This window comes from Pseudomonas sp. TSRC2-2 (assembly GCF_049897785.1).
In the GTDB taxonomy this organism is placed as follows: domain Bacteria; phylum Pseudomonadota; class Gammaproteobacteria; order Pseudomonadales; family Pseudomonadaceae; genus Aquipseudomonas.
Window position 1 is genome coordinate 1 of record NZ_JAFCWZ010000011.1, and the last position, 113,092, is coordinate 113,092.

A 113,092-nucleotide genomic window follows, 5' to 3' on the forward strand; every position below is an offset into this window, starting at 1 on the left:
CGGGAGGCGAATTCTACAGCGTTAATCGCTGCTGTCAACACCTCTTTTTCTCCGCTTTCGACCGAGAAGATCGAACCGTTAAAAGAGCTACACATCATTGCTCTTTCAACTCCTTCCAGACTTCGATGACCCGAAGCAAGCCGCTGTCGAAAACTGCATAACTCTTTGAATCTCAAGGAGTTTTCCGTTTCGACTGCGCCGGAAGTGGGGCGAATTATAGACCTCTGGAATTTGCCGTCAACCGTTAATTTCGCTTTTCTTTCAAATAAACAAAAACGTCTCCTATATATAGACGCGACTCTCTCCAGTGCGCAGTATATTGCCCACTACCATAACAACACTTTTGCTTTTATTTGGATGCTGCCCTGTAATGAATGACCAACCCCGCTCCCTTGCCTCCAGTTTGTTCCCGGTTGGCCTGCTCATGATAGCCATGGCATCCATCCAGTCCGGCGCTTCGTTGGCGAAAAGCATGTTCCCAATTATCGGAGCACAAGGGACCACCACCCTTCGCCTAATCTTCGCTAGTGTGATCATGCTGCTGTTGCTTCGCCCATGGCGTGCAAAGCTGACCGCCAAGTCCCTGCGTACGGTGATCGTCTACGGAATGGCATTGGGCGGGATGAATTTCCTCTTCTATATGTCATTGCGGACAGTGCCACTGGGCATCGCCGTTGCGCTGGAATTCACCGGCCCTCTGGCCGTAGCTATATATGCCTCCCGCCGCGCCATCGATTTTGTCTGGATCGCGCTTGCTGCAGCCGGCTTGCTTTTATTGATCCCAACCGGCGTCACCACTGCAGGGATCGATCTGGTCGGCGCGGGTTATGCGCTGGGGGCCGGAGTCTGCTGGGCGCTATACATTTTGTTTGGACAGAAGGCCGGCGCCGACAACGGTGTGACCACTGCAGCATTGGGGGTGATGATCGCCGCGCTGTTCGTGGCGCCGATCGGCATCATTCATGCCGGCGCTGCGCTGCTCACACCATCACTGATTCCCGTCGCTATCGGAGTCGCCATTCTGTCTACCGCCCTGCCCTACACCCTGGAAATGGTGGCCCTCACTCGAATGCCCGCACGCACCTTCGGCACTTTAATGAGTATCGAACCAGCGTTCGGCGCACTATCAGGACTGCTTTTTCTTCAGGAATACCTTTCCCTGTCACAATGGCTGGCCATCCTGTGCATTATCCTGGCTTCCGTGGGTGCGACGATGACCATGGGCAGCGGTGCAAAGCCTGCTGTCGCTGCCGACTGAAGCGTAATAAGAAGTGGGTCTGGTAATTGGCGCTTATTTAGGCCATGTTTATCCCCGTAACCCATCGCCAGGCATGGATTTTTTCGCAAAGGACGGCACAACGCTGAAAACGCGAGCGAATACAGGCAGACCCGAGCAACAGACTCGCGGCCGCTATTAAGGATGGTAATGAAACGAATTTTGCTAATGATCGCCTTGCTGGCGATCGCAAGTTGCGCAGCGACCTCGGAAACGCAGGTCAAGCGCGGCAAGAAAGGGCTGCATATCAATTGTTCCGGACTTTCATCCTCATGGGACAAGTGCTACACCAGCGCCGCCAACTCCTGCGCTCCCAAGGGTTACAAGGTGATCGCCAAATCCGGCGATGCTGTGGAAGAACCAGGCGATTATCCGTTCGGCTTGAACCCCGCCGGTTATACCAGCCGCAGCATGATCGTCATCTGCAAATAACTACTCGGCTCGTGGCGAAGTGAGCTGACGCGTAATTTCCTCATGGCTCGAGCGCAACACCGTACGCTGCACGTCCGGTGTTGCCAGCATTCGCGCGACCACCAATGCACCCACGCATTGCGACAGCACCGACCAAGCCAGACTCTCGCTTTCCAGTATCTCAGCCCAGCCCTGCTGAAGACGGCAAATCCATTCTTCAGCCTGCTCATGCACCTGCACATCGGCACGGGCAATCTCCGCGCCCAATGACGGCAGCGCGCAACCGACCTCAGGTTGCTCGGCGTGGGCCATGCTCAGGTACTGCTTCAGACAACGCTCCAGCCGCTGCCGATCTGCACCGCCCTGCCCACCAAGGCGCTCAAGACTCTCACTCAGCTCTCGCTCGACGATGGCAGCGAACAAGGCATCCTTGGAGGAGAAATGGCTGTAGAACGCGGCCCCACTCAAACCGATGGCTTTCATCAGGCCATCCACGCCCACCGTGGAAAACCCCGATTTCTTTGCCGACAACGCGCTGCTTTGCAGCAGCTTTTCGCGGGTTTCCGATTTGTGTCCAGCTGAATAACGCATGCCCTCTCCCGATATAGATCGCCTTGACGCTGTCCGAATCCTAGCATAACGTTCGTTAACTAAACGATCGTTAACCCAAAGGGATTCACCCATGAATAACAAGAAGGTCGTGCTGGTTGTCGGGGCAGGCGACGCCACGGGCGGGGCGATTGCCAAGCGTTTTGCCAGTGAAGGATTCATTGCCTGCGTGACCCGGCGCAGCGCCGACAAACTGCAGCCATTGGTTGACGCAATCATCGCTGAGGGCGGTGAGGCTCATGGTTTTGCCTGCGATGCGCGCAAGGAAGAAGACGTCATCGCTCTCATCGAAGACATCGAGACCCGCGTTGGTCCTATCGAGGCCTTTGTCTTCAACATCGGCGCCAACGTGCCGTGCAGTATTCTCGAAGAAACCGCACGCAAATATTTCAAGATCTGGGAAATGGCCTGCTTCTCAGGTTTCCTTAACGCCCGCGAAGTGGCCAAGCGTATGGTGACCCGTCAGCGCGGCACGATTCTGTTTACCGGAGCCACTGCCGGACTGCGCGGTGCTGCAGGATTCGCCGCTTTTGCCGGAGCCAAACATGGCATCCGCGCACTGGCGCAAAGCATGGCCAGGGAACTGGGGCCGATGAACATCCACGTTGCCCATGTTGTGGTTGATGGTGCGATCGACACCGATTTCATTCGCAACAGCTTTCCCGAAAAATACGCAACCAGGGACCAGGACGGCATTCTCAATCCAGAGCACATCGCTGAAAATTACTGGTATCTGCACAGTCAGCCACGGGATGCGTGGACCTTCGAACTGGACCTGCGCCCATGGAATGAACGCTGGTAAGCCCTCCCCTCCTGATTACAACAATAAGAGCAACTTGATCATGACGAAAACCGTGGAGTTCTTTTTCGACCTCGGCAGCCCCACTACGTATCTGGCGCACACCCAGCTACCGAAAATCTGCGCCGAAACCCAGAGTGAATTGGTCTACATCCCGATGTTGTTGGGTGGCGTGTTCAAAGCCACCGGCAACGCTTCGCCAGCAGTCATTCCGGCCAAGGGTCGCTACATGTTCCAGGACCTCGATCGCTTCGCCAGGCGCTACGGCGTCCAGCTCAGATTCAATCCGCACTTTCCGATCAACACGCTGATGTTGATGCGTGCCGTCACTGGCATGCAGTTGTACCAGCCGCAGCGTTTCGGGGAGTTCGTCGACTGCCTGTTCAGGGCGCTTTGGGTGGACGGCCGTAACCTCAACGACCCGCAAACCATTGCCGGGGTGCTGACTGAAAACGGCTTCGATCCCCGAGAGATAATGGCGCTGACCAACGACGAGTCAGTCAAAGCCGCCCTCAAGGAAAACACCGAGACAGCCATCAAGCGCGGCGTTTTCGGTGCCCCCAGCATGTTCATTGGCGATCAGTTGTTCTTCGGTCAGGATCGACTCGACTTCGTAGAAGAGGCATTGCGCCAGGATTGAAGCCAAGCCCCAAGCCCCAAGGCACTGTGAGCAGTGCCTTGGGCAAGTCGATCAAATGGCCGCAGTGCGCTCGTTCAGCCAGCTCAGCGCCGCCCCCTCAAGCAATGGGCTCAGACGCTCATGCACTTCGCGGTGATAGTCGTTCAGCCACTGCTTCTCTTCTTGCGTCAAAAGCTCTGCAATCAGACAACGGGTATCGATCGGGCACAGCGTCAGGGTTTCAAACTTGAGGAACTCGCCGAATTCGCTGCTGCCGGCCTCGCGGTTCATCGCCAGGTTCTCGATGCGCACACCCCAGCGGCCTGGACGATAAGTGCCGGGTTCGATCGAAGTGATCATCCCCGGCTGCATAGCCGTTTGCGGCGCTGGTGCAGCCTGATAGGCAATCACCTGCGGCCCCTCATGCACGTTGAGGAAATAACCCACGCCATGACCAGTGCCGTGCCCGTAGTCGACGTTGTCAGCCCAGATCGGCGCGCGGGCGATGGCGTCGAGCAGCGGTGACAGAATGCCTTTGGGGAATCGTGCCCTCGACAAGGCAATCACGCCTTTCAACACGCGCGTGCAATCCTGCTTTTGGTCTTGCGTCGGCGTCCCCACCGGGACCATGCGCGTGATGTCTGTGGTCCCGCCGAGGTATTGACCACCGGAATCGATGAGCAACAGACCATCACCCTCGATCAGCGCATGCTCTTCTTCGGTAGCGTGATAGTGCGGCATCGCACCGTTGGCGTTGAACGCGGCGATGGTGTTGAAGCTCAGGGAAACGTAATCGGGACGACGCTCACGGGCAGCGGTGAGTTTCTCGTCGATGGTCAGTTCGGTGATGCGCTCGCGCCCCCATGCCGATTCCAGCCAGGCGAAAAACTCGCACAACGCCGCGCCATCCTGCTCCATCGCTTTACGGATGTGCTGGGCGTCGGCCTCGCTTTTCTGCGATTTGGCCAACGTGGTCGGGTTCAAGCCTTCGACCAGTTTTACGCCACTGTCCAGATTATCCAGCAAACCTGTGGTCACTCGCGCCGGATCGACCAGCAGGCTCGCGCCACTTGGTACAGCACGCAACGCATCGGCTACTTCGCTGTAGTCCCGCAGGGTCACGCCATCCTGTTCAAGCACGGCGCGCAGATCGGCATCGACCTTGCTCAGCGCCACGAACAGCGTCGCCTGCTGTTGATTGATCAGGGAAAACGAAACGAACACCGGATTGAACGAAACATCACCGCCGCGCAGGTTGAACAGCCAGGCGATGTCATCCAGGGTGGCGATGAAATGCCAGTCGGCGCCACGCTCTTGCAAGGTCTGGCGCAATTTAGCGAGCTTCTCGCCACGGCTGACGGTCGCTTGCGGCGGCAGATGCTGATAGATCGGCGCGTCAGGCAGGCTTGGACGATCACGCCAGATTTCCTGCAACAAATCGATATCTGTGCGAAGGCGAGCGCCGCCTGCTTCGAGTTTGCTGCTCAGCGTGCGCGCTGAAGCCACTGCCATTACCGCGCCATCGACCGCCACCACACCGCCCTCGGGGGTTTGCTCGGCTAGCCAGTCCAGCGGGCTCGGCTGCCCCGGTTGCAGCTTGACCAGTTCGATGCCGCTGCCGGCCAGTTCCTTGGTCGCCTGCTCCCAGTACCGGCTGTCAACCCAGACCCCAGCGAAATCAGCAGTGACGATCAGCGTACCGACCGAACCGTGGAAACCCGACAGCCATTGCCGGCCCTGCCAGTAACCCGGCAGGTATTCCGACAGATGCGGGTCGGCGGACGGCACCAGCAGCGCATGGATGCCTTCGCGGCGCATCAGCTCACGGGTATGCGCCAAGCGCTGAGGCACCGATCCTTCGGTCAAGGTGTGGGAACTCATCATGTCTCCTGCTAATCGCGTCATCATTATTGTTCGCAGCCTTCTCGGCCATGGAAAGCCTCGGCTGTTTAAAGCCCTGTCGCCCAGAATGCCGGGGCACTGGCGCAAGCGGTAGTAATCATTTCGACGGCCCTGTCGACGTCCTCGACGGTGGTAAACCGCCCGAGGCTCAAGCGAATGGTGCGCCCTGCCAGTCGCGCATCGTGCCCCAACGCCAACAGCACGTGGGACGGCGCATTGCTCGCGGAATTACACGCGGAAGTCGCAGAAAATGCGATCGAATGGCTCAACGCGGCGCTGTTGAAATCGCCTTCGCTGAAGGTCAGGCTCAGGGTGTGCGCAATACGTTGCGAGGCACTGCCGTTGAGGCGCACGCCGGGCAAACTCAACAGTTGCTCGAGCAAGCGCTCGCGTAAAGCGACAATCGATTTCTTCTCTTCATCGAATACGGCGGCGGCCAATGCAAACGCTGCGCCCATCCCGGCAATCTGATGAGTCGCCAGCGTGCCGGAGCGCAAGCCACCTTCGTGACCGCCGCCATGGATCTGCGCTTGCAGACGTTGCTGCGCCTGCGCGCCGACATACAAAGCGCCGATGCCCTTGGGGCCATAGAGTTTGTGGGCGGAAAAAGACATCAGGTCGACCGGCCAGCGACTCAAATCGATCGCGACTTTGCCAGCGCCCTGCGCGGCATCGACATGAAACAGCGCGCGCCGACTGCGCACCACTTCGCCAATCGCCTCGACATCGTTGAGCGTACCCAGCTCGTTATTGACGAGCATCAGCGACACCAGAAAGGTGTCGTCACGCATCGCTTCGCTGACCGCTTGCGGGGTGATCAAGCCTTCGGCGTCCGGCACCAGATAAGTCACGGCAATGCCTGAATCCTGCAATTGCCGGGCAGTATCGAGGATGGCCTTGTGTTCGATCTGGCTGGTAATGATATGGCCGCCCGAGATGCCACGGGCCTGGGCAACGCCTTTGAGCGCGAGGTTGTTGGACTCGGTCGCACCGGAGGTCCAGACGATCTGCTCAGGCTGCGCGCCGACCAGATCGGCGACTTGCCGACGTGCCTGCTCGACCGTCTGCCGGGCCTGCTGGCCGAAAGCGTGGGAACTGGACGCCGGGTTACCGAAGTTACCGTGAAAACCCAGACATTCGATCATCACCTGGATGACCCGCTCGTCCACCGGGGTGGTGGCGGCGTAATCGAAATACAACGGACGTGTGTTCATAAAGGACTCGCAGAGCGTGTTCCGGGATCAGGAGGCTCGTGTCTGCAAATGACCATGCATAGCCTCGTGAGCTGTGCATGGGTTCGAGAGCGTCATCAATACCTGATCGGATGCCGTTAAAGAAGTAGGGCTTCATTTAAAAGTGCGTAGGAACGCTCCTGAAACCGAGCTTAACAGGCATCGGGCCGGCGATTGAAGCAATGCGTCAGTGAAAGCTTTCGAGCAGTAACGGATACAGCGAGATCACCAGCAACGCCGCCATCCCCCAATTGAACACGCGCAACCAGCGCGGCTCTTTGAGCACATTGCGCAACAGCGTGCCGCATGCCGCCCACAGGCCAACACTTGGGAGGTTGATGATGGCGAATACCGCCGCGATGATCACAACGTTGTAGAAGTAACCCTGCATCGGCGTATACGTGCTGATGGCACCGATGGCCATGATCCACGCCTTGGGATTGACCCACTGGAACGCCGCGGCGCCCAGATAGCTGATCGGTTTAGCCTCGCCGACGGCACTGTCGCCGACCGGGCCGCAATGAGCGATTTTCCACGCCAGGTACAACAAGTACGCCGCGCCGACATAACGCAGCACCGTGTAAAGAATCGGATAGGCCTGAAACACCGCGCCAAGACCAAAGCCCACCGCCACCACCAGCAGAAAGAAGCCGCAGCTGATGCCGAGCATGTGTGGAATGGTGCGGTTGAAACCGAAATTGACCCCGGACGCCAGCAACATGGTGTTGTTCGGCCCCGGTGTGATCGAGGTGACAAGGGCAAACAGGGCAAAGCCCAACAGCAGATCAAGCGAGAGATTCATCGAGGCGTTCCATCCCGGGGTCATTCAGGTGTTGACCCTATCCCACGCCGCCCGGCAAACCCACGGACAGTTAGGAAAAACTTCAAGCAGTACAGTTTGCTGTCAGCTTGGACGACCGTGCAGCTGTATGGCACGTTCGGCGCTCATCTCGCCTTGTTGATCGAAGCCGAACGTCTTCTGCGGCTGGCCGAGCAACTGGGCTTTTTTCGCATGGTATTCGTCGAACGACAAACCGCTGCGGTTCAGCGCTTCCAGCGCCAGTTCGCGGGATTCTTCAGCGGTGTAAGGGCGCAGCTCTGGCGAAACATGGCTGGCACAGCCAGCAAGAACGGAAACAGCGAGCATCAGCGAAACAGTCAGAAAACGGTTCATGGGAGCGTCCTGGCGAGCAATGTGGGGTCGATGGAGAAAGGCTACGCCCGGGCACGCTCGCGCAGAAATCAACGCTCTCAATAGTGGCTATCAGGTTTGCGCTAACAACGGCTAACCCGGCAAACGGCAATGCAGCGCATCGTCGTGGCTGCGGGCAATGCTGCTGTGCACCTGGAACGAATTGAAGGTCACTGTTTTCGCCCGATGGGTGCGGATCAGTTGCCAGAAATCCTGCTCACCGCTTTCGAAAGTGTGAAACGCCGCCTCCCCCGCTTCGCGGCTTTGCCATTGCAAAAAGCTCAACACGCGACGGCCGTCGTCGCTGGCCTGCACGCTGGCGCTGAGAAATCCGTCGTAACGCTGCGCCAGACGCTCGGTCTGCGTCGCCAATGCCGAGATCAGCGCCGCTTGCTGACGGGGTTCGATTTCGAATTCGATCAATTGGGTAAAGCTGCGATTGCTCATGGAAAACCCCCACTCATCTTGAAGCGAGCCTTGCGACCCGAAGAGCTGCAGGGTAAAACCTCCAGTTAAGTCAAGGTCAAGAGCATTTTCAGCATGATCAGCAAAGACCAGGTGCACAAGCCTCTCACTGTTGGGGACGTTGCGGCGCGCAGCGGCGTCGCGGTCACGGCGCTGCACTTTTATGAAGCCAAGGGTTTGATCAAGAGTGAACGCAACGCTGGCAACCAGCGCCGTTATCCGCGTGCCGTGCTGCGCCGGGTGGCGTTGATCAAAGTCGCGCAACGGCTGGGAATACCGCTGGCGGAAATCGGCGAAGCGCTGAAGATCCTGCCGCAGGATCGAGCGCCAACGGCAGCCGACTGGAAGATGTTGTCTGAACAATGGCAGCGGGAGCTCGACGAACGAATCAGGCAACTGACGCTAATGCGCGATCAGCTCACCGGGTGCATCGGCTGCGGTTGCCTGTCGATGAAGGCGTGTCCATTGCGCAATAAAGGCGACGCGCTCGGTGACCAAGGGCCAGGCCCGCACTTTGGCGAGGAGTGATAACGCTGCTCGTCGGCGGAAAATCTGCGCTGCAGGGACGGTTCTATAGTGATTGCTCCGGGCAGATCCGGAGCAACCACATCTGTTGAAAACAAAAACAGGGAGAACGTCATGAGCGTCAAACCCATTCCTGAGGGGTATCACAGCATTACCCCGTACCTGGGCATCCAACAGGCCGCCGAGGCCATTGAGTTCTACAGGAGAGCCTTCAATGCCAGCGAAGTCATGCGCCTGACCATGCCCGACGGCAATATCGGCCATGCCGAGCTGCGCATCGGTGACAGCGCGATCATGCTTGGCACGCCTTGCGATCAAGGTCCGCTGAGCAATCCTGAGCAGGCGGTGTCGATCGGCTTGCACCTGTATGTCACCGATGTCGACCAGTCATTCCAACAGGCGCTGGATGCCGGGGCGCAAAGCGTATCGGAGGTAAAAGACCAGTTTTACGGTGACCGCAGCGGGACGCTGAGAGACCCGTTCGGGCATCTGTGGTTTCTCGCCACGCACAAGGAGGATCTGAGCGAAGAGCAGATTCGCCAACGCGCCATGGAAATGTTCAGCCAAAGCTGAGCACTTGTGCCCTGGATCGGCTGGCAAAAACACCTCGCCGATGTAATTGCGAAACATTTGCTTTCATATCCGCTTTCGGGATTTTCTTCGCTCATCCGTCTTATAGGAATGCAGGCCGTTCGCGTAGGCAAAAGCCACGAACGGCCTCCCGGGGAGTCCCGTGCTACGAAGCCCGTAGCCCGGCCCCTTCCACCGCAATCAAGACGCGCAATCATGTCGAAGAAATCCCGTTCCAAACTGTGGTTCCTGGTGCATAGCTGGCTGGCGTTGCCGATCTGGTTCTTTGTGTTGATCGTCTGCGTCACCGGCACGCTGGCGGTGGTCAGCCAGGAAATTGTCTGGCTGGCCAACCCGCAAATGCGCGCCAGTCAGCCGTCGGACGATGCGCCGCGACTGAGCTACGACCAGATCCTCGCGGCGATCAAACAGGCCGAACCGCAAACCCTGGTGCAGAGCATCAACCGCCCGGACGAGTCGCACTTCGCCCTCGACGTCGAAGTCAGCTACCCCGACGGTCGCTCATTGACGGTCTACGTCAATCCGTACACCGGGGTCATCCAGGGCGCCGCGCCGGTCTTCGATTTCAAGGCCTTTACCCGCGCCCTGCACGGCTGGTGGCTGGTGCCGTTCACCAATGGCTACAGCTGGGGCTGGTATCTGGTGTCGTTGCTCGGCGTGCCGATGCTGGTTTCGCTGATTACCGGGCTGGTGGTCTACAAACGCTTCTGGAAAGGTTTTCTGCGCCCGACCCTGCGCGTGCGCCATGGCGCGCGGATCTTCTGGGGCGACTTCCATCGTCTGTGCGGCATCTGGTCGATCTGGTTCATCGCGGTAATTTCCATCACCGGCATCTGGTTCCTGATCAAGGCGATCCTGTTCGATAACCAGATCTCCATTTCCAGCGAGCCGATCATTCCGGCCATGTCGCGCGACAGCGTACCGATCTCGGCCGCCGGCACCCCGCCGCCGCGCATCAGCCTGGACCGCGCCATCGAAATCGCCCAGCAGAAGATTCCCGGGCTGGAAGCCAGCTACGTCAACCTGCCGGGCAACGCCTACTCGCACATGAGCGTGAGCGGCCGTGGCTGGTATCCGCTGATGTACCAGACCGCGACTCTCAACCCGTACAACGGCGAAATGGCCTCATCAAGGTTGCTGTCCGATCGGTCCTCGCTGGAATTCGTCACCGAATCCATGCGCCCGCTGCACACCGGCGACTTCGGTGGGATCTGGATCAAATTGATCTGGTTCTTCTTCGGTCTGTTGCTGAGCATGATGATCCTCAGCGGCCTGCTCATCTGGACCAAGCGCACCGCACTGGCCACCGCCAATGCGCTGAAACGCGAGGACAAGAAAAACCGCGTCACCGCCCAGCCGGCGCTGCGCCGTGAACCTTCGGAGGCCAGCCTGTGAACAAAGCCATTTCGGTCACACCGCCGTCGCGCCTGTCGCGTTTCTGGCACAAGTGGCGCTTCCACATCAATGTGCTGCTGTTGCTGATTCCGCTGGGCTTCATGCCGAAATACTTTGCCGATGCTTCGCTGTTTCGCGGCGACAGTGGCTTGGGTCAACGGGAAATAGGCACCGTTCAGGTCGGTCCGTGGAGCCTGCGTCTGGCGGAGTTACGCGAAGAGGCGCCGCACTTGAGCGGACCGGCCGGTTACATGAAGGACTTCACTGCCGCCGTCTGTGACAGCTGTGTCGAACAGGTCAAGGCCACTTACCTGCGCATCGGCAAACCGCGCAGTCTGCGCGCCGCCGGCACGATCTTCTTCGGTACGCCTTATCGCATGGGCACGCAAATGCCGATCCCGGCGAAGACCAAACCTGACGCCGAGCTGTGGATCACCATGGAAGGCTGGGACGGCAGCATGCACCAGGCCGCGATTCCCCTGAGCCAAGCCTCCCCCGCCACGGTTGCGTGGCTGAACAAACAAGGAGCCAAACCATGACTCGCTCACCCCTTCATACCCGTTTGCTCGCCAGCGCCGCGCTGCTGCTGAGCGCCGGTTTCAGTGCCAGCGCCCTGGCGCACAACCCGATGTGCGAATGCAAAGCCATCGATGCCGAACAGATCAAATGCACCGGCGGTTTTTCCGACGGCAGCGGCGCGCCGGGCGTGACCCTCGATGTGATCGGCTACGACGAAACCATTCTCGTGCCGGGCAAACTGGGCGACGACTCGACGCTGACCTTTAAAAAGCCCGGCAGTGAATTCTATGTGCTGTTCGACGCCGGCCCAGGCCACGTAGTGGAAATCGACCAGGCGGATATCGAAGCCCCATGAGTACCCCGACAACTCAAGTGGTACGCCCGGCCGGCGCCGGTCATGAAACCCTTAATGTGCTGCTGTTGTGCCTGGTGATCCTCGCGGTCGCCGGCTCGGTGGTGGCGTGGCGCGGGGTTTCCCATGAACCGGAGCCGGTCGCCAGCAACCAGTACGACGCCCGCCGCGACCTCAGCGCCGCCGAGCAAGGCATCTATGCCGACCTGCGGGTGACGCTCGACGAAGTCCGTTTGCTGCGCGAAGAGCAAAAAGCCCTGCCGACGCCACAGACGCTGGCCGATGAAGGCTTTGCGCCGTTCGCGTTGGATGCCAGTTCGATCAGCCGCGGCGGTCATGCGTGGCAAATGCTCGCCGACAACGCCTATTTGGGCCGTAGCGCGACGCCTGATGTCGCCGGCTCGTTTCTGATGCGTGTCGGTGCCGACGCCAACGCGGCGCCGGACATCTGGCTGAACCGCAGCGCCGATCCCGCGCCGGCGGTGGATCTGTCCGACGCCGCGCTGTCTGCCGCTGGCTGGAAACAGATCGTCGCGCAATTCGATGCCGGGGTTACCCGCGAACATCGCCATTGATTCCTCGCCTTTATCCGAGAGAAGACTGCTTGCCCATGTCCATTTCATCGCCTCGCCGTCCATTGTTACGCCTGTTTCTGCTTGGCCTGTGCGCCTGCCTGCTGAGCCCGCTGGCCGGTGCCGAGCCAGGCAAACGCCTGCGTATCGGCATCACCCTGCATCCGTATTACAGCTATGTAGCCAATATCGTCGGCGACAAGGCCGAAGTGGTGCCGCTGATTCCCGCCGGCTTCAACCCGCACGCCTACGAGCCGCGCGCCGAAGACATCAAGCGCATCAGCGGCCTGGACGTGATCGTGCTCAACGGCGTCGGCCATGACGACTTCGCCGACCGAATGATCGCCGCCAGCGAAACACCCAATGTCAAAACCATCGAAGCCAACGAAAACGTGCCATTGCTCGCAGCCACCGGTGTCGCTGCGCGCGGCGCTGGCAAAGTGGTCAACCCGCACACGTTCCTGTCGATCAGCGCCTCCATCGCCCAGGTCAACAACATCGCCCGCGAGTTGGGCAAACTCGACCCGGACAACGCCAAGACCTACACCCAGAACGCCCGCGCCTATGGCAAACGCCTGCGGCAGATGCGCGCCGACGCTCTGGCCAAACTGACCCAGGCACCGAACGCCGAACTGCGCGTGGCCACGGTGCACGCGGCTTACGACTATCTGTTGCGCGAATTCGGCCTGGAAGTGACAGCTGTGGTCGAGCCTGCTCACGGCATCGAACCAAGCCCTAGTCAGTTGAAGAAAACCATCGATCAGTTGCGTGAACTCGACGTGAAAGTGATCTTCTCCGAGATGGATTTCCCTTCCAGCTATGTCGACACCATCCAGCGCGAATCCGGGGTGAAGCTCTATCCGCTGTCGCACATTTCCTATGGCGAATACACCGCCGACAAGTACGAAAAGGAAATGACCGGCAACCTCAACACCGTGGTTCGGGCGATTCAGGAGTCCGGGGCATGACGTCGAAACAAACCCTCCCCGCCGATCACGCAGAGAACCCTGTGGGAGCGAGCTTGCTCGCGAAGGTACCGGATCAGCCAACATCTTCGCTGAATGACACACCGCATTCGCAAGCAAGCTCGCCCCCACAGGGGAAAAACGGGCCGGCGCTGGAGTTTGCGGCTATCAGCCTGACCTTGGGGCGCACGACGATTCTCGACAATGTCAGCTTCCAGGTGCAGCCCGGCAGCGTGCATGCGCTGGTCGGCCCCAACGGCGGTGGCAAGAGCTCGCTGATCAAAACCCTGCTCGGGCAGATGCCGCATCAGGGCCAGCTCAGCCTGCGCTGGCCTGGCGAGCCCGGCACCACCGGTTACGTCCCGCAGGCGCTGGAGTTCGATCGCGGCCTGCCGATGACCGTCGACGATTTCATGGCCACCATGTGCCAGCGCCGCCCGGCCTTTCTCGGTTTGAGCAAACACTACGCCGGCGCCATCGGCGAGGCGCTGGAGCGCGTCGGCATGCAGGACAAGCGCAAGCGGCGCATGGGCGCGCTGTCCGGCGGTGAGCGCCAGCGGGTCCTGCTCGCGCAGGGCCTGATTCCGGCGCCGCAATTGCTGGTGCTCGACGAACCTATGTCAGCCCTCGATGAGGCAGGGATTCAGGTGTTCGAACGCCTGCTGACTGACTGGCGCGCAGCGGGCATCACCGTGCTGTGGATCGAGCATGATCTGGAAGCGGTGGGTCGGCTGGCCGATCGGGTTACCGGTCTCAACCGCCGCGTGCTGTTCGATGCCACACCGCAACAGGCGCTGACGCCGGAACGTCTGCTGACACTGTTTTCCACCCATCCACGGAGCGCTGTCTGATGAGCTATGAAGCCTTTCGTCTGATGGTCCAGGGCTGGGCATCTTCCGGTTATCTGCCCGAAGCGCTGGCCTACGGCTTTGTCGTCAATGCCCTGCTTGCCGGCCTGCTGATCGGCCCGGTGCTGGGCGGGCTCGGCACGCTGGTGGTGGTCAAGCGCTTTGCGTTCTTTTCCGAAGCGGTCGGCCATGCCGCGTTGACCGGTGTGGCCATCGGCATTCTGCTCGGCGAACCCTATACCGGCCCATACGGCAGTCTGTTCGGTTACTGCCTGCTGTTCGGCATCCTGCTCAATTACCTGCGCAACCGCACCGGGCTGGCACCGGATACGCTGATCGGCGTGTTTCTCTCGGTATCGCTCGCCTTGGGCGCGAGCTTGCTGCTGATTCTCGCCGGCAAGATCAATGTGCACATTCTGGAAAACGTGCTGTTCGGTTCGGTGCTGACCGTCAACGGCAATGATCTGGCGGTCCTGGCCATCGTCGGTTCACTGGTCATGGCCCTCGCCCTGCCGCTATACAACCGCATCATGCTCGCCAGTTTCAACCCGCAACTGGCGGCGGTGCGTGGCGTAGCGGTCAAGACGCTGGATTACCTGTTCGTGATTCTGGTGACGCTGATCACTGTCGCGGCGGTCAAGGTGATCGGCGCGATTCTGGTCGGTGCCTTGCTGGTGATCCCGGCGGCGGCGGCGCGTTTGCTCAGTCAGTCACTCAAAGGATTTTTCTGGTGTTCGGTGCTGATTGCCACCGTGAGCACGCTGTGCGGGATTCTTGCACCAATCGTGTTCGACCTGCCGATTCCGTCCGGCGCCGCGATCATTCTCGTCGCCGGCATCGCTTTTGCCCTCGCCGCCATTGCGCGCGGCGTCGTCCCCAGCCTGAAAGGGAACCTTGGATAAATGGCTTTTTCACTGCGTAACCTGACTCTGGCCATGGCCCTGTGTGGCGTGGTCTGCACTCCGTCTCTGGCTGCTGAAAGTGCGAAACCCTTGCGCGTGCTGGCCTCGTTGCCGATCACTTATGGATTGGGCGAAGCGCTGCTCAAGGGCACCGATGTCGACCTTGAACGCGCAGCCCCGGCCAACCTGCCCGGCAGCCGCCAGACCGCGTATTTCAGCGGCCGTGGGGCGCCGGCGCTGAGCAAACTGGCCACTGACGCGGACGCGGTGATCGGTCTGCGATCGCTGTGGGCGGATGACCCGCTGTACCCTTTCGCGCGGCGCAGCAATATTCGTATCGTCGAAGTCGACGCTGCCCGTCCGGTCGACGGCGCCCTGCCCGGTATCGCCGTGCAACCGGGCCTGCAGGTGGATGGCTTGAACAGCCAGCCATGGCTGGCGAGTAACAACATGGGGCGCATGGCTGACGTGATGGCCGCCGATCTGGTGCGCCTGGCACCAAGCGCCAAGCCTGCGATCGAGGCCAACCTGGCGGCGCTGAAACAACGTCTGCTGAAACTCAGCGCCGACACCGAAGCGCGTCTGGCCGAGGCGGACAATCTGAGTGTGTTGAGTCTGAGCGATCACTTCGGCTATCTGATTGGCAGCCTCAATCTTGAACTGGCCGGACAGGACGCGCGGCCCGATGCCGAGTGGACATCGGAAGATTTGAAAAAGCTGACAGCGACGCTCAAGGACAACGATGTGGCGGTAGTGCTGCACCATCGTCAGCCAGCGGAGCCAGTGAAAGCGGCGATTGCTGAATCCGGTAGCCGACTGGTGGTGTTGAGTACCGATGCGGGGGATCCGCTGGCGGAGCTGGAGGCTAATGTGGATCTGTTGCTCAAGGGGTTGAGCGGAGCGTAGTCAGGCTGATGCCGAGTCATCGTTCATCGCAGGCAAGCCAACGATGAGGGTTTGCAGAAAATAAAAATCCAGGACATGAAAAAACCCGCTGACCATCACTGGTTCAGCGGTTTTTTTGCGCGGTCGCTTATTGCGCCGCGACTTGTGCATCCATCTTCTGGCGCAGGCTCAACGGGCGCATGTCGGTCCAGACTTCTTCGATGTAGGCCAGGCATTCCTTCTTCAAGCCGCTCTTGCCCACGGTGCGCCAGCCTTCTGGTACGGCTTTGTAATCGGGCCAGATCGAGTATTGCTCTTCGTGGTTGACCACGACCTGAAAGAGGATGTCCTCGCGGTCGAATACTGACGTCATGCTGGTTCTCCATCGTTGTAAGGTCGGCTGCACAACGGATGCAGCCGGGGTATGTAGAAAGAACGTTCGCCGCGTGAAGAAATTTACAGCGCGGCGGTGGCGGCGGCCAATGCGCGACCGAAGATCTCGGCCACCCGGTCGATTTCCGCTGCGGTAATCACCAGCGGCGGCAGGAAGCGCACAACGGCGCCATGGCGGCCGCCCAGCTCCAGAATCAGGCCACGCTTGAGGCATTCACGCTGCACCAGTGGCGCCAGACGCCCAAAGGCCGGCGGATGACCAAGCGCATCAGGCGCACCATTCGGGTCCACCAGTTCGACGCCAAGCATCAAGCCGCGCCCACGGATATCGCCCAGTTGCGGGAAGTCGCGTTGCAGAATGTGCAGATGTTCACTGAGTCGATCACCCATGGCGGCGGCGTGCTCGCAAACCTTGTGCTCCACGAGATAGCGCATCACCGCTGAACCGGCGGCCATGGCCATTTGATTGCCACGGAACGTGCCGGCATGGGCGCCCGGTTGCCAGGTGTCGAGCCAGTCGCGGTAAACCACCACCGCCAGCGGCAGACTGCCGCCGATGGCCTTGGAGAGCACCACCACATCCGGAACGATGCCCGCATGTTCAAAGGCAAACATCTTTCCGGTACGGGCGAATCCGCTTTGAATCTCATCGACGATCAGCGCTACACCAGCCTTTTCGGTGATCCGGCGCAAGCCGCGCAACCACTCGACATCCGCCGGTATCACCCCGCCCTCGCCCTGCACCGCCTCGACAATTACCGCCGCCGGCAATTGCACGCCCGCCTCGGGGTCGTTGAGCAGGTTTTCCAGATAACTCAGGTTGGCTTTGACTCCAGCCGCGCCACCGAGGCCAAACGGGCAACGGTAATCGTAGGGAAACGGCATGAACTGCACGCCACTGCTGAGCAAGGCACCCAGCGGTTTTTTCGGCCCCAGGCTGCCCATCAGGCTCAACGCACCTTGGCTCATGCCGTGATAGCCACCGGAAAAGGACAGCACGGTGCTGCGGCCAGTGGCAGTGCGCACCAGTTTCAGCGCTGCCTCCACCGCGTCGGTACCGGTCGGGCCGCAAAACTGAATTTTCGCCTGCGCCGCCAGTTCCGTCGGCAGCAGGCCGAACAGGTCCTGGACGAATCGATCTTTGACCGGCGTGGTCAGGTCGAGGGTGTGCAGCGGCAACTCGTCCGCGAGAACCTGCTGGATCGCTTCGATCACGACCGGATGGTTATGCCCCAGCGCCAGCGTGCCGGCCCCAGCCAGGCAATCGATGAACGTACGCCCCTCAACGTCCTCGACATACAAGCCCTTGGCACGTTTGAGCGCCAGCGGGATACGGCGCGGATAGCTGCGCGCATTGGACTCCTGCCGGCTCTGACGCGTCAGCAGGGGTGATTCGTTGAATTCATATAACGTTTCCGCCGGCGCCGAGGCGACCCGGGCCGACGACGCTTCGATAAGGCTGGTGGCGACTGACATCTCTCGACCCCTCAATTCGCTATGGATAATGACCAAAACAGCACACCGACAGGTGCGCGTTCCGGTCGCGGGGCGCACTTGCAGGTTTTCCTGTTCTGGAAACGCTTCAGCGAGGAAAGGATTTACACCCTTGATCGAGTTGTCCGGTGGGGGCTGGCAACGGCTTGTGCAGCAGCAAGGTCTGCAAGCCGCAGGAGATGACGGGTGGCGCTGCTTGTTGATACCCCAGATGCCGATAGAACGCCGCAGCGGTGCGGGTGCTGTTGAGGTGCACATGCTGCACCCCGCGAATCCGCAACCAGCCCTCAAGATTCTGCATCAGCGCCCGGCCGACGCCTCGGCGGAAGGACTCCGGCTGGACGTGACACAGCAAGATATCGCCACTTGCCTCGGCCATGCCGACACCCACCGGTTTGTCTTCAAGCAAAGCGACGCAGAGACAAATGTGTGGAGCGGCGAGCCGGCTACTGATGACATCGATGGTGGACTGATTGACCCAGTCGCTGACGATCGACGAATCATTGCGGTGATCGAGTGCACATCCGACGCGGATCGAGCGTTCGACGATGCGGTTGATAATGCCGGCGTCGGCCAGTGTGGCCGGACGTATGCAGACGGGTGCTTCCATGCGCAGTTCCCTCAATCCATTGAGTCAAAGCTGGGTTGACCTTAGCCCCGACCCTGGCGGATAGCGAACGCCGAGAAGTTACATTTGATGTGCCGGAACAGCAATTCTGTAGGAGCTGCCGAAGGCTGCGATTTTTTGATCTTGATCTTGAAGCAAAATCAAAAGATCGCAGCCTTCGGCAGCTCCTGCGCAGGGCGGTGCGGTCAGAGAGGTTGCAACGGCATGGTCAGTTCGACCCGCAAGCCATCCGCGCGGCTGTCGAAATGCAGGGCACAGTCACAGCGCTGGACAATCGCCTGGACAATCGCCAGACCCAGCCCGCAGCCGGTGCTCTGACCGTTGCGCCAGAACCGCTGAGTCAGATGCTGTATGTCATCCGGCGCAATGCCCGGGCCATGATCGCGCACGACAAAACGCACGCGAGCGCCAATGCTTTCAAGACTGACCTCGACCGCACAATCTTCCGGCGTATGGCGCAAGGCGTTATCGAGCAGGTTGCGCAGCGCAGCAATTGCCAGCACCGCAGGCATTTGCACCGGAGCGGCAGGCAGGTCATCCGGCACATGCAGTTTGATCCGCAGCCGTTCACCGCCCGTGGCGTCCTGAATCGCCAGTCTGGCCACCTGCTCGGCGCTGCACTGCGAGCCGTCATCGAACGACAGACTGCCTTCGACCCGCGCCAGCAACAGTAACTGTTCAAGGGTGCGGTGCAGGCGATCGGCGCCCTCCTCGGCGCGCGCCAGCGACTGATCGCGGGCGCTGCCATCGGTCATGCGCGCGACTTGCAGGTGGGTCTTGATGGCCGTCAGCGGACTGCGCAATTCGTGCGCGGCGTCACCGGTCAGGCGACGTTCACGCTCGATGGTCTTGCCGATGCGCTGGAACAACTGGTTCTGGGTTTCCAGCAACGGCTTCAACTCGCTGGGAAATGCCTGCAACTGCAACGGTTCAAGAGAATCGGCATTGCGCCGCATCAGTGCTTCGCGCAGGCGATTCAGTGGTGCAAGGCCCTGACCGATGCCCAGCCACAGCAGGCACAAACAACCGAGCAAGGCCACACCGACTGGTACCGAAGCGGCGAGCAGAATCGACATGTTCAAGGCTTCACGCTCGATCTGCCGATCTGCCGTAGTGATGCGCACATCGCCACGAGCCAGGGTAAAACTGCGCCACGGCGCACCGTCGATCATCTGATCGTGGAAGCCCATTTTTTCCGCTTCCAGCGCTTGTTCGGGATTGTTGTGGCTACGGGCAAGGATTTCCCCGCGCAACGAACTGACCTGACAGGCCATACCGCCGGGAATATTCAGCTGTTCGGCACTGAAGTGCGTGCCCTCGCCCTTGCTCGGCAGCGCCGGCAATTGCTCGAGCAGCCCGGCGACCATGCGCGCCGAGGCAACCAGACGCTGGTCGAGAGAGAACATCATCTGATTGCGCAAATCACTGAGCATCCAGGCCGCCGCCAGCGCCCAGATCAGCGCGAACGCGGTGCCGAGCGTCAGGCTCAGCCGCAGGCGCAGACTCATCACTTGCCTTGCTCTGCGCCGTCGGCGGGCCCGAGCCGATAGCCCAGACCGCGCACGGTTTCGACGATGCCCTTGCCGAGCTTGCTGCGCAGATGGTGGATATGCACGTTCAGCGCGTTGCTTTCCAACTCATCGTTAAAGCCGTAGACGCTGTCCTTCAACTGCTCGGTGGACAGCACCCGGCCACGATTGTGCAGCAACGCCTGCAAGAGTGACTGCTCACGCCGCGACAAGTCCACCGGTTGCCCGGCCAGTCGGGTTTCCCGGCTGCTTGGGTCGTAGGTGAGCGGGCCATGTTCGATCAGATTGACGCTGCGTCCGGCGACTCGACGCAACAAGGTTTGCAGGCGAGCAAACAGTTCGCGCAGGTCAAAAGGCTTGAGCAGGTAGTCGTCGGCGCCGGCCTGCAAACCGTCGACACGATCAGTCACTGAATCGCGAGCAGTGAGAATCAACACCGGAATTTCCAGACCGTGATTGCGCAGTTGCTGCAGCAGCTTGAGGCCGTCTTCGTCAGGCAGACCGAGATCGAGCACCATCACGTCGAACTCGGCGACCTTGAGCATCGCCCGCGCCTTTGATGCCGTGTTGACGTGCTCGACGGTCAGGCCCTGCGCCGTGAGCCCGGCGACGATGCCACTGGCGATCAGCTCATCGTCTTCGCAAACCAGTACGTGCATGGGGGCTCCGTGGACAAAAACGCGAGTGAAACAGCCGAGGATTAAGGCGCAATTATGGCGGTACATATCGAGTTCGCAAAGCTGCAGGCGAACATAGCGAATTATCGCGTATCGGCGACGGATGCGAGGCAGAGGGCCAAAACTCTTGTGGTTCGGGTTACCCATCCGGAAACAATTGCGGACTTTATCGAATAGATGACTTCATTTAGCTTCGGCCTGCAACTTTCAATCCGCATTTAAATGGACTTAAAACGTGAGCAACCTGAACAACTTCGTCGCCATAGACTGGCGCTCCGGCCCCGATCGGATTTATTTCTTCTTCAAGAATACCGACACTTATTCGCGCTTTGATCTGGGAAACAATAGCGTATCAGCCAATTACCCAGCCTCCACCGCAGGCAGTTGGGACACTTTCGACCCCTATACAAAAGACCTGCGCTTCGGCTTGACTACCACTTCGTTCGGCTGGAATACCGCAAGTGACGAGGACATCGCCTGGTTGTTCTTCTATCAGGGCACAACCCCGATGGTGTGCAAATATGACCAGGATAACGATAAGGTTGCTGCGTTCTACAAGGTTGCCGACTCTGTCTGGAAACCGATCCTTCCGTATTTTGACAGGATCATCGCCGGCACTTGGTTTCAACTTACCGGCCACCCTTTCCTGTTCCGCTTTATTCTTGATGACGGACACTATCTATCGTTCAACTACAGAGCCAGGACCCTTACCCGCAACCGGTTTGGCGAATATCAACTGGGCGCGCTGAAACCCTATGAAGACCGAATCATCACAGCAGCACAGAATGACCGGACATTCGCGGACAGCTACTGGTACATCTTCCTCACCAACAATCAATATTTGACCTACAACATTCAATCCGACCGACTGGTTTCCGGCCCCAGAACAATCAATGAGGATAATTGGCCCGGCCTGCTGCGCGACTGATTGGCCGATCCTGGTGGGGCTAGTAGGATAGGGTTAATTATCGGTTAATCGCCGCCGCCCATCCTGTACCCCACTTGCACAGGGACAAGGCTCCTCCATGCGTCATTTTTTTCTTCTGTTTGCTTTACTTATTTCCGGTCTGGCTCAGGCCGCAAACAATCCGTTCGAATCCAAGCCGGACTTTTTACCCGTCGACCAGGCATTCGTACTCTCCTCCGAGCGTCTGGACTCGGGAGAAACCCAGTTGTTCTGGCAGATCAGTGACGGCTACTACCTGTATCAGAAACGCTTGAAGTTCGACGGGCTGGCCGCTGATCAGCAGCCGGTACTGCCTGAAGGCGAATCTCACAGCGATGAGTTCTTTGGCGAACAGCCGGTCTACCGCCAAGGCCTGGAAGTAAAAATCCCGGCGGCGGCAAAGGGGCAGATCAAAGTCAGTTATCAGGGCTGCGCCGATGCCGGTCTGTGCTATCCACCGCAAACCCGAGTGATCGATCTGGGCGGCAAAGCCGCAGCAGCAACAGGCGCTGAAGCGCCGGACCAGGCCTTGGCCAGCAGTCTGCAACAACGGGCGCTGGGCTGGAGCCTGTTGGTGTTTTTCGGACTCGGCCTGCTGCTGGCATTCACGCCATGTTCGCTGCCGATGCTGCCGATTCTGGCCGGGATGATTGTCGGCAGTGGCGCCACACCAAGGCGCGGCTTTGCCTTGGCCAGCAGCTATGTGATCTGCATGGCGCTGGTGTATGCGGCGATGGGCGTGATTGCTGCGCTGCTCGGCGCGAACCTGCAGGCGTGGTTGCAGAATCCGTGGTTACTCGGCACATTTGCCGCCATTTTCGTGGTGCTCGCACTGCCGATGTTCGGCTTCTTCGAGCTGCAACTGCCGGTGGCCCTGCGTGATCGACTTGAACATGCTTCGCGCAGCCGCAGCGGCGGCAGCCTGATCGGCGCCGGTGTGCTGGGCGCATTGTCTGGTCTGTTGGTCGGGCCGTGCATGACCGCGCCACTGGCCGGTGCGCTGTTGTACATCGCGCAAAGCGGTAACGCCTTGCACGGCGGTTTGATCCTGTTTGCACTGGGCATCGGCATCGGTGTGCCGCTGTTACTGCTGGTCACCGTCGGCAACCGTTTCCTGCCGAAACCCGGCGCCTGGATGAATCTGCTCAAAGGTGTATTCGGTTTCCTCTTTCTCGCAACCGCATTGCTGATGCTGCGTCCGGTGCTGGCCCCGTCGTTGTGGCTCGGTCTGTGTGGCGCGCTGCTGCTGATTGCGGCTTACAGCGCCTGGAAACAGTCCGAAGGTTTTGGCCGCGTCGCGCAGATGTTTGGCGCCCTGTCCCTCTTGCTCGGTTTGTGGGGCAGCTTGCTAGTGATCGGTGCGGCTGGCGGCAGCGATGATCCGTATCAGCCGTTGCAGGTTTACAGCGCCGGCCGTGTTGCCGGTGCAGCGCCAAGTGGACACGACGCTTTCACCACGATCAATGAACCAGCCACGCTGCAACGCGAACTCGACGCAGCCAGGGCTCAGGGCCAATGGGTGTTGCTCGATTACTACGCCGACTGGTGTGTGTCGTGCAAAGTGATGGAAAAGAAGGTGTTCGGCGAGGCCAAGGTCATGCAGGCGCTGAGCAACGTACGCCTGCTGCGCCTGGATGTCACCGCCGACAACGCCGCCAGTCGCGAGCTGCTCGGTCGTTATAAAGTGCCGGGGCCGCCGACGTTCATCTGGATCGGCGCTGACGGCGCAGAACGCCGCAGCCAGCGCATCACCGGTGAGGTCGATGCCGACACCTTCCTGCAACGCTGGTCCACTACCCGAGACGCCAACTGATGCTGACGCTCACCCTCGGCACCTTCGCCATCGCGCTTAACCACTTGCTGCTGATCAGTGCTCTGGCGCTGGCGACGTTTGTCGGTTGGCGAGTGGCCAAGCGTGGCGGCGATAATCCCGAGTCGGCGCTGTTCAGCCTCTTCTTGCTGGGCATGCTCGCGGCGCGCATTGCGTTTGTCGCGCTGTACTGGTCGCATTATCGCAACGACCCGTGGCAGATCATCGATCTGCGCGACGGTGGTTTTCTCGCCTGGCCCGGGGTGATCGTTCTGCTGCTGGCGGCGTTGTATCGCGGCTGGCGGCGCCCCGGTCTGCGTCGCCCGTTGGGCTTCGGTGTGGTCAGCGGCGTGATGTTCTGGTTGCTCGCCACGCTGTCGCTGAATATTTATGAACAAGGCACGCGGCTGCCGGATATCTCCCTGCGTAACGCCGCCGGGGAAAGGATCAAGCTCCGTGACTATCAGGGCGGCCCGCTGGTGATCAACCTGTGGGCGACCTGGTGTCCGCCATGCCGGCGAGAAATGCCGGTACTGGAAAACGCCCAACAACAGCGTCCGGATCTGACGTTCTTGTTCGTCAATCAGGCCGAAAGCATGCAAAGCGTGGCAACGTTCCTGGAAACCCAGGGCCTGAGCCTGAACAACGTGCTGTTCGACCGCAGCGGCCGTCTCGGTCAGGCCGTGGGTTCCATGGCGTTACCGACTACGCTGTTCTATAGCCCGGACGGTCGTTTGCTGACCAGTCACCTCGGTGAACTGTCGAATGCCAGCCTCGCGCGCGCGCTGGAAACGTTCGACACTTCACCTTCTAGCCCGAATCAGGCCGTTGCTCCGGCCAACTCTGCAAGGAAACTGCCATGCCCCGCCTCCGCCACCTGCTGACGCTGACTCTGGGCACTGCCCTGCTGCACTTGCCGTCAGTGCAGGCTGCTGAAGAACTGCCTGCGGCGATCAAAAAAATCGAAGCAAAAGGCGCAAAAATTGTCGGCCAGTTCGACGCCCCCGACGGCCTGCGCGGGTACGCTGCGCAATACCAGAATCGCGGCATGGCGCTCTACCTGACTCCGGACGGCAAGCACGTCGTGGTTGGTAATCTGTACGACGCCGACGGCAAGGATCTGAGTAGCGAGCCGTTGCAGAAACTGGTCTATGCGCCGATGTCCAAGGAAGTCTGGGCCAAGTTCGAGGCGAGCAACTGGATTCAGGATGGCAACAAGGATGCGCCGCGCACGGTGTACCTGTTCAGCGACCCGAACTGCCCGTATTGCAACATGTTCTGGGAACAGGCGCGGCCATGGGTCAAGGCCGGCAAGGTGCAGTTGCGCCACATCATGGTCGGCATCATCCGCGAAGACAGCCCGGGCAAATCAGCCGCGCTGCTGGCGGCGAAAGATCCGGCCAAAGCGCTGGAGGATCACGAAAAGGCCGGCAAGGGCAGCACGCTCAAGGCTCTGAAAGACATTCCGGTCGCCGTGCAAACCAAACTCGCGGCCAACATGCAGTTGATGGAAGACCTGGAACTGCAGGCCACCCCGGCCATTTTCTACCTGGACGACAAAGGCGAATTGCAACAACAGCAAGGCGCGCCTTCGCCGGACAAGCTGGTGAAGATTCTCGGGCCGAAATAGACTTCGCAAGCGCTGCCCGGTGCGGCTCGTCAGTAGTCGCACCGCTCGATAATGTCCTGCAAGTGCTCGGTCTTTCCCTGTTCCGTGAGAAAGGTTGTCACCTCAGCGCACCACGCTTGGTCTGAGGCAATACCGGCCCAAGCGTGCGTCCCCGCCCAATGCCATGGACGATCGTCAAAAGTGTTGATCAGCGCTTGGTTGAATGTGTGAACGTTGAACTTGGGGTTTCGCGCGTTCTGCAACATCAACGAACTGAACACACGTTGCTGCGTTGCTTCGCATGGTTTGATTTGCTGGGCTTTGGTCGAGCTCAGGACAATGAAATCAGGTTTGACCCCTTCATCGAACGCGGCCTGCAATCTGTAATGTCCATCGATGATCACGTAAGAACACAGTCCGCCCACATACCAGAGCAGGATCGGCGGCAAACTGCCCTCCCTGGCTTTTTTGCGCCACCATTTGAGACGACCTGCAAAGGGATCTACCGTGTGCAGACCGATCAAGTGCCCCAAATCCCAATCAAGCCAATGCACAGTGTGCGGTTGCACGTTGTCGAGAATGCCCTCGCCGCGGGCGTACCAGTTGGGCAGATGACTGGACGCATCGGCCGGGGTGGAAAAATACCAGCCATCCGGTCCTGCAACGGGTTTGTATCGGCTAACCGCTGGCAATAGAGGGCGCGCCACCCAATGGCCGGGATAGAGAAAGTCCGCCTGATTGTTCATCAACTGGTTGATGAAATAGCGACACCAGCGCGGGAAGCGCTCTTGGACGGGTAATCCAAAGTGCTCCTGGACGACAGCCGAACCGATGGGCGGCACGGATGGCGATTCGAGTTGAACGGGCCTGGGATTGCGAACCAGCCACGCACCGTAATATGAGGTGGCAATAGTCGCCCAAAAGAGCGGTATTTCGTTGAGCATCAACTTCATCCGTCCGTTGTTGCCACTTTGCAGATGAAGCGCAGGTTTGCTTGATTTCGGTCGGTTGACCTCAATACTCAATCCAACCCACTTGTCCTCGAGATCCTTGAGGTCACGCCACCAGAACTGTTGCACGTCGTTCCCTTATCAAATGCTTTTATAGATGAGTTTCACACTCGCGATTGTATGGTGCCCTGCTCGCGGATGAAGGTCACTCGGTCTAGCGGTTTCGCTCGGCCAGAAACGCTAGCAGCGCCTCAGTGACGAATTCGGGGTTCTCCAGATTGGAGATGTGCCCCGCCTCTGGCACCAGCACACACGGGCAACCAATCAATTCAGCCATTTCCCGGGCTTCCGACGGTGGCCGTGGTTTGTCCTGATCGCCGCAGAGCACCAGCGTCGCAGCCGCGTCCAGCTCGGCCAGGCGTGGCAACAAGTCGTCACGACCAAAAGTGATGCGCCCCATCGGCACGATGCTTTCGCGCAGACGCTCGGGCGAATAGCCTTGCAGTTTTGCGCGCAATTGCTGATACAGCGGCGACTGCGGGTCGATGCCCGGGCGGAAGAAGATTGGCACGACGATGTCGAGCAGTTGTTCAGAGAGGGTGCCGGTGTCTTCGATCTGCTTGAACAGCGAGAAGTAATACTGCCGGGTCGGTTCCGGCTCGACGCCGACGTAAGTGTCCATCAGCACCAGACCGTTCAAACGTTGCGCTGCGGACAGTGCCAGGCGCGCGCCCCACATGCCGCCGACCGACAGCCCGACCAGAGTGACGCGGTCGATGTCCAGATGATCAAGCAAAGCCTGCGCCTGACGGGCGATGTCATCCAGCGATGTGGTGCCTTCGGGTAATTTGCCGGACTCGCCATGCCCCCACAGATCCAGCGCGATGACGCGATAGTGCGGGGTCAGCGCGGCGATCTGCGGCGCCCACATCGCCTGATCCCAGAGATAACTGCCTGCGAGCAACACGGCCGGGCCAGTGCCTTGATCAATGTAGTGCAGCGCTTGTCCGTCAACCGTGAAAAAGGCCATCGACCACCTCCGGGAGAAAAAGAGAACCGGCAGACTGAGCTGCCGGTTGTTGATCGTCAAGCCCGGAAATGTACAGTCACGTACCGGTTGATTTGTGTTGAATTCTCCGACGCCATCGCCGGCCCAAACGCCGAAGAACTAAAGCCCCTCCAGCTGCGCCATCAGATCATTCAACCGATCCACCTTCTCCTCAGTCATATCGCTGGCCGCCAGTCCATCAATGTACTCGGCCAGTTCCGCCACCGTACTGCACTCGAACATCGCGCGCAGCGGCACATTGCGTTGCAGGGTTTTCTGCACTCGCGATGCAATCTGCGTTGCCAGTAGCGAATGCCCGCCCAGTTCGAAAAAGTTGTCGCGCACGCCGACCTTGTCGACCTTGAGCACCTGGGCCCAGATATCAGCCAGGGTCTGCTCCAGCTCGTTGCGCGGGGCCAGATAGTCCTCGCTCTGCAACTGACCGATCTCCAGCGCCGGCAAGGCTTTGCGGTCGAGTTTGCCGTTGGCATTGAGCGGCATTTGCTCCAGCCACAGCCAGTGCAGCGGCACCATGTATTCCGGCAGTTCGGCGCGCAGGCGTTGCTTGATCTGCTCCAGGCGTTCGGCCGGATTGAGCGCTGCATCGGCGGCGACCAGATAACCGACCAGGTGCTTGCCGTTGACGCCCTCTTGCACGCCAACCGCCGCGTCACGTACTTGCGGTTGTTCGTGCAGACGCGCTTCGATTTCACCGAGTTCGATGCGGTAACCGCGAATCTTCACCTGATGATCGACCCGGCCGACGTATTCCAGCACACCATCAGTGCGGCGCCGCGCCAGGTCACCGGTGCGGTACAGGCGCTCGCCCGGCGCGCCGAACGGGTTCGGCACAAACACCGGCGCGGTGCGCAGCGGATCGCTGACGTAGCCGCGACCGACACCGATGCCAGCCACGCACAATTCACCCACCGCGCCCAGCGGCACCAGATCCAGCGCGCCATCGAGCAGATAGAGCAAGTTGTTGTCGGTCGGCGTGCCGATCGGCAAATAACTGCCACGCGTCGAGGCCAGGTCGACGCGGTAGAACGCCACGTCATCGGAACATTCCGCCGGGCCGTAAGCATTGACCAGGCCGATCTGCGGGTAACGCAGCAGCCACTGATGGGCCAGCTCCGGCGGCATCGCTTCGCCGGTCGGCAGCATCCAGCGCAAGCCGTCGAGACTCAGCCGCTCGGCGGCGAGCATGCCCTGAATCAGCGACGGCACACTTTCCAGCACCGTAATGCCCTGCGCCTGCACATGCGCCAGCAAACCTTGCGGATCGTGGGCAATCGCATTCGGCACGATATCGACCCGCGCGCCGAACAACGGCGCAGCGAGGAACTGCCAGACGGAAATATCGAAGCTCTGCGAGGCGGTCTGTGCAATCACATCGGCCTCGCTCAAGTCGAGATATGGTCGTTTGCTCAATTGGTTATTGAGCATGCCGCGCTGCTCGACCATGACGCCTTTTGGCAAACCGGTCGAACCCGACGTGTAGATCACATAAGCGAGATTGTCCGGGCCGCTGTGAATGCCGGGATTATGCGTCGCTGTCGCCGACGCCTGCACCTCTTCCCACACCAGCAGGCGCGGACGGTTCGAACAGCCAAACGCCTCGAGCAAGGTCTGCGCCTGTTCGCGGCAAGCTGCGCTACACACCAGCAACGGCGTGCGGCTGAGCTCGATAATGCGGCTCAGACGCTGGCTCGGCAGACCCGGATCCAGCGGCAGGTAACCGGCACCGGCCTTGAAGCTGCCGATGATCATGCCGAGCAGGTCGAGATTGCGTTCGGCCAGCAGCGCCACCGGTTGATCCATCCGCACACCGGCAGCGACCAGGGCATGGCCGAGGCGGTTGGCGTTGTGGTTCAGTTCGGCGTAGCTCAATTGCTGATCGAGGCAACTGGCGGCGATGCGCTGCGGATGCGCCGCGACCTGCGCTTCGAACAACGCCACGTAGCTTTGCTCCAGCGGATAGTCGTGGCCGCTCTGGTTGCAACCGTGCAGCAGGAAGTCGCGTTCTTCGTCGCCCAGCAGCGGCAAATCGGCCATGTCGCCATGGAAGCCGTCGACCAGCGCCAGCAGTAGGCGCTTGAACTCACTGAGCATGCGCTCGACCGTCGCCTCGTCGAAGTAACGCTGGTCATAGGACAGGTGCAAGCCAAGGTCATCGCCCGGGTAGCACACCGCCGTCAGCGGGAAGTTGGTATGGGTGCGGCCGGAATCCGAAGTGGCATTCAAACTCTGCGCTCGGTCGAGCACCGAGACTTCCACCGGGGCGTTTTCGAACACGAAGAGGCTGTCGAACAGCGGCTGGCCCTTGGGCAATTCGCTCTGTTCCTGAATGTTCACCAGCGGCAGGTATTCGTACTCGCGCAGTTGCATATTGCTGTCGAGCAAAGCGCTGAGCCATTGGCGCACGCTGCTGCGCTGATCGTCCGCAGGCATCTTCACGCGCAGGGCAATACTGTTGATGAACAGGCCGACAGTGCGCTGCATCTCCGGCATCTCCACCGGACGCCCGGCCACTGTGACGCCGAAGAGCACGTCGCGATCGCCGCTCAGGCGCCGCAGCACCAGAGCCCACGCAGCCTGGGCGAAGGTGTTGACGGTCAGTTGATGGGCCTGCGCCAGTTCCCGCAGGCGGGCGCCGTCCTCGGCATTGAGGCGGGTGTAACGGTCGCCGACGATCATGCCGCCGCTTTCGCCAGCGTGTTCGCGCAGGAACGGCCGGTCGCTGGGGATCGGCGTAGTGCGTTCGAAGCCTTGCAGATTCTGCCGCCACCACTGCCGCGCCTCGGCCAGGCTCTGACGTTGCAGCCAGCCGATGTAATCGCGATAACGCGGCGGCACGCTCAACTGCGCTTCGCGACCTTCGCCGAGGGCGGTGTAGATCTCGAAGAAATCGTTCATCAGCAGCGACCGGCACCAGGCATCGATGAGGATGTGGTGGTTACTCATCATGAACCAGTAGCGCGCCGCGCCGACCTTGATCAGGCGCAGGTGGAACGGCGCCTGATTGAGCAGATCGAACCCGGCCTCCCGCTCGCTTTTCAGCAGCGCTTGCAGCTGCGGTTCCTGCTCGGTTTCGGCGACGGCGCTCCAGTCCAGGTACTCGATCGGCGTACGCCCCGGCGTGTGAATCACTTGCAGCATGTCTTCGCCAACGTTCCAGCAGAACGAAGCGCGCAACGCTTCATGACGGGCGACCACCGCTTGCCAGGCCTGGGCGAAACGCTCGGGGTCGAGCTCGCTGTTGATGCGATAACGATCCTGCATGTAGTACAGACCGGTGCCCGGTTCGAGCAGGGTGTGCAGCAACATGCCTTCCTGCATCGGTGTCAGCGGATAGACATCTTCGATGTGCGCGGCCGGCACCGGCAGCGCATCGAGTTGTGCCTGAGTCAGTTTCGCCAGCGGGAAGTCCGACGGCGTCAGGCCACCGGCACCGCTCTGCAGGCAGTGCTCGATCAGGCTGCACAACTCGCCGAGATAGGCATCGGCCAGATCATTGATCGTCTGCACCGCATAACGCTCGGCACTGAAAGTCCAGCGCAGTAGCAGTTCCCCGCCATACACCTGACCGTCGACGCTCAACTCGTTCGGCAACGGCGCCTGCGGATCATGAGCGGCCCCGACTGCTTCATCGAGAGGATGGAACAGCGCATCGCTGCCGAAGCTCTGGTCGAACTGGCCGAGATAATTGAAGGTGATCGGCGCCTGTGGCAGCGCGGCCATGCGCTGGCGGCAGCCGTCATCGGCCAGATAACGCAGCACGCCATAACCGAGACCTTTGTGCGGCACGGCGCGCAGTTGTTCCTTGATCGCCTTGATCGAAGCACCCTGCCCGGCAGCCTCTTCGATGTTGTGCGGGGTCAGGCGCAGCGGGTAAGCGCTGGTAAACCAGCCAACCGTGCGGGTCAGGTCAATCTCGTCGAACAGGGTTTCGCGGCCGTGGCCTTCCAATTGAATCAACGCCGACGGCTGTCCGTTCCAGCGGCACAACACACGGGCCAGCGCGGTCAGCAGCAGGTCGTTGACGTGGGTGCGATAAGCACTCGGCGCCTGTTGCAGCAATTGGCGGGTGCGCTCGGCGTCGAGGCGCACGCTGACGGTTTGTGCATGCCGATGCTGCCTGCCGCCCTGCGGGTTTTCGCAAGGCAGATCAGCGCTCGGCCCGGCCAGTTGCGCCTGCCACCAGCTCAATTCTTCACGCAGCGATTCGCTGCCGGCATAAGCGTGCAAACGCGCGGCCCAGTCCTTGAAGGCGCTGGTTTTCGTCGGCAGTTTCAGCGGCTGCGCAGCGTCGAGTTGGCGATAGGCAGTTTGCAGATCGTCGAGCAACACGCGCCACGTCACACCGTCGACCACCAAGTGGTGGATGGCGATAAACAGGCGTTGCTGTGCACCGGCGACGTCGACCAGCACTGCGCGCAGCAGTGGGCCGTTATGCAGATGCAGACTGCGTTGTGCATCGGCGAACAAGGCTTCGCACGGGGCCAGCGAATCGACGCTGAACTGCCAGAGAAGTTCTTCATCGGTCAGCGCCTGGTGCGTTGCCTGCCACGCTTGATCGACTTCGCTGAAACGCAGACGCAAGGCGTCGTGCTGCTCGATCACTGCCCGCAATGCTTGCTGCAGACGTTGCGGTTCAAGGCGCATGGTCGGCTCCAGCAACAGCGCCTGATTCCAGTGCTGACGCTGGGGAATGTCCGTACCGAAGAACCAATGCTGAATCGGCGTCAGGCGCGATGCCCCATCCACCAGACCTTGCTCGGCAGTCACTTGCTGCGTGCGGCTGGCCACTGCGGCGAGCGTCTGCACCGTCTGATGCTGGAACAAGTCGCGCGGGCTGAAGTGAATGCCCTGTTGACGCGCGCGGCTGACCACCTGAATCGACAGAATCGAATCACCGCCGAGTTCGAAGAAGTTGTCGTTGAGGCCGACTTGTTTGACGTTGAGCACTTCACACCAGATCTGCGCCAGGGCCTGCTCCAGCTCGTTCTCTGGCGCGACATAGTCCTGACGATTGAGCTCCGGGTCCGGCGCTGGCAAGGCGCGGCGGTCGAGTTTGCCGTTGGCGGTCAGCGGCATGCTTGCCAGCAGCATCAGGTGGGTCGGCACCATGTAGTCCGGCAGTTGCGCCTTGAGGTGCGACTTCAGTGCTTCGCGCAGTTCAGCTTGTTGCGCTTCGCTCTGTTCGGCGATCTCTGTAACGAGGTAACCCACCAACTGCTTGCCACTCGGCGCATCCAGCGCCAGCACCACCGCTTCGCGGATCGCAGGGAGATCGAGCAGGCGCGTTTCGATTTCGCCCAGTTCGATGCGGAAGCCACGGATTTTCACTTGATGGTCGATCCGCCCCAGATACTCGACCAGACCATCGGCACGCTGGCGCACCAGGTCACCGGTGCGGTACATACGTCCGCCATCAGCGGCAAACGGGTCAGCGACAAACCGCTCGGCGGTAATGCCCGGGCGGTCGTGATAGGCCTGGGCCAGACCGGCGCCGCCAACAAACAGTTCACCGGTCGCCCCCTGTGGCACCAAGGCCAGATCGGCGTCGAGGATGTAGGCGACCCGCGACCCGATCACGCTGCCGATCGGCACGCTGCCGGCGCCCTCTTCCAGTATGTCTGGCGCCAGACTGGCCAGCGGCATGACCACGGTTTCGGTCGGGCCGTAGGCGTTGAAGAACTGCGCCGGATGGAACGCTGCGCGGATGCGCTGCAGATGCTCGCCGGTCAGCGCTTCGCCGCCGGTGATGATCATGCGCACCGGCAGGATTTCATTGTGTGTAGCGAGGAACTGCGCTAACTGGCTGCCATAGCTCGGCGTGAAGCCGAGGACGTTGATGCGATGCGCACGAATCAAGCCGCAGATTTCTTCCGCGTCCCACTGCCCTTGTGCCCGCAGCACCACCTGCGCGCCGCTGAGCAACGGCACCAGCAGACGCTCGGTGGCAGCGTCGAAGTTGATCGAGTAGAAGTGCAGTTCGCAGTCGTCCGGGCGCATGCCGAAACGCTCGATCACGGCTTGGCAGTGCATGGCGATTTCGCCGTGGGAAACCACCACGCCTTTCGGTTTGCCGGTCGAGCCCGAGGTGTAGATCAGGTAGGCCTGATGCTGCGGCAGGCTGATGAACGGCAACTCGCTCGCCGGGTAGTCGGCCAACGCTGCGCTGTCATCTTCCAGACACCAGCGCGCCACGCTTGAAGGCAACTCGCCGAGGGCTTCGAACATCGCCCGATCGCTGAGCAGCAGACCGATGCGGCTGTCTTCGATCATGTAATGCAAACGGTCGAGCGGGTACTCCGGATCCAGCGGCACATAGGCGCCGCCAGCCTTGAGAATCGCCAGCAGGCCGATGACCATTTCCAGCGAACGCTCCAGCGCCAGACCGACCCGCACTTGCGGGCCGACCCCGCGCTCACGCAGCGCCCAGGCCAGACGATTGGCGCGAGCGTCGAGTTCGGCGTAGCTCAAGGTCTGCCCGGCGAAGGTCAGCGCTGGCGCGTCTTGGCGCGCCAGCGCCTGTTCGGCGAACAGGTGATGGATGCACTGGTCGAGACGATGCTCGCCCGGCTCGACGCCAAGGCTGTCGAGCAGGTGCTGTTGCTCAGGTCTGTCGAGAAGCACCAATTCGCTGAGGCGTTGTTGCGGATCGCTGATCAACGCTTCGAGCAGATTTCGCCAATGCCTGGCCATGCGTTCGATGGTCGGTTCGTCGAACAGATCGGTGCTGTAGGTCAGGCAGCAACCGAGGCGATGGTCGAGGTCGGTGACTTCCAGGTTGAGATCGAACTTGGTTGCCCGCGCATCGTTGGCCAGGTACTCGACGGTCATGCCGGCGAGCATGCGGCTTTGCTGGAATTCCCAGCGCTGCACGTTGCACATCACCTGGAACAGCGGGTTGTACGCGGCGCTGCGCGGCGGTTGCAAGGCTTCGACCAAATGATCGAACGGCAGATCCTGATGGGACTGGCCTTCGATCACCGTATGTCGCACCTGCTCGAACAACTCGCCGACCGACATCTGCCCGTCAAGCTGGCAACGCAGCACCTGGGTATTGAGGAATGCGCCGATCAGCCCTTCGCTTTCCGGGCGGATGCGGTTGGCCACCGGTGCGCCGATGCGCAGGTCGGTCTGGCCGCTGTAGCGGTAAAGCAACGTGGCGAGCGCGGCGGTCATGGTCATGAACAACGTCAGACCGTTCTGCGCATTGAACGCCCGCACCCGCGCGGCCAGATCGTCGCTCAGTTCGAACCGGAACAGCTCGCCCTGATGGCTCTGCACCGGCGGACGCGGACGGTCGCCGGGCAACTCCAACAGCGGATGTTCACGACCGAGTTGCGCGGTCCAGTAATCGAGCTGGCGCTGGCGCTCGCCGGACTCCAGCCACTGGCGCTGCCAGACGCTGTAGTCGAGGTATTGCACCGGCAGCGGCTCGAGCGGTGATTGGCGCTCATCGACGAACGCTTCGTACAGCGCACTGAGTTCACGGGCAAAGATGTCCATCGCCCAGCCTTCGGTGACGATATGGTGCAGGGTCAGGACGAAGTAATGCTCGTGCTCGGCAGTCTTGACCAGACAGGCGCGCAGCAGCGGGCCGGTTTCCAGATCGAACGGCTGGTGTGCTTCTGCGTCAGCCAGTTGTTGCACTTGTTGCTCGCGCAGTTGCGCCGGCAGGCTGGAGAAATCCTTCCAGCCCATGCGCACGCCGGTTTCGGCATGCACCTGCTGGCGGGCGACGCCGCCGACACTTGGGAATGTCGTGCGCAGGGTTTCGTGACGCAGGATCAGCGCCTGCAACGCGGCCTCGAAATGTTCGACATGCAGCACGCCACGCAAGCGCGCCATGCCGCCGACGTTGTACGCCGGACTGTCCGGTTCCATCTGCCAGAGGAACCACATGCGCTGCTGCGAATAGGACAGCGGCACCGCCTGGCTGCGGTCGACTGTGCCGATCGGCAGCTGTTGATTGGTGCGGCCGCTGGCCTGGATCAGGCGGATCTGTTCGGCGTAATCGCCAAGCTCGCTGTGCTCGAACAAGGTGCGCAGCGGCAACTCGACGTCACAGGCCTGCCGCGTGCGCGAAATGATTTGCGTGGCCAGCAGCGAATGACCGCCGAGGGCGAAGAAATCGTCGCCCAGGCCAACCCGCTTCAGGCCGAGGACTTCGCGCCAGATCGCAGCGATCTGTTGTTGCAGTGCGCTGACTGGTTCGATGTGCTCGCACACTTGCCATTGCGGCTCGGGCAAGGCGCGGCGGTCGAGTTTACCGCTGGGACTCAGAGGCATCGCATCGAGGCGCAGCAGTTGCGCCGGAACCATATATTCCGGCAGCTCGGCGGCCAGGGCGGCTTTCAGGCGAGCGACCTGTTCGTCGGCTTGTTCAGCAGCATCGGTGGCGGTGAAATAGCCGATCAGTTGCGCACCGGCAGCAGTTTCGCGCACTAACACTGCGGCTTGGGCGACGCCCTCCTGAGCGAGCAGGCGCGCCTGGATTTCTTCCGGCTCGACGCGAAAGCCGCGCAGCTTGACCTGTTGATCGAGACGGCCGAGGTATTCGATCACGCCATCGGACGACCTGCGCGCACGGTCACCCGTGCGGTACAAACGGGCGCCCTGCTCACCCAGCGGATCGACGACGAAGCGTTCAGCGGTCAGCGCCGCACGACCAAGGTAACCGCGAGCCAGCCCGATGCCGCTGATGCACAGCTCACCCGCCACGCCCGCCGGCACTGGATTGAGATCGGCATCGAGGATGCGGCAGATCACATTGCCCAGGGGCCGACCAATCGGCGAGCGCTCGCCATCAGCAGTTGTGCAGTGCCAATGGGTCACGTTGATTGCGGTTTCAGTCGGGCCGTAGCGGTTGTGCAATTGCACCGCTGGCAATTGCGCCAGCACGCGGTTACGCAGCTCGGCAGGCAAGGCTTCACCGCCGGAAAACACTCGGCGCAGGCTGGTGCATCCGGCACTCAGCGGCTCGTCGATGAACAGCGCCAGCAGCGGTGGGACAAAGTGCAGCGTGGTCACGCCGTGTTCTTGAACCAGTTGCGCGATGCGATGCGGGTCACGGTGCTCGCCGGGGCCAGCAAGCAGCAGACGCGCGCCCGTAATCAGCGGCCAGAAGCATTCCCACACCGAGACGTCGAAACTGATCGGCGCTTTTTGCATCAGCACGTCGGTCTCATTGAGGGCGTAGGTGTTCTGCATCCATTGCAGGCGCTCGGCCAGCGCGGCGTGGGTGTTGCCGACGCCTTTCGGTTGCCCGGTGGAACCCGAGGTATAAATCACGTAGGCGAGGTTGTCGCCGTGCAGATGCAGGCCCGGGGCCTGGCTGGGCCATTTGTCCAGATGCAGCGCGTCCATGGCGATCACGCTGACACCTTCGCTGGCCGGCAAGCGTTCGAGCAGTTCAGTCTGGGTCAGGAGCAATTGGACGCCGCTGTCGCTGAGCATGTAAGCGAGGCGCTCGGCCGGGTAATCAGGATCGAGCGGCACATAGGCGCCGCCAGCCTTGATGATCGCCAGCAAACCGATGAGCAATTGCGGCGAACGCTCGGCGGCGATGGCCACGCACACGTCCGGGCCAACGCCTTTGTCGCGCAGGTAATGGGCGAGCCGGTTGGCTTGCGTGTGCAGCTCGGCAAAATCCACGCGACCGCTCTCCCACACCAGCGCGGTGCGTTGCGGGGTTTTGCGCAGTTGCTGGTCGAGCAGTTCCGGCAGCCATTGCTGCGCCGGGGTGCACGGGGCGGCGCTCCAGTCGTTGTGCTGTTGCTGTTCGCCGACGGTCAGCAAGCGCAGATCGCCGATGGCCTGCTGTGGCTGTTCGCAGATTTCGCTGAGCAAATTATGGAAATGCTCGGCCAGTCGCTCGATGGTCGCAGCGTCGAACAGTTCGCTGGCGTAGTCGAACGACAAGGTCAGGCGCCCGTTGCGATCCTCTTCGCTGTGCAGTTGCAGATCGAACTTGGCTTCGCGGCTGTGCCACGGCAGCTCTTCGGCGAGCAAGCCCGGCAGGCGCTTGAGCGCATTAAGGTCGCGCTGCTGATGGTTGAACATGATCTGGAACAAGCCCTGCTCGCGGGCCTGCGGGAAAGCTTCGAGCAGTTGTTCGAAGGGCAGATCCTGATTGGCTTGGGCGCCGAGTGCGGCATCGCGCGTCTGGCTCAGCAACTCGGCAAACGGCAGGCGCGAATCGATTTGCGCACGCAGCACCTGGGTGTTGATGAAGAAGCCGATCAGGCCTTGGGTTTCGAGGCGCGGACGGTTGGCGTTGGGCACGCCAATGCGAATGTCGCGCTGACCGCTGTAGCGGTGCAACAGGCTTTGCAACGCAGCGAGCAAGAGCATGAACGACGTCGCTTCGTGGGCCTGTGCGGTCTGGCGGATCGCCTCGCTGAGCTTCGCGCTCAAGCGCACGCTGTGGCGTGCGGCGCTGTGGTTGTGTCTGGCCGAGCGCGGGTGATCGGTGGCCAGTTCCATTGTCGGATGCTCATCGCCCAGTTGCGCTTTCCAGTACGCCAGTTGCCGCTCGCCCTCGCCTTGCGCCAACCATTGCCGCTGCCAGTTGCCGTAGTCGGCGTATTGCGTGGGCAGCGCGGCCAGTGTCGCCGTCGTACCCTGGCTTGCTGCGGCGTAGAGGCGCGAGAATTCGTCGAGGAGAATATTCAGCGACCAACCGTCGGCGATGATGTGGTGCATCGTCACCAGCAATTGATGCTCTTCATCCTCGAGGCGCACCAGGGTCACGGACAGCAACGGGCCTTTTTCCAGATCGAACCGAGTGCGCGCCTGGGCTTCGCGAATCTGCTCGGCGCGGGCTTTACGCTCGGGCATTGGCAGGTCGCTGATGTCGATCAGTTGCAGGTTGAATTCGGCATCAGCGAGCACTTGCTGCAATGCAACGCCGTCGCGTTCGAAGAAACGTGTACGCAGGGATTCGTGGCGTTCGATCAGTTGCTCGAAGGCGCTGCGCAAGGCGTCTTCGTCGAGTTCGCCCCGCAGGCGCAGGCCACCGGGAATGTTATAGGCGCTGCTGTGCGGGTCGAGCTGCCAGGTGATCCACAAACGGTTTTGTGCCAGCGACTGTGGCATCGGCTCGCTGCGCGATAACGTGCCGATTGCCTGTTGGGCGCTGCCGCCAATCGCGTGTTGCTGCGCCACAGCGGCGGCGAAGGCGCGCAGGGTTGGCGCTTCGAACAGCAGGCGCAGGCTCAGCTCGACACCGAGTGCTTCGCGAACCCGCGCAACTACTTGCGTGGCGGCGATCGAGTTGCCGCCGAGCAGGAAGAAGTGATCGTCGGCGTTGATTTGTTTGACGTTGAGTTGCTCGGCCCAGAGTGTCCCGATCACCGTTTCGAGATCCGAAGGGCAGCTGGTCGCGCTGTTCGTTTCGGCTGTAATCGAAGGGAACATCGCGTAGCTGTCGAGACTGCCATCGGCCAGACGATTACGGCACGCCGAGCGCTGCAGTTTGCCGCTGGAGGTTTTCGGCAACGCGCCCGGATTGAGCAACACCACCACGCTTGGCGCCTCCTGATACGCCTCGGCCACAGCTTGGCGAATGGCTTTGATCAGCGCTTGCGGCGGGAGGATTTTCTGCACGCTGCGGCTGATTTCCGCAGCGATGCCAATGCCCTCTTCACCGCTGTGATTGACGGCGAACGCCGCTACACGACCCTTGCGCACCACTTCGACTTCGCGCTCGATCGTCTGCTCAATGTCCTGCGGATAGAGGTTGTGACCACGAACGATGAGCATGTCTTTCAGGCGCCCGGTGACGAACAACTCGCCGTCGCGAATAAAACCCAGATCGCCGGTGCGCAACCAGGTGCGGCCAGCATGCTGAACGAAGGTCTTGGCGCTGGCTTCGGGGTTGCGCCAGTAACCGTGGGCAATGCTCGGGCCGGCGGCCCAGACTTCACCGACGGCGTTTTCGGCCAGTTCTGCCAGCGTATTCGGCTCGACGATCAGCACCGCGTGTTCCGGCTGGCTGATACCACAGCTCATGATCGCGCTGCCGTCGCCCGGCTCGGCGCGGTTTTGCGCCAGCGCCTGATCGTCCACGCGCAGCGCCGGGATGCCGGTGCCGCGCGGCGTGCCAGCGACAAACAGGGTCGCCTCGGCCAAACCGTACGAGGCCATGAAGCTGTTTTCACTGAACCCGCAAGCGGCGAATTTTTCGGCGAAGTGTTCAAGGGTATCGAGGCGGATCGGTTCGGAGCCGGAATAGGCCACCCGCCAACGGCTCAGATCGAGGCGCTCGAGGGCTGATTCGCTGACCCGTTCACTGCACAAACGATAGGCGAAATCCGGCCCGCCGCTGATGGTGCCGCCGTACTCGGCGATTGCTTCCAGCCAGCGCAAAGGGCGGCCGAGGAAGTACGCCGGCGACATCAGAATGCACGGCACGCCGCTGAAAATCGGCTGCAACAGCCCGCCGATCAGACCCATGTCGTGATACAGCGGCAACCAGCTGACGATGACGTCGTCCGGGTTGACGTCGATGCCGAAACCGTGGCGGATCAGCCGTTCATTGGCGACCAGGTTGCCATGGCTGACCTGCACGCCCTTGGGCAGCGCAGTGGAGCCGGAGGTGTATTGCAAAAAGGCGATGTGCTCGGGCGGCAGGGCCGGCTCGACCCAGTGTTCGGCCAGTGCGCTGTCGAGGGTGTCGACACACAACAGCGGCGGCGCGCCTTCGATTTGCTGCAAGCCATCGCGCAGGTCGGCGCTGGTCAGCAACAGCTTGGGCTCGGCGTCGGCGATGATCGACAACAAGCGCTCCTGATGGTGACGGCGCGCGGATTCCGGTGGATAGGCCGGCACCGCAATCATGCCGGCGTACAGGCAACCGAAAAACGCCGCGACGTAATCCGCGCCACTGGGAAACAGCAGCACCGCGCGCTCACCGAAACCGGCCTCGGCCTGCAACGCTGCGGCGATCGTGCGCGCGCGTTGGTCCAGTTCGCGATAGCTGAGCACCACAGCCTGATCGGCGTTTTCGGCGAGAAAACGCAAGGCCAGTCGATCCGGCGTCAGGGCCGCGCGACGCTTGAGGGCATGGACCAGGGTGCTGGGGAGTTCGAACGCGTCGGTCATGAGGTTTCCTGCCTGAATTCGGCTTGCAAGTGGAATCGAGGTACTGCGACACGCCCGGTCAAAGGCGTGCAGGACGCGGTCTGTGCCGACCGCGCAAGGCATCGGAATGCGCTGTGGCCGGGCTCTACGCCCGGAACCATTCACCAATGAGAACGGATGACGTCTTGAAATAATTAGTCGGCAGGCTCGACGTTCAGCGGGGCCGGAGTGCGGCGGCGTGTCGCAGTTCGCAAAACCCATCGACCTGCGGCACTACTTCTCTTTCTCATTTGACAATCATTATCATTCAACATAATTTGTCGCTCGATGTGTAGGACGGCGCCCTTCCCCAGGCCCTCCCACTAACCTACTGGCAGCAAGGTGATTTCCATGACGGAACGAGTATCCACAAGCAGGTGCGATTCACCGCTACTTCAGGCATTCGTCGACAATCGACTGATTCTGGTCAAGATTGCAGCCCGCATTACCGGCTGCCGCTCCCGTGCCGAAGATGTGGTTCAGGATGCGTTTTTCAGACTGCAATCGGCACCGCCGATCACGTCGTCGATCAAGGCTCAGCTGAGCTACCTGTTTCAGATCGTGCGCAACCTCGCCATCGATCACTACCGCAAGCAGGCGCTCGAACAGAAATACTCAGGCCCGGAAGAGGAAGGCTTGAACGTGGTGATTCAGGGCGCTTCGCCGGAAACTTCGCACATCAACTTCTCCACCCTGGAACACATCGCCGATGCGCTGACCGAGCTGCCCAGCCGCACCCGTTACGCCTTCGAGATGTACCGCTTGCACGGCGTGCCGCAAAAGGACATTGCCAAGGAACTGGGCGTATCGCCGACCCTGGTCAACTTCATGATTCGTGATGCGCTGGTGCACTGTCGCAAGGTCTCGGGCAGTCGGCGGGATGCGGTGATCACGGGTCGTCGTTAGGATCCGGATTTCGTGTCAAGCCATTCGCGAGCAAGCCCGCTCCCACATTGGTTCGGCGTACACCGGTCATTGTGGGAGCGGGCTTGCTCGCGAAGGCGGACTTGAGACCGCAACGGGTCCCCAGCCTGTCAACTCAGGCCAGTTTGCACCGATCAAAAAACCGCTCCCGCCCCAGCATCATCAGCGCCGCGCGCTTGTGCGGGAAATCGAACTCCTTCTCGCAGTGAAAGCACTGGTTGTGCATATGCCCGATCATCTTCGCGTTGTCGGCACGTGGCTCAGCGACCACACGCTGGGTCCGTGGATCGTCGAGAAACAGGTAGTGCACCAGCGCCGATAACCAACTCGCCACCTTGTGCGGGCCGCGATGACTTTCCTCGCCGACCAGCATGTGAATGCCTCGGTCGTAATCGCCGGCATCGTAGAACGGCGCGATGCGATCTTCCTTGGCCCAGTAGGCTTCGAAATAGGCAAACGGCTGATCGTCAAAACAACCGATCAGGGTCAGCGTGTGCGGATCGGCATCGAGTTTGTTGAGGTATTCGCGATGCTGCTCGAGGCTACCCTCCTCCTGCCAGAAGCTCGCCACGCGCGTGCTGTTCTGCCACCGATTGAAACGCGACAGGTCTTCCTCGATTTCCAGCGTGCGCAAGGAAATCCACGCGCCGAGCCGCGCGTCGAAACGCCGATAGACTTCCCCGCGCGGCTTCACCGGTCGCAGCGGATGGCGCTTGCCTTGGCTGATGACCATTTGCTGCGGATAGCTGCCGGTCAGCGAAGGGCCAAGCCACGGTTGTGGCAGTTGCCAGAACAGCGTGCGCTCGCAGCGATACTCACCGGCAATGTCGGTGTTGATCAGCAAACCACTGAGCAACGCCTCGGTGGGGGGTTGATCGAGTTGCCAGGTCAGCTGCTGACACGCCGGGTCACGGGCAAACAACCAGTAACAGGCTGCCCACAAGGCGTGGCCGGGCGGCAGGGCAAACCGCTCATCAAGCTGAATCGGGCCTTTGCCGTCACGGTTCAGGCGCAGACGAATCAACGGCTGCCCGTCCAGACTCAGGCTCAAGCGGCTCTCGGTAGCATCAGCGATCAATCGACTGCCCGAGGGCAAAGCCAGGGCAGTCAGGTCATTCAGATTGGACATGGGTCGGGCTCACGTAATCGTCGACAGTTCAACGAAGTGACGTGAGCCGGGAGGAGAAATTTAAGCGCGGGACGAAAACAGCGCTTCAGTGATGAGGCACCGGCACTACGGCAATTTTGTATGGCTCGAAAATATTCAGCAGTTCGCCATTGTCACGCAGACGTTGCAACAGATTGCCAAAAGCTTCGCCGGTGATCGGAGCGCTTGGGCGCAGAATCGCGTAGTGGTGATAGATCTGATCGGTACGCTGCGAGGCCAGAAGCGCATCGCGGATCTTTTCGTTGCGCAGCAGATAATCGAACAAATAGGAACGCGTCACCAGGGCGATGTCGGCGCGCCCGCGCAGCACCATCAGCAGGTTGCTGTCGTGGGAATAGGTCAGCGTGGCGTTGTAGTTGTGCGCGAGGTATTTCGGGTCGGCGTTGAAGTTGGCGAATTCGTAGTGATAACCGCTGAACAGCGCCAGACGTTTGCCCGAAAGACTGGAGAAATAGCTTTGCTGGCGGCCGTCTTCGCGTTGCGCGACGAAAATTTCGGCGTCTTCCAGGCCCATGTCGACATCCTGGTGAGGAATGTCCTTCCAGCCCCATTCAGGATTTTCGAAGATTGCCATGTCGATCCGGCCCTGCTTGAAATCCCCGAAGCGACGCGGGATCGACGTTGGCACCAGGACGAACTGATAGTCGCTCTGCGAGCGGTTCAGGGCCTCGATCAATTGCGGCAACAGGCCGGTGTCGGCGCCGTTTTCCGGGCGAATCGTATAGGGCGGGAAATGCGCGGCGCCGACCCGGACCCATTGCGCTGACTGAGCGGGCAATACCCATAACGCAGCCAGCGCAGCGAGCATCAGCCCGGCGGCTGTCCGAATTGGCGAAGACTTCAAAACACCCCACTCCCCGAAAAAAAAGCAATCAATGCATTCAAGCTAGGCGGTTTCGCCGACTTAGCCAGTTTCCTGGCCGGACAGACAGCCCTTCAACGCGCTTCAAGGACCAGAATCAGCGCTTCATCAGCGAGTTGCTCCAGGCTCAAACTGCCGCCAGCACGGAACCAAGTGGTAGTCCAGGACAGTGCGCCGGTCAGGAAACGTCGGGTAATAAAAACGTCGCCGCGAATGTAGCCGGCGTCCTTGGCCTCGCCCAGCACCTGCAGCCAGATGTCTTCATAAACGTCACGCAATGCGAGCACTTTGGCCTGGCCGTCTTCGGACAACGAGCGCCATTCGTAAACCAGCACTGCCATTGCCTCGCCGCTGCCGCCCATGATCGACTGCAACTCGCAGCGAATCAGCGCCAGGACCTTGTCGCGCACCACGCTTGCCTCGGCCAGGGCCGCGCGCATCAATGCGGTGTTGTAGCGGATGGTTTCCTCCATCACCGCGCGGAGAATTTCATCCTTGCTTTTGAAGTGGTGGAAAATACTTCCCGACTGAATGCCCACAGCGCTGGCCAGATCGCGCACTGTAGTGCGCTCGTAGCCTTTGTTGCGAAACAGGTGAGCTGCCACTTGCAGCAGCTTGCCACGGGCGCTGTCCGGGTCGGTCAACTGGCCTTGCTCGACCAATTCGCGCATGACCCGCAGGGCTTTTTGCTCGTCCACCCGTTCTCTCCTACAGTCGATCAGTGTGTTGCCCCCTGTAACCGCAGGGTTGCGCGCAATTTAAGCCGCGCGCGGGCACCAAGCAAGCGCTTGGGCAGAAGAATGTTTCCCCTGTTTACAAACCAAGCGCTTGCTTGGTAGCCTCCAGTCACTTCTGTCGCAGGTTCCTGAGTCGGAGATAAAAATGCCAACCACCGTGCGAATCGGCTGCGCCAGTGCCTTCTGGGGCGATACCTCTACCGCTGCCGCCCAACTGGTGAAGGGGGGAAACCTCGACTATCTGGTGTTCGATTACCTGGCCGAAATCACCATGTCGCTCATGGCCGGCGCACGTCTGAAAGACCCGCAGGCCGGGTTCGCCAGCGACTTTATCGAAGTGCTGGCGCCGCTCTTGCCCGATCTGGCCGAACAGAACATCCGCGTGATCAGCAATGCCGGCGGGGTCAATCCGCAGGCTTGCGCGGCGGCCCTGCAAGCAGCCTGCGACCAGGCCGGGGTCCAGCTGAAGATTGCCGTGTTGCTCGGCGATGACCTGCAAGGCCAACTCGAAAACCCCACCGATATACGCGAAATGTTCAGCGGCGCGCCGCTTCCGCGTATGTGTGTGTCAACCAACGCCTACCTCGGCGCGCCGGGGATTGTCGAAGCGTTGCGCCTGGGTGCCGACATTGTCATCACCGGTCGGGTGGTCGACAGCGCCGTGGTCAGCGCGGCGCTTGTCCACGAATTCGGCTGGTCGTGGCATGACTACGACAAACTCGCTCAGGCCGCGCTGGCCGGGCACATCATCGAGTGCGGTGCGCAGTGCACTGGCGGTAATTTCACCGACTGGCGCGAGGTGCCGGATTACGAGCACATCGGTTTTCCGATCGTCGAGGTCAGCGCCGATGGCCAGTTCCTCGTCAGCAAACCCGAATACTCCGGCGGCCTGGTCACCCCGCTGACTGTCGGCGAGCAGATGCTCTACGAAATCGGCGATCCGCAGGCCTATCTGTTACCCGACGTGATCTGCGATTTCACTCAGGTCAAACTTCAGCAACAAGGCAAAAACGTCGTGCAGGTGCACGGTGCCAAAGGCCTGCCGCCCAGCGACAAATACAAGGTCAGCGCCACCTACCCCGACGGTTTTCGCTGCACCGCCAGTTGCCTGATGGCCGGCATCGACGCGGTGGACAAGGCGCGGCGGGTCAGTCAGGCAATCATCGACAAGACCGCCGAAATGTTCAGCCTGCGCGGCTGGGCGCCCTACAGCGAAACCCACGTCGAATTGCTCGGCAGCGAAGCCACCTACGGCCCCCACGGCCAACGCCGCGACAGCCGTGAAGTGGTGATAAAAATCGCCGTGCGCCATCCTGACAAACGCGCGCTGGTGCTGTTTTCCAAAGAGATCGCCCAGGCCGCGACCGGTATGGCGCCGGGCTTGACCGGCATCGTCGGCGGCCGCCCGACGGTGTATCCGCTGATCCGCCTGTTCTCGTTCCTCATCGATAAAAACGCCTGCACCGTGCAAATCGACATGGCCGGCGAGCGCCATCCGTGTGCCCTGCCCGACCCAGTGGCCCTCGACAGCGCAGATTTGCCGATCGCCCATCAACCGCCGAAATCTTCAGGCCGCGCCGACGCCAGTGTGCCGTTGGTGAAACTGGCGGTGGCGCGCTCCGGCGACAAGGGTAACCACAGCAACATCGGCGTGATGCCGCGCCATCCCGATTATTTGCCATGGATCGCCGAAGCGCTCACCACCTCGGTGGTGGTCGACTGGATGCGTCACGTCCTCGATCCGCTTCTCGGGCGTGTTGAACGCTGGTATTTGCCCGGCACCCACAGCCTCAATTTTCTTTTGGAAAACGCCCTAGGCGGTGGCGGCGTCGCCAGTCTGCGCATCGACCCGCAGGGCAAAGCCTTCGCCCAGCAACTATTGGAAATCCAGATCCCGGTGCCGCAGAGCATCGCCGAACAGCTCGACTAGAGGATGGTGTGCATGGCTTACGCGTCGATTTTCCGCGCCGATCTGTTCAGCGGCCAGAACCTTATTGTCACCGGCGGCGGCAGCGGCATCGGTCGCTGCACCGCCCATGAACTGGCGGCCCTTGGCGCCAATGTGCTGCTGGTCGGGCGCAAGCCGGACAAGCTGGAAAAAGTCGCCGCCGAAATTGCCGAGGACGGCGGCCGCGCGCACTGGATGGCTTGCGATATCCGCGATGAAGAAGCCGTCAAGCAACTGGTCAAGGAGCTGATCGCCGAACACGGACCGATCCACGGTCTGGTCAACAATGCCGGCGGCCAATACCCGTCGCCCTTGGCCTCGATCAATCAGAAAGGTTTCGAAACCGTGCTGCGGACCAATCTGGTCGGTGGTTTCCTGATGGCTCGCGAAGTGTTCAACCAGTCGATGAGCAAACACGGCGGCAGCATCGTCAACATGCTCGCCGACATGTGGGGCGGCATGCCCGGCATGGGCCACTCGGGCGCGGCGCGTTCGGGCATGGACAACTTCACCAAGACTGCCGCGTTCGAGTGGGGGTACGCCGGGGTGCGGGTCAACGCCGTGGCACCGGGCTGGATCGCCTCCAGCGGCATGGACACTTATGAAGGCGCGTTCAAAGCGGTGATTCCGACCTTGCGCGAGCATGTGCCGCTCAAGCGTATCGGCACCGAATCGGAAGTCAGTGCAGCGATCGTGTTTCTGCTCAGTCCGGCGGCGGCATTCATCAGCGGCACCACGGTAAAAATCGACGGCGCCGCCAGCCTTGGCAGTCGGGCCTGGCCGCTGCACAAGGCCAGCCATAGCGAATCGTTCAACGGCTTTCATCGGGCGTACTTGCCTGACGTACTCAAGGACAAGGAATAGCCATGGCGCAGATTCAGTCGCAAGTCGATCCGCACAGTGAAGCGTTCGCGCGCAACCGCGCCGCCATGCTCGCCGCCATCGAGCAGGTGCAACAGCTCGAACGGAACCTGCTGGACAAGGCCGCCGAAGCCAAAGACAAATTCAGCCAACGCGGGCAACTGTTGCCTCGCGAGCGCCTGAACCTGTTGCTCGATCCCGGCGCGCCGTTCCTCGAACTGGCCAGCCTCGCCGGCTATAAATTGCACGACGACAAGGACGGCAGCTCAGCCGGTGGCGGGCTGATTGCCGGGATCGGTTACGTTTGCGGCATCCGCGCGATGGTGGTCGCCAACAACAGCGCAATCAAGGGCGGCACGATCTCGCCGAGCGGCCTGAAAAAATCCCTGCGCCTGCAACAGATCGCTCGGGAAAACAAACTGCCGATGATCACCCTCGCCGAAAGCGGTGGCGCCAATCTCAACTACGCAGCGGAGATTTTTGTCGAAGGCGCGCGCAGTTTCGCCAATCAGGCGCGCATGTCGGCAATGGGTTTGCCGCAGATCACCGTGGTGCACGGCTCGGCCACGGCGGGCGGCGCCTATCAACCGGGGTTGTCGGATTACATGGTGGTTGTGCGCGGCAAGGCCAAGCTGTTTCTCGCCGGCCCGCCATTGCTCAAAGCGGCGACGGGCGAAGTCGCTACCGATGAAGAACTCGGCGGCGCCGAAATGCACGCGCAGGTTGCCGGCACCGCTGAATATCTGGCTGAAAACGACGCTGACGGCATACGCCAGGTGCGCGACATCATGCGCATGCTGCCATGGAACGAGCAGTTGCCATGGCTGCCGGAACCGCAATTCAAAGAACCGCTCTACCCCATCGATGAACTGCTGGGGCTGATTCCGCACGATGCGAAGAAGCCCTACGACGTGCGCGAAATCATCGCGCGGATTGCCGATGAGTCGGACTTTCTCGAATTCAAAGGCGAGTTCGATCAGCAAACCCTCTGCGGCCAATTGAAAATTCAGGGCCGCGCCTGCGGCTTCATCGGCAACAACGGCCCGATCACTCCTCAAGGTGCGAGCAAGGCGGCTCAGTTCATCCAGTTGTGCGACCAGAGCCAGACGCCGCTGCTGTTTTTTCATAACACCACGGGTTTCATGGTTGGCACCGAATCGGAACAGCAAGGGGTGATCAAGCACGGCTCGAAACTGATTCAAGCGGTGGCCAACGCACGGGTGCCTAAACTGACCATCGTTGTCGGCGGTTCCTATGGCGCCGGCAACTACGCGATGTGCGGGCGCGGGCTTGATCCGCGCTTCATCTTCGCCTGGCCCAACAGCCGCACGGCGGTGATGGGCGGCGCACAGGCCGGCAAGGTCTTGCGCATCGTCACTGAAGCCAAACAGCTCAAGGACGGCCTGGTGCCGGACCCGAAAATGCTCGACATGCTTGAGCAGATGACCGCGCAGAAACTCGACAGCCAGTCCACCGCACTGTACGGCAGCGCCAACCTGTGGGACGACGGCCTGATCGACCCGCGCGACACCCGCACCCTGCTCGGTTACTTGCTGGATATCTGCCACGAAGCCGACATTCGTACGCTGCAACCCAACAGCTTCGGCGTCAGCCGCTTCTGACCGCCACGGATCCTACGGAGAACAACAACAATGATCTTCACCCCGGAACACGAAGCCCTGCGCCGCACCGTCCGCCAATTCGTCACCCACGAGATCAATCCGCACGTCGAAGAATGGGAAAAGGCCGGGCGTTTTCCCATTCATGACATTTTCCGCAAGGCGGGCGAGCTGGGCCTGCTGGGCATTTCCAAACCGGAAAAATTCGGTGGCATGGGCCTCGATTACAGCTATTCGATCGTCGCCGCCGAAGAGTTCGGCACCATTCATTGCGGCGGGATTCCGATGTCGATCGGCGTGCAGACCGACATGTGCACTCCGGCGCTGGCGCGCTTCGGCTCCGATCAATTGCGCGAAGAGTTCCTGCGCCCGGCTATCTCTGGCGAACAGGTCGGCTGCATCGGCGTCTCCGAAGTCGGCGCCGGCTCCGATGTCGCCGGGCTGAAAACCACAGCGCGCAAGGACGGCGATGACTACGTGATCAACGGCAGCAAAATGTGGATCACCAACTCGCCGAGCGCCGATTTCATCTGCCTGCTGGCCAACACCTCGGACGACAAGCCGCACATCAACAAGTCGCTGATCATGGTGCCGATGAACACCCCGGGAATCAGCCTCAGCTCGCACCTGGACAAGCTCGGCATGCGCAGCTCGGAAACCGCGCAGGTGTTCTTTGATAACGTCCGGGTGCCGCAGCGCAATCGCATCGGTCATGAAGGCGCGGGGTTCATGATGCAGATGCTGCAATTCCAGGAGGAACGTCTGTTCGGCGCAGCGAACATGATCAAGGGTCTGGAATATTGCATCGACAGCACCATCGAGTATTGCAAGGAGCGCAAGACCTTCGGCAACGCGCTTATCGACAACCAGGTCATCCACTTTCGCCTCGCCGAATTGCAGACCGAAATCGAATGCCTGCGCGCGCTCGTCTATCAGGCCACCGAGCAGTACATCAAAGGTCAGGACGTCACGCGACTGGCGTCGATGGCCAAGCTCAAGGCCGGACGCCTCGGCCGTGAAGTCAGCGACAGCTGCCTGCAATATTGGGGCGGCATGGGCTTCATGTGGGACAACCCGGTGGCCCGCGCCTATCGCGATGTGCGCCTGGTATCGATTGGCGGCGGTGCCGACGAAATCATGCTGGGGATCATCTGCAAACTGATGGGCATCCTGCCGGGGAAAAAGAAATGAGCAGCCTGCCCGATTGCCAGACGCTGTTGCTGGAACTGCATGGCGGCGTGCTGCACATCACCCTCAACCGCCCCGACAGCCGCAACGCGATGAGCCTGCAAATGGTCGCCGAACTGCGCGCGGTGCTGACGGCGATTCGCGATGACCGCACTGTGCGGGCCTTGGTGCTCAGCGGTGCCGGCGGACATTTCTGCGCCGGTGGCGACATCAAGGACATGGCCAACGCCCGGGCTCAAGGCGCGGACGCGTATCACGAGTTGAACAGGGCGTTCGGCGCGTTGCTGGAGCAAGCCCAGCACACTGCGCAAGTGCTGATCTGCGTATTGCAGGGCGCCGTGCTCGGCGGCGGGTTCGGCCTGGCCTGCGTCAGCGATGTCGCCTTGGCCGATCACAAGGCGCAGTTCAGTTTGCCGGAAACCAGCCTCGGCCTTATCCCGGCGCAAATCGCACCGTTTGTGGTGCAACGGATCGGCCTGACCGAAACCCGCCGACTGGCCCTGACCGCCGCGCGTTTCGATGGCACTGAGGCGCAGCGATTGGGGCTGGTGCACTTCGTCGAACAGGATGCCCAGGCGCTGGCCGAACGGCTGGATGAGGTCTTGCAACAGGTGCTGCGCTGCGCACCCGAAGCGAATGCGATGACCAAAAAATTGTTGCTGGCGAGTGCCGGGCAGCCTTCGAATGAATTGCTTGATGAGGCGGCGCAGTGGTTCAGCGCGGCGGTGACTGGAAAGGAAGGGATTGAAGGCACCATGGCTTTTATGCAGAAACGCAAACCTCGGTGGGTCAGCTAAAAGCTTCGCGAGCAAGCCCGCTCCCACAGGTTGAAATGCATTCCAAATGTGGGAGCGGGCTTGCTCGCGAAGAGGCCCGCACCTTCACCGCCCAAAACTCGGGAGCGCCCAAATCCCCGGTTGAAATGCATTCCAAATGTGGGAGCGGGCTTGCTCGCGAAGAGGCCATCATATTCACCGCCCAAAACTCGGGAGCGCCCAAATTCCCGGATGAAATGCGTTCCAAATGTGGGAGCGGGCTTGCTCGCGAAGAGGCCATCACACACGCCACCAGACTTCAGGAAACCAACCATGCCCGCCATTCACAAAATCCTGATCGCCAACCGCGGTGAAATTGCCTGCCGCATCCAGCGCACCGCTCAGGCGCTGGGCTATCGCACCGTCGCAGTATTCAGCGATGCCGACGCCGATGCGCTGCACGTGCAACTCGCCGATCAGGCCGTGCACATCGGCCCGGCGCCGGTGCAGCAGTCTTACTTGAATATCACAGCGATCCTCGACGCCGCCCGCCGCAGCGGTGCCGACGCCATTCACCCCGGCTACGGCTTCCTCTCGGAAAACGCCGATTTCGCCCGTGCCTGCGCCGAAGCCGGGCTGATCTTCATCGGCCCCAGCGTCGAAGCGATCGAAATGATGGGCAGCAAACGCCTGTCGAAAATCGCCATGCTCGACGCCGGCGTGCCCTGCGTTGCCGGTTACCAGGGCGCAGCGCAGGACGACGCGACCCTGTTGGCCGAGGCCGAGCGCATCGGTTATCCATTGATGATCAAGGCCAGCGCCGGTGGTGGCGGACGTGGCATGCGTCTGGTCCACGACGCCAGTGATCTGCCCGCGCAACTGCGCACCGCCCGGTCCGAAGCATTGAACGGTTTTGGCAGTGACGAGTTGATTCTCGAGCAGGCGTTGATCGAACCGCGCCACGTCGAAGTGCAACTGTTCGGCGACCAGCACGGCAATCTGGTGTATCTAGGCGAACGTGATTGCTCGATCCAGCGCCGCCATCAGAAAGTCATCGAAGAAGCACCGTGCCCGGTGATGACTGCCGAGCTGCGCCAGGCCATGGGCGAGGCGGCGCTCAAGGCCGGGCGCGCGGTGGATTACGTCGGCGCCGGCACCGTGGAATTTCTGCTCGACGCGCGCGGGCAGTTCTACTTTCTGGAGATGAACACCCGTCTGCAGGTCGAACACCCGGTGACGGAAATGATCACCGGCCTGGACCTGGTTGCATGGCAGCTGCTGGTTGCCGAAGGCCAGCCGCTACCGCTGACGCAGGAGCAGATCCGCCTTGACGGTCACGCCATGGAAGTGCGCCTCTACGCTGAAGATCCCGCTGCGGGCTTTCTCCCGCAAACCGGCCCAATTGCGGCATGGCAACCTGCGCTGGGGCACGGTGCGCGAATCGATCACGGGCTGCTTGAAGGTCAGTCGGTCAGCCCGTTCTACGACCCGATGCTGGGCAAGCTGATCGCTCACGGCGCCACCCGCGAAGAGGCTCGGCGCAAGTTATTGCGCGCGGTGCAGGACACCGTGCTGCTGGGTGTGCAGTGCAATCAACGCTTGCTCGAAGGCCTGCTGCAACATCCGCAGTTCATCAGTGGCGATTTCAGCACCGCTTTCATCCAGCAATATTTTTCCAGCCACGCCTGTCTTAACACGTATGTGCCGACGACCGAGCAACTGGCGATTGCCGTGGTGTTGTTCTATCAGGCCAGCGCCCTGACCCACCGACCGCCGCTGAACGGCTGGCGCAACAACGCCAGCGCGCCGTTGCACTATCGACTCGGCAATGACGAGCAGGACTGGACGCTGTCGGTGCTGGCGCACAGATCGGGCAACATTGTGGTGCAGTCGGGTGAGCGCACATTGACGGTGAGCATCATTGAGCACACTGCACAGTCGGTGACTCTGGAAATCGACGGTCTGCGCCAGCGCCATGCCTACCATCTACGCGATGGGCAGCTGTGGCTGTTCACCCATCCTGGCAGCCTGCGCCTGGAGGATCGAACTCATGCGCAGATCGGTAGTCAGACCAGCGTCGCCTCCGGCACCCTGAAAGCACCGATGGACGGTGCCATTGTCGAGGTGCTGGTCAGCGAAGGCAGTACCGTCAGCAAGGGTCAGTTACTGGTGGTGCTGGAGGCAATGAAAATGGAGCACCCGCTCAAAGCCGGCATCGATGGCGTGCTCAAACGGGTGCAAGTGAAGGTCGGCGATCAGGTAAAAAATCGTCAGGTTCTGTTGCAGGTCGAGTAGTCGCCCGGACACAAACGCGGGGTTTGACTACGCTCTGATAAATCAGAACGCGAAAATCAGGAACCCTGCGATGCCCCACTGGCTGGTCATAGATCTGGAAGCCACCACAGACGAGGGTGGCTGGCCGGTCACCGAAATGGAAATTATCGAGATCGGGGCGACGCTGGTCGATCGCGCCGGGCGCGAGCAGGATCACTTCCAGCGCTTCGTAAAACCGACCCGCCGTCCCTTGCTCACGCCGTTCTGTAGGGAACTGACGCACATCACCCAGGCCAATATCGATTCGGCGCAACCGCTGAGCGAAGTCTGGCCGGCCTTCGAGCGCTGGCTGGCGCAGCATCAGACACGTCTTGAGGGCTGGGCCAGCTGGGGCGGTTACGATCGCCAGCAATTGCTGCAGGAATGGCAGCGCCTGAACATCGACAGTGGCCTGAGCAAAGTCCCGCACATGAACCTCAAACAGCGCTTCGCCAAGGCCCGGCGCCTGGAGCGACCGTTGGGGCTCAACGGCGCGTTGCAACTGGCGGGCATGCAGTTCTCCGGGCAGCAACATCGAGCGCTGGAAGATGCGCGCAATACCGCACGGTTGTTGCCATTGGTCCTGCCGCTATAGGCGCGTGACGGCACGAAAAGCCTTGTGCATACTGGCCGCCCCCTTTTAAGCCCTTTTCGAGGAATCCGCCCATGTTTAAAGTCAACGAGTACTTCGACGGCACCGTGAAGTCGATCGCCTTCGGCACCGCTGAAGGTCCGGCGACCATTGGCGTCATGGCCCCGGGCGAATACGAATTCGGCACCAGCCAGCGCGAGATCATGCACGTGGTGTCCGGCGCGCTGAGCGTCAAACTGCCAGACAGCAGCGACTGGGAAACCTTCGCCGCCGGCAGCCAGTTCAACGTGCCGGCCAATAGCAAGTTCCAACTGAAAGTCGCCGTCGATACTGCGTATCTGTGCGAATACCGCGGCTGATCCCGCCGCTTTCCAAGCGCAAAAAAATGCCCGTGTCCAAGAGACACGGGCATTTTTCATTTCAGCGACAACCTATTCGAGGATTTCCACCGGCATGCCGACTTCCAGGCGACCGTTACCGTCATTGACCAGATTCTGCCCGAACATCGCGCCATCGGCGGTAGAGCGGTGTTTCTGCAAGGTCGCGAACGGTTCACGATCAGCACTGCGCTCACCGGTTTGCGGGTCGACGGTCGTCATGATGCAACGCGCGCACGGCTTGACCACGCGAAACTCGATGTCGCCGATGCGAATACGTTTCCAGTTGTCCTCGGCGTAAGGCGCGCTGCCTTCGATAACCAGATTCGGGCGGAAGCGCAGCATCTCGAGCGCACGCCCAACTGTCTGCGAGAGGGCCAGCCGCGAGGCTTCGCCGATCAGCAACAGCGGATAACCGTCCGCGAAGGCCACTTGATCATCGTCCTTGCCGAAACCCGACTGCGTGGTGCGTGCCCGATCCAGTGGCATTTGCACCAGGCGTGTCGGCTTGCCGAGGAAGTCGCTGACAAAACGCGCCGCTTCAGCACCGGCGTCCGGCACCCGAAGCGTGTCACGCCAAATGGTTACGCCGCGCAGCTCTGCGTCCGCAGCCGGTAGCGCGACCTCGATGGACCCGTGCTCGGGAGCGCTCAGGCTCAGACCGCCGCTGGCGTTCCACAACGCCGACAACTGACTCATCTTCGCTTCGGCACGCTGGGTCAGAAAGCGCCCGCTGGCCTCGTCCACCAACATCCAGCGTCGGTCGCCCGCCAGCCCCAGCTTGTCCAGCTCGATGCTTTGCAGCATTTCGCCCTTGCCGGATTTCAGCGGGTAACGGTAAAGCGCGCTCAGACGCAGCATGGCCAGCTTCCTTGATGAAAAAACGCCACCCTATACGAGCGGCGGCGTGGAATCAAAGTGTGGACAGAAACCAGTCTGTCAGGCCGGCACGGCGTCGAGCATCAGCCGCTGGCGCACCACATCGACCAGCTTGTCCGGCTGGAACTTGGAGAGGAAGTTGTCGCAACCGACCTTTTTCACCATCGAGTCGTTGAAACTCCCCGATAACGACGTGTGCAATACAACGTACAGGCCACGCAGGCGTGGGTCGTTGCGGATTTCCGTGGTCAGGCGATAACCGTCCATTTCCGGCATTTCCGCATCGGTGAAGATCATCAGCAATTTGTCAGTCATGTTGACGCCGGTATCGGCCCAGGCCTTGAGCATGTTCAAGGCTTTCAGACCGTCGCTGGCAATATGCATTTTCACCCCGAGCTGGCCGAGGGTATCGCGAAGTTGCGACAGCGCCACGTTGGAGTCATCCACCAGCAACACTTCGCGGCCACGCGCGCGTTCGAGTACCGGATCGTCGAGCTTCTCGCGCGAGACCTTGGCGTTGTAGGGGACGATTTCGGCAAGGACTTTTTCAACGTCGATGATCTCGACCAACTGATCGTCGACCTTGCTGATCGCGGTCAGATAATGCTGACGGCCGGCACTGGTCGGCGGCGGCAGAATGGCTTCCCAGTTCATGTTGACGATGCGGTCGACCCCGCCGACGAGAAAGGCCTGCACCGAACGGTTGTATTCGGTGACGATGATCGTGCTGTTCGGGCCCGGCACCAGTGGGCGCATGCCGATCGCCTGGGACAGGTCGATCACCGGCAATGTCTGGCCGCGCAGATTGACCACACCGCAGACAAATGGATGACGCTGCGGCATCAGGGTCAACTTCGGCAGTTGCAGCACTTCCTGAACCTTGAACACGTTGATCGCGAACAACTGGCGTCCGGCCAAACGGAACATGAGGATTTCCAGGCGATTCTCACCCACCAGTTGCGTGCGTTGGTCTACCGTGTCGAGAATGCCGGCCATCAATGACTCCTGGGCTTGTTCTGATGAATTCACTATGGGGGTTTATCGGCTGCATTGAGCTAATCTTGATTGCTGTAAAGCGCGCCGCTAAAAATGCCATAAACGGCCATTGATGTCACACTGACATCATGCTTTACTGGCATTCCTGATTTCATCTGCTAGATTCATTGCGGCGCGACCTCGGTTTGCCCGTTAGGTTCCTTCGCCTAAGGGATTCCCCTAGAATCAATCAGGCCCGACCTGATATTCGCCATTTCCAATAGCCATTACTGTGACGCCATTCTCATTGCATGAACGGAGTCAGGCTATTGTGTGCGATCGCAGTTCAGTGGCAACTCACCCTCTGGAATCCCTCGGTCCGTGCACCTGCACCGCCGGGCGCGATCTGCCGACGATTCACGATCGTCGCCACACTCGGCCATCCGTCACCCAACCCGACGTGGTGGAAATGAACATGCCAATCGACCGTAAAGACTGGGCGCAACGCTTCCCCGAATTTCTGGTTGAGGCCGAAACGCTTCTCGCCAAGTCCGAAGAGTGCCTGAGCCATCTGCAACTGATCAGCAATGACAAGGATGCCATCGACTGTATGCTCGGCACTCTGCTGAAGCTGGCCGCCCGGGCCGAAGCTTTGGCGCTGGAATCGATCTCCGAGTTTTCCCTGCACATCTATGGCCTGCTGAATTTGACCCAGGATCGAGTCGACCTGCACGAACAGGCCCTCGATGCTTTGCGCGACTGTTTCACCCTGATGGCCTGGCAGCTTGAACTCGTCGATCATAAAACCGGACAACTGAGCCTTGATGGCAGCGAGCAGGCAGCCCTGCTCGAAGCCTTCGCGGCACAGATGGGTCAGGACACTCTGGAGCCTGAAATGATCAGCAAACGTTTGCTTCCTACCTCTCTGACGGCGCGCCAGGCGTGAGGCAAGAGGCTGCGATACTGTCGTAATTGAATAGTGCGTATCCACCAGCGACACTCCGGGCCAAATAGTCAGCCCGATCACCGGTTAATTTCCAAGCACCTTTATCAGGGTTTTCCCTGTGCGCACGCAGCGACACTTCCAGGCACATCGAAGTCGTCCGTATACAACAATTCCAACTTTTCAACATGGAACTTGCGTCCACGATCCGCTGTTTCCTGACCGAACAGACATATATAGCGACCGCGACCAACGGTATGTTAAGTGGTATTATGCCGCCGGTTAGTTGCCTGCCGCTTAATGGCACGCTGACTTCATTGTTTCATTAGCGATGTTATTGGCAGTCGTTGATTGCTCAACGAATGCGGCATGAATTAATACCATAATTGACAGTTTTCCAAACAGAGATCCGCCATTCGCTGGCCGGTCTGCCCGCAGTGAACATCCATTGGCTCCATCCGTTATGTACGCCAGCCTCAAGTCACTCATCACATGGCCACCCTCACGGGAAAACGCTCGGCGCTTCACACTTGTGCTGTGTGTTCTGGCGACCCTTGGCAGTTTGCTGGCCTATGTTTTTTCCGCGCACATACCGCTGGGGTTGCTGGCAATCGACGTCGCCGCTACCGCCTGCGTCTGGGTCCAATATCGCTTGTCGCGCAAGTCGATCAAGTTTCAGCCACAGGAACTGGCTGACCGTCTGCTGCAAGTCCAGGAAAACGAGCGCCATCGACTCAGCCGTGAATTGCACGACGATATCGGCCAGTTGCTGACCGCCGCCAAGCTGCAAAGTGACTGGCTCAAACGCCGTCTGCCGGTAGAACTCCAGGAACAATGCACGGTGCTTTGCGACACGCTGGATGAAACCCTGACCAAAGTGCGCGACGTCTCGGCCATTCTCAATCCGCGCCAATTGACCAGTCTGGGCCTTGAAGCCAGCCTGCGCGCACATTTGCTCAAGACGCTGGCCAACACCTCGGTCAATTGGAGTCTCGACTGCCAGCAACGGCTCAACGGCATCCCCGAAGAAATGGCCGTCGCGGCGTTTCGCATTACTCAGGAAGCCGTAACCAACATCCTGCGACACGCGCAGGCGAAAAACCTGTTGATTCGGGTACAGCGATTGCCGCAAGGTCTTACGCTGTTGATCAGTGATGACGGCCTTGGCTTCGCCCCGGCGGCCGACCCGGCGAGGGAAGGTCAACGCGGCATGGCCGGAATGGCCGAGCGTATCGAACAACTGGGCGGCACGTTGAATGTCGTCAGCGAGCCGGGCAAAGGCACTCGAATCGAAGCACTATTCCCGTGGGCGCCTCGGGCACTCGAACGGGCCAGTACAAATAAGGTTATGCGTTGACTTGTAACTTACTTCTGGTGGATGACCACTCGCTGATCAGAGCCGGCGTGCGCGCTCTAGTACTGGATATTCCCGGTTATGCGGTAATCGGCGAAGCCAGTGATGGTTCGCAATTGCTTGAGATGGTCGAGCATTTGAGCCCAGACATCGTATTGCTGGACATCTCGATGAAAGAGACGGGAGGTCTGGAAGCGCTGCAACGCCTCAAGCGTGTGCGCCCGCAGAGCAAAGTGCTGATCCTGTCGATGCACACCGATCCGGCGCTGATCATGCAGGCACTCGAGTCGGGTGCCCACGGGTATCTGCTCAAGGACACCACGGCCACCGAGCTCGAGCACGCGCTCGAAGCCCTGCGCAACAACGAACGCTACCTGAGCCCCGCCATTGCTCATACGGTGATCAATCAGGCATTGACCCGAAATCAGAAAAGCCAGCCAGACATCGCCGATTCGCACAACCTGACCGCACGCCAGCTGGAAATTCTCCGACTGATCGTGCGCGGCAAATCGACCCGCGAAATTGCCAATGGTCTGGGTTTGAGCGTCAAGACCGTTGAAACCCACCGTGCACAGATCATGAAGCGCCTGCAAATCTACGACGTGGCGGGTCTGGTGCTGTTCGCCGTCCGCGAGCAGATCATCAGCCTTGATGACTGATTGACGGTTGCTGGCCCAATAACGGCGAATCCTTTGGCAAATGCACCTGCAACGCTGCAGGTTTAGCAACGAACCGCAGACTGTCGCCTTCCAGCGGCTCGCCGTCGAGATTGATGCTCAGCCCTTCGGCAACCTTGATCTCGACCCACGGCAACCGCGCTCGCACAAACATGTTTTCTAGACCGAAACCCTCGCTCAGCAGGTTCTTCAGCGTGCCGACCAGTTCCTGCGGTGCCGGCAGAATGCTGATGTCGAGCAAACCGTCGTTGACTCGCGCCTCAGGGCACAACACATGGCCGCCACCCGCCTGCCGTCCGTTACCGATGCCCAGCGCCAGCAGCTCACCCTGCCAATGAAAGTCCGGCCCCTGCAACTCGCCATAAGCGGCATGCAGCTCGCTGAACCGAGTCAGGCCGGTAAACAGATAAGCGGCGCCGCCCAAGATCTTTTTCAGGTCTTCCGAAGTATTGGCGGTGACCTGACTGCCGAATCCGCCCGTCGCCATGTTCAGGAAAATCTGCCCGCCAACTTCGCCCAGATCGATAGCCGAAGGCTCGACATCCAGCAAATCGAGAGCCTGCGCCGGCTCCAGAGAAATACCGGCGGCGCGGGAAAAATCGTTGGCAGTGCCGAGCGGTAGCAAGACAAGACTGGCTTTCTGTGGATGCTGAGCCAGCGCTTCGGCGATATCACGCAAGGTACCGTCGCCGCCGCCGGCAATGATCTTGCTGTAGCCCGCTGCCAACGCTTCCGCTACCAGACGCTGGGCGTCCCCGGCCTCCCAGGTCACACGCACAGCAAGCTCCCAGCCTTGCTCACGCTTGGCTTCGACAGCCGCGCGAACATCCTCGTTGAGTGCCTGTTTGCCATGCAAAATCAGCAGTGCCCGGCGTTCACTCATAACGTCACTCCAAGAATTGAATCGGTTGAAACATCTTGACCACTTCGCGCTTCGAAAAAGCCACGGGGTCGGCAATTTATTCCTCTTTCAACAGCCAGCGTCCTGCACAGCGGTATTTTTTCTTACGTAACAAGAGGAATCGGCTTAATTGACCACGCCCGTCCCTTGGGTCACCGTGTGCCGGCAGCATCAACCTTCAACCCAATAACACAAGGATGTGCCGGTAATGAACGGATACCCCTCGATTCATTTTCATGAATCGCGCATTGGAAAAACCAGCAAACGTACAGTTGTTACGATAGGCGAATACTTCCATGCACAACCATGAAACCAAGGCACCGGTGAGCCCGGTCGCCGCTCTCGCCGAAAGTCGCGCGAGCAAGAAACCTGACTTTTGCAACAGCGCCAAGAACACTGGAGAGTCTGATATGGAACCCCGTGTCAGCGAGCTGGAAACCCACTTCAAATACATGCGTCGCGACATGGACGAAATGATCAATGACGTGCGGACGATCAAACATCGTCTGGCGTATTCGGCGGGTGCAACCGCTGTCATCCTGGCCCTGCTGGGATGGGTTGCCAACAGCCGATTCGATCAATTGGTGACACTGATCAGCAACTGACCGAATTCATCGTTGCACGCGCCGTGCTTGCCAGCCGACGCGTGCATGGGCAAGACGGTTACCCGAGAAGCTCACTGAGCGCAATGAAGCTTACTTCATCACCCTCGCTCAACGTGCGCCCCTCTCGAACCTCCACCAGTCCATCCGCCCACGCCGCGCTACGCAGCACACCCGAGCTCTGGTTGCGATAAATGATTGCTCGCCCTTGCTCCAGACGTCCGCGTAAATATTCGCGACGATTTCCGGCCACCGGCCAGCCAAAGCCCGCAGGCACTGCAAACTTGAGCGGCTCGACGTTTTGCACACCCAAGCGGCGTAACAGATAGGGCCGCGCCAACAATGCGAACGTCACCAGCGTCGAGGCGGGATTGCCGGGCAAACCAATCACCGGCACGTTGCGGAAATGGCCGAACGTCAAAGGCTTGCCCGGCTTGATGGCCAGCTTCCACAGGGCCAACTCGCCTTCTTCACGCAGGGCAATGCCGAGGAAGTCCGCTTCACCCACCGAGACACCGCCGGTAGAGAGAATCAGATCGACATCTTGCAGCTCGCCCAGGCGGGCCCGAGTGGTGGGCAGATCGTCAGGAAGAATTCCGCCATCAATGACTTCACAACCCAGACGCTGCAGCCAGCTGCACAAAAGCACCCGGTTGCTGTTGTAGATTTGCCCGGGCCCCAACGCCTGACCGGGTTCGACCAGCTCGTCTCCGGTGGACAATACTGCCACGCGCGGTTTGCGCACGACGTTGAGGCCGGCGCAGCCAAGCGAAGCAGCCAGGCCCTGCTCAATCGGTCCCAATCGGGTGCCTGCCTGCAGAACCATTTCACCGATTGTGGTTTCCTGGCCTTGCGGTCGAATGTTCTGCCCGGCTTTCAAAGGTTCGAGAAAGCGCACTGGCCCGTCGGGCTGAACGTCGACGTTTTCCTGCATCTCTACACAGTCGGCGCCCGGCGGCAGCGGTGCACCGGTGAAGATGCGAGCGCAAGTGCCCGACTCCAACGGCTGCGGAGACTGTCCGGCGAACACTGTTTGACTGACCGGCAGCGGCTCGCCCTGCCAATCCGCCAGGTTCAGGGCGTAGCCGTCCATGGCACTGTTCGGCCACGGCGGCAGATCCAGAGTCGAGATCAGATCTTCAGCCAGCACGCGCCCCTCGACTTGAGCCAGCGGCAAGTGCTCGCACTCGACAATGCGTGACGCATCGGCCATGTCGAGCAACCGCTCGAGCGCCGCTTCGACGGGCAGCAAGCTGCCGGTCTTGCCTGGCTTACCCACGGGATTCACAAGGCGCCGCCTGCTTCAGATGGGTGACGAAGTTGCACGGACGATGACGGGCATCCAGTTGCTCAGCGAGGATGCCATCCCATCCGGTGCGCACCGCATTGGTCGAACCCGGCAGGCAGCACACCAGCGTACCGTTGGCCAGACCTGCCAAGGCACGGGACTGCACGGTCGAAGTGCCAATATCGGCCACGGAAATCTGGCGGAACAGTTCGCCAAATCCGTCGACCTGTTTGTCGAGCAGACACGCCACCGCTTCCGGCGTGCTGTCACGCCCTGTGAAGCCGGTACCGCCGGTGATCAGTACGACCTGAACCACATCGTCTGCAATCCAGTTAGCGACTTGCGCGCGAATTTTATACAGATCATCTTTGAGCAGAACGCGCTCGGCCAGCGCGTGGCCGGCCGCGATCAAGCGATCGACGAAGACCTGGCCGGAGGTGTCGGTTTCCAGGGTGCGAGTGTCGCTGACAGTCAGCACCGCGATATTGAGCGGCACGAAAGGTACATCAGCCTTGGCTTTCATAGGCTCTTCCAGTTGTAGGGGAAACAGCCCGGTGTTATATCACAGCGGCTCATTTTTCCGCCGCCCTCTGGAGAGTCGTCATGTCCCTGAACAGCCAATTGCCGCCGTGCTCAGTCCTGCTTCTGGCCGGTGGGCGCGGCCAACGCATGGGCGGTCAGGACAAGGGGCTTATCGAGTGGCTGGGCGAGCCTTTGATCGCGCATTTACAGCGCAAGGTGCGGCTGCTGACCGACGATCTCATTATTTCCTGCAACCGCAATCGCGAGCGTTATGCCACGTTTGCCGATCAGTTGGTGATGGATGACGAAGGAGACTTTCCGGGCCCGCTGGCCGGTATTCGTGCTGGGCTGAAAGCGGCGCGCCATGGACATTTGCTGGTGTTACCGTGTGATGTGCCGCGAATAGACAAGGCCTTGCTGGAAGACATGCTGATGACTGCCGATCAGCAACGTGAAAAACCTTTAATGCTGCGCCATGGCGAGCATTGGGAACCGCTGCTGTGCGTGATACCTGTGGCGCTATTGCCGGCATTCGAAGCGGCCTGGCATGCCGGTGAACGCAGCCCGGGTCGGGTGATGCGCAGTCTCGGCGCCGTCGCATTGCAATGCCCTGACAACGATCCGCGATTGGCCAACCTCAATACGCCGGAATTGTTACATCTGCACAACACTGTGTCAGACTGACACCATCCAAGGAACTCTCACGCCTTGTTTACGTCTCAAGCTCAGTAACCAGAAGATTTCCCATTCGGAGACACACTCATGACTCAACGGACCCTCGCCACTTTCATGCTCGCACTGGGCTTGGCAACCCTCGCCGGTTGCTCCTCGCCGACAGTGATCACCTTGAATGACGGTCGCGAAATCCAGGCCGTCGACACCCCGAAATACGATGATGATTCGGGCTTCTACGAGTTCCAGCAGCTGGACGGCAAAGAGACCCGCATCAACAAGGATCAGGTTCGTACCGTCAAAGAGCTGTAAGGCTCCGGGTCGTTACCGGATACAGAAAAGCCCGCATTGCCATGCGGGCTTTTTCATGCGCGCAGCAAACGTACAACGGTTATCACCATTGCAAGGTGATCCGGCTTTCGAACTCCCGTAACTCACCCGTCACCGGGTCAACAAACCGCAGGCCTTGCGCAAGCAGCTTCAAGGGATTGGCGTAGTCGTCCACGACATCCTTCAACACAGTCGGATAAAACGGATCGTTGCAGATACTCGCGCCCAACGCCGTCATGTGCACACGCAACTGATGCTTCTTGCCGGTCACCGGAAACAGGCCGTAGCGCCACAGGTCGCCGTTTTTCTCGCGTACCTCGACCGCCGTTTCGGTATTGCTCGCGCCCGGCCCTTCATGCATGCGGAAGAACGGCTCGCCATCGACCAGCCGGCTCTTGTGCACCAACGGGAAATTCAGCTCAGGCAGCGCCGGGGCAATCGCTTCGTAGCGCTTGTCGATCTGCCGGGTCGGAAACAATGACTGATAGGCCGAGCGGGTTTGCGGATTGGCCGAAAAGATCACCAGTCCGGCGGTGTGCCTATCGATCCGGTGCAGTGGTACCAGATGCGGATTGTCCAGCCGGCGAATCAGCCGCCGCAGCAGGGTTTGTTCGACGTACTCACCGGCCGGGGTCACGGGTAGAAAGTGAGGTTTGTCGGCCACCACCAGATGTTCGTCAGCGTAGAGAATCGATTCGACCACCGGGATCGGTTTTTCGTCCGGTACTTCACGAAAGTAATGAATGCGCAGGCCTTCCTTGTACGGCAAGTCCAGCGTAATCGGCTGGCCTTGTGCATCCAGTACACGGCCCCGAGCAATCCGGTCGAGCCACTGGTCACGGCCTATGGCCCTGAAGTGCTCGCACAAGCAATCGAATACCGTCAGCCAGGAACCGGGCGGCAAGTAGAGCGTGCTGGCCTGATTTTGCGCAGCGTTAAAACCGGATGTGGACATAAGAAACGGAAATCCTCAGTGCAGGGCGGCATTATCCAACACCGAGGCACAGCCACCTAGCGCAGTTTCATCAAGCCGGAATCGATTTCAGCGCCGCCGCTTCGGTGAACTCTTTCAGCCAGCGCAAGACATCGACCGCCTCCCAGCGCCCCGGATCGTACAACGCGTACAACAGGCCCTGATAACCGACCACATCCAGTTGCTTGTGGTAACCGGCGCGCTGAAACAAGGCTTCGATTTCGGCAAAGCAGGTATTGAAATGCAGTTTGTTGAACGGCGTCTTGCCTTCCGTGACCAGCCCGTCCAGGCGCAATTCGAGGACGGCCTCGCGCACCACGTCGACCGACATCCGGTTAACGCTGCTCTTCAACTGTTCGACATTGACCACGGTTCATCCCTCTGACTCGATTGCTGTATGGACATACAGTAACCGAAGAAGCCAGCGAGTGCCAACGCAACGATGGGTTGCTGCGACCAGCGGAATAACGGCGACAGATTCGCGTCAGCGTAAAAACGCCACGATCTCGTCTGCACTGAAAGGCCAATCCAGCTCTGCGCCAGTGTCGACCCGGCGTAGTACCGGAATGCGCAAACTGTACTTTTCGAACCGCGATTGATCTTCGGCGATATCCACCAGTTCAACCAGCAGACCATGCTCGACGAAGGGCATCAGCTCGGCTTCGGCGACTTCACACAGATGACACCCAAGGGTGCCGAACAGCTGACATTCAGGAGGCATGATGGCGTTACCGGAAAACAAGTGAGCCCATTCTAGGACGCCCCCGAACCCTCGTCGACCCACCGCCGCCCGAAGGCCGCCACCCTGTCGACGCAAAATCCTGACGCAAATCATTCGGCGCAAATTGCAATTGCGTCATCCTCGCGGACTTTTTGCCTCTACGCTTCAGAGGCCAACGCCCTGACAGCGGAGTGTCCCGTGTTTGCAAATCTGTTGATCATCCTCGCCTCGTCCCTGGTGGTGATTGCTCTGTTCCGGCGCCTGCGACTGCCGCCGGTGCTGGGTTACCTGTGCGTGGGATTGCTGGTCGGGCCGAACGCATTCGATTGGGTCAACGAGAGCGAACACCTGCCCGATGTCGCCGAACTGGGCGTGGTATTTCTGCTTTTTTCGCTGGGCCTGGAGTTTTCCCTGTCGAAAATGATTGCGTTGCGTCAGGTGGTGTTTCGCCTGGGCAGTCAGCAAGTACTGATCAGCACAGCGTTGCTCGGTACACTGTTGATGGGGCTGGGCATGCCGCTCATGTCGGCGTTGTTGCTCGGTGCCGGTTTATCGCTGTCATCCACGGCGATTGTGACCAAGGAGCTGGGCAGTCTCGGTGAAGTGTTCAGCAGCCACGGCCAGAACGCGGTCGGCGTGCTGCTGTTTCAGGACGTGGTGGCGGTATTGCTGCTGACGCTGGTGCCAGTGTTCGCCGGTACCAGCGAGCAGGCCTGGTATTGGGCCTTGCCTTTGACCCTGGGCAAAACCGTGGTGCTGTTCTTCGGCCTGCTGCTCGCCAGTCGCTGGTTGCTGCCACGGCTGTTTCATGAAGTGGCGGCCTCGCGCTCGGCGGAGCTGTTCGTCCTGCTGGCGCTGGTGATCGTGTTGCTTACCGCTTGGCTCACGCACTTGTTGGGCCTGTCGCCTGCACTCGGCGCTTTCCTCGCCGGCATGTTGCTCGGTGAAAGCCACTACCGGCACCAGATCGAAGCCGACATCCGGCCGTTCCGCGACATCCTGCTCGGAGTGTTCTTCGTCAGCATTGGCATGCTGATCGACCTGCAATTGTTTGTCAGTCACAGTCTGATGATCGTCGCCTTGACCCTCGGCCTGATGCTGATCAAAGGCATCGTGGTGGCGCTGCTGGTGAAGTGGCGCGGCAGTGACAGTGAAACCGCATGGCGCAGCGGTCTGGCCCTGGCCCAGGGCGGCGAGTTCTGTTTTGCCTTGATGGCGCAGATGCAGCAGAACAGCCTGCTGCCGGCCGAACCGGGGGCACTGCTGCTCGCGGCGACGTTCTGTTCGATGCTGCTCACGCCGCTGCTGCTTCGCGCGGCGCCGCGCATTGCCGCTGCGCTGCACCGCAAGCCCAATGAGGAGGCGCAGATCGAGCAGATCAGCGCCCTCAACGCCGATCTCGACCAACATGTGGTGATCTGCGGCTATGGTCGCGTCGGCCAGTCCATCGGGCGCTTCATGGGCAACGCGGGCCAAGCCTATGTTGCGCTGGACAACGACCCGGTGCGGGTACAGGAAGCCGCGTCCGCGGAAAGCGACGTGCATTACGGCGACTCGGCGCGTGGCGATCTGCTGACTGCCGTTGGCCTGTTGCGCGCCAGGCTGCTGGTGATTGCCGTGGATCAAAGTGATGTGGCGTTGCGTATTCTTCGTGAAGCCCGCCGACTCAATCAACAGGTGCCGATTCTGGTGCGCACGCGTGACGACAGCCAATCGGCAGAGCTCAGAGCTGCCGGCGCCACCGAGGTGGTGCCGGAGCTCCTTGAATCGAGCCTGATGCTCGCTTCACACGCGCTGATCATGCTTGGCCTGCCCGCGCATCAGGTGCAGGAGAAAGTCGATCAGGTGCGCATTGATCGCTATCGCCTGCTCCATGGTTTCTACCCCGGAGCCAGTGATGAGGAAATCTAGTCCTGACTCACCGCGCCGATCTTGTGCAGCGACAGGTCGGCGCCGTAATACTCTTGTTCCTGACTCAGGCGCAGTCCATGCAGAACCTTGATCGCGCCGTAGACGACGAAGCCGCCGATCAGCGCCACCACGACGCCGAGCGCAGTGCCGATCATCTGGCTGATCAGGCTGACCCCGCCCAGGCCACCCAAAGCGGTCTGGCCAAAGATGCCGCAGGCAATTGCGCCCCACACGCCACACAAGCCATGCAACGGCCAGACACCCAGCACATCGTCGATGCGCCATTTGACCTGGGCAGCGGTAAAGCACCAGACAAACAGGACTCCAGCCATTGCGCCAGTCACCAGCGCGCCGACCGGATGCATCAGATCGGACCCTGCACAAATCGCCACCAGACCGGCCAACGGGCCATTGTGCAGAAAGCCCGGGTCATTGCGCCCGACGATCAACGCGGCGACGGTGCCGCCGACCATGGCCATCAGCGAGTTGACCGCGACCAGGCCACTGACACCTTGCAGCGTCTGCGCGCTCATCACGTTGAAGCCAAACCAGCCGACAATCAGGATCCACGAGCCCAATGCCAGAAATGGAATGCTCGACGGCGCGAACGCGACCAGACGCCCATCGCGATAACGACCATTGCGCGGCCCGAGCAACAACACTGCGGCCAGTGCCAGCCATCCGCCCATGGCATGCACCACCACCGAGCCGGCGAAGTCATGGAACGTGGCGCCAAACTGCTCCGCCAGCCAGCTTTGCAAACCGAAGTTGCCGTTCCAGACCAGGCCCTCGAAGAACGGGTAGATAAACGCCACGATCAGCGCCGTCGCACACAATTGCGGGACGAAACGCGCACGCTCGGCAATGCCGCCGGAAATGATTGCCGGGATCGCCGCAGCGAAGGTCAGCAGGAAGAAAAACTTCACCAGTCCATAACCATGATCGGCAGCGAGCACCGAAGCCGATTGCATGAAGGTGACGCCATAGGAGATCCAATAGCCTATAAAGAAATACGCCAGGGTCGAGACAGCGAAATCGCTGAGGATTTTCGACAGTGCGTTGACCTGGTTCTTCTGTCGGACCGTGCCGACTTCCAGAAAGGCGAAACCGGCGTGCATCGCCAGCACCATCACCGCGCCAATCAGAATGAACAACGTGTTGGAGCTGTGAACCAGCGTGTCTACAGCAGTTTGCAGATTTTCCATGTGGAGGCAGACCTGAAAGCCTAAAAGGGCACCAAAGCAGTTCATGCCGGCCTGTCTTGCACCAAATGAGGAACCCGGCAGTCATTCAACGGCAGAGTCGATGAACTGATTTGGCGCACAGTTCGATGTCCGGTCACGAATCGCGAGTAAATGAATTAGAGTTTTCTGCCGGGACGCCCGGCAACAGCGCACGTATACCGAGCAACGCACCACGACACAGCAAAAGTTGTACCAGGCATTTGCACTGAACCTTCACGCAAGGCTCATACTCGAACGCTTCAAAGCCACCTACGGAGATCCATCAATGGCCAGCATCAAGGCAAAGACTGCTCAAGAAATCCTGATGAACGACTTCCAGACTCTGGTTAGCGACACAGAACGCCTGCTCGAACACACCAAGACCCTCGCTGGCGATCAGGCAGATGAGCTGCGTGCCCAGATTCACGACAGCCTGCTGCGCGCCCGGGAAACCTTGAAAGTGACTGAAGACACACTGCGCGAGCGCGGCCAGGCGGCCGTCACCGCTACTGAAGACTATGTGTCGGCCAACCCATGGCAGTCGGTGGGCATCGCGGCCGGCGTCGGCTTTCTGATTGGCCTGCTGGCAACTCGGCGCTGATCATGTCGATCGGAGAATCCGGCCCGACTGAGGGCACCGCCTCCTCCACGCGTCGCCTCGGCGCTGCCGTTCTGGGCCTGCTGCACAGTCATGTCGAGCTGTTCGGCATCGAATTGCAGGAGCAGAAATCACGCACCGTCAGCCTGCTGCTGTTCGCCGGCCTGGCGCTGGTGTTTGCCCTGCTGTTGCTGGTAGGTCTGTCGACGCTGGTGATGATCATCTTCTGGGACACCTATCGCCTGGCAGCGATCATCGGCCTCTGCGTTTTCTATACGCTGGCGTCGATCTTCTGCGGCCTGCGCCTCAAAGCGGCGATTTTCGATGAGTCCTCGCCTTTCCACGGCACGCTTGAAGAGCTGGCCAACGACCGGGAGCGCCTGCTGCCATGAGCCTGCCTGAACTTCCGCACAACAGCTCCCGTCGGGAAATGCGCAAGGCACTGATCCGCCTGCGCATGGAAATGCACCGACAGGAAATCCGCCACGAAACCGCGCAGGTCTTGCAACCCTTGCAGCGCATGCGCGGCATGAAGCAGAACGTCCAGGACGGTTTCGGCCTCAAGCATGCGCCATTGTGGGGCGTGGCGGCCGTAACGCTGCTGGGTTTCCTTACTGGCAAAGGCTCGAAACGCACCGGCGGTGGCGGTCTGACTCGACTGTTGCGCCTGGGCACGACGCTTGTGCCGCTGATCAGAGTGGTCATGCACAGCTCGGGTAAACGCTGAACCGTCCCTCTGGCTACATTCTTGCAATAGCGCCGGGATGAATCTCCTTATCGGGAGATTCAATCCCGCGTGCCTATCCGGCGGACGCGGCCAACCGAAAAACAAGATTAAGGATTTGCCGTGATCGACGGGCAACCGCTCGCCTGCTTTCAGCCTTTCATCGATACCGCCACCGGACGTATTGCAGGCGTTGAAGCACTCGGCCGCTTGCGCCAGAGCGATGGTCAACTAACCTCGGTCGGGCCGTTGTTCGCCGATCCACGCACCTCGGCCACCGCCTTGCGCCGGCTTGATCGGCAGATCCGCGATAATGCCCTTAGCCGCCTGCATGAAGCTCCGGCGGAGTGGTTTCTCAGTCTGAACATGTCACCTCGCTGGATCAGCCGCCTGCGCGTCGACCAGGCCTTGCCCAGTCTCAAGCAGTTGGCGCGACACCAGGTTGATCCGCAGCGGATTGTGTTCGAGATCACTGAGTTAGGCGGTAACAGCGAACGCTTGGCGCACGTGGTCACGCGCTACCGCGACGCGGGAGCGAGAATAGCCATCGACGATTTCGGCGCCGGCTACTCACAGCTGGATCGGGTGCTGGCCCTGCAACCGGACATTCTCAAGCTCGACATGCGTCTGTTCCAGGCAGCGGCTCTGGGCGGGCCGAGCAGCGATGTGGTCAAAGCGCTTGCGCAGATGGCCGAGAAAACCGGCTGCTGGATCATCGCTGAAGGCGTTGAAACCGAAGCGCAGCTGAATTTCGCGCTGGAATGCGGCTCGCGCTACGTGCAAGGTTTTCTCTTCGCCCGGGCGCAGGAAGAGTTCTTCGCTACGGATGCTTTCGTCGAGCGTTTCGCTCAGTTGCGGCAGCGCTATGTGATGCAGAAGCTCGGCGAGCGAGGACGGCTGATGCAAATGCGTCGGCAGCTCAGCGAGCTGATGGCGATCCTGCAGCAGTGGGCGCAGGCCCGCGCACCGCTCAGCGCATTGCCACATTTGCAGTTGTTTCCGTGGCTGCTGCGTTTTTATCAGTGCGACCGCCATGGCACGCAACTGACCCCCAACCTGGAATGGCGTCAGGACGGCTGGTTCGCCGATGATAGCTACTTGGGGCACAACTGGTCGTGGCGACCTTACTTTTATCATCTGCTCGCTGAAGGCTGGGAAGAACGCCGCCTGACCCTGTCGAGCACCTACCGCGACGCCACCAGTAACCAGTATTGCCTGACTGCCGGGCAGTTCTTCGATAACGGCGAACGGCTGTTGCTGATCGATATCGATGCGGCGGGCCTGTAGTTCTGCTTGCAGGCACGGGGCCGAACCGGGAAGCTAGGGCGATCAGTCACCAGACGGAGAGAACCAGCCTTGGATTGGCCTACCCTGCTCAACCGCGAACGTCTCGGCAAGCCGCTGCACAGCCCGCAAGAACTCGGCCGCAGCCCGTTTCACAAAGACCATGACCGCATCATTTTCTCCGGCGCATTCCGCCGCCTCGGGCGCAAGACCCAAGTGCACCCGGTCACCAGCAACGATCACATTCACACCCGCCTGACCCACTCGCTGGAAGTCAGCTGCGTCGGCCGCTCTCTGGGCATGCGTGTCGGTGAAACCTTGCGCAACGCGCTGCCAGACTGGTGCGACCCCGCCGACCTGGGCATGGTGGTGCAATCGGCCTGCCTGGCTCACGACATCGGCAACCCGCCTTTTGGCCATTCCGGCGAAGACGCCATCCGCCACTGGTTTCAACAAGCGGCCGGGCGCGGCTGGCTGGACGGCATGAGCGAGGCCGAGCGCGGTGACTTTCTGAATTTCGAGGGCAATGCTCAAGGTTTTCGCGTGCTGACGCAGCTGGAATATCACCAGTTCGATGGCGGCACGCGCCTGACCTATGCGACGCTGGGGACCTATCTGAAGTACCCGTGGACTGCGCGCCATGCTGACTCCCTCGGCTACAAGAAACATAAATTCGGTTGTTATCAGAGCGAACTGCCGCTGCTCGAACAGATTGCGCACAAGCTCGGCCTGCCGCAGCTTGAAGACCAGCGCTGGGCACGCCATCCACTGGTCTATTTGATGGAGGCGGCCGATGACATCTGCTACGCCCTGATCGATCTGGAAGACGGTCTGGAAATGGAGCTGCTCGACTACGCCGAAGTCGAGTCGCTGCTGCTCGGTCTGGTCGGTGACGACTTGCCGGAAACCTATCGCCAGCTCGGCCCGCAGGATTCCCGCCGGCGCAAGCTCGCGATCCTGCGCGGCAAAGCCATCGAGCACCTGACCAACGCAGCAGCGCGGGCGTTTGTCGAACAGCAGGATGCCCTGCTTGCCGGCACCCTACACGGCGATCTGGTCGAACACATGCACGGGCCGGCGAAACGTTGCGTGTTGAACGCCAAGGACATCGCGCGCAAGAAAATTTTCCAGGACAAACGCAAGACGCTGCATGAAATCGGCGCTTACACGACGCTGGAGATCCTGCTCAATTCGTTCTGCGGCGCCGCGCTGGAACAGCACAACGGCCGTACCCCGTCGTTCAAGAGCCGGCGCATTCTCGACCTGCTCGGCAACAACGCGCCGGATCCACAGGGCTCGCTGCACAGCTCGTTTCTGCGCATGATCGATTTCATCGCCGGCATGACCGACAGTTACGCAAGTGACATGGCATTGGAAATGACCGGGCGCTCGAGTCATTGAGCGCCCCGAATTCAGCCGGCCGTCGTCAGGCCGGCCGGATATCCTGCGGTTTCCTCGCCACGAACGTTATAACGCGCTTTTCTAACTGTTCAGATAACACTGCCCTGAACTCTGCAATACGAGAAAATAACCATCAGAAACAAACATCATTTAAACGCCAGCAAATAATCGGAGTTCAAGATTGGTCTTCGAATAATTTCTGCCTCCTGTCTATTGCATACCCGTGCTTCCTTACGTCAAACCTAATTTCAACGTAGTCCATTTCCTTATTGCGCGTAGGATTAATCCGATAACGTAGTCGCGACACTACCAGTCCATGCGAGTGCTCATTCATCTGAGCTAAGGTGCGCGCTTTATTCATGCTTGCATGGGACTCTATTTATGAACTCCGTTTTTATCGTGGACGATCATCCGGTGATCCGCCTCGCCGTGCGAATGCTCCTGGAACATGAAGGCTACAAGGTCGTCGGCGAGACTGATAACGGTGTCGATGCCATGCAGATGGTGCGTGAATGCATGCCTGACCTGGTCATTCTCGATGTCAGCATCCCCAAGCTGGACGGCCTCGAAGTACTGGCGCGCTTCAACACCATGGGTTCAAACTTCAAGATTCTGATTCTGACCGCGCAGTGCCCCACGCTGTTCGGTATTCGCTGCATGCAGTCCGGTGCATCAGGGTATGTCTGCAAGCAGGAAGACTTGAGCGAGCTGGTCAGCGCAATCAAGGCGGTATTATCCGGCTACAACTATTTTCCCAGTCAGGCGCTCAATCCGGTGCGCAATGACGACATCCGATACGCAGAACTTGAACTGTTCAAATCCGTTAATGATCGCGAACTGATGGTATTGCAGTTATTTGCTCAGGGCCGCACCAACAAGGAAATTGCCCAGGGTATGTTTCTCAGTAACAAGACCGTAAGCACCTACAAAAAGCGCCTGATGCAAAAGCTCAAGGTCAGATCACTTGTAGAACTTATCGAGATGGCCAAACGCAACGCACTCGTGTGAGATTCCGCATGCCCAGCCGTTTAAAGGACTACTTGATTGCCTTGAGCGCAGCTCTGTGCCTGAGCGCCAATGCCGCGCCAGGCTCGCCGTCGGATTACGCCCTGCTCAGCCGGTCGGCAAGTGAAAACATTGCAGTGACTCTGCAACCATCGCAACGGCAGTGGCTGCAGGATCGCAGCGAATTGGTATTGGGCACTTCCGCACCTGACTACCCGCCCTTCGACATGACCGCCAGTGGCAAGGAATATGAAGGACTGACAGCCGACTACGCAGGCATCATCGGCAAGGTCAGCGGTTTGCCGATCAGGGTACAACGCTTTCCCTCTCGCGAAGCAGCGATTCGCGCCCTGGTCGATGGGCAGATCGACCTGCTTGGCACAGCCAACGGCTACGAAGCAGGGAACGCCAATCTTGCCCTCTCCAGTCCTTACGCGGTCGATCAGCCGGTATTGGTGACTCGCGAGGATGAAACCCGCTCTTTGACCGAAGGTCTGGCCGGCCTGCGCCTGAGCATGGTTTATCACTACCTGCCGCTGCCTGAGATCAAAGCGCTGTATCCCAAGGCACTGATCACCTGCTATCCCTCTTATCAGAACGCCATCAACGCCGTCGCCTTCGATCAGGCCGATGTATTTCTCGGCGACACCCTTTCCACCCACTACATGATCAACAAGGGTTATCTGAACAATGTGCGCATGGCCAATTTCGGCAAACAGGAAGCGCAAGGCTTCAGCTTTGCCGTCCGGCACAGCAATCCGCAATTGCTGGGCATCATCGACGCCGTGCTCAATGCGGTGCCAAGCGGCCAGCGCGACGACATCGCCAAGCGCTGGAGCGCTGGCAGCGACATGTTGCTCACTGATAAAAAACTGCAACTGACCGAACGCGAACAGACGTGGCTCAAGCGCCATCCCATCGTCAGCGTGGTGGTCAACGAGGCCTATGCGCCGCTGACGTTCTTCGACAGCGCGGGAAGCTTTCGCGGCATCAGCGCCGATCTGCTCGAACTGATCCGCTTGCGTACGGGCCTGCGTTTCGAGATTCAGCGCAGTCGCAACGATGCGGAAATGATCAGGCAGATCGACAACCACAAAGCCGACCTGATCGCTGCGCTGCTGCCAAGCGCTGAACGAGAGAAAACCCTGAGTTTCAGCCGCCCCTACCTGGAAAATTCCTATGTGCTGCTGACGCGCAAAAGCGCCGATGGGCCGACCAACCTGGCTCAACTCAAAGGCAAGCGACTGGCGATCGCCAAAGGCAATCCATTGGTCGCTTACTTGCACGAGAATTTCCCGCGCATCGAACTGATCGAAACGCCCGATACTTTCAGCGCCGTGTCGATGCTTGCCGGTAACCATGTCGACGGGGCCGTCAATTCCCTGGTGATCGCCAACTACTTCATTTCATCGCGCATCTTTGATCAGCCATTGCAAATCACCACCACGATTGGCACCAGTCAGGCGGCCTTCTCGCTGGCGACCGCGCGTGACAACACCGAGCTGGCCTCGATCATCAACAAGGCACTGCTGAGCATCGCTCCCGAGGAGCTCGGAGTGATCAACGGCCGCTGGCGCGGTTATTCCACGGCGTCACAAAACATCTGGCAAAACTACCAGCGCCTGTTCTATCAGGTCATTGCCGCCGCCGGCCTGATCCTGATTCTGTTACTGACCTGGAACGCTTACATGCGCCATCAGATCAAACAGCGCCAGGCCGCCGAGCGCGCGCTGAACGATCAACTGGAATTCATGCGTTCGCTCGTCAACGGCACGCCGCACCCGATCTACGTACGGGATCGACAGGGCCTGCTGCAAAGTTGCAATGACAGTTATCTGGAAGCATTCAACGCCAAGCGCGAGGACATCATTGGCAAAGATGTCATACAGGGCACGCTGAGCAATGTCTTCGAAGCTCAGGCTTTCCAGGCCGATTACCAGAGAGTCATCGCCGAAGGCACACCCTTGGTACTCGATCGGCCCCTGCACATCGGCAACCGGCGATTGACCATCTATCACTGGATTCTTCCCTATCGCGACTCCAGCGGCGCCGTTCAGGGGATCATCGGCGGCTGGGTCGACATCAGTGAGCGCCGTCAGTTGTTTGAAGAACTGCGCGCGGCGAAGGAGCAGGCCGACGAGGCGAACCGGGCCAAGAGCACCTTTCTGGCGACGATGAGCCACGAAATCCGTACTCCGATGAACGCCGTGATCGGCATGCTCGAACTGACCCTCAGACGCATTGAACCGCGGCATCCGGATCGCGCCTCAATCGACACGGCCTATCATTCGGCCAAGGATCTGCTGGGCCTGATCGGCGATATTCTCGACATCGCTCGCATCGAATCGGGTCGCCTGAGCCTGTGCCCGGAATGGATCAATCTGGTGGATACGGTGACGTCCGTTGCGCGCATCTTCGACGGCCTTGCCCGGCAGAAAAACCTCGCTTTGCAAGTGGTTTTCAACCCGCCAAACCCGGCCGTGGACGTGCATCTGGATCCGCTGCGTTTCAAGCAGGTGCTGTCGAATCTGGTCAGCAATGCAATCAAGTTCACCGAATATGGCCACGTGAGGATCACCCTCGAACTGATCTCGGCAGACGGCTCTGGACGAGCGTTGATGCAGTTGACCGTGCAGGACAGTGGCGCAGGCATCAGCGCTGAAGATCAACAGCGCCTGTTCGAACCTTTCTCGCAGGCGGAAAACGGCAGCCGCCAGGCGAAAAATGGCGCCGGGCTGGGACTGGTCATCAGTCGCAACCTGTGCGAAATGATGGGCGGACAACTGCAGTTGAGCAGCCAGCCCGGCATCGGTACTCAGGTCTGCGTCTCGCTGCCACTGGACAGCCAGCCGGCAAAGGCGAATCCACCCAAAAGCGAACCGTTGATCAAGCCCGCGACAACGCCGTTACACATACTCGTTGTCGACGACCACCCCGCCAACCGCCTGCTGATGTGCCAGCAGCTCGAATTTCTCGGCCATCGGTTCAGCGTTGCCGAGGACGGCTGCAGCGGCCTTGAGCGTTGGAAGGCCGATCATTTCGATCTGGTGATCGTCGACTGCAACATGCCCATGATGAACGGCTATGAAATGACTCGCGGGATTCGCCAGCTTGAACTGCAAAACCGCCGCCCGCCGTGCACCGTGCTGGGCTTCACCGCCAATGCCCAGCCCGAAGAAGTCCGGCGCTGCAAACTCGCCGGCATGAATGACTGCCTGTTCAAGCCGTTAAGCCTGACCTTGCTCGCGCAGTGGATCGATGGCATCACGCCGGCCTCTCCCGCAGTGTTCGACCTGCAGAGTCTGAGCCTGCTGACCGGCAACAATCCCGCGCAAACCCGACGCATGCTGGTGGAACTGCTCAGGAGCAGCCGCCTGGACCGCGATGAACTGATCACTCTGTCGCCCGAAGATGATCGCGAAGCATTGGCCGTGGTCGCGCACAAGATCAAGGGCGCGGCACGCATCGCGCAGGCTTCTCGGTTGATCGAATGTTGCGATGCCCTTGAGCAAGCTTGCCAGCAAGTGCTCGCATCACAGGAGATTGCCCGCCGTTGGGCGGCAACCAGCCAGGCAATGCTCGAACTGGAGCAGGCCCTGCAGCAGCAACTGGCGCTGACCGATCAAGGCACAGTGAGCGAGTCTTGACTATGCTTGGGCGCTGAGCAGTGAGTTAAACATTCTGGAGAGCCTGCAATGCAAAGCCCACTGCGCCCCGAGCAACGCCAGTTGCCGCTGCACGTGCACATCAGCGTCATGTTCACCTTTCTCTTGTTGCTCACAGGCGTGGTGCTGGGCCTGTTCAATTATCACCAGACCACGCAAATCATCCTGTCGAGCAGCGAGACTCTGTTCGATCGCATCGAACAGGATGTGCGTGATGACCTGCAGGCGACCTATCAGCCGATCCGCCACCTGTTGAGCCTGCTGGCAGACACCCCGGCGGCCCAGTCTGCCGAACTTGAACATCGCCTGCCCTTGCTCAAGCCGTTCAGCCAGTCATTGGTCGACAACCCGGCGTTGGCTTCGCTGTATCTGGGTTATGCCAATGGCGATTTTTTCATGGTGCGGGCACTGCGCACCCCGGCCCTCAAAGTACAGGTTCAGGCGCCGGAAGCGGCGGCCTATCAAGTCTGGAGCATCGAACACGACCCGCAGGGTGCCGTACGCTCGCAGTCGATGTTCTTTGATCTGGCGCTGACGCTGCTCAGCCGCCGCGATCATCCAGAGGAGCCCTACGATCCGCGCGGCCGCAAATGGTTCAGCGATGCTCTGCAACAGGCCGGGCAGATCACCACCGAACCTTACCTGTTTTTCTCCACTCACAATGTCGGCACCACGCTGGCGCGACGCAGCGGCGAGAACGCCGTGATTGGCGCCGATCTGACCCTCGCTTCGCTCTCCACCGCCCTGGGCAAGCACCGGGTAACGCATTCGACGGAAATCGCCTTGTACGACACCGACGGCAATGCCGTGGCCTACCTTGACAGCAATCGCCTGATCGTTGACGACCGCAGCGCGCGGCTGGCCAGAGCGGCCGATCTCAGCCCAGAGCTGAACGCATTGCTCACCTCCAAAGATATCGGCAAGCGTCTGCAGGTCAACGATCGGCAATGGATCGTCGCACGCACCCGCATTGAGGAAGGCGGGCCTAAGGGTTTGCAACTGGCGCTGCTGGTGCCTGAAGACGAGTTGCTGGTGGATGCATTTCGCATGCGTTGGCAGGGCGCGCTGATTACCCTGGCCATCCTGTTGCTGTGCCTGCCCCTGGGCTGGGTGATTTCGCGAATTCTGGTCAAACCGCTGCTTGGCCTGGTCAAGGAAGCCGACGCCATTCGCAGTTTCGATTTCAGCTTCCCGCTGACCCGACGCTCTCCCGTGCTGGAGGTCGATCAATTGGGCCTGTCAATGGCGCGGATGAAAGAGACGCTGGGAAGTTTCTTCCGCATCACCGACAGCCTGTGCGCCGAAACGCGTTTTGCTCCGCTGCTCGAACGCGTGCTGTTCGAAACCGTGCAGATCGCTCAGGCGCAGGCCGGTCTGATCTATCTGCGTGAAGCCGATGGTGCGCGCATGGAACCTTATGGGCTGGTGATCGACGGCGTGCCGCAGGCGCTGGAGGCGTTCGACATTCAGGGACGTGAGCTGCATGAAACCGCGCCGGCGTGGTTTGAACAACTGGCCAGCGCCAACAGTACAGTCAGCCATCTGGGCTTCGATCAGGCGGGCGACCTGCAGAAAATCCTGCTGGCCATGGAATCACCGCGCATCCACCTGATCGGTATCCGCCTGCACAACCAGCATGACGAAACCATCGGCCTGCTGGTTCTGCTGGTCAATGACAGCGGCGCGCCGAGCGATCTGGAAAAGGTGCGGCCCGACCGTATCGCCTTCCTGCAGGCGGTGTCCGGTGCGGCGGCAGTCAGTATCGAAAGCCAGCGCCTGCAGGCTCGGCAGAAGCAACTGCTCGATGCCTTCATTCAATTGCTCGCCAGTGCGATCGACTCCAAGAGTCCGTATACCGGGGGTCATTGTCAGCGGGTACCGGAGCTGACGCTGATGCTCGCCCAGGCCGCTGCCGCCAGCGAAGAGCCGACGTTCAGCGCCTATCAACCCAGTGAAGATGAGTGGGAGGCCTTGCACATCGCCGCGTGGCTGCACGACTGCGGCAAGATCACGACGCCCGAGTATGTGGTCGACAAAGCTACCAAGCTCGAGACCATCAACGACCGCATCCATGAGATCCGCACCCGCTTCGAAGTGCTCAAGCGTGACGTGTGGATCAGCTATTGGCAGACACTGGCGAGCGGTGCGGATGAGGCTGCGCTGGCCCGCGCGCGTGATAGCGAGCTACAGATGCTCGACGACGACTTCGCCTTCGTTGCCCGTTGCAATCTCGGTGGCGAGGCCATGGCCGAGACCGATCTGCAACGCCTTGACCAAGTCGCGAAGCGCACCTGGCTGCGCACACTCGACGATCGCCTCGGTGTGTCGTGGGAAGAAAACCGTCGCCAGGCAAAAACACCGGCGCCGACTCTGCCAGTCAGCGAAAGACTGCTGAGCGACAAACCCGAGCACCTGATCGAGCGCGACCAGAACGAGCTGATCCCGGAGGACAATCCCTGGGGCTTCAAACTCGATGTGCCCGCCTACAAGTACAACCGCGGCGAGCTGTACAACCTGAAGATTGCACGTGGCACGCTGACCCGCGAAGAGCGCTACATCATCAACCATCACATGGTGCAGACGATCATGATGCTCAGCCACCTGCCCTTCCCCGGCCACCTCGACAGCATTGCCGAGATCGCTGGTGGACATCACGAAAAAATGGACGGCACGGGGTACCCGAAACGACTGAAACGCGAGGAGATGAGCCTGCCGGCAAGGATGATGGCGATTGCCGATATTTTCGAAGCGCTGACCGCCGCCGATCGCCCCTACAAGAAAGCCAAATCGTTGAGCGAGGCGTTGGGCATCATGGCGACCATGTGCCGGGAAGCGCACATTGATGCGCCCCTGTTCGGCCTGTTCATCAACGAGGGGGTGTACATGCAGTACGCGACGCGGTTTCTCGATCCCGCGCAAATCGACGACGTGGATACGGCCAGCCTGTTGCACAAGGCTGGCCTCGGCGGCTGATCAGCAGTCGGTCAGGCGAAGGAAAATCGCTGCCAATTGCTCGATGCCGGTCTGATCTTCGGCACCGAAACGCGCCAGTTTCGGGCTGTCGAGATCGAGCACGCCGATCAGGCGACCGTCCTTGACCAGGGGCACCACCAGTTCGCTGTTCGAAGCGCTGTCGCAGGCAATGTGGCCGGGGAAGGCATGCACATCCTCGACGCGCTGGGTCTGCAGACTGGCAGCAGCGGCGCCACATACGCCACGCCCGAACGGAATGCGCACGCAAGCGATCTGGCCTTGAAACGGGCCGAGCACCAGTTCTTCGTTGCGATTGAGATAGAAACCGGCCCAGTTCAAATCATCGAGCTGGTTGAACAGGAACGCGGAAAACTGCGCGGCATTAGCGATGAAATCGCGCTCGTCCGCCAGCAGCGATTCCAGTTGCGCGGCCAACATGCCGTAGCCTTCGAGGCCCTGGCCGCTGTGTTGCAAATCAATCATGCCTTGTGCTCCAGCAATTTCAATCCCACCCAGTAGCGGGCGAATTGATACGCGCAACGTCCGTTGCGATTACCGCGGCCGGTGGCCCAGCGCACGGCGAGGATGTCCAGTGCTTCGTCGCGCTGCCAGCTCAGGCCGGCCTTGGCGGCCAACTGGCCGATCCAGTGTTCGACGACGTTGAGAAAATGTTCCTGGGTAAACGGGTAGAACGACAGCCACAGACCGAAACGGTCCGACAAGGCGATCTTGTCTTCCACTGCTTCGCTCGGGTGCAGCTCGCCGTCAACGCGCTTCCAGTTTTCATTGTCGCTTTCCTTTTCCGGCACCAGGTGGCGACGGTTGGAAGTGGCGTACAGCAAGACGTTGTCGGGGGCCTGCTCAAGCGAACCGTCGAGCACGCTTTTCAGCACGCGGTAGTCGCCTTCGCCGGATTCGAACGACAGGTCATCGCAGAACAACACGAAACGTTGCGGCAATTTGGCGACTTGCTCGACCACGCGTGGCAGGTCAGCCAAGTGATCGCGCTCTATCTCGATCAGGCGCAGGCCGGCGCCGGCATGCTCGGCGAGCAACGCACGCACCAGCGAGGATTTGCCTGTACCGCGCGAGCCCCAGAGCAAGGCGTGGTTGGCCGGCATGCCATCGAGAAATTGTCGGGTATTGCGTCCAAGCTGTTCCAACTGACGGTCGACACCGATCAGGTCGGACAGACGCATGTCAAGGCTGACTTCCAGCGGCAACAGGTAGCCGCTGCGCCCGTCACGCTGCCAGCGCGCCGCCAGACAAGTATTCCAGTCAATGACGGGGCGCGGGGCCGGCAACAGTGGTTCGATTCGCGCCAGAACCGACTCGGCGCGTTCAAGAAAAGCATTCAATCGGGAATCCACGTCTTCTCCTCGGGCACTTTCACAGTGATGATGACGATCCAGCGACCCTGCACAGATAGAATTGCCCGACCAAGCCTTGTTACAAGGCGATTCGGGAACCTCGGTATCCATACATGATCGACTATGCTTGAGCAGCGAAGGGAAACGGAAGTGGTTCAACAACCCATGGATATCAAATTCACCCACCGGCTGTCTTACAAGCAAGCCAGGCTTACCGTGCTGGTCGGGTTCATTCTGGGCACCCTGCTCAGTCTGCTGCAGATCGGCATCGATTATGCCAGCGAAGACGCTTCCATCAACCGGGAAATCCTCGCGCTACTCGAAATCAGCCACAATCCGGCCTCGCGCATTGCCTACAACATCGACGCCGAACTGGCGCAGGAACTCACTCTGGGCCTGCTGCGCTCGCCCGCGATCATCGCGGCGCAACTGATCGACAACAACGATACCGTGCTGGCCAACGTCAAACGCCCGGAGTTGCAAAGCAACTATCGACTGATCAGCGACTTCCTGTTCGGCGCCAAGCGTCATTTTGAAGACCGTCTGTACCTCGATCACCTGCCCAACGAATCCCTCGGCGTGCTGAAACTGGAAGTCGACACCTATGCTTTTGGCAGTCGCTTTTTGCGCCGCGCGGAAGTCACCCTGCTCAACGGTTTTGCTCGCAGCCTGCTGCTGACCGGGATTCTGCTGGCGCTGTTCTACGTGATGCTGACCAAGCCACTGGTGCGAGTCATCCGTGAACTCAGCGGCCGCGATCCACGCAGCGCCGAGCCAACCACGCTCGAGTGTCCCGCCGGGCACGGCAACGATGAAATCGGCGTACTGGTCAAAGTTGCCAATCAGCAATTCGAGAACATCGCCACCGAAATCCAGCAACGGCGCACAGCGGAAAACCGCCTGACCGAATACCTTGCGCAGCTTGAAGACATCGTCTCGGCGCGTACCGCCGAACTCAAGGCAATCAATACCCGCCTGAGTCAATCCAACGAAGAACTGGAAGCGGCGCGCCGCACTGCACTGGACATGGCCGAGGCGCGTTCGGCCTTCCTGGCCAACATGAGCCATGAAATCCGCACGCCGCTCAACGGTTTGCTGGGAATGATCGCGCTGTCGCTGGATGGCCCGTTGAACGCCGAGCAGCAGCAACAACTGTCGATCGCCCACGACTCGGGCAAGGTGCTGGTGGAGTTGCTCAACGACATTCTCGACCTGTCGAAATTCGACGCCGGGCAACTGGAGCTGGAAAACATCCCGTTCGACCTTGGTTCGCTGATCGAGGACACCGCCAACCTGCTGTCGCAGAATGCCGCGCCGAGCGTCGAGTTGACCTGTCTGATCGAGCCGCACTTCCCGGCACTCGTGCTGGGCGACCCGACCCGAGTGCGGCAGATCGTCAGTAACCTGCTGTCCAACGCGCTGAAATTCACCCGCTTCGGTCGGGTCGATGTGCGTCTGTCGGCGCACAAAAATGGCGTGCGCATCGACGTCTGCGACACCGGCATCGGTATCGCCCAGGAAGCCCAAGTGAAAATCTTCCAGCCGTTCACTCAGGCCGGTGCCGGCATCACTCGTCAGTACGGCGGCACCGGGCTGGGGCTGGCGTTGACCTATAATCTTTGCGAAGCGATGCAGGGCCGTCTGACCATCAGCTCTGAAAGTGGTTTCGGCAGCCAGTTCTGCGCCGAACTACCATTGCCCATTCACACCCGCGCCCTGGCGCCGGCACCGTTACGCGGCAAGGTTCTCGCGATCACTGCTGGGAGCAGTGGTCTGGCTGAATTACTGAAAAGCCTTTTACCGGTCTGGGGCCTCGAATACACGCAGCGCACCATTGATGATTCGCTGCTGGGCCTCAATCCTGACGTACTGATCACTGATTGCCCCGAGTGCCTGTTCGGTCTGCGTCCAAATATTACTGCGCCGATCCTGCTGGTGACGGCTTACGGCAGTTTTCTGCCCAGCGAAGAAGCCGCCGCCCTTGCGCCCCTGCAGCAACAGGCCCGGCCGCTGGCGCGCAATGCGCTGTACCAGCACCTGCGGCGTATTCTGCAACCGGACGTCGCCACCCTCAGCGAAGCGCAAGCGGACGCCTCGCCGTCCGCGCGTCGGGGCAAAGTGCTGCTGGTCGAGGACAATCCGGTCAACCAACTGGTCGCCAAAGGCATGCTGGGCAAGCTTGGCTGCGATGTGGTCGTAGCGGGTCATGGCGCCGAGGCGCTGGACCAACTGGAGTTTGCCGATTTCGATCTGGTGCTGATGGATTGCAACATGCCGGTGATGGATGGCTATGAAGCCAGTCGACAGATTCGTCAGAGCGGGCGCTGGCCGAATCTGCCGATTGTCGCGCTGACCGCCAATGCCATGTCCGAAGAGCGCGAACGTTGCCGCGCCGCCGGCATGAGCGACTACCTGGCCAAACCGTTTCGTCGTGAAGAACTCGCGGCGTTGCTGGATCAGTGGATGCCGACTACGACAGCACTTTGATCTGCCCGAGCAAGTGATCGAGGCCGGCGCGTAAATCATTGAGCCGGTCGAGATCGACGCCGCTGTCGCAAAGCAGGCGCGCCTTCAACGGCCCGACCTGCTCGCGCAACGCTTGTCCGGCAGCTGTCAGGCTCAAATGCACCTCCCGTTCATCGCGTGCCGAGCGCCGACGCTGGACCAGATCGACCTGCTCAAGACGCTTGAGCAATGGCGTCAAAGTCCCTGAGTCCAGCGCCAGGCGCTCGCCCAAGGCTTTCACGGTCGGCTGCTCGGGTGCCGCGTCCTGCCACTCCCATAGCACCAGCATCGCCAGATACTGCGGGTAGGTCAGGCCCAACTGATCAAGCATCGGCTTGTAGGCACGGATCACCGCCCGCGAGGCTGCGTACAACTTGAAGCACAACTGGCTGTCGAGCCTCAGCGAATCAACCGGCACGCTCATTTCAGCAGCGCTTCGATCTCGGCGCTCAGGTCCTGCGGCTTGGTCGTCGGGGCGAAACGCTTGACCAACTGGCCGTCTTTGCCGATCAGGAATTTGGTGAAATTCCACTTGATGCCCTGCGAGCCGAGCACGCCCGGGGCGCGCTTCTTCAACTGCACGAACAGCGGATGAGCATCGGCGCCGTTGACGTCGATCTTCTTGAACAACGGGAAGCTGACGCCGAAATTCAACTCGCAGAACTCGCTGATGGCGCCTTCATTACCCGGTTCCTGTTTGCCGAACTGGTTGCAGGGAAAACCCAGCACCACCAGCCCCTGGTCCTTGTAGGTCTGCCAGAGTTCTTCGAGGCCCTTGTATTGCGGAGTGAAGCCACACTTGCTCGCGGTATTGACCACCAGCACGGCTTTACCGGCGAAATCGGCCAAGGTTTTTTGCTCACCCTTGATGGTTGTGCAGGGGATATTCAGCAAGTTGTCACTCATGAGACGGCTCCGCAATGGTGAGGAAAGCGCAAACATAACGAGCAATTGAATTGTGCGCAATCTAATAACCAATTAAAAAGGCGACGTGATGTCGCCTGTTTCGATTATTCGCGCGGCTCAAGATTCAGGCACACCGAGTTGATGCAATAACGCAGGCCGGTCGGGGGGGGACCATCCGGGAACACGTGGCCCAAGTGCGCATCACAGCGCGCGCATTTCACTTCGGTGCGGATCATGCCGTGGCTGGTGTCGCGGATTTCAGTCATCGCACTTTCGCCGATCGGCGCGTAGAAGCTCGGCCAGCCGCAGCCGGAGTCGAATTTGGTCTGGGAATCGAACAGCGGCTCGTTGCAGCAGACACAGTGATAGACACCGTCAGTTTTGGTGTCGTTGTATTTGCCCGAGAACGGGCGCTCGGTGGCACTCAGACGGCAGACGTTGTACTGCTCGGGGTCGAGCATGGCCTTCCACTCTTCCAGGGTTTTCTGCAACTTTTCCATCATCACACCTCAGCGGCTGAAAAAGCCCGATCTGTACCTTTTCCACGGATCGGGCGGCACGTATGATTGCGCCTCGTCACGCGCCAGTCTGGCAGCCAGACCGGGCGCATTCAAACGGATTCTGAGCGCAAAAGCGTCAGACCTCCGCCTGTACGAAGACGCTGCAATCCCAGTACGGTTGTCCATTTGCCGCCTGGATCGTTCATTTTCGGGATCACATCGCCATGCAGTTCAGCAAATCGAACAAGCTCGCCAACGTCTGCTACGACATTCGCGGCCCGGTGCTCAAGCACGCCAAACGACTGGAAGAGGAAGGCCAGCGCATCCTCAAGCTGAACATCGGCAACCCGGCGCCGTTTGGTTTCGAAGCGCCGGACGAAATCCTTCAGGACGTGATCCGCAATCTACCGACCGCGCAAGGCTACAGCGACTCCAAAGGCCTGTTCAGCGCGCGCAAGGCGGTGATGCAGTACTACCAGCAGAAGCAGGTCGAAGGTGTCGGCATCGAAGACATCTACCTGGGCAACGGCGTTTCCGAACTGATCGTGATGTCGCTGCAGGCGCTGCTCAACAACGGCGACGAAGTGCTGGTGCCGGCCCCGGATTACCCGCTGTGGACGGCTGCCGTCAGCCTCGCCGGCGGTAACGCCGTGCATTACCTGTGTGACGAGGGCGCCGACTGGTTCCCGGACCTGGCCGACATCAAGGCCAGGATCACTCCGAACACCAAGGCGATGGTGATCATCAACCCGAACAACCCGACCGGTGCGGTCTATTCGAAAGAAGTACTGCTGGGCATGCTGGAAATCGCCCGTGCACATAATCTTGTGGTGTTCTCCGATGAGATCTACGACAAGATTCTGTACGACGACGCCGTGCATGTCTGCACTGCTTCGCTGGCGCCAGACCTGCTCTGCCTGACTTTCAACGGTCTGTCGAAATCCTATCGCGTGGCCGGTTTCCGCTCCGGCTGGATCGCCATCTCCGGGCCGAAACACAACGCGCAGAGCTACATCGAAGGCATCGACATGCTGGCCAACATGCGTCTGTGCGCCAACGTGCCGAGCCAGCACGCAATCCAGACCGCACTCGGCGGCTACCAGAGCATCAACGATCTGGTGCTGCCGCAGGGCCGTCTGCTGGAACAGCGCAACCGCACATGGGAGTTGCTCAACGATATTCCCGGCGTCAGTTGCGTCAAACCGATGGGCGCGCTGTATGCGTTCCCGAAGATCGACCCGAAGGTCTGTCCGATCCACAACGACGAAAAATTTGTCCTCGACCTGCTGCTCTCCGAGAAGCTGCTGGTGGTGCAAGGCACGGCGTTCAACTGGCCGTGGCCCGATCACTTCCGTGTAGTCACCTTGCCCCGCGTCGATGACCTGGAAATGGCCATAGGCCGCATCGGCAACTTCCTCAAGTCCTACCGTCAGTAGTGGGCCAGCAGTGCGCAGCGAATTGTCTGTTGCGCACTGTCTGATTCAGCAACACATCTTTGTTTCGCACCTTTGCAGCCCTTCTACACTTTCACAGCGAGCCTTGAAGGCATGTCTGACCTAATGATGGCGGGACGAAAGGGTGTGTCATCCATATCGGAATCTCGGGTGGGAATTTTCCTTTTCACTCACGAAACTGCTGTAGGACACAGTTTGAAATAGTCACTCGGTTGAATAGCCCGGTGCCGCACCTTATATACCCCGCAGTACGCTAAATCTTTAGCTTGAGGAGAGTTCTACAACCATGATGCGCATCCTGCTGTTTTTGGCCACTAACCTTGCGGTCGTGCTGATAGCCAGCATCACCCTGAGCCTGTTCGGCTTTAACGGGTTCATGGCGGCCAACGGGGTCGATCTCGACCTCAGTCAGCTGCTGGTTTTCTGTGCGGTCTTTGGTTTCGCCGGCTCGCTGTTCTCGCTGTTCATCTCCAAGTGGATGGCGAAGATGAGCACCGGCACGCAAATCATCAGCCAGCCACGCACCCGTCATGAGCAATGGCTGCTGCAAACGGTCGAGCAACTGTCCCGCGAAGCCGGGATCAAGATGCCTGAAGTCGGGATTTTCCCGGCCTACGAAGCGAATGCCTTCGCTACCGGCTGGAACAAGAACGACGCGCTGGTCGCGGTCAGCCAGGGCCTGCTCGAGCGTTTCTCGCCCGATGAAGTGAAAGCCGTACTGGCCCACGAAATCGGTCACGTGGCAAACGGTGACATGGTCACCCTGGCGCTGATCCAGGGCGTGGTGAACACCTTTGTGATGTTCTTCGCCCGGATCATCGGTAATTTCGTCGACAAGGTGATCTTCAAGAACGAAGAAGGCCAGGGTATCGCCTACTACGTGGCGACCATCTTCGCCGAACTGGTGCTGGGCATCCTCGCCAGCGCAATCGTCATGTGGTTCTCGCGCAAGCGCGAATTCCGTGCCGATGAGGCCGGTGCCCGACTGGCCGGTACCAGCGCGATGATTGGCGCTCTGCAACGTCTGCGTGCCGAACAGGGCCTGCCGGTGCACATGCCCGACACCCTGAACGCCTTCGGCATCAACGGTGGCATCAAACAGGGCTTCGCCCGCATGTTCATGAGCCACCCGCCACTGGAAGAGCGTATCGACGCATTGCGTCGTCGCGGTTGATTCAACCGGTGATCATGAAAAGGCCCGCAGTGATGCGGGCTTTTTCGTCTGTTAAAGATAGGGCGGCTGGACGGGCGTCTTCGGGAGCAAGCCCCCCCTCCCGCAACGATCGCGTGTTACAAATAATCCATGAAACGACATGAGCCCCTATGGGAGGGCCTTGCTCCCGAAGACGCCGGAACAGTTAACTTAAAACTATCGGGAAGAAACCCGATAAACCCTCTCCACCAACCACTTAGCCCCGCCCTGCACAAACTTGGGGCTTTCAGCCAGAATATCCCGCTCTTCCAGCCTATCCACCTGCCAACCCTGGCCCAGCAACCGCTGTACTTCATCATTCTCCACCGCAAATGGCGGCCCCGGGATCTGCGTCTGATCGTAATCCAGAGTGATCAGCAGCCCCTGCATTCCGTGCCCCAGCAACTGCTGCAGATGCGCCGAATATCGCTGGCGCATCGCGTCCGGCAAGGCAATCAACGCGGCGCGGTCATACAACGCCGTGCAACCGGCAACATCCTCCGCCGTCAGCGCAAAGAAATCTCCGCACCACAACTCGACGGTATCGCTGCGATACACCTTGAAAGCGCCCTTCTCGCTGATTCGCGGGTCAAGCCGATGCTCACTGAAAAAGTCCTCGACGGCTTTCACTGACAGCTCTACCCCGAGCACCGAATGCCCCTGCCCGGCCAGCCACAACAAGTCCAGACTTTTCCCACACAGCGGCACCAACACCCGCGCAGACGCTGCAATCGCCAGCTCTGGCCAGTAACGCTGCAAATACGGATTGGCGTCGGGCTGATGAAAGCCGATCTGGTTCGAATCCCATTTCTTGTACCAAAACTCAGGCTGCATGGATCACTCCCGAAAAACCGATGAAAAACCGCAGGAACTTATATTAGATTCAGATCGATGATCTGGCTGAAGATGGCTCATCATAATCGCTCAGGAGCCCGTCCATGTTGCCCAGCCTGTTTATCTCCCACGGCTCACCGATGCTTGCGCTGGAACCCGGCGCCAGCGGCCCGGCGCTGGCGCGACTGGCCGCTGAACTGCCGCGCCCCAAAGCCATCGTCATCGTCTCGGCGCATTGGGAAAGCCACGAGTTGCTGGTTAGCAGCCACCCGCGCCCGGAAACCTGGCACGACTTCGGCGGATTCCCCCGTGCGCTGTTTGAGGTTCAGTACCCGGCACCGGGCAATCCGCAGTTGGCCGCTGAAGTGGCTCAAATGCTGAACGCCAATGACCTGTCAGCGCGGCTCGATCCGCAACGACCGTTCGATCATGGCGTGTGGGTGCCGCTGTCACTGATGTATCCGCAGGCGGATATTGCGGTGGTGCAAGTCTCGCTGCCAAGTCGCGGCGGGCCGGCGCTGCAGACACGGGTTGGCCGTGCGCTGGCGAGCCTGCGTGAACAAGCCGTTCTGTTGATTGGCTCCGGCAGCATCACTCACAACCTGCGCGAGCTGGACTGGCATGCCGGCCCGGAAAGCGTTGAACCGTGGGCACGTGAGTTTCGTGACTGGATGATCGACAAGCTGGCCGCTGACGATGAGACGGCGCTGCATGACTATCGCCAGCAGGCGCCGCATGCCGTGCGTAGCCACCCGAGCGATGAGCATTTGTTGCCGTTGTATTTTGCCCGGGGTGCGGGCGGTGAGTTGAACGTGGCGCATCAGGGTTTCACGATGGGCGCGCTAGGTATGGATATTTATCGTTTCGGCTGACGTTATCGCTGGCAAGCCAGCTGCCATAGGGTTTATGCAGCCCGATGAACAGGCAAAAAAAATCCCCGAACCAGTCGGGGATTTTTTATCTGCGATCAATCAGCCCAAGGGCGGATCAATCTTCGCGGTAGCGACGCAGTTTGAGCTGCTTACCGGCCACGCGGGTGTCCTTCAGTTTAGTCAGGAGTTTTTCCAGACCTTCTTCCGGCAGTTCGACGAGGCTGAAGCTGTCACGCACCTGGATGCGACCGATCGCTTCACGGGCCAGACCGCCTTCGTTGAGGATGGCGCCCAGCAGGTTTTTCGCAGCGATACCGTCACGCGCACCCAGCGCGGTACGGCAACGAGCACGGCCTTCGCCCAGAGGCATTGGCGCGCGACGCTCGCGGTCACCACGATCAGGACGATCACCGGAACGCTCAGGACGGTCGCCACGCGGTGCGTTGTTCGGCACCAGTGGACGTTCCTTCTCGATCGCCGCCAGGTTCAGCGCTTGACCGTTGGTGGCCTTGCGCAACAGCGCAGCAGCCAGGGCGCGCGGGGTGCAACCGATGTCGGCGGTCAGACGGTCGAGCAGCTCACCGTGAGTCGATTCGGCATCAGCGACCAGCGGCGACAAGCTGTTGGTCAGTTTCTTGATGCGTGCATCGAGAACGGCTTGAGCATCTGGCAGGCGTACTTCGGCAACTTTCTGACCGGTTACGCGCTCGATCACTTGCAGCATACGGCGCTCACGTGGAGTCACCAGCAGCAGTGCACGACCTTCGCGACCGGCACGGCCGGTACGGCCGATACGGTGCACGTAGGACTCTGGGTCGTACGGCATGTCAACGTTGAACACGTGAGTGATGCGCGGAACGTCGAGACCACGGGCAGCAACGTCGGTCGCGACAACGATGTCCAGACGGCCATCCTTGAGCGAGTCGATAACACGCTCACGCTGGTTCTGGGCGATGTCACCGTTCAACGCGGCGGCTTTGTAGCCTTTGGCGTCGAGGGCGCTGGCCAGGTCCAGGGTCGCTTGCTTGGTGCGCACGAACATGATCAGGGCGTCGAAGTCTTCGACTTCCAGCAGGCTGAGCACGGCCGAGGTTTTCTGGTCAGCGTGAACCAACAGGTGAGCCTGTTCGATCGCGGTGACGGTCTGGGTCTTGGTCTGGATCTTGACGTGTTGCGGATCGCGCAGGTGGCGTTCGGCAATGGCGCGGATCGACTGCGGCAGGGTCGCCGAGAACAATACGGTCTGACGGGTCGCTGGCAGAGCCTTGAAGATGACTTCCAGGTCATCCATGAAGCCCAGCTTCAACATTTCGTCAGCTTCGTCGAGAACCAGATGGTTAACGGTCGACAGGACTTTCTCATCGCGGCGCAGGTGGTCGCACAGACGACCCGGGGTGGCGACAACGATCTGTGCGCCATTACGGATTGCCTTGAGTTGCGGGCCCATCGGCGCGCCGCCGTAAACAGCCACGACGGTAACGCCTGGCATTTGCTTGGCGTAGGTTTCAAAAGCGGTTGCTACTTGCAGCGCCAACTCTCGGGTCGGCGCCAGGATCAGGGCTTGCGGTTCGCGCTTGGCAGGATCGATGCGGTGCAGAATAGGCAGTGCGAACGCGGCGGTTTTACCGGTACCGGTTTGCGCCTGGCCAATCATGTCCTGGCCGGCCATGATGATCGGGATCGATTGCTGCTGAATCGCCGAAGGCTCTTCGTAGCCGGTCGCTGCGACGGCTGCAAGAATATTCGGGTTGAGATTAAAAGCGGCGAATCCGCCGGTTTCCTGGGTCATGGGTCTGCCTCTAAGTGCATCCGCAAAGACCCATGCTCCAAAGCTGCGCATGCCGTGTTGAGACTCAAGAGTCGCCCTGGCAGCTTTGTCGGCGGGGATTTGCGAAAACGAATGAATGGAAAAGAATCGTCAAGGAAGAGCCCGCAGTGCGGACGTGCAGCCGAAGCTGACTTCGGGAAATTGCGCTACCTAAACGCGGCCCGGTTAAAGGCCGGCGCGCACTATACCGGATTTCGTCCGAAAAGGGAGCTTTTTTTATCGACGTAATCCGTGTGTCACCGCCGTGTAATGGGCTTTTGCGGATACTCGCGCGACGGTCTATTTTGCAAAGGCCCGGCCCTGCGGGCGATGACACTTAAACGTTTCACCAAACTGCGGCAAAGCGCCGCGCCTGCGCTCTTCCCGCTTGAGGATTTCGCCATGAATCAGCCCTGCGCCGGCCGCGTCAGCCGTGAACGTCGTGGTCACGTGCACCTGATCGGCCTTGATCGGGCGGCCAAGCGCAACGCCTTCGATCTCGACCTGCTCGACGACCTGAGCCTGGCCTACGGCGAGTTCGAGGCCGACAACGAGGCGCGGGTGGCCGTGGTGTTTGGCCACGGCGAGCATTTCACCAGCGGGCTCGATCTGGTCAATGCCAGCGCGGCGTTGGCCGAAGGCTGGCAGGTTCCGACCGGCGGTTGCGATCCGTGGGGCGTATTCGTCGGGCCACGGGTGAGCAAACCGGTGATTGTCGCCGCTCAGGGTTACTGCCTGACCATTGGCATCGAGCTGATGCTGGCGGCGGATATCAACCTGTGTGCGAGCAATACCCGCTTCGCGCAGATGGAAGTGCAGCGTGGGATCTTTCCATTTGGCGGGGCGACTTTACGTTTTCAGCAGATCGCCGGCTGGGGCAACGCGATGCGCTGGTTGCTCACAGGCGATGAGTTCGATGCCCACGATGCGTTGCATCTGGGACTGGTGCAGGAAGTGATGGCCAGTGAAGACCTGATGCCAAGGGCGATCGAGCTGGCAGAGCGGATTGCCCGGCAGGCGCCGCTCGGAGTGCAGGCGACATTGCTGTCGGCGCGACAGGCGCGCTATGAGGGGGAGACGGCGGCGGCTCAGGCGTTACCGGCGTTGGTAAAGAAGCTGCTCGCCACTGAAGATGCCAGGGAGGGGGTGCGGTCGTTGGTGGAGCGGCGGCCAGGGGTCTTCAAAGGCCTCTGATGAGTGCCCCCCCTGTAGGAGCTGCCGAAGGCTGCGATCTTTTGATCTTGTTTTTTTAAGATCAGAATCAAAAGATCGCAGCCTTCGGCAGCTCCTACAGTGAACGGGTCGCCACTCAGGTTGCTGGCCGAATACAGTTGATCAACGACTGCAACGAATACCCCAACTGCGGCGCCAGCGCTTCGGCCCTTCGCGTCAGCGCCTGCCTGTCCAGCGCCTGGTCGAGGTCCGCCGGGACAATCAGAATCACATTGCCCTCCTTCACCGGCAGCTCCCAGTAGTGCCGGTGATAGAGCCCGCGCAACAACGCCGCGCCCAACGGCTTGCCGTCATCGGTGGCCCACTGATTGATCACCAGCCAGCCGCCCGGATTCAGGCGCTTTTGACAATCGCCGAGAAAGCTCCAGGCCAGATGCCCGACGCCCGGCCCGACGTCGGTATACAAGTCGACGAAAATCAGATCCGCCGGCTCTGCCGTCGGCAGCAACTCCAGCGCATCACCAACCCGAATGTACAGCCGCGGATCATCGTCCAGGCCCAGGTATTCAATGGCCAGGCGCGGCACATCCGGACGCAATTCAATGGCCTCGACATCTTCCAGCGGCAAAAACCTGAGACAAGCCTGGGTCAGCGTGCCAGCACCCAAACCGAGAAACAGCGCGCTCTCCGGCTGCTCGTGGCACAGCGCGCCAATCAACATGGCGCGGGTGTAGTCGTACTCCAGCCAGCTCGGGTCGGCGGTGAACACGCAACTCTGCTCGATCGCATCGCCGAACTCGAGAAAGCGGTAATCGGCCACTTCCAGCACGCGAATCACGCCGAACTCATCCTGTACTTCGGCGAGCAGATGCTCGACGCGCTCCTCAGTCATTTCGTCTCCTGATGGTCACCGGGCGCGGTGACGCGATGGCACCGCTGTGGTGCCGTGGCAAAGCGGCGATTGTCGGCGATGGGGCGGGAACAGGTCACGCACTAATTGCTGCTAACATGGCGCTCCCCTGCGTATCAAACTTCGAGACCGTGATGAGCCAACCGTGGAGCCCTGACAGCTGGCGCGCCCTGCCGATCCAGCAACAACCGCAATACCCCGACGCCGCGCACCTGCACCAGGTCGAGCAGACCCTGGCCAGCTATCCGCCGCTGGTGTTCGCCGGCGAAGCGCGCGAGCTGCGCCGGCAGTTTGCCGAAGTCACGCAGGGCCGCGCGTTCCTGTTGCAGGGCGGCGATTGCGCGGAAAGCTTCGCCGAATTTTCCGCCGCGAAGATCCGCGACACCTTCAAAGTGTTGCTGCAAATGGCGATCGTCATGACCTTTGCCGCCGGCTGCCCGGTGGTCAAGGTCGGGCGCATGGCCGGCCAGTTCGCCAAGCCGCGTTCGGCCAATGACGAAACCATTGCCGGCGTGACGCTGCCTGCCTATCGCGGCGACATCGTCAACGGCATCGGCTTCGATGAAAAGAGCCGCGTGCCGGATCCGGAGCGTTTGCTGCAGTCTTATCACCAGTCCACCGCGACCCTGAACCTGCTGCGCGCCTTTGCTCAGGGCGGTTTTGCCGACCTGCATCAGGTGCACAAATGGAATCTGGATTTCATCGCCAACTCGGCGCTGGCCGAAAAGTACAGCCACCTCGCTGATCGTATCGATGAAACCCTGGCGTTCATGCGCGCCTGCGGCATGGACAGCTCGCCGCAACTGCGCGAAACCAGTTTCTTCACCGCCCACGAAGCGTTGCTGCTGAACTACGAAGAAGCCTTCGTGCGCCGCGACAGCCTGACCAACGATTACTACGATTGCTCGGCGCACATGCTGTGGATCGGCGACCGCACCCGCCAGCTCGACGGCGCGCATGTCGAATTCTTGCGCGGGGTGAACAACCCGATCGGCGTCAAGGTCGGCCCGAGCATGAACCCCGATGACCTGATTCGCCTGATCGACGTGCTCAACCCGGACAACGATCCTGGCCGCTTGAACCTGATTGCGCGGATGGGTGCGAACAAGGTCGGTGATCACTTGCCGGCGCTGATCCGCGCGGTGCAGCGTGAAGGCAAACAAGTTCTCTGGAGCTGCGATCCGATGCACGGCAACACCATCAAGGCCAGTAGCGGCTACAAGACCCGCGACTTTGCGCAGATCCTTGGTGAAGTGAAGCAGTTCTTTCAGGTGCACGAAGCGGAAGGCAGCTATGCCGGCGGCATTCACATCGAGATGACCGGACAGAATGTCACCGAGTGCATCGGCGGCGCACGGCCGATTACCGAGGATGGCTTGTCCGATCGCTATCACACCCACTGCGACCCACGGATGAATGCTGACCAGTCGCTGGAATTGGCGTTTTTGATTGCCGAAACGTTAAAGCAGGTCCGGCGCTAGACCGCACCCCGTGTAGGAGCTGCCGAAGGCTGCGATCTTTTGATCTTCAAAACAAGATCAAAAGATCGCAGCCTTCGGCAGCTCCTTCAGGGTGCCGGCGCCATCCACTTGCGCCAATGCCAGCCTCAGCCGAGCCGCACTCTCGCGCTGACAATTCAACTGCACCCGGGCCATTCCGAGCCACTGCGCCATCCGCTGCAGGTTCGCGGCCAGCGACAGCATGCCCTCCTCGTCCAGCCCGGCGTCTTCCTCGTGCACCGCATGCACCGCCAACTGCCCCGCCGCTCGCTCGCCGCGCAGATCGACTCGCGCGGCGATCCGTTCGTTGTGCAAAAACGGCAGCACGTAATAGCCGTAAACCCGCTTGGGCTGCGGTGTGTAAATCTCCAGGCGATAGCGGAAATCGAACAGCCGCTCGGTGCGGCTGCGTTCCCAGATCAACGAGTCGAACGGCGACAACAGCGCACTGGCAGTAACCCTGCGCGGCACTTTGGGCTCCGGCAGGCAATAAGCGATCTGCCGCCAATCGCCGACTTCGCACATCTGCAACTGCCCCGCCTCGACCAGTTCAGCCAGACGCGGCCGCGCATCCGCCGGGCTCAAGCGGAAATAATCGCGCAGGTCTTTTTCCGTGCCGACGCCCAATGCCCCCGCCGCATGCAGCAACAGGCCGCGTTGCGCCTCGGCCTCATCCGGCATCGGCTGCTGCAGGATCGCCGCCGGTATCACCCGCTCCGGTAAATCGTACAAACGCTCAAACCCGCGTCGCCCGGCCACGGTCACTTCACCGGCAGCGAACAACCATTCCAGCGCAAGCTTTTCCGCACTCCAGTCCCACCACGGCCCAGCCTTGTCTTCGCGAGTCGACAGACTGCCGGCGCCCAAGGCGCCCTGCTGTTCGACCGATGCCAGCACGCGGCGAATCGTCTCTCGCTGTTCGCGACCGAACTTCGCCAATTGCTGATAGATGCCCTCGCCGCGTCTGGCCCGCTGCATGCGCCAGCCCAGCAACGGATACATCGACAGCGGCAACAACGAAGCTTCATGGCCCCAGTATTCGAACAACGTGCGCCGACGCCCCGAACTCCAGGCAGCCTGGTCGAGCAAGTCGAAAGAATAGGAACCGAGACGGGAAAAAAGCGGCAGGTAGTGCGAGCGCACCACGGCATTGACGGAATCGATTTGCAGCAGGCCCAGCCGTTCGATCAGCCGGTTGAGATGGTTGGCGGTAACGGTTGGCGGCTGGCGCCCGTTGAACCCTTGGGCAGCCAGCGCCAGACGTCGCGCCTGTTTGAGGGAAAAGGACACTGTCGCGGGCATTTATTCCTCCATGTCTGCTCGCAACCTACCTCACCTGAAAGGGGTTTGTGTAGCAATAGCCTCATCATTTATGCATCGGGTCGTCCCAGAACGGCCGCACGGTTTCATGTTCGACATCGGCGCGGCTGATGCCGATGTCCTTCAACGCCTCGTCGCTGAGGCCGGCGAGCATTTCCCGTTCACGGTGCAGTTCGTACCAACGACTGAATTTGTGCAGCAGATCGGACACGATATGGCCGTGGCCCGACAGCTGGTCTTCGTTCACATACTCTCTTTGACCTTTCATCGTCTTGCCTCCTTTTGTGGATGGCTCAAGTCTCGTCCCGGCGCTAAGATCAATCCAACGAATGTTTCTGATGGCATGCATCACGGAGATTCATCAATTGTCCGCCTACCCCAGTATCGATACCGATGTCCTGCGTACCTTCGTGGCGATCGCCGATCAGGGTGGTTTCACCCGTGCCGGCGAGATGGTCAACCGCACTCAGTCGGCGGTGAGCATGCAGATGAAACGCCTGGAAGAAGACGTGTTACAGCGCCAGTTGTTCGAGCGCGATGGCCGTCAGGTGCGACTGACCGCTGAAGGCCAGGTATTGCTCGGCTATGCGCGGCGCATTCTCAAACTGCACAGTGAGGTGTTCAATACCTTGCGTGAGCCGCACATGGTCGGCACCGTGCGCATCGGCACGCCGGATGATTATGTGATGCGCTTTCTGCCGGGGATCCTGTCGCGGTTTGCGCAGTTTTATCCGCTGATCCAGATCGAAGTGCATTGCGAGTCGAGCAAACAGTTGCTGCAGCGCACCGACCTGGACTTGTCGATCGTCACACGTGAACCGGGCAACGAGATCGGCCAGTTGCTGCGCAAAGAGCGCTTTGTGTGGGCCGAGGCGCAGAATTTCAGTGCCCACGAGCAGACGCCGTTGCCCCTGGCGATGTTCAACAGCGACTGCTTCTGCCGCTTGTGGGCGTGCAATGCGCTGGACGCGATGGGCCGCGATTACCGCATCGCCTACAACAGCAGCAGCCTGTCGGCGCTGATGGCCGTGGTCAGCGCGGGGCTGGCGATCACCGCGCAACTGGAGAGCCTGATCACCCCGGACATGCGCATCCTTGGCGCCGCTGAAGAGCTGCCGCTGTTGCCCGAGGCCAGCATCATGCTGATCCGCAACCTGAACAATCCGTCGCCAATCACCGAGTGCCTGGCCGAGCACATCGTCGAAGGCTTCAAACTTTAAACGCGAGCATCACCGCACACAGCACGAGGAAGCCGCAGAACAGACCGCGCAGGAGTTTTTCCGGCATCGCGTGGGCAACTTTCACGCCCCAACTGATGCTGGCCAGACCGCCAAGCGCCAGCGGCAAGCCGATCATCCAGTCGACTTCGTGGTGTACCGCATAAGTCACCAGCGTCACGCCGGTACTCGGCAGGGCCAGCGCCAGGGACAAGCCCTGAGCGACCACTTGGGTAGTGCCGAACAGGCTGGTCAGCACCGGCGTGGCGACCACTGCGCCCCCCACGCCGAACAAGCCGCCCATGGTTCCTGACGCCGCGCCGAGCACGCCCAGCCATGGCCACGAATGGCGCATTTGGGCAGTAGGTGCTGGCCGTGGGCCGAACATTTTCAACAGGTTGTACACCGACAGAGCCACCAGAAACGCGACAAACCCGATGCGCATGGTTTGCGCATCGATGCCCACCGCCCAGATCGAGCCGAGCCAGGCGAAGCAGAAACCCATCACCGCCAGCGGCAGCGCATGGCGCAACTCGACGCGATTGCGCTGGTGATAACGCCACAGCGCCAGCATCACGTTGGGCACCACCATCACCAGCGCCGTGCCTTGGGCGATCTGCTGATCGAGGCCGAACCAAACGCCGAGCAAAGGAATCGCAATCAAGCCACCGCCAATGCCAAAGATCCCGCCCAAGGTGCCAAGGGCAGCGCCGAACAACAGGTACAACAGAAAATCCATCACAACGGTAATCCTCTAACGACAGGCGACCAATGCTACGCACTCGCGCCTAGCGGGGAAACGCACAGCAACGCACAATGGCTGTGCCGATCCTGCACAAGCGTGATTTCCCATGAATCCCAATCAATTGACCGATCAGCTCGGCCTGTTTCTCGATGTACTGGAGAGTGGCAGTTTTTCAGCCGCGTCACGCCGCCATCCGCTGACCCCTTCCGCCGTGGCCCGGCGCATCGACAGCCTGGAAAGTGCCGTCGGCAGTCAGCTGTTCGTGCGCAGTACCCACGCGGTCCTGCCGACGTCGGCCGGTCTGGCGTTTGCCGAACGGGCGCGGCGGATCATCGCCGAGTTGCAACTGGCACGTGCCGAAGCCGTTTCATTAAGCAGCGCGCCGGAAGGACTGATCCGCATCGATGCGCCTGCAGCCTTCGGGAGGCGGCATCTGGCGCCGGTAATTGCCGATTTTCTCCTTCTGTACCCGGGACTGGATGTGCAGATGCATCTGATCGACAGCTTCAGCGACATGGCCGGCACCAGTCTGGGCAAAGTCGATCTGATGTTGCGTACGGGGCAGTTGGCTGACTCGCGCCTGGTCGCCACGCCATTGGCGAGCATGGTACGCGTCGCCTGCGCCAGCCCTGACTACCTCAAGCAGCGCGGCGTGCCCGAGCATCCGGCGCAGTTGGGTGAACACGACGGGCTCGACTGGGAAGGCCTTGCGCCGCCTTTTGCCTGGAAATTCGAAGTGGACGGGCAAATGCAACTGCACCGGCCATCCCGCGTGCGCCTGAGCGCCAACAATGCCGAAGCGCTTGCGTGTGGCGCGGCGGCGGGTCTGGGCGTCGCACACCTGCCGACCTGGCTGGCCAGCGAATACCTGCTGCGAGGGGAGCTGGTGCCGTTGTTCTGCGAAAATGGCCTGCCGCCACCGGAGTCCACCGGTATTTACGCGCTGCGCATGGAACAGCAGATTCATTCGCGCAGTCGTTTGTTGCTGGAATATCTGAAAACCCGTTTCAGCCCGGTGCCGCCGTGGGATCTGGCATTGCAGCGGCAATTCGCCCGGCACTGACGTCGGGCATATTTATCTGGCGCATTAAAGATTCGAGCGCTAGATTAAAAAACGATCAACGATCAAGGCTTTGACAATGACTTGCGAACGCGACAACTGCGACGACCTTCTGCTCGATAATCAGGCGTGCTTCGCCCTGCACTCGACTTCGCTAATGATGACCAAGGTCTACAAGCCGCTGTTGCAGGCGCTGGGCCTGACCTATCCGCAGTATCTGGCGATGATGGTGCTGTGGGAGAAAGATGGCTTGACCGTCGGAGAAATCAGCGCACGCCTGCTGACCGATCCCGGATCGCTGACGCCGTTGCTCAAACGCCTGGAGGCCGAAGGCCTGCTCAGCCGTACCCGCAGCCGCGAAGATGAACGCGTAGTGATCGTCGAACTGACTGCAGCAGGCCGAGCCCTGCGCGACAAGGCGCAAACCGTGCCGCAGTGCATTCTTGGGGCGAGTGGCTTCACACTGGAACGCTTACAGAAATTGCAGGCTGAATTACAGGATCTGCGGGGGCATCTGCAAGACAGCCTGAATTAAGCCCTGCCACATTCCCCGTTTGGAGCGGGCTTGCTCGCGTAAGCGATTGATCAGTCAGAGCGAGCGTTGGCTGCCAGGATGCCTTCGCGAGCACGCCCGCTCCCACACTGAGTCCAGCGCCAACAAATATTTTTCTCCCCGGAACTTCCCCACCAAACGCTCTAGATCAAGCCTTACGATCCTCTCTCATGCCTCGCCTTTGAGCCAAACGCCACTTTTTCTATAAATTTATCTTGCGCGCTAAACATTAGCGCTATACATTCTCTTCACACCTACTTAGCGCGCAAACAATTAGCGCACAAAACACAACCAATGAGGCTCACACCATGCAAACTCTCTACACCGCAATCGCAACTTCCACTGGCGGCCGCGACGGTCGTGCGATTTCCAGCGACAACGTGCTCGACGTCAAACTGGCCACTCCGAAAGAACTCGGCGGTGCTGGCGGCGCAGCGACCAACCCTGAACAACTGTTCGCTGCCGGTTACTCGGCCTGCTTCATCGGCGCCCTGAAATTCGTTGCCAGCCAGACCAAACGCAAGATTCCTGACGACGCGTCGATTACCGCTCATGTCGGCATCGGCCAGATCCCTGGCGGTTTCGGTCTGGACATCGACTTGCACATCAGCCTGCCCGGCCTGGAACAAGCCGACGCGCAATCGCTGGTCGACGCCGCTCACCAGGTCTGCCCGTATTCCAACGCCACCCGTGGCAACGTCGATGTCCGTCTGCACGTCACCGTGTAATCACACAAGCCCCCGGCCCGAACAAGGAAATTGAACATGAACACTTTCAGCAAAGTCTTGACCGGTACCCTTCTCGCCCTGTCGGTACACAGCGCTTTCGCCGGTGATGTCGAACACAACACCCAGGCATTCCTCGATGCGCTGAATTCAGGCAGCGGCAAGCCGATTGAGCAGCTGTCGCCCAAGGATGCCCGCGCCGTGCTGGTCGGCGCGCAGTCCGGGGTCAAGTTGACGCTGCCAAAAGCCGATGTCAGCGAGAAGACCGTGCAGGTCGATGGTCAACCGCTGAGCCTGACCATCGTCCGGCCGGCCGGGGTCAAGGGTGAGCTGCCGGTGTTCATGTTCTTCCACGGCGGCGGCTGGGTGCTGGGGGATTTCCCCACTCACGAACGTCTGGTGCGCGATCTGGTGGTCGGTTCGGGGGCGGCGGCGGTGTTTGTCAATTACACCCCTTCGCCGGAAGCGCATTATCCGGTGGCGATCAACCAAGCCTACGCCGCAACCAAATGGGTGGCGGAACACGGCAAAGAGATCAATGTCGATGGCAAGCGCCTGGCCGTGGCCGGCAACAGCGTCGGCGGCAACATGGCCGCAGTGGTTGCGCTGATGGCCAAGGACAAAGGCACCCCGGCAATCAAATTACAGGTGCTGCTGTGGCCGGTGACCGATGCCAACTTCGACACCGGTTCGTACGACCAGTACGCCGAAGGGCACTTCCTCACTCGCAACATGATGAAGTGGTTCTGGGACAACTACACCACCGACGCCAAACAGCGCAACGAGATCTATGCCTCGCCGCTGCGCGCCACCACCGCGCAACTCAAAGGCCTGCCGCCTGCACTGGTGCAGACTGCCGGCGCCGACGTGTTGCGTGATGAAGGCGAAGCCTATGCACGCAAACTCGACGAAGCCGGCGTGCCGGTGACGTCGGTGCGTTACAACGGCATGATCCACGATTACGGTTTGCTCAATGTGGTCAGCCAGGTTCCGGCGGTGCGTTCGGCGATGTTGCAGGCTGCGCAAGAGCTCAAGGAACACCTGAAATAAATACCCCATCCGAGTGTTTGCAACAGGCATAAAAAAACCCGACTCAATGGTCGGGTTTTTTCTTTGCGCAAAAAGCAGTGCTTATTTCGCACGGCCTTTGTAGGAACCGCCTTCGCGGGTATCGATCTCGATCATGTCGCCGATTTCGATGAAGTCGGCAACCGACAGTTCGGTACCGTTCTTCAGTTTGGCAGGCTTCATTACCTTGCCGGAAGTGTCACCGCGAGCGGAGCCTTCGGTGTAGTCAACCTGACGCACGATGGTGGTCGGCAGCTCTACGGAAACCAGACGGCCTTCGAAGAATACGGCTTCGCAGACGTCGGTCATGCCTTCTTCAACGAACGGCAGAACGGCTTCGATGTCGTCAGCGTTCAGTTCGTACATGGTGTAGTCAGTGGTGTCCATGAACGTGTAAGTGTCACCGCTGATGAACGACAGGGTGGCTTCTTTACGATCCAGGATCACGTCGTCCAGTTTGTCGTCCGCACCGTAAACGGTTTCGGTCTTGTAACCGGTCAGCAGGTTCTTCAGCTTGGTCTTCATGATCGCGCTGTTACGGCCCGACTTGGTGAATTCAGCTTTCTGAACCAGCCAAGGATCGTTGTCGATACGGATCACGGTACCGGGTTTGAGTTCTTTACCAGTTTTCATTGCGAATATCCGAATTTGGATGGGATTTACAAAAATCTAGGCCGCGTATCATATCCAATTTACATAAAACTGTACCAGCGCCGTGGCAAGATCGGCCTGCAAGGCCTGTTCCAGACACCATGCTTGCGCGTTTTCCTCAAGCTCAGGCCAATGATTTCGCACCGCCAGCCAGTGCTCGCCGATTGGTTGCCCGGCGCTCCACGCTCGCCACAGACCGTTCATCGCCTGCGCCGCAGCGGGCGAAAGGCCGTGAGTATAGAGCGCAAGAAAAGCATCGAGCTTGTCCAGATGGATGTCGTCGTCCTGCTGATAAATGTGCCAGAGCATTGGCCGCCCGGCCCATTGCGCGCGCACGAATGAGTCCTCGCCACGCACTGCGTTGAAATCGCAGCACCACAGCAGATGATCATATTGGTCCTGACGGACGAACGGCAGCACTTGCACGGTCAGTGAATCGCGCACATGAATCGCGCCCACCGGCAGAAATTCCGCACCCAGCCAGCGCGCCACATCGCCCAGAATCCGCCCTTCCGGCACCAGCAGGTGGGTGCGTTGCGGGTCAGCCGCCAGCACATCCAGCCAACTGGCCAGCCCGGCATTTTCATAAGCAAACAGGGAGATCAATTGCGCGTCGGACGCGGGATCGATGCCCAAGCCTTGCAGGAAATGTCGCTGCGCCGACCCATCCCGCTGAAACTGCCGACGCTGTTCGAGCAGTCCGCGCTCACGTAGCAGGCCACCGGTGCCCGGCTTGAAGCCTGGGAAAAAGAAGAATTTTTGCACCGATTTGTATTTCACCGACGGCAAGCCGTGACAGCCGATGACCCAGTCTTCGGCGCTGAGATAATCGAGGTTGAGCCACAGCGGCTGTGTCTGCCGTGCGGCCATGCTGTCCATGTAGTCAGCGGGCAACTGACAGGCGAAGGCGGCGATGACGACATCGGCAGCGTCGGCGTGCCGCCATTCGCTCGGCCACTGACGCACCTCGACACCCTGTTGCCACTGCTGTGCAAGATTGATGTCGATCTGCGGGCAGATGCGCTCGAATGCGCGCAGGTCATCCACCCACAGACGCACCGGCAAGGCATGTTCGGCCACCAGTTGCCGGGCCAGACGCCAGGTCACGCCGATGTCGCCGAAGTTATCGACCACGGTACAAAAAATATCCCAGCGGGGTTTCGCTTCAGCCATGCCTTTCTCCCGTTGGCAAAAAACCTCGATTGTCCGCATAAATGCCTTCGTGCAGAAGAGCCGACGGCGATTAATCATCGTGCGACAATCGCCGCTTGCCCGTAACCATCCGCCAGGAGGCCGCCATGCCCTACCGCCCGAATCCGCGTCGTCCCTTGCCTGTTCAGCTTAGCGCGCTGCAGCTGACCGGCATCATTGCGCTCGGCCTGTGGCTGGGTTTCCTCGCCATTGCGCTGACCTGCTGGCTGCTTTCGCGCTTCATCTTCCCCGAGCAACTGGCGCCCGTCGCGCAAGCGGTGCAGCAATTGGCCAAGCCGCCAGCAGCCGTCGAGCCACAGCCGGACATTGCGCCGCCAGCAACGCCGATGTTCCAGCAGTACGAAGAAAACCTGCGCAAGAATGAACAGCAGGCTCGACTGGATCAGGCGCGCGCCAACTCGCGCAATGCGTCGAACCCCAAATGCCAGTTCTGGCTGCAACAGGACCAGACCGCGCCGACCGAAAAGAGCCGCGCCAACGTTTTGCAATTCTGCGATTGATCATGAACAAACACAGCGTCTACCAATTGATTCTCGACAAGCTGCGCATCGACCTCGACATCGCCGAGCGCGCCGCGCAAACCGCTTACGAAACCGCGACCCACGAAGAAAACATCGCCGAAAACAAATACGACACGCTGGGGCTGGAGGCGTCGTATCTGGCGGCGGGTCAGGCGAAGCGGGTTGAGGAGATCCGTCATTCACTGGCGCTGTGCCAGAACCTGACGTTGCGTGCCTACGATGAAAATCGCGGCATCGAAGTCGGCGCCCTGCTCGGCCTGGAAGATGAAAAGGGCCGTGAGCAATGGCTGTTTCTGGCGCCGGACGCGGCGGGCCTGAAAGTCGAATTGGTGGGTCAGCCGATCACCGTCATCACCCCCCGCTCGCCACTGGGCAAAAGCCTGCTGGGCAAGTTCGAGGGTGATGAGGTGGAGATTCTGGTGGCAGGCACCCGGCAACAGTTTGCTGTCACCGAAGTGCTCTGAAGCGGGTGCTTAGTGAACGGGAAGTTCGACGCCGTCGAACAGCTCTTCCAGCTCTTGCTTGTTATGGCACTGAATGGCCTTGGCCATGACTTCGCGGGTCAGGTGCGGGGCAAACTTCTCGATGAAGTCGCACATGAAACCACGCAGGAAAGTGCCGCGACGGAAACCGATCTTGGTGATGCTCGACTCGAACAGCTCGCTGGCATCCAGCACCACCAGATCGTTATCGAGTTTGGTATCAACCGCCATTTTAGCGACAATGCCGACACCCAGCCCCAGGCGCACGTAGGTTTTGATCACGTCGGCGTCAGCAGCGGTGAACACGACTTTCGGCGTCAGGCCGCGATGGCTGAAGGCTTCGTCGAGCTTGGAACGCCCGGTAAAACCGAACACATAAGTGACAATCGGGTATTCGGCCAGGGCTTCGAGGGTCAGCTTCGGCAACTTGGTCAGCGGGTGACCGTGGGGTACGACCACGCAGCGGTTCCAGCGGTAGCACGGCATCATCACCAGATCGCCGAACAGCTCCAGGGCTTCAGTGGCAATGGCGAAATCGACGGTGCCGTCTGCGGCCATTTCGGCGATCTGCATCGGCGAGCCCTGATGCATGTGCAGGGCCACATCCGGGTATTGCTTGATGAAATTGCTGATCACCGGTGGCAGCGCATAACGGGCCTGGGTGTGCGTGGTGGCGATCGACAGGGTGCCTTTTTTCTCATTGGAGAATTCCTGGGCAATCTGCTTGATGCTTTCGACCTTGCGCAGGATCTCGCCAGCGGTGGTGATGATGCGCTCGCCAGCCGGGGTGACGCGGGTCAGGTGCTTGCCGCTGCGGGCGAAGACTTCGACGCCCAGTTCGTCTTCCAGCAGGCGGATCTGCTTACTGATACCCGGTTGCGAGGTGTACAGGCTTTGAGCGGTAGCGGAAACGTTGAGGTCGTGGTGCGCCACTTCCCAGATGTAGCGCAATTGTTGAAGCTTCATATCAATCCCTCAAAGCAGGTAGACGCCACGGGCATCAGCGACGGTATATAACTATATTAATGGTTTGAAGAATAAATCTAGAACTTTTTTATCAAAACGCCATTATTCCTGCTTCAGCGATCTTCCCGCCGCCGGCGCTCCATCAGTGGCACCAGATACACCGGCACTTTGGCCAGTTGCAGCACCCGCGCCGCCGTGCGCCCCAACGGCGTTTCTGCCCCGACACCGTGGCTGTGACTGCCGACGATCAACAGATCGACCGAGAGCTTGTGCACCTGATCGAGAATCACCTGCGACGGATCGCCCTGCAGCACGCGCACTGCGCGAATGCGCTGCAGATCCTGTTCGCCGTCGTCTCCCAGTTCTTCGCGAAAGCTGTCAAGCACCCGTTGTTCGATATTGGCGATGACTGTTTTCAGACCCTGACTATGGAATTCGTTCAATGCCTGTTCATCGAGATAGCTCTGCAGCACCGACTCGGCGAACAGGCCCATCGGTTCCACCGCGTGCACTACATACAGATCGGCATTGAAGGTGCGCGCCAATGCCAGGGCATGCTGCATCACGAACGGTGCGTACAGACCGAGGTCGGTGGCATACAGCATTGAGCGAATCATGGGGCCTCCTCGCGAGCCAACGATGGCGGAGATTGATTCAGCTTAGCAGTGCCTTGGCGAGTACGACGTGCGACGCAACGTCCTGAATGAAAAGGCTCTAGATCAATGGTTCGTTGCTGATGCCATGGGGCACGTGGCCGGTGGCGACCACTTCGCGAGCCAGCTCGCAATGGCCGGTCTGGTCATCGAAGAACACGTCGGCGGCGAACGCTTCGAGGAACGCCGATTTGGTCAGGCCACCGAGAAACAGAGACTCATCGAGACGAATATCCCATTCCCGCAACGTGCGAATCACCCGCTCATGGGCCGGCGCCGAACGCGCGGTCACCAGCGCCGTGCGGATCGGGCAATCATCCTCGGGAAACTCGCGCTGCAACAGATTGAGTGCTGCCAGAAAGCCCTTGAACGGCCCGCCGCGCAACGGCTCGCGTGCCGATTCGCGTTCCTTGGCCTGGAACGCTTCCAGCCCTCCGGATTGATAGACGCGCTCCGACTCGTCGGAAAAAATCACTGCGTCACCGTCGAAGGCAATGCGCAATTCGTCGCTGGCTGCGCGACTGGCGCCACCGGAGAGAATCGTTGCAGCAGCGAACCCGGCGTCCAGCGCCGCGCGCACGTCTTCGGCGTGGGTCGAGAGAAACAGGTCGCAGCCAAACGCTTTCAGATAAGGATACGGACTGCGCCCACCGACGAACGCCGCACGAGAAATCGCCAGACCATAATGATGAATCGAGTTGAACACGCGCAGCCCGGTGTCAGCACTGTTACGCGAAACCAGAATCACCTCGACCCGCGCGCGGCCGAGACGACTGTTAAGACTCAGGAGTTTTTCCACCAGCGGGAACGCATCGCCCGGCGCGAGAATTTCGTCCTCGTGCTCGATCTGATATTGCCGATAGGCTTCGACGCCGCTCGACAGGTAGACCTTGTGGCTTTCGCTCAGGTCGAACAAGGCGCGCGAGGAAATCGCCAGCACCAGTTTGTCATCGATGTTATTGGCCATGCTGCCCCCAAGCCTGCGACTCATATATTGCGTCGGTCGATAAAACCCAAATGGCGATACAACGCCTCGATACGCGGCAATTCGCAGCCTGCCGCTTTTGCCGCCGCCAGTGGGCGGGCGTAGATCGCCTCCAGCTCCAGCGGGCGCTTGTGTGAAAAGTCGTGGTACATGCTCGGCCAGTAATCGGGCATTTTTTCCGTCATGGTGAACAGGTACTCGGCATAGCCGGGCGGGATCTCGTAGCCGCACGCCTTGGCGCCCTGCACCACTTCGGCCATCAACGCTTGAATCGACAAGCGGCTGTCGACATCTTTCATCAGCGCTTCAGTACCTGCGCCGAGCAGCACTGAAAGTCCGTTATAAGGGATATTCCACACCAGTTTCTGCCAGCGCGCCTGATGCAGATTGCTCATTGCCTGAGAATCGATGCCGGCGGCGCGAAACAGCCCGGCGCCCTCCTCGACAATCGCCATGCGCGCCACTTCATCGATAGCCGGACCGCTGTGATAACCGACGTTCACCGCACCAAGTGCCTGATGGGTAATCTGCCCCGGACCTTCGCGGTGCACGCAGATCAGGCACAGACCGCCGAGCAGATGCAGCGAATCGGGCAACAGCGGCCGCAAGCTGTCTTCGACATCCAGACCGTTCTGCAGCAACAGCACTTTTGCGTCGGGTTTAGTGGCTTGAATGATCGCAGGGGCCAGATCGGCGTTGCTGGTGGTCTTGGTGCCGACCAGCAGCCAGTCACAGCGCGGCATGTCTTCGGCGGCGCAATAGGCATTGGCCGGATTGAGTGTCATCGAGCCGTGCACCGCACTGTTGATCTGCAAGCCTCGTTCAGCCACCGCCGAGAATTCGCTGCGCAACAAGAAGTGCACATCGAAACCGGCGCGCGTCAGCATCACCCCGTAAAACCCACCGATTGCACCGGTACCGATAATCCCCACCACCGGTTTGCTGACTGTCTCGCTCATGGCAACTCCTCTGCAATTCGACCCAGCGCCTGTGCCACTGCCTGATCAAGTTCATCAACTGTCAGACGAGCGTGCACCGCGCCAAAGAACTCGCCGTCGCGCACCACAAACAGCGCCGGCAAATGAAACACCTGATAACGCTCGACAAGGCCGCCATTGTCGCCGGCGTCGATCCAGCACAGCCGGTCGAGCGCCAGCGGCATGCCCGGCAAGACCTCGCGGGCATAACGACAACTGGCGCAGCCGACGCTGGTGAAAATCACCAGGGAAACCCCGCGCATCGCCAGCAGCCGCTGGTCGGCGTCGAAGTCGGTCAGCTCGGATTCGACCACTATACTGGGAGAAACAATGTCAGATGGCCGACACAGGGAGTCTGTGCTCATGGGACGTTTCATTCCTCATCCGGACGAAGTGCCGGTTGAATTGACGTTGCTCAAGCCTGAATGCATTTCCAGACAACAGTTGCACACTATCAGCCTCGGCGGCATCGCTTGCAATTACCACCGCGCCTGGCGCCACGGTACTGCGCTGCAAGTGCGCATGCCGACGTTGAATGCCGACTTCTGTTGTCCGGGCTATGTGGCCTGGTGTCTGCGGCGTAAAAAGGGCTATCTGGTGGGCATCGCTTTCACTGACGAACAGACCCTGTTCAGCGCGCGAATGGGTGAGCAGGTGTGCCAGATCGAACGCTATTGGCGCATGCAGGACAGCCACGATGACCTGCAGGATATTCAGGCGCTGGCCCTGCAATGGGTCGAGGATCACGCCGAAGAGTTCTCCCATGACAACCTGCGCAACGCTTTTGCGCAGCCAGCGCTGGACTAAAGCACGGTTTGCCCATTGTCGAGCCGCGTCTGACGCGCTAAGGTTCGGCTCCCCCGACGCGCTAAATCTGCTGTGCTCCGCCGCGCGGGGATCGCTGGCGGCCGGCACCCGTGACCTGACGAGTAAACGATGGCTGATTTACCGATCAACGACCTAAACGTCGCCTCTAACGAGACCCTGATCACTCCCGATCAGCTCAAGCGTGATATCCCCCTGAGCGACGCCGCCCTGCGCACCGTCACCAAGGGCCGCGAAGTCATTCGCAATATTCTCGATGGCACCGACCACCGTCTGTTCGTCGTGATCGGCCCGTGTTCGATCCACGACATCAAGGCTGCCCACGAATATGCCGATCGTCTCAAGGTGCTGGCTGAGGAAGTCTCCGATACCTTGTATCTGGTCATGCGCGTGTACTTCGAGAAGCCGCGTACCACCGTCGGCTGGAAAGGCCTGATCAACGATCCGTACCTGGACGACTCGTTCAAGATTCAGGACGGCCTGCATATCGGTCGTCAGTTGCTGCTGGATCTGGCTGAAAAAGGCCTGCCAACCGCCACCGAAGCCCTTGACCCGATCTCCCCGCAGTATCTGCAGGATCTGATCAGCTGGTCGGCCATCGGCGCGCGCACCACCGAATCGCAGACTCACCGCGAAATGGCTTCCGGCCTGTCTTCGGCCGTCGGCTTCAAGAACGGCACGGATGGCGGCCTGACCGTGGCGATCAACGCCCTGCAGTCAGTGTCGAGCCCGCACCGCTTCCTCGGTATCAACCAGGAGGGTGGCGTGTCGATCGTCACCACCAAAGGTAATGCCTACGGTCACGTGGTGCTGCGCGGCGGTAACGGCAAGCCGAACTATGATTCGGTCAGCGTCGCCCTCTGCGAGCAGGCGCTGAACAAGGCGAAGATCAAGCCGAACATCATGGTCGACTGCAGCCACGCCAACTCCAACAAGGACCCGGCCCTGCAACCGCTGGTCATGGAGAACGTCGCCAACCAGATCCTCGAAGGCAACCATTCAATCATCGGCCTGATGGTTGAAAGCCACTTGAACTGGGGCTGCCAGGCGATTCCAAAAGACCTCGCCGACCTGCAATATGGCGTGTCGATCACCGATGCCTGCATCGATTGGTCCGCTACCGAAAACACCTTGCGCAGCATGCACGCCAAGCTCAAGGACGTGTTGCCGAAGCGTCAGCGCACCTAAGCACGGTTTTACGGATATAAAAAAACGCCGGACATTGTCCGGCGTTTTTGTGTGTGCGGTTCAGATCTTCGCAGCGCGACGCTGATGGCGTTCCATGTAGCGCTCAACGTACGAGCAGGACGGAATCACCGTATAGCCCATTTCTTCGGCGTATTGCAGCGCGCGTTCAGTCAACGCTGCGGCAATGCCACGGCCACGCAGGGCGTTGGGCACGAAGGTGCGATAGATATCCAGGGTCTGCTTGCCCAGATCCATGTAGGTCAGGTAAGCACGATGACCGTCCACAGTGGTCTCGAATTGATGACCAGCCTGGTCATGGTGGATGGACAACGCCTCGCTCATCACTACTCCTCGCGGGTCTTGAATTGTGACCCCTACCTTACCGATGTTTTCCCGGCGAAGGAACATCTACGCCACCCCGTGCCTGATGGACACCGAGAAGAGCCACACCGATCTCGCGCAACCTGACACCTGCTGAATAGTAGGCACCATTGGCGCAAATGCTCAAGGTACGCTCGTCATCGGACGGTTTGTGCACAAGGACTTCGATGCTCGCAGGTTGGGCCGCAAGACGCTCTTCGCGTGCCGTTTGCCTGAACATTGCCGGAATGTTGAGACTTAAGACGTGCAACCTTTTTTAAAGTCACCTGAACATCAACAAAGATACGCGAAGCGCTTCGCAGAACCTGAACAAAAGTGTGGACGAATTCATTTAGAAAGACTTTACCTAAAGTCGCAAAAACAGCAGCCAAGCGTGGGAACTTTTTCCGTTTGAGTCGCTCACGCCGGGGCTTGCAGCTGGATATTTTTTATACAGCGCAGTTAAAAGTTGCTCGAAAAAGAATCAACGCCTACAATTTTTTTTGCTTCTTGCGCTACGTCAGTTTACTTACTACAAGTAATGGGTAGTATGTACGCCGGCTATTTCCTCAATCGTGAGGAGACAGCCACTTAATTTGAAAGTCCTTGAAGGGGAACACGATGAACAACGTTCTGAAATTCTCTGCTCTGGCTCTGGCCGCAGTTCTGGCTACCGGTTGCAGCAGCGCATCGAAAGAAACCGAAGCACGTCTGACCGCTACTGAAGACGCAGCTGCTCGCTCCCAGGCTCGTGCAGACGAAGCTTACCGTAAAGCTGATGAAGCTCTGGCTGCTGCTCAAAAAGCACAACAGACTGCTGACGAAGCTAACGAGCGTGCTCTGCGCATGCTGGAAAAAGCTAGCCGCAAGTAATAATCCCTCGGGATTGTTATCGAGCCGATCCGGTTTTCCGGATCGGCTTTTTTGTGCCCGGCATTTGTCTCCAGGCAATAAAAAACCCGCCGGCGCTGCACGCCTCGGCGGGTTTTTCATTCAACGCTGTTATTGCAGATCGATCGGTGCACTGCTGACCATCGGCGCCGAGGTATTCGGCACGGCGATCTCTACCGGCAGACCGTCTTCGGCCGCGACCACATCACGCACCACATCCCAGTTCATGCGCAGGTTGCTGGTGATGTCTTCACGCTTGAGCATCGCGTTGATCACCGCCGTGTGCTTGTCGACCACCGACGGATTGCCCTTGTCATCGAGCGGCGTGTGCGCTTCAAGATAGACCTTGCCGCCACTGCGCCCGAACTTGTACGGGTCGTTGATGATGCGCACCGAGGTGCCCACCGGGACCATGCCGGCCATTTCCAGCACGTTGTTGTTGAACATGCGGAAGCAGCCGTGGCTGGTGCGCATGCCGATGCCGAACTTCTTGTTCGAACCGTGGATCAGGTAGCCCGGCGTGCCGAGGGTGAACTTGAACGGCCCCAGCGGGTTGTCAGGACCGGCCGGTACTACATTCGGCAGCGGATCACCGTCAGCGGCGTGTTCGGCCTTGATCGAGGCCGGAGGTGTCCAGGTAGGGTTCGGTGTCTTGGCAATGATCGAGGTGTGCGCGATCGGCGAGCCCCAGCCTTCGCGGCCGATACCCAGCGGGAAGGTGTAAACAACGTCGCGGCCTTTGGGGTAGTAATAGAGGCGGTATTCGGCGAGGTTGATGACGATGCCTTCACGCGGCCCCGGTGGCAGGATGAAACGCGTTGGCAGGACGATCTCGGTGCCGGCGCCCGGCAGCCAGGCATCGATGCCCGGGTTGGCCGCGACCATTTCCGAATAGCCCAGATCGTAGGTGGTGCCCAAGTCAGCGAAGGTGTCTTCGTACTTGGCTTTGATCACCTGCACCTGGCCGACGATGTCTTCGCCGGGTGGTGGCAGGGGAAGCTCCAATGCAGCAACGGGACCGGCCACACACAGGGCGGCAAGTGACAGGCAGCGGGTGACGGCAGGAAAGCGCGGCAACATCCGGAAAATCCTTCGCATGATCATCAAGGGTATAAGGGCGCGATTGTACACCGCGGCTTGGGGATTCGGGAGAGACGCCGATAGACCGTGTCGCGCCTTTTGATCTTAGAGTTCGAATCGCAGCTCGGGCCAGATCGGCGACGTACCGCGTTTCTGCGATTCAAGTATCGCGCGGCACAGCGAGCACAGGCGCTGGTCCTGAAACACCCGGCGATCCACGCTCGACCAGCGCGGTTGCGCCGGCAACAGGCTGCCACACAGGGTGCGATCGGCCGAGCCACCCAGTTCCAGCTGACGCGTCACCAGATGCACCCGCACTTCCTGGCAGGCGAAGAGGTCCAGCTGCTCGTCAGGCTCGATCAGTTGGTAGGCAAACAGGGACCAGGCAGGACGCGGCATCGGGGGCTCCAAATTAGGGGGCGCCACATTAGCCGAAAGCCTGTCACTAGAAAAGCCTCATAACAGCGGTTTCAGCGTCGGCCAGACATTTTCCAGCAACTTGCCCTGAGCCCCGGCGGCCGGGTGCAGACCGTCGGCCTGCATCAGGTCCGGATGGCCGCCGACACCTTCGAGAAAAAACGGCACCAGCGGGATGTTTTTCTCTTCGGCGAGCTTGCCGTAAACCTCGGCGAACGAATCGGTGTAACGCTTGCCATAATTGGGCGGCAACTGCATGCCGAGCAGCAGCACCTTGGCGCCGTTCTGCCGCGAGCTGTCGATCATCGAAGCAAGATTTTGTTGCAATTGCGTTGGCGGCATCCCGCGCAAGCCATCGTTGCCACCCAGTTCGAGGATCACCAGCGCAGGCTTGTGCTCTGCAAGCAGCGCAGGCAGGCGCGCCTGGCCTCCAGCACTGGTGTCACCACTGATCGAGGCGTTGACCACTTTGTCGTCGAAACCCTCTTGTTTGAGCCGCTGCTCGAGCAGCGACACCCACCCCAGACGGGTATCCAGGCCGAAACCGGCGCTGATACTATCGCCAACGATCAGGACAGTACCCGCCGCTGCGTTCTGGGCCATGCACATCAAGGCCAGGCCAGCACTCAAAAACCATACACGCATCGGATTCTCCATGGGCGCAAGCATTCTCACCGCGAAGAACCTCAGCAAAGTGGTCCCTAGCGCGGAAGGTGAACTGACTATCCTGCACGAACTCAGCCTGGAACTGAACAAGGGCGACAGCCTGGCCATCGTCGGCGCGTCCGGTTCCGGCAAATCCACCCTCCTCGGCCTGCTCGCCGGCCTCGACCTGCCCAGCAGCGGCGAAGTCACCCTCGCCGGCCAAGGCCTGAGCAATCTCGACGAAGACCAGCGCGCACGAATCCGCGCCGAGCACGTCGGTTTTG

106 protein-coding genes and 2 pseudogenes (1 of these 108 cut by a window edge) are annotated in these 113,092 nt (G+C 60.2%); 60 read left to right on the forward strand and 48 right to left on the reverse strand.

Annotated elements, in window-relative coordinates; genetic code table 11:
* The first annotated feature begins 370 nt into the window (after window positions 1-370).
* Window positions 371-1,258: a threonine/homoserine exporter RhtA gene (gene rhtA, locus ACP7D9_RS21295; protein ID WP_101155655.1), complete on the forward strand. Its 888-nt coding sequence runs from the start codon at window positions 371-373 to the stop codon at window positions 1,256-1,258.
* Window positions 1,259-1,426: 168 nt separating this feature from the next.
* On the forward strand, window positions 1,427-1,708 hold the full coding sequence (locus tag ACP7D9_RS21300) for a hypothetical protein (RefSeq protein ID WP_041478482.1): 282 nt from the start codon (window positions 1,427-1,429) through the stop codon (window positions 1,706-1,708).
* On the opposite strand, the gene ACP7D9_RS21305 is transcribed toward ACP7D9_RS21300, so the two are convergent.
* Window positions 1,709-2,278: a TetR/AcrR family transcriptional regulator gene (locus ACP7D9_RS21305; protein WP_426159537.1), complete on the reverse strand. Its 570-nt coding sequence runs from the start codon at window positions 2,276-2,278 to the stop codon at window positions 1,709-1,711. It lies immediately after the preceding gene.
* A 91-nt stretch (window positions 2,279-2,369) separates the two neighbouring features.
* Between ACP7D9_RS21305 and ACP7D9_RS21310 the strand changes: the two genes are divergently transcribed.
* Complete coding sequence (locus tag ACP7D9_RS21310) at window positions 2,370-3,098, forward strand: SDR family oxidoreductase (RefSeq protein ID WP_426159538.1); 729 nt, start codon at window positions 2,370-2,372, stop codon at window positions 3,096-3,098.
* Between the two features lie 40 nt (window positions 3,099-3,138).
* Complete coding sequence (locus tag ACP7D9_RS21315) at window positions 3,139-3,735, forward strand: 2-hydroxychromene-2-carboxylate isomerase (RefSeq protein ID WP_101155649.1); 597 nt, start codon at window positions 3,139-3,141, stop codon at window positions 3,733-3,735.
* 51 nt (window positions 3,736-3,786) lie between these two features.
* Here ACP7D9_RS21315 and ACP7D9_RS21320 read toward each other — a convergent pair whose 3' ends face one another.
* The 5 genes from ACP7D9_RS21320 to ACP7D9_RS21340 all read right to left on the reverse strand — a co-directional run bounded on the left by ACP7D9_RS21320 (window position 3,787) and on the right by ACP7D9_RS21340 (window position 8,487).
* A complete protein-coding gene (locus ACP7D9_RS21320; protein WP_426159539.1) occupies window positions 3,787-5,595 on the reverse strand; it encodes an aminopeptidase P family protein in 1,809 nt (602 codons plus the stop codon).
* 68 nt (window positions 5,596-5,663) lie between these two features.
* A complete protein-coding gene (locus ACP7D9_RS21325; protein ID WP_426159540.1) occupies window positions 5,664-6,830 on the reverse strand; it encodes an aminotransferase class V-fold PLP-dependent enzyme in 1,167 nt (388 codons plus the stop codon).
* Window positions 6,831-7,035: 205 nt separating this feature from the next.
* Window positions 7,036-7,650: a LysE family translocator gene (locus tag ACP7D9_RS21330; RefSeq protein ID WP_426159541.1), complete on the reverse strand. Its 615-nt coding sequence runs from the start codon at window positions 7,648-7,650 to the stop codon at window positions 7,036-7,038.
* Window positions 7,651-7,752: 102 nt separating this feature from the next.
* A complete protein-coding gene (locus tag ACP7D9_RS21335) occupies window positions 7,753-8,022 on the reverse strand; it encodes a hypothetical protein (protein ID WP_101155641.1) in 270 nt (89 codons plus the stop codon).
* Between the two features lie 111 nt (window positions 8,023-8,133).
* On the reverse strand, window positions 8,134-8,487 hold the full coding sequence (locus ACP7D9_RS21340) for an antibiotic biosynthesis monooxygenase (protein WP_101155639.1): 354 nt from the start codon (window positions 8,485-8,487) through the stop codon (window positions 8,134-8,136).
* Window positions 8,488-8,580: 93 nt separating this feature from the next.
* On the opposite strand from ACP7D9_RS21340, the gene soxR reads away from it, so the two are divergent.
* From soxR to ACP7D9_RS21390, 10 genes are all read left to right on the forward strand, one after another.
* Window positions 8,581-9,033, forward strand: coding sequence for a redox-sensitive transcriptional activator SoxR (gene soxR, locus ACP7D9_RS21345; protein WP_426159542.1), 453 nt, complete (start codon window positions 8,581-8,583; stop codon window positions 9,031-9,033).
* 111 nt (window positions 9,034-9,144) lie between these two features.
* Window positions 9,145-9,603 carry a VOC family protein gene (locus ACP7D9_RS21350; protein ID WP_426159543.1) on the forward strand — a complete coding sequence of 153 codons (459 nt, stop codon included), beginning with the start codon at window positions 9,145-9,147 and terminating at the stop codon, window positions 9,601-9,603.
* A 213-nt stretch (window positions 9,604-9,816) separates the two neighbouring features.
* Entirely contained in the window at window positions 9,817-11,016 is a 1,200-nt protein-coding gene (locus ACP7D9_RS21355; protein ID WP_426159544.1) for a PepSY-associated TM helix domain-containing protein, read from the forward strand.
* Window positions 11,013-11,555 carry a hypothetical protein gene (locus tag ACP7D9_RS21360; RefSeq protein WP_041478472.1) on the forward strand — a complete coding sequence of 181 codons (543 nt, stop codon included), beginning with the start codon at window positions 11,013-11,015 and terminating at the stop codon, window positions 11,553-11,555. Before ACP7D9_RS21355 ends, ACP7D9_RS21360 begins: the two co-directional genes overlap by 4 nt.
* Entirely contained in the window at window positions 11,552-11,890 is a 339-nt protein-coding gene (locus ACP7D9_RS21365; RefSeq protein WP_101155631.1) for a hypothetical protein, read from the forward strand. Before ACP7D9_RS21360 ends, ACP7D9_RS21365 begins: the two co-directional genes overlap by 4 nt.
* Window positions 11,887-12,462 (forward strand): DUF6162 family protein, encoded by a 576-nt coding sequence (locus ACP7D9_RS21370; RefSeq protein WP_426159545.1) that lies wholly within the window; start codon window positions 11,887-11,889, stop codon window positions 12,460-12,462. Before ACP7D9_RS21365 ends, ACP7D9_RS21370 begins: the two co-directional genes overlap by 4 nt.
* 35 nt (window positions 12,463-12,497) lie before the next feature.
* Window positions 12,498-13,427, forward strand: coding sequence for a metal ABC transporter substrate-binding protein (locus tag ACP7D9_RS21375; RefSeq protein WP_101155627.1), 930 nt, complete (start codon window positions 12,498-12,500; stop codon window positions 13,425-13,427).
* A complete protein-coding gene (locus ACP7D9_RS21380; RefSeq protein ID WP_426159546.1) occupies window positions 13,424-14,275 on the forward strand; it encodes a metal ABC transporter ATP-binding protein in 852 nt (283 codons plus the stop codon). The genes ACP7D9_RS21375 and ACP7D9_RS21380 overlap by 4 nt, the downstream gene beginning before the upstream one ends.
* Window positions 14,275-15,174, forward strand: a complete 900-nt coding sequence (locus tag ACP7D9_RS21385; protein ID WP_007917717.1) for a metal ABC transporter permease — start codon at window positions 14,275-14,277, stop codon at window positions 15,172-15,174. The genes ACP7D9_RS21380 and ACP7D9_RS21385 overlap by 1 nt, the downstream gene beginning before the upstream one ends.
* Window positions 15,175-16,080, forward strand: a complete 906-nt coding sequence (locus tag ACP7D9_RS21390) for a metal ABC transporter substrate-binding protein (RefSeq protein WP_313000034.1) — start codon at window positions 15,175-15,177, stop codon at window positions 16,078-16,080.
* A 127-nt stretch (window positions 16,081-16,207) separates the two neighbouring features.
* On the opposite strand, the gene ACP7D9_RS21395 is transcribed toward ACP7D9_RS21390, so the two are convergent.
* From ACP7D9_RS21395 to ACP7D9_RS21415, 5 genes are all read right to left on the reverse strand, one after another.
* Complete coding sequence (locus ACP7D9_RS21395) at window positions 16,208-16,432, reverse strand: MbtH family protein (protein ID WP_041478467.1); 225 nt, start codon at window positions 16,430-16,432, stop codon at window positions 16,208-16,210.
* 83 nt (window positions 16,433-16,515) lie between these two features.
* Entirely contained in the window at window positions 16,516-17,928 is a 1,413-nt protein-coding gene (locus ACP7D9_RS21400; protein ID WP_101155621.1) for an aspartate aminotransferase family protein, read from the reverse strand.
* Between the two features lie 106 nt (window positions 17,929-18,034).
* Complete coding sequence (locus tag ACP7D9_RS21405) at window positions 18,035-18,556, reverse strand: GNAT family N-acetyltransferase (protein ID WP_426159547.1); 522 nt, start codon at window positions 18,554-18,556, stop codon at window positions 18,035-18,037.
* Between the two features lie 203 nt (window positions 18,557-18,759).
* Entirely contained in the window at window positions 18,760-20,082 is a 1,323-nt protein-coding gene (locus ACP7D9_RS21410) for an ATP-binding protein (RefSeq protein ID WP_426159548.1), read from the reverse strand.
* Complete coding sequence (locus tag ACP7D9_RS21415) at window positions 20,082-20,762, reverse strand: response regulator (RefSeq protein ID WP_101155615.1); 681 nt, start codon at window positions 20,760-20,762, stop codon at window positions 20,082-20,084. Before ACP7D9_RS21415 ends, ACP7D9_RS21410 begins: the two co-directional genes overlap by 1 nt.
* Window positions 20,763-21,015: 253 nt before the next feature.
* Between ACP7D9_RS21415 and ACP7D9_RS21420 the strand changes: the two genes are divergently transcribed.
* From ACP7D9_RS21420 to dsbG, 4 genes are all read left to right on the forward strand, one after another.
* Complete coding sequence (locus ACP7D9_RS21420; protein ID WP_101155613.1) at window positions 21,016-21,708, forward strand: hypothetical protein; 693 nt, start codon at window positions 21,016-21,018, stop codon at window positions 21,706-21,708.
* 97 nt (window positions 21,709-21,805) lie between these two features.
* Entirely contained in the window at window positions 21,806-23,539 is a 1,734-nt protein-coding gene (dsbD, locus tag ACP7D9_RS21425; protein WP_426159549.1) for a protein-disulfide reductase DsbD, read from the forward strand.
* On the forward strand, window positions 23,539-24,420 hold the full coding sequence (locus tag ACP7D9_RS21430) for a TlpA disulfide reductase family protein (protein WP_101155610.1): 882 nt from the start codon (window positions 23,539-23,541) through the stop codon (window positions 24,418-24,420). Before dsbD ends, ACP7D9_RS21430 begins: the two co-directional genes overlap by 1 nt.
* Window positions 24,396-25,166 carry a thiol:disulfide interchange protein DsbG gene (gene dsbG, locus ACP7D9_RS21435; protein WP_426159550.1) on the forward strand — a complete coding sequence of 257 codons (771 nt, stop codon included), beginning with the start codon at window positions 24,396-24,398 and terminating at the stop codon, window positions 25,164-25,166. Before ACP7D9_RS21430 ends, dsbG begins: the two co-directional genes overlap by 25 nt.
* Window positions 25,167-25,195: 29 nt before the next feature.
* Here the strand turns inward: dsbG and ACP7D9_RS21440 are convergent, their stop codons facing one another.
* The 3 genes from ACP7D9_RS21440 to ACP7D9_RS21450 form a co-directional block, all read right to left on the reverse strand.
* The gene (locus ACP7D9_RS21440; protein WP_426159551.1) at window positions 25,196-26,224 is read right to left on the reverse strand and encodes a ParB/Srx family N-terminal domain-containing protein; all 1,029 of its coding nucleotides are present in this window, start codon (window positions 26,222-26,224) and stop codon (window positions 25,196-25,198) included.
* An 85-nt stretch (window positions 26,225-26,309) separates the two neighbouring features.
* The gene (locus ACP7D9_RS21445; protein ID WP_426159552.1) at window positions 26,310-27,125 is read right to left on the reverse strand and encodes an alpha/beta fold hydrolase; all 816 of its coding nucleotides are present in this window, start codon (window positions 27,123-27,125) and stop codon (window positions 26,310-26,312) included.
* Window positions 27,126-27,263: 138 nt separating this feature from the next.
* A complete protein-coding gene (locus tag ACP7D9_RS21450; RefSeq protein ID WP_426159553.1) occupies window positions 27,264-40,262 on the reverse strand; it encodes a non-ribosomal peptide synthetase in 12,999 nt (4,332 codons plus the stop codon).
* Between the two features lie 369 nt (window positions 40,263-40,631).
* On the opposite strand from ACP7D9_RS21450, the gene ACP7D9_RS21455 reads away from it, so the two are divergent.
* Window positions 40,632-41,186: an RNA polymerase factor sigma-70 gene (locus ACP7D9_RS21455; protein WP_426159554.1), complete on the forward strand. Its 555-nt coding sequence runs from the start codon at window positions 40,632-40,634 to the stop codon at window positions 41,184-41,186.
* Window positions 41,187-41,319: 133 nt separating this feature from the next.
* On the opposite strand, the gene ACP7D9_RS21460 is transcribed toward ACP7D9_RS21455, so the two are convergent.
* From ACP7D9_RS21460 to ACP7D9_RS21470, 3 genes are all read right to left on the reverse strand, one after another.
* Window positions 41,320-42,333: a GNAT family N-acetyltransferase gene (locus ACP7D9_RS21460; protein WP_426159555.1), complete on the reverse strand. Its 1,014-nt coding sequence runs from the start codon at window positions 42,331-42,333 to the stop codon at window positions 41,320-41,322.
* A gap of 85 nt (window positions 42,334-42,418) precedes the next feature.
* Window positions 42,419-43,216 carry a substrate-binding periplasmic protein gene (locus ACP7D9_RS21465; protein WP_426159556.1) on the reverse strand — a complete coding sequence of 266 codons (798 nt, stop codon included), beginning with the start codon at window positions 43,214-43,216 and terminating at the stop codon, window positions 42,419-42,421.
* Window positions 43,217-43,308: 92 nt separating this feature from the next.
* The gene (locus ACP7D9_RS21470; protein ID WP_426159557.1) at window positions 43,309-43,932 is read right to left on the reverse strand and encodes a TetR/AcrR family transcriptional regulator; all 624 of its coding nucleotides are present in this window, start codon (window positions 43,930-43,932) and stop codon (window positions 43,309-43,311) included.
* 184 nt (window positions 43,933-44,116) lie between these two features.
* Between ACP7D9_RS21470 and ACP7D9_RS21475 the strand changes: the two genes are divergently transcribed.
* From ACP7D9_RS21475 to ACP7D9_RS21515, 9 genes and pseudogenes are all read left to right on the forward strand, one after another.
* On the forward strand, window positions 44,117-45,901 hold the full coding sequence (locus ACP7D9_RS21475) for an acyclic terpene utilization AtuA family protein (protein ID WP_426159558.1): 1,785 nt from the start codon (window positions 44,117-44,119) through the stop codon (window positions 45,899-45,901).
* 12 nt (window positions 45,902-45,913) lie between these two features.
* On the forward strand, window positions 45,914-46,783 hold the full coding sequence (locus ACP7D9_RS21480; RefSeq protein WP_426159559.1) for an SDR family oxidoreductase: 870 nt from the start codon (window positions 45,914-45,916) through the stop codon (window positions 46,781-46,783).
* A gap of 2 nt (window positions 46,784-46,785) precedes the next feature.
* A complete protein-coding gene (locus ACP7D9_RS21485) occupies window positions 46,786-48,402 on the forward strand; it encodes an acyl-CoA carboxylase subunit beta (protein ID WP_426159560.1) in 1,617 nt (538 codons plus the stop codon).
* 30 nt (window positions 48,403-48,432) lie between these two features.
* On the forward strand, window positions 48,433-49,590 hold the full coding sequence (gene atuD / locus ACP7D9_RS21490; RefSeq protein WP_101155589.1) for a citronellyl-CoA dehydrogenase: 1,158 nt from the start codon (window positions 48,433-48,435) through the stop codon (window positions 49,588-49,590).
* The gene (locus tag ACP7D9_RS21495) at window positions 49,587-50,384 is read left to right on the forward strand and encodes an enoyl-CoA hydratase/isomerase family protein (protein ID WP_426159561.1); all 798 of its coding nucleotides are present in this window, start codon (window positions 49,587-49,589) and stop codon (window positions 50,382-50,384) included. Before atuD ends, ACP7D9_RS21495 begins: the two co-directional genes overlap by 4 nt.
* A gap of 291 nt (window positions 50,385-50,675) precedes the next feature.
* A pseudogene (locus ACP7D9_RS21500) lies at window positions 50,676-52,179 on the forward strand (acetyl-CoA carboxylase biotin carboxylase subunit); the annotation flags it as partial.
* A gap of 107 nt (window positions 52,180-52,286) precedes the next feature.
* Window positions 52,287-52,637: pseudogene (locus tag ACP7D9_RS21505) on the forward strand (acetyl-CoA carboxylase biotin carboxyl carrier protein subunit); the annotation flags it as partial.
* Between the two features lie 70 nt (window positions 52,638-52,707).
* Window positions 52,708-53,250, forward strand: coding sequence for an exonuclease domain-containing protein (locus ACP7D9_RS21510; RefSeq protein ID WP_426159562.1), 543 nt, complete (start codon window positions 52,708-52,710; stop codon window positions 53,248-53,250).
* A gap of 71 nt (window positions 53,251-53,321) precedes the next feature.
* Complete coding sequence (locus ACP7D9_RS21515) at window positions 53,322-53,606, forward strand: pyrimidine/purine nucleoside phosphorylase (protein ID WP_039759849.1); 285 nt, start codon at window positions 53,322-53,324, stop codon at window positions 53,604-53,606.
* Between the two features lie 72 nt (window positions 53,607-53,678).
* On the opposite strand, the gene ACP7D9_RS21520 is transcribed toward ACP7D9_RS21515, so the two are convergent.
* Both ACP7D9_RS21520 and ACP7D9_RS21525 read right to left on the reverse strand, forming a co-directional pair.
* Window positions 53,679-54,485 carry an MOSC domain-containing protein gene (locus ACP7D9_RS21520; RefSeq protein ID WP_101155580.1) on the reverse strand — a complete coding sequence of 269 codons (807 nt, stop codon included), beginning with the start codon at window positions 54,483-54,485 and terminating at the stop codon, window positions 53,679-53,681.
* A 78-nt stretch (window positions 54,486-54,563) separates the two neighbouring features.
* Window positions 54,564-55,499 carry a chemotaxis protein CheV gene (locus ACP7D9_RS21525; RefSeq protein ID WP_312999972.1) on the reverse strand — a complete coding sequence of 312 codons (936 nt, stop codon included), beginning with the start codon at window positions 55,497-55,499 and terminating at the stop codon, window positions 54,564-54,566.
* Window positions 55,500-55,953: 454 nt separating this feature from the next.
* Here ACP7D9_RS21525 and ACP7D9_RS21530 point away from each other — a divergent pair, with 454 nt between their 5' ends.
* The 3 genes from ACP7D9_RS21530 (at window position 55,954) to ACP7D9_RS21540 (ending at window position 58,434) form a co-directional block, all read left to right on the forward strand.
* Complete coding sequence (locus ACP7D9_RS21530) at window positions 55,954-56,424, forward strand: hypothetical protein (protein WP_101155576.1); 471 nt, start codon at window positions 55,954-55,956, stop codon at window positions 56,422-56,424.
* Between the two features lie 460 nt (window positions 56,425-56,884).
* Window positions 56,885-57,778 (forward strand): sensor histidine kinase, encoded by an 894-nt coding sequence (locus ACP7D9_RS21535; RefSeq protein ID WP_101155574.1) that lies wholly within the window; start codon window positions 56,885-56,887, stop codon window positions 57,776-57,778.
* The gene (locus tag ACP7D9_RS21540; protein ID WP_101155572.1) at window positions 57,775-58,434 is read left to right on the forward strand and encodes a response regulator; all 660 of its coding nucleotides are present in this window, start codon (window positions 57,775-57,777) and stop codon (window positions 58,432-58,434) included. The genes ACP7D9_RS21535 and ACP7D9_RS21540 overlap by 4 nt, the downstream gene beginning before the upstream one ends.
* Here the strand turns inward: ACP7D9_RS21540 and yegS are convergent.
* Window positions 58,418-59,335 (reverse strand): lipid kinase YegS, encoded by a 918-nt coding sequence (gene yegS, locus ACP7D9_RS21545; protein WP_426159563.1) that lies wholly within the window; start codon window positions 59,333-59,335, stop codon window positions 58,418-58,420. The genes ACP7D9_RS21540 and yegS overlap by 17 nt on opposite strands.
* A gap of 314 nt (window positions 59,336-59,649) precedes the next feature.
* Here yegS and ACP7D9_RS21550 point away from each other — a divergent pair, with 314 nt between their 5' ends.
* Window positions 59,650-59,958, forward strand: a complete 309-nt coding sequence (locus tag ACP7D9_RS21550; protein WP_397479282.1) for a hypothetical protein — start codon at window positions 59,650-59,652, stop codon at window positions 59,956-59,958.
* Between the two features lie 58 nt (window positions 59,959-60,016).
* Here ACP7D9_RS21550 and glp read toward each other — a convergent pair whose 3' ends face one another.
* Window positions 60,017-61,243 (reverse strand): molybdopterin molybdotransferase MoeA, encoded by a 1,227-nt coding sequence (gene glp / locus ACP7D9_RS21555; protein WP_101155567.1) that lies wholly within the window; start codon window positions 61,241-61,243, stop codon window positions 60,017-60,019.
* Window positions 61,227-61,766, reverse strand: coding sequence for a molybdenum cofactor biosynthesis protein B (gene moaB, locus ACP7D9_RS21560; RefSeq protein ID WP_016770598.1), 540 nt, complete (start codon window positions 61,764-61,766; stop codon window positions 61,227-61,229). Before moaB ends, glp begins: the two co-directional genes overlap by 17 nt.
* Window positions 61,767-61,846: 80 nt before the next feature.
* Between moaB and mobA the strand changes: the two genes are divergently transcribed.
* Window positions 61,847-62,449 carry a molybdenum cofactor guanylyltransferase MobA gene (gene mobA / locus ACP7D9_RS21565; RefSeq protein ID WP_426159564.1) on the forward strand — a complete coding sequence of 201 codons (603 nt, stop codon included), beginning with the start codon at window positions 61,847-61,849 and terminating at the stop codon, window positions 62,447-62,449.
* 78 nt (window positions 62,450-62,527) lie between these two features.
* Complete coding sequence (locus ACP7D9_RS21570) at window positions 62,528-62,749, forward strand: YgdI/YgdR family lipoprotein (RefSeq protein ID WP_016770600.1); 222 nt, start codon at window positions 62,528-62,530, stop codon at window positions 62,747-62,749.
* An 82-nt stretch (window positions 62,750-62,831) separates the two neighbouring features.
* Here the strand turns inward: ACP7D9_RS21570 and ACP7D9_RS21575 are convergent, their stop codons facing one another.
* From ACP7D9_RS21575 to ACP7D9_RS21585, 3 genes are all read right to left on the reverse strand, one after another.
* A complete protein-coding gene (locus ACP7D9_RS21575) occupies window positions 62,832-63,722 on the reverse strand; it encodes a pseudouridine synthase (protein WP_426159565.1) in 891 nt (296 codons plus the stop codon).
* Between the two features lie 70 nt (window positions 63,723-63,792).
* Window positions 63,793-64,110 carry a hypothetical protein gene (locus tag ACP7D9_RS21580; RefSeq protein WP_016770837.1) on the reverse strand — a complete coding sequence of 106 codons (318 nt, stop codon included), beginning with the start codon at window positions 64,108-64,110 and terminating at the stop codon, window positions 63,793-63,795.
* 114 nt (window positions 64,111-64,224) lie between these two features.
* Window positions 64,225-64,461: a glutaredoxin family protein gene (locus ACP7D9_RS21585; RefSeq protein WP_101155664.1), complete on the reverse strand. Its 237-nt coding sequence runs from the start codon at window positions 64,459-64,461 to the stop codon at window positions 64,225-64,227.
* A gap of 198 nt (window positions 64,462-64,659) precedes the next feature.
* Here ACP7D9_RS21585 and ACP7D9_RS21590 point away from each other — a divergent pair, with 198 nt between their 5' ends.
* Window positions 64,660-66,372 (forward strand): cation:proton antiporter, encoded by a 1,713-nt coding sequence (locus tag ACP7D9_RS21590; protein WP_426159566.1) that lies wholly within the window; start codon window positions 64,660-64,662, stop codon window positions 66,370-66,372.
* On the opposite strand, the gene ACP7D9_RS21595 is transcribed toward ACP7D9_RS21590, so the two are convergent.
* On the reverse strand, window positions 66,369-67,577 hold the full coding sequence (locus ACP7D9_RS21595; RefSeq protein WP_426159567.1) for an ammonium transporter: 1,209 nt from the start codon (window positions 67,575-67,577) through the stop codon (window positions 66,369-66,371). The two genes, ACP7D9_RS21590 and ACP7D9_RS21595, sit on opposite strands and share 4 nt — an antisense overlap.
* Before the next feature lie 304 nt (window positions 67,578-67,881).
* On the opposite strand from ACP7D9_RS21595, the gene ACP7D9_RS21600 reads away from it, so the two are divergent.
* From ACP7D9_RS21600 to ACP7D9_RS21635, 8 genes are all read left to right on the forward strand, one after another.
* Window positions 67,882-68,196 carry a DUF883 family protein gene (locus tag ACP7D9_RS21600; protein ID WP_101155558.1) on the forward strand — a complete coding sequence of 105 codons (315 nt, stop codon included), beginning with the start codon at window positions 67,882-67,884 and terminating at the stop codon, window positions 68,194-68,196.
* A gap of 2 nt (window positions 68,197-68,198) precedes the next feature.
* Window positions 68,199-68,585, forward strand: coding sequence for a phage holin family protein (locus tag ACP7D9_RS21605; RefSeq protein ID WP_426159568.1), 387 nt, complete (start codon window positions 68,199-68,201; stop codon window positions 68,583-68,585).
* Window positions 68,582-68,920, forward strand: a complete 339-nt coding sequence (locus ACP7D9_RS21610; RefSeq protein WP_101155554.1) for a hypothetical protein — start codon at window positions 68,582-68,584, stop codon at window positions 68,918-68,920. The genes ACP7D9_RS21605 and ACP7D9_RS21610 overlap by 4 nt, the downstream gene beginning before the upstream one ends.
* A gap of 120 nt (window positions 68,921-69,040) precedes the next feature.
* Window positions 69,041-70,204 (forward strand): EAL domain-containing protein, encoded by a 1,164-nt coding sequence (locus ACP7D9_RS21615; RefSeq protein WP_426159569.1) that lies wholly within the window; start codon window positions 69,041-69,043, stop codon window positions 70,202-70,204.
* A 69-nt stretch (window positions 70,205-70,273) separates the two neighbouring features.
* Window positions 70,274-71,602 carry a deoxyguanosinetriphosphate triphosphohydrolase gene (locus ACP7D9_RS21620; RefSeq protein WP_101155550.1) on the forward strand — a complete coding sequence of 443 codons (1,329 nt, stop codon included), beginning with the start codon at window positions 70,274-70,276 and terminating at the stop codon, window positions 71,600-71,602.
* Window positions 71,603-71,983: 381 nt separating this feature from the next.
* A complete protein-coding gene (locus ACP7D9_RS21625; protein ID WP_101155548.1) occupies window positions 71,984-72,610 on the forward strand; it encodes a response regulator transcription factor in 627 nt (208 codons plus the stop codon).
* 8 nt (window positions 72,611-72,618) lie between these two features.
* Window positions 72,619-76,254, forward strand: a complete 3,636-nt coding sequence (locus ACP7D9_RS21630) for a transporter substrate-binding domain-containing protein (RefSeq protein WP_397479285.1) — start codon at window positions 72,619-72,621, stop codon at window positions 76,252-76,254.
* A 48-nt stretch (window positions 76,255-76,302) separates the two neighbouring features.
* On the forward strand, window positions 76,303-79,245 hold the full coding sequence (locus tag ACP7D9_RS21635; RefSeq protein WP_426159570.1) for an HD domain-containing phosphohydrolase: 2,943 nt from the start codon (window positions 76,303-76,305) through the stop codon (window positions 79,243-79,245).
* Here the strand turns inward: ACP7D9_RS21635 and ACP7D9_RS21640 are convergent, their stop codons facing one another.
* Window positions 79,246-79,728 carry a GAF domain-containing protein gene (locus ACP7D9_RS21640; protein ID WP_101155542.1) on the reverse strand — a complete coding sequence of 161 codons (483 nt, stop codon included), beginning with the start codon at window positions 79,726-79,728 and terminating at the stop codon, window positions 79,246-79,248.
* Entirely contained in the window at window positions 79,725-80,615 is an 891-nt protein-coding gene (locus ACP7D9_RS21645; RefSeq protein WP_101155540.1) for an ATP-binding protein, read from the reverse strand. Before ACP7D9_RS21645 ends, ACP7D9_RS21640 begins: the two co-directional genes overlap by 4 nt.
* A 165-nt stretch (window positions 80,616-80,780) precedes the next feature.
* Here ACP7D9_RS21645 and ACP7D9_RS21650 point away from each other — a divergent pair, with 165 nt between their 5' ends.
* A complete protein-coding gene (locus tag ACP7D9_RS21650; protein ID WP_426159571.1) occupies window positions 80,781-83,102 on the forward strand; it encodes a response regulator in 2,322 nt (773 codons plus the stop codon).
* On the opposite strand, the gene ACP7D9_RS21655 is transcribed toward ACP7D9_RS21650, so the two are convergent.
* The 3 genes from ACP7D9_RS21655 to msrB form a co-directional block, all read right to left on the reverse strand.
* Window positions 83,086-83,544 carry a MarR family winged helix-turn-helix transcriptional regulator gene (locus ACP7D9_RS21655; protein WP_426159572.1) on the reverse strand — a complete coding sequence of 153 codons (459 nt, stop codon included), beginning with the start codon at window positions 83,542-83,544 and terminating at the stop codon, window positions 83,086-83,088. The genes ACP7D9_RS21650 and ACP7D9_RS21655 overlap by 17 nt on opposite strands.
* Entirely contained in the window at window positions 83,541-84,026 is a 486-nt protein-coding gene (locus ACP7D9_RS21660; protein ID WP_101155534.1) for a glutathione peroxidase, read from the reverse strand. The genes ACP7D9_RS21655 and ACP7D9_RS21660 overlap by 4 nt, the downstream gene beginning before the upstream one ends.
* A 104-nt stretch (window positions 84,027-84,130) precedes the next feature.
* Window positions 84,131-84,526, reverse strand: coding sequence for a peptide-methionine (R)-S-oxide reductase MsrB (gene msrB, locus ACP7D9_RS21665; RefSeq protein ID WP_101155662.1), 396 nt, complete (start codon window positions 84,524-84,526; stop codon window positions 84,131-84,133).
* Between the two features lie 224 nt (window positions 84,527-84,750).
* Here msrB and ACP7D9_RS21670 point away from each other — a divergent pair, with 224 nt between their 5' ends.
* Together ACP7D9_RS21670 and htpX are read left to right on the forward strand one after the other, a co-directional pair.
* Complete coding sequence (locus tag ACP7D9_RS21670) at window positions 84,751-85,962, forward strand: pyridoxal phosphate-dependent aminotransferase (RefSeq protein ID WP_312999921.1); 1,212 nt, start codon at window positions 84,751-84,753, stop codon at window positions 85,960-85,962.
* Window positions 85,963-86,266: 304 nt separating this feature from the next.
* Entirely contained in the window at window positions 86,267-87,154 is an 888-nt protein-coding gene (gene htpX, locus ACP7D9_RS21675; RefSeq protein WP_007908619.1) for a protease HtpX, read from the forward strand.
* Between the two features lie 195 nt (window positions 87,155-87,349).
* Here the strand turns inward: htpX and ACP7D9_RS21680 are convergent, their stop codons facing one another.
* A complete protein-coding gene (locus ACP7D9_RS21680; RefSeq protein ID WP_426159573.1) occupies window positions 87,350-88,006 on the reverse strand; it encodes a thiopurine S-methyltransferase in 657 nt (218 codons plus the stop codon).
* A gap of 104 nt (window positions 88,007-88,110) precedes the next feature.
* On the opposite strand from ACP7D9_RS21680, the gene ACP7D9_RS21685 reads away from it, so the two are divergent.
* Entirely contained in the window at window positions 88,111-88,878 is a 768-nt protein-coding gene (locus ACP7D9_RS21685) for a DODA-type extradiol aromatic ring-opening family dioxygenase (protein WP_426159574.1), read from the forward strand.
* A gap of 115 nt (window positions 88,879-88,993) precedes the next feature.
* Here the strand turns inward: ACP7D9_RS21685 and ACP7D9_RS21690 are convergent, their stop codons facing one another.
* Entirely contained in the window at window positions 88,994-90,667 is a 1,674-nt protein-coding gene (locus ACP7D9_RS21690; protein WP_042607879.1) for a DEAD/DEAH box helicase, read from the reverse strand.
* A 420-nt stretch (window positions 90,668-91,087) separates the two neighbouring features.
* Between ACP7D9_RS21690 and ACP7D9_RS21695 the strand changes: the two genes are divergently transcribed.
* Window positions 91,088-91,879, forward strand: a complete 792-nt coding sequence (locus tag ACP7D9_RS21695) for a crotonase/enoyl-CoA hydratase family protein (RefSeq protein ID WP_426159575.1) — start codon at window positions 91,088-91,090, stop codon at window positions 91,877-91,879.
* A gap of 115 nt (window positions 91,880-91,994) precedes the next feature.
* Here ACP7D9_RS21695 and ACP7D9_RS21700 read toward each other — a convergent pair whose 3' ends face one another.
* On the reverse strand, window positions 91,995-92,750 hold the full coding sequence (locus tag ACP7D9_RS21700) for a spermidine synthase (protein WP_101155524.1): 756 nt from the start codon (window positions 92,748-92,750) through the stop codon (window positions 91,995-91,997).
* A 152-nt stretch (window positions 92,751-92,902) separates the two neighbouring features.
* Between ACP7D9_RS21700 and ACP7D9_RS21705 the strand changes: the two genes are divergently transcribed.
* A complete protein-coding gene (locus ACP7D9_RS21705; RefSeq protein WP_312999916.1) occupies window positions 92,903-94,249 on the forward strand; it encodes a class II 3-deoxy-7-phosphoheptulonate synthase in 1,347 nt (448 codons plus the stop codon).
* A 57-nt stretch (window positions 94,250-94,306) separates the two neighbouring features.
* Here ACP7D9_RS21705 and ACP7D9_RS21710 read toward each other — a convergent pair whose 3' ends face one another.
* Both ACP7D9_RS21710 and ACP7D9_RS21715 read right to left on the reverse strand, forming a co-directional pair.
* The gene (locus tag ACP7D9_RS21710; RefSeq protein ID WP_426159576.1) at window positions 94,307-95,569 is read right to left on the reverse strand and encodes a winged helix-turn-helix domain-containing protein; all 1,263 of its coding nucleotides are present in this window, start codon (window positions 95,567-95,569) and stop codon (window positions 94,307-94,309) included.
* Between the two features lie 64 nt (window positions 95,570-95,633).
* Window positions 95,634-95,855: a DUF1127 domain-containing protein gene (locus ACP7D9_RS21715; protein ID WP_312999915.1), complete on the reverse strand. Its 222-nt coding sequence runs from the start codon at window positions 95,853-95,855 to the stop codon at window positions 95,634-95,636.
* A 97-nt stretch (window positions 95,856-95,952) separates the two neighbouring features.
* On the opposite strand from ACP7D9_RS21715, the gene ACP7D9_RS21720 reads away from it, so the two are divergent.
* Entirely contained in the window at window positions 95,953-96,807 is an 855-nt protein-coding gene (locus tag ACP7D9_RS21720) for a LysR substrate-binding domain-containing protein (RefSeq protein WP_426159652.1), read from the forward strand.
* Here ACP7D9_RS21720 and ACP7D9_RS21725 read toward each other — a convergent pair.
* The gene (locus ACP7D9_RS21725) at window positions 96,797-97,543 is read right to left on the reverse strand and encodes a sulfite exporter TauE/SafE family protein (RefSeq protein ID WP_426159577.1); all 747 of its coding nucleotides are present in this window, start codon (window positions 97,541-97,543) and stop codon (window positions 96,797-96,799) included. The two genes, ACP7D9_RS21720 and ACP7D9_RS21725, sit on opposite strands and share 11 nt — an antisense overlap.
* Window positions 97,544-97,655: 112 nt before the next feature.
* On the opposite strand from ACP7D9_RS21725, the gene ACP7D9_RS21730 reads away from it, so the two are divergent.
* The 4 genes from ACP7D9_RS21730 to ACP7D9_RS21745 all read left to right on the forward strand — a co-directional run bounded on the left by ACP7D9_RS21730 (window position 97,656) and on the right by ACP7D9_RS21745 (window position 100,937).
* Window positions 97,656-98,612, forward strand: coding sequence for a LysR substrate-binding domain-containing protein (locus ACP7D9_RS21730; RefSeq protein WP_426159578.1), 957 nt, complete (start codon window positions 97,656-97,658; stop codon window positions 98,610-98,612).
* A 76-nt stretch (window positions 98,613-98,688) separates the two neighbouring features.
* On the forward strand, window positions 98,689-99,144 hold the full coding sequence (locus ACP7D9_RS21735) for a MarR family winged helix-turn-helix transcriptional regulator (RefSeq protein WP_312999914.1): 456 nt from the start codon (window positions 98,689-98,691) through the stop codon (window positions 99,142-99,144).
* A 326-nt stretch (window positions 99,145-99,470) separates the two neighbouring features.
* On the forward strand, window positions 99,471-99,890 hold the full coding sequence (locus ACP7D9_RS21740; protein WP_007940002.1) for an organic hydroperoxide resistance protein: 420 nt from the start codon (window positions 99,471-99,473) through the stop codon (window positions 99,888-99,890).
* A 36-nt stretch (window positions 99,891-99,926) separates the two neighbouring features.
* Window positions 99,927-100,937: an alpha/beta hydrolase gene (locus ACP7D9_RS21745; protein ID WP_426159579.1), complete on the forward strand. Its 1,011-nt coding sequence runs from the start codon at window positions 99,927-99,929 to the stop codon at window positions 100,935-100,937.
* A gap of 81 nt (window positions 100,938-101,018) precedes the next feature.
* On the opposite strand, the gene ACP7D9_RS21750 is transcribed toward ACP7D9_RS21745, so the two are convergent.
* On the reverse strand, window positions 101,019-101,588 hold the full coding sequence (locus ACP7D9_RS21750; protein WP_101155506.1) for an elongation factor P: 570 nt from the start codon (window positions 101,586-101,588) through the stop codon (window positions 101,019-101,021).
* Between the two features lie 48 nt (window positions 101,589-101,636).
* The gene (gene earP, locus ACP7D9_RS21755) at window positions 101,637-102,779 is read right to left on the reverse strand and encodes an elongation factor P maturation arginine rhamnosyltransferase EarP (RefSeq protein ID WP_426159580.1); all 1,143 of its coding nucleotides are present in this window, start codon (window positions 102,777-102,779) and stop codon (window positions 101,637-101,639) included.
* Window positions 102,780-102,904: 125 nt separating this feature from the next.
* Here earP and ACP7D9_RS21760 point away from each other — a divergent pair, with 125 nt between their 5' ends.
* Together ACP7D9_RS21760 and ACP7D9_RS21765 are read left to right on the forward strand one after the other, a co-directional pair.
* Window positions 102,905-103,318, forward strand: a complete 414-nt coding sequence (locus tag ACP7D9_RS21760; protein WP_426159581.1) for a hypothetical protein — start codon at window positions 102,905-102,907, stop codon at window positions 103,316-103,318.
* 2 nt (window positions 103,319-103,320) lie between these two features.
* A complete protein-coding gene (locus ACP7D9_RS21765; RefSeq protein ID WP_426159582.1) occupies window positions 103,321-103,803 on the forward strand; it encodes a GreA/GreB family elongation factor in 483 nt (160 codons plus the stop codon).
* 9 nt (window positions 103,804-103,812) lie between these two features.
* On the opposite strand, the gene cysB is transcribed toward ACP7D9_RS21765, so the two are convergent.
* From cysB to ACP7D9_RS21790, 5 genes are all read right to left on the reverse strand, one after another.
* Window positions 103,813-104,787 carry an HTH-type transcriptional regulator CysB gene (gene cysB, locus ACP7D9_RS21770; protein ID WP_016770873.1) on the reverse strand — a complete coding sequence of 325 codons (975 nt, stop codon included), beginning with the start codon at window positions 104,785-104,787 and terminating at the stop codon, window positions 103,813-103,815.
* A gap of 113 nt (window positions 104,788-104,900) precedes the next feature.
* Window positions 104,901-105,404 carry a universal stress protein gene (locus ACP7D9_RS21775; protein ID WP_016770874.1) on the reverse strand — a complete coding sequence of 168 codons (504 nt, stop codon included), beginning with the start codon at window positions 105,402-105,404 and terminating at the stop codon, window positions 104,901-104,903.
* Between the two features lie 97 nt (window positions 105,405-105,501).
* Window positions 105,502-106,407 (reverse strand): 5'-nucleotidase, encoded by a 906-nt coding sequence (locus ACP7D9_RS21780; RefSeq protein WP_101155496.1) that lies wholly within the window; start codon window positions 106,405-106,407, stop codon window positions 105,502-105,504.
* A 20-nt stretch (window positions 106,408-106,427) separates the two neighbouring features.
* On the reverse strand, window positions 106,428-107,384 hold the full coding sequence (locus ACP7D9_RS21785; protein ID WP_426159583.1) for a putative 2-dehydropantoate 2-reductase: 957 nt from the start codon (window positions 107,382-107,384) through the stop codon (window positions 106,428-106,430).
* Window positions 107,381-107,767, reverse strand: a complete 387-nt coding sequence (locus ACP7D9_RS21790; RefSeq protein WP_101155492.1) for a thioredoxin family protein — start codon at window positions 107,765-107,767, stop codon at window positions 107,381-107,383. Before ACP7D9_RS21790 ends, ACP7D9_RS21785 begins: the two co-directional genes overlap by 4 nt.
* Here ACP7D9_RS21790 and ACP7D9_RS21795 point away from each other — a divergent pair.
* A complete protein-coding gene (locus tag ACP7D9_RS21795) occupies window positions 107,766-108,209 on the forward strand; it encodes a PilZ domain-containing protein (protein ID WP_101155490.1) in 444 nt (147 codons plus the stop codon). The two genes, ACP7D9_RS21790 and ACP7D9_RS21795, sit on opposite strands and share 2 nt — an antisense overlap.
* A 129-nt stretch (window positions 108,210-108,338) precedes the next feature.
* Window positions 108,339-109,415: a 3-deoxy-7-phosphoheptulonate synthase gene (locus ACP7D9_RS21800; protein ID WP_397479184.1), complete on the forward strand. Its 1,077-nt coding sequence runs from the start codon at window positions 108,339-108,341 to the stop codon at window positions 109,413-109,415.
* A 60-nt stretch (window positions 109,416-109,475) separates the two neighbouring features.
* On the opposite strand, the gene ACP7D9_RS21805 is transcribed toward ACP7D9_RS21800, so the two are convergent.
* Entirely contained in the window at window positions 109,476-109,757 is a 282-nt protein-coding gene (locus ACP7D9_RS21805; protein WP_016770879.1) for a GNAT family N-acetyltransferase, read from the reverse strand.
* Between the two features lie 639 nt (window positions 109,758-110,396).
* Here ACP7D9_RS21805 and oprI point away from each other — a divergent pair.
* Window positions 110,397-110,648, forward strand: a complete 252-nt coding sequence (gene oprI, locus ACP7D9_RS21810; RefSeq protein ID WP_003183784.1) for an outer membrane lipoprotei OprI — start codon at window positions 110,397-110,399, stop codon at window positions 110,646-110,648.
* A gap of 129 nt (window positions 110,649-110,777) precedes the next feature.
* On the opposite strand, the gene ACP7D9_RS21815 is transcribed toward oprI, so the two are convergent.
* The 3 genes from ACP7D9_RS21815 to ACP7D9_RS21825 form a co-directional block, all read right to left on the reverse strand.
* Window positions 110,778-111,746 (reverse strand): L,D-transpeptidase family protein, encoded by a 969-nt coding sequence (locus ACP7D9_RS21815; RefSeq protein WP_426159584.1) that lies wholly within the window; start codon window positions 111,744-111,746, stop codon window positions 110,778-110,780.
* Window positions 111,747-111,851: 105 nt separating this feature from the next.
* Complete coding sequence (locus ACP7D9_RS21820; protein ID WP_003226812.1) at window positions 111,852-112,145, reverse strand: hypothetical protein; 294 nt, start codon at window positions 112,143-112,145, stop codon at window positions 111,852-111,854.
* A 57-nt stretch (window positions 112,146-112,202) separates the two neighbouring features.
* Window positions 112,203-112,808 carry an arylesterase gene (locus ACP7D9_RS21825; RefSeq protein WP_178081132.1) on the reverse strand — a complete coding sequence of 202 codons (606 nt, stop codon included), beginning with the start codon at window positions 112,806-112,808 and terminating at the stop codon, window positions 112,203-112,205.
* 10 nt (window positions 112,809-112,818) lie between these two features.
* On the opposite strand from ACP7D9_RS21825, the gene ACP7D9_RS21830 reads away from it, so the two are divergent.
* Window positions 112,819-113,092 carry the beginning of an ABC transporter ATP-binding protein gene (locus tag ACP7D9_RS21830; RefSeq protein WP_016770883.1) on the forward strand. Its footprint extends 410 nt past the window's final position, so 274 of the gene's 684 nt are visible here — the first part of the coding sequence; its start codon is at window positions 112,819-112,821; its stop codon lies off the right edge, out of view.

What these genes read in the sequence shown, in the direction of transcription:
- rhtA (WP_101155655.1), top strand. Translation starts at nt 371, where the DNA reads ATGAATGACCAACCCCGCTCCCTTGCCTCCAGTTTGTTCCCGGTTGGC.
- ACP7D9_RS21300 (WP_041478482.1), top strand. Translation starts at nt 1,427, where the DNA reads ATGAAACGAATTTTGCTAATGATCGCCTTGCTGGCGATCGCAAGTTGC.
- ACP7D9_RS21305 (WP_426159537.1), bottom strand. Translation starts at nt 2,278, where the DNA reads ATGCGTTATTCAGCTGGACACAAATCGGAAACCCGCGAAAAGCTGCTG.
- ACP7D9_RS21310 (WP_426159538.1), top strand. Translation starts at nt 2,370, where the DNA reads ATGAATAACAAGAAGGTCGTGCTGGTTGTCGGGGCAGGCGACGCCACG.
- ACP7D9_RS21315 (WP_101155649.1), top strand. Translation starts at nt 3,139, where the DNA reads ATGACGAAAACCGTGGAGTTCTTTTTCGACCTCGGCAGCCCCACTACG.
- ACP7D9_RS21320 (WP_426159539.1), bottom strand. Translation starts at nt 5,595, where the DNA reads ATGAGTTCCCACACCTTGACCGAAGGATCGGTGCCTCAGCGCTTGGCG.
- ACP7D9_RS21325 (WP_426159540.1), bottom strand. Translation starts at nt 6,830, where the DNA reads ATGAACACACGTCCGTTGTATTTCGATTACGCCGCCACCACCCCGGTG.
- ACP7D9_RS21330 (WP_426159541.1), bottom strand. Translation starts at nt 7,650, where the DNA reads ATGAATCTCTCGCTTGATCTGCTGTTGGGCTTTGCCCTGTTTGCCCTT.
- ACP7D9_RS21335 (WP_101155641.1), bottom strand. Translation starts at nt 8,022, where the DNA reads ATGAACCGTTTTCTGACTGTTTCGCTGATGCTCGCTGTTTCCGTTCTT.
- ACP7D9_RS21340 (WP_101155639.1), bottom strand. Translation starts at nt 8,487, where the DNA reads ATGAGCAATCGCAGCTTTACCCAATTGATCGAATTCGAAATCGAACCC.
- soxR (WP_426159542.1), top strand. Translation starts at nt 8,581, where the DNA reads ATGATCAGCAAAGACCAGGTGCACAAGCCTCTCACTGTTGGGGACGTT.
- ACP7D9_RS21350 (WP_426159543.1), top strand. Translation starts at nt 9,145, where the DNA reads ATGAGCGTCAAACCCATTCCTGAGGGGTATCACAGCATTACCCCGTAC.
- ACP7D9_RS21355 (WP_426159544.1), top strand. Translation starts at nt 9,817, where the DNA reads ATGTCGAAGAAATCCCGTTCCAAACTGTGGTTCCTGGTGCATAGCTGG.
- ACP7D9_RS21365 (WP_101155631.1), top strand. Translation starts at nt 11,552, where the DNA reads ATGACTCGCTCACCCCTTCATACCCGTTTGCTCGCCAGCGCCGCGCTG.
- ACP7D9_RS21370 (WP_426159545.1), top strand. Translation starts at nt 11,887, where the DNA reads ATGAGTACCCCGACAACTCAAGTGGTACGCCCGGCCGGCGCCGGTCAT.
- ACP7D9_RS21375 (WP_101155627.1), top strand. Translation starts at nt 12,498, where the DNA reads ATGTCCATTTCATCGCCTCGCCGTCCATTGTTACGCCTGTTTCTGCTT.
- ACP7D9_RS21380 (WP_426159546.1), top strand. Translation starts at nt 13,424, where the DNA reads ATGACGTCGAAACAAACCCTCCCCGCCGATCACGCAGAGAACCCTGTG.
- ACP7D9_RS21385 (WP_007917717.1), top strand. Translation starts at nt 14,275, where the DNA reads ATGAGCTATGAAGCCTTTCGTCTGATGGTCCAGGGCTGGGCATCTTCC.
- ACP7D9_RS21390 (WP_313000034.1), top strand. Translation starts at nt 15,175, where the DNA reads ATGGCTTTTTCACTGCGTAACCTGACTCTGGCCATGGCCCTGTGTGGC.
- ACP7D9_RS21395 (WP_041478467.1), bottom strand. Translation starts at nt 16,432, where the DNA reads ATGACGTCAGTATTCGACCGCGAGGACATCCTCTTTCAGGTCGTGGTC.
- ACP7D9_RS21400 (WP_101155621.1), bottom strand. Translation starts at nt 17,928, where the DNA reads ATGTCAGTCGCCACCAGCCTTATCGAAGCGTCGTCGGCCCGGGTCGCC.
- ACP7D9_RS21405 (WP_426159547.1), bottom strand. Translation starts at nt 18,556, where the DNA reads ATGGAAGCACCCGTCTGCATACGTCCGGCCACACTGGCCGACGCCGGC.
- ACP7D9_RS21410 (WP_426159548.1), bottom strand. Translation starts at nt 20,082, where the DNA reads ATGAGTCTGCGCCTGCGGCTGAGCCTGACGCTCGGCACCGCGTTCGCG.
- ACP7D9_RS21415 (WP_101155615.1), bottom strand. Translation starts at nt 20,762, where the DNA reads ATGCACGTACTGGTTTGCGAAGACGATGAGCTGATCGCCAGTGGCATC.
- dsbD (WP_426159549.1), top strand. Translation starts at nt 21,806, where the DNA reads ATGCGTCATTTTTTTCTTCTGTTTGCTTTACTTATTTCCGGTCTGGCT.
- ACP7D9_RS21430 (WP_101155610.1), top strand. Translation starts at nt 23,539, where the DNA reads ATGCTGACGCTCACCCTCGGCACCTTCGCCATCGCGCTTAACCACTTG.
- dsbG (WP_426159550.1), top strand. Translation starts at nt 24,396, where the DNA reads ATGCCCCGCCTCCGCCACCTGCTGACGCTGACTCTGGGCACTGCCCTG.
- ACP7D9_RS21445 (WP_426159552.1), bottom strand. Translation starts at nt 27,125, where the DNA reads ATGGCCTTTTTCACGGTTGACGGACAAGCGCTGCACTACATTGATCAA.
- ACP7D9_RS21450 (WP_426159553.1), bottom strand. Translation starts at nt 40,262, where the DNA reads ATGACCGACGCGTTCGAACTCCCCAGCACCCTGGTCCATGCCCTCAAG.
- ACP7D9_RS21455 (WP_426159554.1), top strand. Translation starts at nt 40,632, where the DNA reads ATGACGGAACGAGTATCCACAAGCAGGTGCGATTCACCGCTACTTCAG.
- ACP7D9_RS21460 (WP_426159555.1), bottom strand. Translation starts at nt 42,333, where the DNA reads ATGTCCAATCTGAATGACCTGACTGCCCTGGCTTTGCCCTCGGGCAGT.
- ACP7D9_RS21475 (WP_426159558.1), top strand. Translation starts at nt 44,117, where the DNA reads ATGCCAACCACCGTGCGAATCGGCTGCGCCAGTGCCTTCTGGGGCGAT.
- ACP7D9_RS21480 (WP_426159559.1), top strand. Translation starts at nt 45,914, where the DNA reads ATGGCTTACGCGTCGATTTTCCGCGCCGATCTGTTCAGCGGCCAGAAC.
- ACP7D9_RS21485 (WP_426159560.1), top strand. Translation starts at nt 46,786, where the DNA reads ATGGCGCAGATTCAGTCGCAAGTCGATCCGCACAGTGAAGCGTTCGCG.
- atuD (WP_101155589.1), top strand. Translation starts at nt 48,433, where the DNA reads ATGATCTTCACCCCGGAACACGAAGCCCTGCGCCGCACCGTCCGCCAA.
- ACP7D9_RS21495 (WP_426159561.1), top strand. Translation starts at nt 49,587, where the DNA reads ATGAGCAGCCTGCCCGATTGCCAGACGCTGTTGCTGGAACTGCATGGC.
- ACP7D9_RS21510 (WP_426159562.1), top strand. Translation starts at nt 52,708, where the DNA reads ATGCCCCACTGGCTGGTCATAGATCTGGAAGCCACCACAGACGAGGGT.
- ACP7D9_RS21515 (WP_039759849.1), top strand. Translation starts at nt 53,322, where the DNA reads ATGTTTAAAGTCAACGAGTACTTCGACGGCACCGTGAAGTCGATCGCC.
- ACP7D9_RS21520 (WP_101155580.1), bottom strand. Translation starts at nt 54,485, where the DNA reads ATGCTGCGTCTGAGCGCGCTTTACCGTTACCCGCTGAAATCCGGCAAG.
- ACP7D9_RS21525 (WP_312999972.1), bottom strand. Translation starts at nt 55,499, where the DNA reads ATGGCCGGCATTCTCGACACGGTAGACCAACGCACGCAACTGGTGGGT.
- ACP7D9_RS21530 (WP_101155576.1), top strand. Translation starts at nt 55,954, where the DNA reads ATGCCAATCGACCGTAAAGACTGGGCGCAACGCTTCCCCGAATTTCTG.
- ACP7D9_RS21535 (WP_101155574.1), top strand. Translation starts at nt 56,885, where the DNA reads ATGTACGCCAGCCTCAAGTCACTCATCACATGGCCACCCTCACGGGAA.
- yegS (WP_426159563.1), bottom strand. Translation starts at nt 59,335, where the DNA reads ATGAGTGAACGCCGGGCACTGCTGATTTTGCATGGCAAACAGGCACTC.
- ACP7D9_RS21550 (WP_397479282.1), top strand. Translation starts at nt 59,650, where the DNA reads ATGCACAACCATGAAACCAAGGCACCGGTGAGCCCGGTCGCCGCTCTC.
- moaB (WP_016770598.1), bottom strand. Translation starts at nt 61,766, where the DNA reads ATGAAAGCCAAGGCTGATGTACCTTTCGTGCCGCTCAATATCGCGGTG.
- mobA (WP_426159564.1), top strand. Translation starts at nt 61,847, where the DNA reads ATGTCCCTGAACAGCCAATTGCCGCCGTGCTCAGTCCTGCTTCTGGCC.
- ACP7D9_RS21570 (WP_016770600.1), top strand. Translation starts at nt 62,528, where the DNA reads ATGACTCAACGGACCCTCGCCACTTTCATGCTCGCACTGGGCTTGGCA.
- ACP7D9_RS21575 (WP_426159565.1), bottom strand. Translation starts at nt 63,722, where the DNA reads ATGTCCACATCCGGTTTTAACGCTGCGCAAAATCAGGCCAGCACGCTC.
- ACP7D9_RS21585 (WP_101155664.1), bottom strand. Translation starts at nt 64,461, where the DNA reads ATGCCTCCTGAATGTCAGCTGTTCGGCACCCTTGGGTGTCATCTGTGT.
- ACP7D9_RS21595 (WP_426159567.1), bottom strand. Translation starts at nt 67,577, where the DNA reads ATGGAAAATCTGCAAACTGCTGTAGACACGCTGGTTCACAGCTCCAAC.
- ACP7D9_RS21600 (WP_101155558.1), top strand. Translation starts at nt 67,882, where the DNA reads ATGGCCAGCATCAAGGCAAAGACTGCTCAAGAAATCCTGATGAACGAC.
- ACP7D9_RS21605 (WP_426159568.1), top strand. Translation starts at nt 68,199, where the DNA reads ATGTCGATCGGAGAATCCGGCCCGACTGAGGGCACCGCCTCCTCCACG.
- ACP7D9_RS21610 (WP_101155554.1), top strand. Translation starts at nt 68,582, where the DNA reads ATGAGCCTGCCTGAACTTCCGCACAACAGCTCCCGTCGGGAAATGCGC.
- ACP7D9_RS21625 (WP_101155548.1), top strand. Translation starts at nt 71,984, where the DNA reads ATGAACTCCGTTTTTATCGTGGACGATCATCCGGTGATCCGCCTCGCC.
- ACP7D9_RS21630 (WP_397479285.1), top strand. Translation starts at nt 72,619, where the DNA reads ATGCCCAGCCGTTTAAAGGACTACTTGATTGCCTTGAGCGCAGCTCTG.
- ACP7D9_RS21635 (WP_426159570.1), top strand. Translation starts at nt 76,303, where the DNA reads ATGCAAAGCCCACTGCGCCCCGAGCAACGCCAGTTGCCGCTGCACGTG.
- ACP7D9_RS21640 (WP_101155542.1), bottom strand. Translation starts at nt 79,728, where the DNA reads ATGATTGATTTGCAACACAGCGGCCAGGGCCTCGAAGGCTACGGCATG.
- ACP7D9_RS21650 (WP_426159571.1), top strand. Translation starts at nt 80,781, where the DNA reads ATGGATATCAAATTCACCCACCGGCTGTCTTACAAGCAAGCCAGGCTT.
- ACP7D9_RS21655 (WP_426159572.1), bottom strand. Translation starts at nt 83,544, where the DNA reads ATGAGCGTGCCGGTTGATTCGCTGAGGCTCGACAGCCAGTTGTGCTTC.
- ACP7D9_RS21660 (WP_101155534.1), bottom strand. Translation starts at nt 84,026, where the DNA reads ATGAGTGACAACTTGCTGAATATCCCCTGCACAACCATCAAGGGTGAG.
- msrB (WP_101155662.1), bottom strand. Translation starts at nt 84,526, where the DNA reads ATGGAAAAGTTGCAGAAAACCCTGGAAGAGTGGAAGGCCATGCTCGAC.
- ACP7D9_RS21670 (WP_312999921.1), top strand. Translation starts at nt 84,751, where the DNA reads ATGCAGTTCAGCAAATCGAACAAGCTCGCCAACGTCTGCTACGACATT.
- htpX (WP_007908619.1), top strand. Translation starts at nt 86,267, where the DNA reads ATGATGCGCATCCTGCTGTTTTTGGCCACTAACCTTGCGGTCGTGCTG.
- ACP7D9_RS21680 (WP_426159573.1), bottom strand. Translation starts at nt 88,006, where the DNA reads ATGCAGCCTGAGTTTTGGTACAAGAAATGGGATTCGAACCAGATCGGC.
- ACP7D9_RS21685 (WP_426159574.1), top strand. Translation starts at nt 88,111, where the DNA reads ATGTTGCCCAGCCTGTTTATCTCCCACGGCTCACCGATGCTTGCGCTG.
- ACP7D9_RS21690 (WP_042607879.1), bottom strand. Translation starts at nt 90,667, where the DNA reads ATGACCCAGGAAACCGGCGGATTCGCCGCTTTTAATCTCAACCCGAAT.
- ACP7D9_RS21695 (WP_426159575.1), top strand. Translation starts at nt 91,088, where the DNA reads ATGAATCAGCCCTGCGCCGGCCGCGTCAGCCGTGAACGTCGTGGTCAC.
- ACP7D9_RS21700 (WP_101155524.1), bottom strand. Translation starts at nt 92,750, where the DNA reads ATGACTGAGGAGCGCGTCGAGCATCTGCTCGCCGAAGTACAGGATGAG.
- ACP7D9_RS21705 (WP_312999916.1), top strand. Translation starts at nt 92,903, where the DNA reads ATGAGCCAACCGTGGAGCCCTGACAGCTGGCGCGCCCTGCCGATCCAG.
- ACP7D9_RS21710 (WP_426159576.1), bottom strand. Translation starts at nt 95,569, where the DNA reads ATGCCCGCGACAGTGTCCTTTTCCCTCAAACAGGCGCGACGTCTGGCG.
- ACP7D9_RS21715 (WP_312999915.1), bottom strand. Translation starts at nt 95,855, where the DNA reads ATGAAAGGTCAAAGAGAGTATGTGAACGAAGACCAGCTGTCGGGCCAC.
- ACP7D9_RS21725 (WP_426159577.1), bottom strand. Translation starts at nt 97,543, where the DNA reads ATGGATTTTCTGTTGTACCTGTTGTTCGGCGCTGCCCTTGGCACCTTG.
- ACP7D9_RS21730 (WP_426159578.1), top strand. Translation starts at nt 97,656, where the DNA reads ATGAATCCCAATCAATTGACCGATCAGCTCGGCCTGTTTCTCGATGTA.
- ACP7D9_RS21735 (WP_312999914.1), top strand. Translation starts at nt 98,689, where the DNA reads ATGACTTGCGAACGCGACAACTGCGACGACCTTCTGCTCGATAATCAG.
- ACP7D9_RS21740 (WP_007940002.1), top strand. Translation starts at nt 99,471, where the DNA reads ATGCAAACTCTCTACACCGCAATCGCAACTTCCACTGGCGGCCGCGAC.
- ACP7D9_RS21745 (WP_426159579.1), top strand. Translation starts at nt 99,927, where the DNA reads ATGAACACTTTCAGCAAAGTCTTGACCGGTACCCTTCTCGCCCTGTCG.
- ACP7D9_RS21750 (WP_101155506.1), bottom strand. Translation starts at nt 101,588, where the DNA reads ATGAAAACTGGTAAAGAACTCAAACCCGGTACCGTGATCCGTATCGAC.
- earP (WP_426159580.1), bottom strand. Translation starts at nt 102,779, where the DNA reads ATGGCTGAAGCGAAACCCCGCTGGGATATTTTTTGTACCGTGGTCGAT.
- ACP7D9_RS21760 (WP_426159581.1), top strand. Translation starts at nt 102,905, where the DNA reads ATGCCCTACCGCCCGAATCCGCGTCGTCCCTTGCCTGTTCAGCTTAGC.
- ACP7D9_RS21765 (WP_426159582.1), top strand. Translation starts at nt 103,321, where the DNA reads ATGAACAAACACAGCGTCTACCAATTGATTCTCGACAAGCTGCGCATC.
- cysB (WP_016770873.1), bottom strand. Translation starts at nt 104,787, where the DNA reads ATGAAGCTTCAACAATTGCGCTACATCTGGGAAGTGGCGCACCACGAC.
- ACP7D9_RS21775 (WP_016770874.1), bottom strand. Translation starts at nt 105,404, where the DNA reads ATGATTCGCTCAATGCTGTATGCCACCGACCTCGGTCTGTACGCACCG.
- ACP7D9_RS21780 (WP_101155496.1), bottom strand. Translation starts at nt 106,407, where the DNA reads ATGGCCAATAACATCGATGACAAACTGGTGCTGGCGATTTCCTCGCGC.
- ACP7D9_RS21785 (WP_426159583.1), bottom strand. Translation starts at nt 107,384, where the DNA reads ATGAGCGAGACAGTCAGCAAACCGGTGGTGGGGATTATCGGTACCGGT.
- ACP7D9_RS21795 (WP_101155490.1), top strand. Translation starts at nt 107,766, where the DNA reads ATGGGACGTTTCATTCCTCATCCGGACGAAGTGCCGGTTGAATTGACG.
- ACP7D9_RS21790 (WP_101155492.1), bottom strand. Translation starts at nt 107,767, where the DNA reads ATGAGCACAGACTCCCTGTGTCGGCCATCTGACATTGTTTCTCCCAGT.
- ACP7D9_RS21800 (WP_397479184.1), top strand. Translation starts at nt 108,339, where the DNA reads ATGGCTGATTTACCGATCAACGACCTAAACGTCGCCTCTAACGAGACC.
- ACP7D9_RS21805 (WP_016770879.1), bottom strand. Translation starts at nt 109,757, where the DNA reads ATGAGCGAGGCGTTGTCCATCCACCATGACCAGGCTGGTCATCAATTC.
- oprI (WP_003183784.1), top strand. Translation starts at nt 110,397, where the DNA reads ATGAACAACGTTCTGAAATTCTCTGCTCTGGCTCTGGCCGCAGTTCTG.
- ACP7D9_RS21815 (WP_426159584.1), bottom strand. Translation starts at nt 111,746, where the DNA reads ATGTTGCCGCGCTTTCCTGCCGTCACCCGCTGCCTGTCACTTGCCGCC.
- ACP7D9_RS21820 (WP_003226812.1), bottom strand. Translation starts at nt 112,145, where the DNA reads ATGCCGCGTCCTGCCTGGTCCCTGTTTGCCTACCAACTGATCGAGCCT.
- ACP7D9_RS21825 (WP_178081132.1), bottom strand. Translation starts at nt 112,808, where the DNA reads ATGCGTGTATGGTTTTTGAGTGCTGGCCTGGCCTTGATGTGCATGGCC.